At 43.4% G+C, this 115,343-nt stretch carries 103 protein-coding genes, 5 tRNA genes and 1 pseudogene (1 of these 109 only partly in view); 48 read left to right on the forward strand and 61 right to left on the reverse strand.

The annotated features are described in order from the left end of the window. From pgsA to KIH87_RS11130, 6 genes are all read right to left on the reverse strand, one after another. A protein-coding gene (pgsA, locus tag KIH87_RS11105) for a CDP-diacylglycerol--glycerol-3-phosphate 3-phosphatidyltransferase (protein WP_232357944.1) crosses the window boundary here: on the reverse strand, nt 1-398 show its 5' portion. It extends 193 nt beyond the left edge of the window; the window shows 398 of its 591 coding nt (coding positions 1-398); the start codon lies at nt 396-398; its stop codon lies off the left edge, out of view. A 236-nt stretch (nt 399-634) separates the two neighbouring features. Beyond that, nucleotides 635-2,461, reverse strand: coding sequence for an excinuclease ABC subunit UvrC (gene uvrC / locus KIH87_RS11110; protein WP_232357945.1), 1,827 nt, complete (start codon nt 2,459-2,461; stop codon nt 635-637). After that, nucleotides 2,461-3,105, reverse strand: a complete 645-nt coding sequence (gene uvrY / locus KIH87_RS11115; protein WP_232357946.1) for a UvrY/SirA/GacA family response regulator transcription factor — start codon at nt 3,103-3,105, stop codon at nt 2,461-2,463. Before uvrY ends, uvrC begins: the two co-directional genes overlap by 1 nt. Before the next feature lie 1,014 nt (nt 3,106-4,119). Next, nucleotides 4,120-4,326, reverse strand: coding sequence for a hypothetical protein (locus KIH87_RS11120; RefSeq protein WP_232357947.1), 207 nt, complete (start codon nt 4,324-4,326; stop codon nt 4,120-4,122). A gap of 79 nt (nt 4,327-4,405) precedes the next feature. Further along, complete coding sequence (locus KIH87_RS11125) at nt 4,406-4,867, reverse strand: hypothetical protein (RefSeq protein WP_232357948.1); 462 nt, start codon at nt 4,865-4,867, stop codon at nt 4,406-4,408. A 209-nt stretch (nt 4,868-5,076) separates the two neighbouring features. Further along, nucleotides 5,077-5,370, reverse strand: a complete 294-nt coding sequence (locus KIH87_RS11130; RefSeq protein WP_232357949.1) for a hypothetical protein — start codon at nt 5,368-5,370, stop codon at nt 5,077-5,079. Nucleotides 5,371-5,543: 173 nt separating this feature from the next. Here KIH87_RS11130 and KIH87_RS11135 point away from each other — a divergent pair, with 173 nt between their 5' ends. Further along, nucleotides 5,544-5,783 carry a helix-turn-helix domain-containing protein gene (locus KIH87_RS11135; protein WP_232361469.1) on the forward strand — a complete coding sequence of 80 codons (240 nt, stop codon included), beginning with the start codon at nt 5,544-5,546 and terminating at the stop codon, nt 5,781-5,783. 482 nt (nt 5,784-6,265) lie between these two features. Here KIH87_RS11135 and KIH87_RS11140 read toward each other — a convergent pair. Continuing rightward, nucleotides 6,266-6,357: transfer RNA gene (locus KIH87_RS11140), tRNA-Ser, on the reverse strand. A 222-nt stretch (nt 6,358-6,579) separates the two neighbouring features. On the opposite strand from KIH87_RS11140, the gene KIH87_RS11145 reads away from it, so the two are divergent. From KIH87_RS11145 to KIH87_RS11165, 5 genes are all read left to right on the forward strand, one after another. Next, on the forward strand, nt 6,580-7,242 hold the full coding sequence (locus tag KIH87_RS11145) for a Bax inhibitor-1/YccA family protein (protein WP_232357950.1): 663 nt from the start codon (nt 6,580-6,582) through the stop codon (nt 7,240-7,242). Between the two features lie 80 nt (nt 7,243-7,322). Further along, nucleotides 7,323-7,712, forward strand: coding sequence for a sulfurtransferase complex subunit TusD (tusD, locus tag KIH87_RS11150; protein ID WP_232357951.1), 390 nt, complete (start codon nt 7,323-7,325; stop codon nt 7,710-7,712). Continuing rightward, nucleotides 7,712-8,065, forward strand: a complete 354-nt coding sequence (gene tusC, locus KIH87_RS11155; protein WP_232357952.1) for a sulfurtransferase complex subunit TusC — start codon at nt 7,712-7,714, stop codon at nt 8,063-8,065. The genes tusD and tusC overlap by 1 nt, the downstream gene beginning before the upstream one ends. Continuing rightward, nucleotides 8,065-8,358 carry a sulfurtransferase complex subunit TusB gene (gene tusB, locus KIH87_RS11160; RefSeq protein ID WP_232357953.1) on the forward strand — a complete coding sequence of 98 codons (294 nt, stop codon included), beginning with the start codon at nt 8,065-8,067 and terminating at the stop codon, nt 8,356-8,358. Before tusC ends, tusB begins: the two co-directional genes overlap by 1 nt. A 3-nt stretch (nt 8,359-8,361) precedes the next feature. Beyond that, nucleotides 8,362-8,700 (forward strand): TusE/DsrC/DsvC family sulfur relay protein, encoded by a 339-nt coding sequence (locus tag KIH87_RS11165; RefSeq protein ID WP_232357954.1) that lies wholly within the window; start codon nt 8,362-8,364, stop codon nt 8,698-8,700. A gap of 110 nt (nt 8,701-8,810) precedes the next feature. Here the strand turns inward: KIH87_RS11165 and KIH87_RS11170 are convergent, their stop codons facing one another. The 7 genes from KIH87_RS11170 to lrp form a co-directional block, all read right to left on the reverse strand. Then, a complete protein-coding gene (locus KIH87_RS11170; RefSeq protein ID WP_232357955.1) occupies nt 8,811-8,948 on the reverse strand; it encodes a hypothetical protein in 138 nt (45 codons plus the stop codon). A 70-nt stretch (nt 8,949-9,018) separates the two neighbouring features. Beyond that, nucleotides 9,019-10,314 (reverse strand): serine--tRNA ligase, encoded by a 1,296-nt coding sequence (serS, locus tag KIH87_RS11175; protein WP_232357956.1) that lies wholly within the window; start codon nt 10,312-10,314, stop codon nt 9,019-9,021. A 5-nt stretch (nt 10,315-10,319) separates the two neighbouring features. Continuing rightward, a complete protein-coding gene (gene crcB / locus KIH87_RS11180) occupies nt 10,320-10,703 on the reverse strand; it encodes a fluoride efflux transporter CrcB (RefSeq protein WP_232361470.1) in 384 nt (127 codons plus the stop codon). Then, the gene (locus tag KIH87_RS11185) at nt 10,696-12,015 is read right to left on the reverse strand and encodes a replication-associated recombination protein A (protein WP_232357957.1); all 1,320 of its coding nucleotides are present in this window, start codon (nt 12,013-12,015) and stop codon (nt 10,696-10,698) included. Before KIH87_RS11185 ends, crcB begins: the two co-directional genes overlap by 8 nt. A 33-nt stretch (nt 12,016-12,048) precedes the next feature. Beyond that, the gene (gene lolA, locus KIH87_RS11190) at nt 12,049-12,705 is read right to left on the reverse strand and encodes an outer membrane lipoprotein chaperone LolA (RefSeq protein WP_232357958.1); all 657 of its coding nucleotides are present in this window, start codon (nt 12,703-12,705) and stop codon (nt 12,049-12,051) included. Nucleotides 12,706-12,707: 2 nt separating this feature from the next. Next, nucleotides 12,708-15,164, reverse strand: coding sequence for a DNA translocase FtsK (locus KIH87_RS11195; RefSeq protein ID WP_232357959.1), 2,457 nt, complete (start codon nt 15,162-15,164; stop codon nt 12,708-12,710). A 176-nt stretch (nt 15,165-15,340) separates the two neighbouring features. Then, nucleotides 15,341-15,823: a leucine-responsive transcriptional regulator Lrp gene (lrp, locus tag KIH87_RS11200; protein ID WP_232357960.1), complete on the reverse strand. Its 483-nt coding sequence runs from the start codon at nt 15,821-15,823 to the stop codon at nt 15,341-15,343. A gap of 128 nt (nt 15,824-15,951) precedes the next feature. Between lrp and ald the strand changes: the two genes are divergently transcribed. Further along, complete coding sequence (gene ald / locus KIH87_RS11205; RefSeq protein ID WP_232357961.1) at nt 15,952-17,082, forward strand: alanine dehydrogenase; 1,131 nt, start codon at nt 15,952-15,954, stop codon at nt 17,080-17,082. 110 nt (nt 17,083-17,192) lie between these two features. Here the strand turns inward: ald and KIH87_RS11210 are convergent, their stop codons facing one another. From KIH87_RS11210 to trhO, 3 genes are all read right to left on the reverse strand, one after another. Beyond that, on the reverse strand, nt 17,193-18,755 hold the full coding sequence (locus KIH87_RS11210; RefSeq protein ID WP_232357962.1) for a cation:proton antiporter family protein: 1,563 nt from the start codon (nt 18,753-18,755) through the stop codon (nt 17,193-17,195). Between the two features lie 101 nt (nt 18,756-18,856). After that, nucleotides 18,857-19,105, reverse strand: a complete 249-nt coding sequence (locus tag KIH87_RS11215) for an EF-hand domain-containing protein (protein ID WP_232357963.1) — start codon at nt 19,103-19,105, stop codon at nt 18,857-18,859. Nucleotides 19,106-19,338: 233 nt separating this feature from the next. Continuing rightward, a complete protein-coding gene (gene trhO, locus KIH87_RS11220) occupies nt 19,339-20,331 on the reverse strand; it encodes an oxygen-dependent tRNA uridine(34) hydroxylase TrhO (RefSeq protein ID WP_232357964.1) in 993 nt (330 codons plus the stop codon). Between the two features lie 615 nt (nt 20,332-20,946). On the opposite strand from trhO, the gene KIH87_RS11225 reads away from it, so the two are divergent. Both KIH87_RS11225 and KIH87_RS11230 read left to right on the forward strand, forming a co-directional pair. Beyond that, nucleotides 20,947-22,095: a GGDEF domain-containing protein gene (locus KIH87_RS11225; RefSeq protein WP_232357965.1), complete on the forward strand. Its 1,149-nt coding sequence runs from the start codon at nt 20,947-20,949 to the stop codon at nt 22,093-22,095. A gap of 167 nt (nt 22,096-22,262) precedes the next feature. Beyond that, nucleotides 22,263-22,982, forward strand: coding sequence for a SapC family protein (locus KIH87_RS11230; protein ID WP_232357966.1), 720 nt, complete (start codon nt 22,263-22,265; stop codon nt 22,980-22,982). A 101-nt stretch (nt 22,983-23,083) separates the two neighbouring features. Here KIH87_RS11230 and KIH87_RS11235 read toward each other — a convergent pair whose 3' ends face one another. Then, a complete protein-coding gene (locus KIH87_RS11235) occupies nt 23,084-24,709 on the reverse strand; it encodes an alpha-amylase family glycosyl hydrolase (RefSeq protein WP_232357967.1) in 1,626 nt (541 codons plus the stop codon). Between the two features lie 178 nt (nt 24,710-24,887). On the opposite strand from KIH87_RS11235, the gene KIH87_RS11240 reads away from it, so the two are divergent. Together KIH87_RS11240 and KIH87_RS11245 are read left to right on the forward strand one after the other, a co-directional pair. Next, nucleotides 24,888-26,495, forward strand: coding sequence for a glycerol-3-phosphate dehydrogenase/oxidase (locus KIH87_RS11240; protein WP_232357968.1), 1,608 nt, complete (start codon nt 24,888-24,890; stop codon nt 26,493-26,495). A gap of 136 nt (nt 26,496-26,631) precedes the next feature. After that, entirely contained in the window at nt 26,632-26,895 is a 264-nt protein-coding gene (locus tag KIH87_RS11245; protein WP_232357969.1) for a DUF6471 domain-containing protein, read from the forward strand. A gap of 41 nt (nt 26,896-26,936) precedes the next feature. Here the strand turns inward: KIH87_RS11245 and KIH87_RS11250 are convergent, their stop codons facing one another. Beyond that, complete coding sequence (locus tag KIH87_RS11250; protein ID WP_232357970.1) at nt 26,937-27,137, reverse strand: hypothetical protein; 201 nt, start codon at nt 27,135-27,137, stop codon at nt 26,937-26,939. A gap of 1,081 nt (nt 27,138-28,218) precedes the next feature. Between KIH87_RS11250 and KIH87_RS11255 the strand changes: the two genes are divergently transcribed. The 3 genes from KIH87_RS11255 (at nt 28,219) to KIH87_RS11265 (ending at nt 29,455) form a co-directional block, all read left to right on the forward strand. Continuing rightward, nucleotides 28,219-28,494: a RodZ family helix-turn-helix domain-containing protein gene (locus KIH87_RS11255; protein ID WP_232357971.1), complete on the forward strand. Its 276-nt coding sequence runs from the start codon at nt 28,219-28,221 to the stop codon at nt 28,492-28,494. Beyond that, complete coding sequence (locus tag KIH87_RS11260) at nt 28,495-29,205, forward strand: hypothetical protein (RefSeq protein WP_232357972.1); 711 nt, start codon at nt 28,495-28,497, stop codon at nt 29,203-29,205. Nucleotides 29,206-29,287: 82 nt separating this feature from the next. Further along, nucleotides 29,288-29,455, forward strand: coding sequence for a hypothetical protein (locus KIH87_RS11265; protein WP_232357973.1), 168 nt, complete (start codon nt 29,288-29,290; stop codon nt 29,453-29,455). Between the two features lie 417 nt (nt 29,456-29,872). Here the strand turns inward: KIH87_RS11265 and KIH87_RS11270 are convergent. The 12 genes from KIH87_RS11270 to KIH87_RS11325 all read right to left on the reverse strand — a co-directional run bounded on the left by KIH87_RS11270 (nt 29,873) and on the right by KIH87_RS11325 (nt 38,006). Then, nucleotides 29,873-29,960 (reverse strand) — tRNA-Ser (locus tag KIH87_RS11270). Between the two features lie 127 nt (nt 29,961-30,087). Beyond that, complete coding sequence (gene nadA / locus KIH87_RS11275; RefSeq protein WP_232357974.1) at nt 30,088-31,143, reverse strand: quinolinate synthase NadA; 1,056 nt, start codon at nt 31,141-31,143, stop codon at nt 30,088-30,090. A gap of 247 nt (nt 31,144-31,390) precedes the next feature. Beyond that, a tRNA-Lys gene (locus KIH87_RS11280) sits at nt 31,391-31,466 on the reverse strand. A gap of 95 nt (nt 31,467-31,561) precedes the next feature. Beyond that, nucleotides 31,562-31,637 (reverse strand) — tRNA-Lys (locus KIH87_RS11285). 145 nt (nt 31,638-31,782) lie between these two features. Further along, nucleotides 31,783-32,532: a tol-pal system protein YbgF gene (gene ybgF / locus KIH87_RS11290; RefSeq protein WP_232357975.1), complete on the reverse strand. Its 750-nt coding sequence runs from the start codon at nt 32,530-32,532 to the stop codon at nt 31,783-31,785. 6 nt (nt 32,533-32,538) lie between these two features. Beyond that, nucleotides 32,539-33,090 carry a peptidoglycan-associated lipoprotein Pal gene (gene pal / locus KIH87_RS11295; protein WP_232357976.1) on the reverse strand — a complete coding sequence of 184 codons (552 nt, stop codon included), beginning with the start codon at nt 33,088-33,090 and terminating at the stop codon, nt 32,539-32,541. A gap of 57 nt (nt 33,091-33,147) precedes the next feature. Continuing rightward, nucleotides 33,148-34,503, reverse strand: a complete 1,356-nt coding sequence (gene tolB / locus KIH87_RS11300; RefSeq protein ID WP_232361471.1) for a Tol-Pal system beta propeller repeat protein TolB — start codon at nt 34,501-34,503, stop codon at nt 33,148-33,150. Further along, nucleotides 34,503-35,375 (reverse strand): cell envelope integrity protein TolA, encoded by an 873-nt coding sequence (tolA, locus tag KIH87_RS11305; RefSeq protein WP_232357977.1) that lies wholly within the window; start codon nt 35,373-35,375, stop codon nt 34,503-34,505. Before tolA ends, tolB begins: the two co-directional genes overlap by 1 nt. Beyond that, on the reverse strand, nt 35,375-35,797 hold the full coding sequence (gene tolR, locus KIH87_RS11310) for a protein TolR (RefSeq protein ID WP_232357978.1): 423 nt from the start codon (nt 35,795-35,797) through the stop codon (nt 35,375-35,377). The genes tolA and tolR overlap by 1 nt, the downstream gene beginning before the upstream one ends. Before the next feature lie 3 nt (nt 35,798-35,800). Beyond that, nucleotides 35,801-36,502, reverse strand: coding sequence for a protein TolQ (tolQ, locus tag KIH87_RS11315; protein ID WP_232357979.1), 702 nt, complete (start codon nt 36,500-36,502; stop codon nt 35,801-35,803). Further along, nucleotides 36,492-36,911, reverse strand: a complete 420-nt coding sequence (gene ybgC / locus KIH87_RS11320) for a tol-pal system-associated acyl-CoA thioesterase (RefSeq protein ID WP_232357980.1) — start codon at nt 36,909-36,911, stop codon at nt 36,492-36,494. The genes tolQ and ybgC overlap by 11 nt, the downstream gene beginning before the upstream one ends. Nucleotides 36,912-37,073: 162 nt before the next feature. Further along, a complete protein-coding gene (locus KIH87_RS11325; RefSeq protein ID WP_232357981.1) occupies nt 37,074-38,006 on the reverse strand; it encodes a catalase in 933 nt (310 codons plus the stop codon). 209 nt (nt 38,007-38,215) lie between these two features. Here KIH87_RS11325 and KIH87_RS11330 point away from each other — a divergent pair, with 209 nt between their 5' ends. From KIH87_RS11330 to KIH87_RS11350, 5 genes are all read left to right on the forward strand, one after another. Beyond that, nucleotides 38,216-38,455: a DUF6489 family protein gene (locus tag KIH87_RS11330; protein ID WP_232357982.1), complete on the forward strand. Its 240-nt coding sequence runs from the start codon at nt 38,216-38,218 to the stop codon at nt 38,453-38,455. 45 nt (nt 38,456-38,500) lie between these two features. After that, on the forward strand, nt 38,501-40,300 hold the full coding sequence (locus KIH87_RS11335) for a PHA/PHB synthase family protein (protein ID WP_232357983.1): 1,800 nt from the start codon (nt 38,501-38,503) through the stop codon (nt 40,298-40,300). A 104-nt stretch (nt 40,301-40,404) separates the two neighbouring features. After that, nucleotides 40,405-40,839, forward strand: a complete 435-nt coding sequence (gene phaR, locus KIH87_RS11340) for a polyhydroxyalkanoate synthesis repressor PhaR (RefSeq protein ID WP_232357984.1) — start codon at nt 40,405-40,407, stop codon at nt 40,837-40,839. 350 nt (nt 40,840-41,189) lie between these two features. Further along, entirely contained in the window at nt 41,190-41,540 is a 351-nt protein-coding gene (locus KIH87_RS11345; protein ID WP_232357985.1) for a phasin family protein, read from the forward strand. 111 nt (nt 41,541-41,651) lie between these two features. Further along, entirely contained in the window at nt 41,652-42,869 is a 1,218-nt protein-coding gene (locus tag KIH87_RS11350; RefSeq protein WP_232357986.1) for a polyhydroxyalkanoate depolymerase, read from the forward strand. 157 nt (nt 42,870-43,026) lie between these two features. Here the strand turns inward: KIH87_RS11350 and KIH87_RS11355 are convergent, their stop codons facing one another. From KIH87_RS11355 to aspS, 6 genes are all read right to left on the reverse strand, one after another. Further along, complete coding sequence (locus KIH87_RS11355; RefSeq protein ID WP_232357987.1) at nt 43,027-44,658, reverse strand: acyl-CoA synthetase; 1,632 nt, start codon at nt 44,656-44,658, stop codon at nt 43,027-43,029. A 1,858-nt stretch (nt 44,659-46,516) separates the two neighbouring features. Next, nucleotides 46,517-47,524 (reverse strand): Holliday junction branch migration DNA helicase RuvB, encoded by a 1,008-nt coding sequence (gene ruvB, locus KIH87_RS11360; RefSeq protein WP_232357988.1) that lies wholly within the window; start codon nt 47,522-47,524, stop codon nt 46,517-46,519. 59 nt (nt 47,525-47,583) lie between these two features. Continuing rightward, complete coding sequence (gene ruvA, locus KIH87_RS11365) at nt 47,584-48,204, reverse strand: Holliday junction branch migration protein RuvA (protein WP_232357989.1); 621 nt, start codon at nt 48,202-48,204, stop codon at nt 47,584-47,586. 144 nt (nt 48,205-48,348) lie between these two features. Further along, complete coding sequence (gene ruvC, locus KIH87_RS11370; protein ID WP_232357990.1) at nt 48,349-48,870, reverse strand: crossover junction endodeoxyribonuclease RuvC; 522 nt, start codon at nt 48,868-48,870, stop codon at nt 48,349-48,351. A 56-nt stretch (nt 48,871-48,926) separates the two neighbouring features. After that, the gene (nudB, locus tag KIH87_RS11375) at nt 48,927-49,358 is read right to left on the reverse strand and encodes a dihydroneopterin triphosphate diphosphatase (protein ID WP_232357991.1); all 432 of its coding nucleotides are present in this window, start codon (nt 49,356-49,358) and stop codon (nt 48,927-48,929) included. A gap of 32 nt (nt 49,359-49,390) precedes the next feature. After that, nucleotides 49,391-51,172 carry an aspartate--tRNA ligase gene (aspS, locus tag KIH87_RS11380; RefSeq protein WP_232357992.1) on the reverse strand — a complete coding sequence of 594 codons (1,782 nt, stop codon included), beginning with the start codon at nt 51,170-51,172 and terminating at the stop codon, nt 49,391-49,393. A gap of 354 nt (nt 51,173-51,526) precedes the next feature. Here aspS and KIH87_RS11385 point away from each other — a divergent pair, with 354 nt between their 5' ends. Next, nucleotides 51,527-54,784: a ligand-binding sensor domain-containing protein gene (locus KIH87_RS11385; protein WP_232357993.1), complete on the forward strand. Its 3,258-nt coding sequence runs from the start codon at nt 51,527-51,529 to the stop codon at nt 54,782-54,784. Between the two features lie 99 nt (nt 54,785-54,883). Here the strand turns inward: KIH87_RS11385 and KIH87_RS11390 are convergent, their stop codons facing one another. The 9 genes from KIH87_RS11390 to KIH87_RS11430 all read right to left on the reverse strand — a co-directional run bounded on the left by KIH87_RS11390 (nt 54,884) and on the right by KIH87_RS11430 (nt 63,135). Then, nucleotides 54,884-56,164 carry a TRAP transporter large permease gene (locus KIH87_RS11390; RefSeq protein ID WP_232357994.1) on the reverse strand — a complete coding sequence of 427 codons (1,281 nt, stop codon included), beginning with the start codon at nt 56,162-56,164 and terminating at the stop codon, nt 54,884-54,886. After that, a complete protein-coding gene (locus tag KIH87_RS11395) occupies nt 56,164-56,661 on the reverse strand; it encodes a TRAP transporter small permease (RefSeq protein WP_232357995.1) in 498 nt (165 codons plus the stop codon). Before KIH87_RS11395 ends, KIH87_RS11390 begins: the two co-directional genes overlap by 1 nt. A gap of 66 nt (nt 56,662-56,727) precedes the next feature. Further along, complete coding sequence (locus KIH87_RS11400; protein WP_232357996.1) at nt 56,728-57,738, reverse strand: TRAP transporter substrate-binding protein; 1,011 nt, start codon at nt 57,736-57,738, stop codon at nt 56,728-56,730. A 9-nt stretch (nt 57,739-57,747) separates the two neighbouring features. Next, on the reverse strand, nt 57,748-58,683 hold the full coding sequence (locus KIH87_RS11405; protein ID WP_232357997.1) for a TRAP transporter TatT component family protein: 936 nt from the start codon (nt 58,681-58,683) through the stop codon (nt 57,748-57,750). A gap of 133 nt (nt 58,684-58,816) precedes the next feature. After that, complete coding sequence (gene rluB / locus KIH87_RS11410) at nt 58,817-59,674, reverse strand: 23S rRNA pseudouridine(2605) synthase RluB (protein ID WP_232357998.1); 858 nt, start codon at nt 59,672-59,674, stop codon at nt 58,817-58,819. Next, complete coding sequence (scpB, locus tag KIH87_RS11415) at nt 59,667-60,419, reverse strand: SMC-Scp complex subunit ScpB (RefSeq protein ID WP_232357999.1); 753 nt, start codon at nt 60,417-60,419, stop codon at nt 59,667-59,669. Before scpB ends, rluB begins: the two co-directional genes overlap by 8 nt. A 43-nt stretch (nt 60,420-60,462) precedes the next feature. Next, a complete protein-coding gene (locus KIH87_RS11420) occupies nt 60,463-61,305 on the reverse strand; it encodes a segregation and condensation protein A (RefSeq protein WP_408635738.1) in 843 nt (280 codons plus the stop codon). A 302-nt stretch (nt 61,306-61,607) separates the two neighbouring features. Then, on the reverse strand, nt 61,608-62,231 hold the full coding sequence (locus KIH87_RS11425; RefSeq protein ID WP_232358001.1) for an L-threonylcarbamoyladenylate synthase: 624 nt from the start codon (nt 62,229-62,231) through the stop codon (nt 61,608-61,610). 58 nt (nt 62,232-62,289) lie between these two features. Beyond that, nucleotides 62,290-63,135 carry a PHP domain-containing protein gene (locus tag KIH87_RS11430; protein ID WP_232358002.1) on the reverse strand — a complete coding sequence of 282 codons (846 nt, stop codon included), beginning with the start codon at nt 63,133-63,135 and terminating at the stop codon, nt 62,290-62,292. 693 nt (nt 63,136-63,828) lie between these two features. On the opposite strand from KIH87_RS11430, the gene KIH87_RS11435 reads away from it, so the two are divergent. The 10 genes and pseudogenes from KIH87_RS11435 to KIH87_RS11480 all read left to right on the forward strand — a co-directional run bounded on the left by KIH87_RS11435 (nt 63,829) and on the right by KIH87_RS11480 (nt 74,740). Further along, nucleotides 63,829-65,433 (forward strand): anthranilate synthase component 1, encoded by a 1,605-nt coding sequence (locus tag KIH87_RS11435; RefSeq protein WP_232358003.1) that lies wholly within the window; start codon nt 63,829-63,831, stop codon nt 65,431-65,433. Between the two features lie 2 nt (nt 65,434-65,435). Beyond that, a complete protein-coding gene (locus tag KIH87_RS11440) occupies nt 65,436-66,032 on the forward strand; it encodes an aminodeoxychorismate/anthranilate synthase component II (RefSeq protein WP_232358004.1) in 597 nt (198 codons plus the stop codon). After that, nucleotides 66,029-67,042: pseudogene (gene trpD, locus KIH87_RS11445) on the forward strand (anthranilate phosphoribosyltransferase); the annotation flags it as partial. The gene KIH87_RS11440 and the pseudogene trpD, both read left to right, overlap by 4 nt. A gap of 87 nt (nt 67,043-67,129) precedes the next feature. Further along, on the forward strand, nt 67,130-68,461 hold the full coding sequence (gene trpCF / locus KIH87_RS11450; RefSeq protein WP_232361472.1) for a bifunctional indole-3-glycerol-phosphate synthase TrpC/phosphoribosylanthranilate isomerase TrpF: 1,332 nt from the start codon (nt 67,130-67,132) through the stop codon (nt 68,459-68,461). Nucleotides 68,462-68,478: 17 nt separating this feature from the next. Continuing rightward, on the forward strand, nt 68,479-69,678 hold the full coding sequence (trpB, locus tag KIH87_RS11455) for a tryptophan synthase subunit beta (protein WP_232358005.1): 1,200 nt from the start codon (nt 68,479-68,481) through the stop codon (nt 69,676-69,678). A gap of 4 nt (nt 69,679-69,682) precedes the next feature. Next, nucleotides 69,683-70,492, forward strand: a complete 810-nt coding sequence (gene trpA / locus KIH87_RS11460) for a tryptophan synthase subunit alpha (protein WP_232358006.1) — start codon at nt 69,683-69,685, stop codon at nt 70,490-70,492. A gap of 18 nt (nt 70,493-70,510) precedes the next feature. Then, complete coding sequence (locus KIH87_RS11465) at nt 70,511-70,810, forward strand: YciI family protein (RefSeq protein ID WP_232358007.1); 300 nt, start codon at nt 70,511-70,513, stop codon at nt 70,808-70,810. Between the two features lie 531 nt (nt 70,811-71,341). Continuing rightward, on the forward strand, nt 71,342-71,806 hold the full coding sequence (locus KIH87_RS11470) for a DUF2059 domain-containing protein (RefSeq protein ID WP_232358008.1): 465 nt from the start codon (nt 71,342-71,344) through the stop codon (nt 71,804-71,806). Nucleotides 71,807-72,064: 258 nt separating this feature from the next. After that, on the forward strand, nt 72,065-74,035 hold the full coding sequence (locus tag KIH87_RS11475; protein WP_232361473.1) for an alpha-amylase: 1,971 nt from the start codon (nt 72,065-72,067) through the stop codon (nt 74,033-74,035). 270 nt (nt 74,036-74,305) lie between these two features. Continuing rightward, the gene (locus tag KIH87_RS11480) at nt 74,306-74,740 is read left to right on the forward strand and encodes a hypothetical protein (RefSeq protein WP_232358009.1); all 435 of its coding nucleotides are present in this window, start codon (nt 74,306-74,308) and stop codon (nt 74,738-74,740) included. Between the two features lie 145 nt (nt 74,741-74,885). Here KIH87_RS11480 and KIH87_RS11485 read toward each other — a convergent pair whose 3' ends face one another. Both KIH87_RS11485 and KIH87_RS11490 read right to left on the reverse strand, forming a co-directional pair. Beyond that, a complete protein-coding gene (locus tag KIH87_RS11485) occupies nt 74,886-76,226 on the reverse strand; it encodes a cytochrome P450 (RefSeq protein WP_232358010.1) in 1,341 nt (446 codons plus the stop codon). 13 nt (nt 76,227-76,239) lie between these two features. Further along, nucleotides 76,240-78,459: a di-heme-cytochrome C peroxidase gene (locus KIH87_RS11490; RefSeq protein WP_232358011.1), complete on the reverse strand. Its 2,220-nt coding sequence runs from the start codon at nt 78,457-78,459 to the stop codon at nt 76,240-76,242. A gap of 613 nt (nt 78,460-79,072) precedes the next feature. Here KIH87_RS11490 and KIH87_RS11495 point away from each other — a divergent pair. Genes KIH87_RS11495 through KIH87_RS11505 form a run of 3 tightly spaced genes read left to right on the forward strand, consistent with a single transcriptional unit; the run spans nt 79,073 to nt 81,339 of the window. Then, on the forward strand, nt 79,073-79,333 hold the full coding sequence (locus KIH87_RS11495) for a PepSY domain-containing protein (RefSeq protein ID WP_232358012.1): 261 nt from the start codon (nt 79,073-79,075) through the stop codon (nt 79,331-79,333). A 12-nt stretch (nt 79,334-79,345) separates the two neighbouring features. Next, the gene (locus tag KIH87_RS11500) at nt 79,346-80,020 is read left to right on the forward strand and encodes a response regulator transcription factor (RefSeq protein ID WP_232358013.1); all 675 of its coding nucleotides are present in this window, start codon (nt 79,346-79,348) and stop codon (nt 80,018-80,020) included. Continuing rightward, nucleotides 80,017-81,339, forward strand: coding sequence for an ATP-binding protein (locus tag KIH87_RS11505; protein ID WP_232358014.1), 1,323 nt, complete (start codon nt 80,017-80,019; stop codon nt 81,337-81,339). Before KIH87_RS11500 ends, KIH87_RS11505 begins: the two co-directional genes overlap by 4 nt. 164 nt (nt 81,340-81,503) lie before the next feature. Here KIH87_RS11505 and pdsO read toward each other — a convergent pair whose 3' ends face one another. Next, nucleotides 81,504-82,259, reverse strand: coding sequence for a sortase-associated OmpA-like protein PdsO (gene pdsO, locus KIH87_RS11510; protein ID WP_232358015.1), 756 nt, complete (start codon nt 82,257-82,259; stop codon nt 81,504-81,506). Between the two features lie 469 nt (nt 82,260-82,728). Between pdsO and pdsR the strand changes: the two genes are divergently transcribed. Continuing rightward, nucleotides 82,729-83,424 carry a proteobacterial dedicated sortase system response regulator gene (gene pdsR / locus KIH87_RS11515; protein WP_232358016.1) on the forward strand — a complete coding sequence of 232 codons (696 nt, stop codon included), beginning with the start codon at nt 82,729-82,731 and terminating at the stop codon, nt 83,422-83,424. Nucleotides 83,425-83,448: 24 nt separating this feature from the next. Continuing rightward, nucleotides 83,449-85,680, forward strand: a complete 2,232-nt coding sequence (pdsS, locus tag KIH87_RS11520; protein ID WP_232358017.1) for a proteobacterial dedicated sortase system histidine kinase — start codon at nt 83,449-83,451, stop codon at nt 85,678-85,680. On the opposite strand, the gene KIH87_RS11525 is transcribed toward pdsS, so the two are convergent. After that, nucleotides 85,677-86,729, reverse strand: a complete 1,053-nt coding sequence (locus tag KIH87_RS11525; RefSeq protein ID WP_232358018.1) for an AI-2E family transporter — start codon at nt 86,727-86,729, stop codon at nt 85,677-85,679. The two genes, pdsS and KIH87_RS11525, sit on opposite strands and share 4 nt — an antisense overlap. A gap of 103 nt (nt 86,730-86,832) precedes the next feature. On the opposite strand from KIH87_RS11525, the gene folX reads away from it, so the two are divergent. Together folX and KIH87_RS11535 are read left to right on the forward strand one after the other, a co-directional pair. Beyond that, nucleotides 86,833-87,195 (forward strand): dihydroneopterin triphosphate 2'-epimerase, encoded by a 363-nt coding sequence (folX, locus tag KIH87_RS11530; RefSeq protein ID WP_232358019.1) that lies wholly within the window; start codon nt 86,833-86,835, stop codon nt 87,193-87,195. 71 nt (nt 87,196-87,266) lie between these two features. Continuing rightward, nucleotides 87,267-88,166, forward strand: a complete 900-nt coding sequence (locus KIH87_RS11535) for a TIGR01777 family oxidoreductase (RefSeq protein WP_232358020.1) — start codon at nt 87,267-87,269, stop codon at nt 88,164-88,166. Between the two features lie 74 nt (nt 88,167-88,240). Here KIH87_RS11535 and KIH87_RS11540 read toward each other — a convergent pair whose 3' ends face one another. Further along, nucleotides 88,241-90,031 carry an IucA/IucC family protein gene (locus tag KIH87_RS11540; RefSeq protein WP_232358021.1) on the reverse strand — a complete coding sequence of 597 codons (1,791 nt, stop codon included), beginning with the start codon at nt 90,029-90,031 and terminating at the stop codon, nt 88,241-88,243. A 150-nt stretch (nt 90,032-90,181) separates the two neighbouring features. On the opposite strand from KIH87_RS11540, the gene KIH87_RS11545 reads away from it, so the two are divergent. The 9 genes from KIH87_RS11545 to KIH87_RS11585 all read left to right on the forward strand — a co-directional run bounded on the left by KIH87_RS11545 (nt 90,182) and on the right by KIH87_RS11585 (nt 103,713). Further along, complete coding sequence (locus KIH87_RS11545) at nt 90,182-91,426, forward strand: hypothetical protein (RefSeq protein WP_232358022.1); 1,245 nt, start codon at nt 90,182-90,184, stop codon at nt 91,424-91,426. Nucleotides 91,427-91,444: 18 nt separating this feature from the next. Beyond that, a complete protein-coding gene (locus KIH87_RS11550; protein WP_232358023.1) occupies nt 91,445-93,685 on the forward strand; it encodes a TonB-dependent receptor in 2,241 nt (746 codons plus the stop codon). Between the two features lie 53 nt (nt 93,686-93,738). Further along, on the forward strand, nt 93,739-94,527 hold the full coding sequence (locus tag KIH87_RS11555; RefSeq protein WP_232358024.1) for an ABC transporter ATP-binding protein: 789 nt from the start codon (nt 93,739-93,741) through the stop codon (nt 94,525-94,527). An 80-nt stretch (nt 94,528-94,607) separates the two neighbouring features. Further along, the gene (locus KIH87_RS11560) at nt 94,608-95,516 is read left to right on the forward strand and encodes an ABC transporter substrate-binding protein (protein WP_232358025.1); all 909 of its coding nucleotides are present in this window, start codon (nt 94,608-94,610) and stop codon (nt 95,514-95,516) included. Continuing rightward, complete coding sequence (locus KIH87_RS11565) at nt 95,513-97,477, forward strand: iron ABC transporter permease (RefSeq protein WP_232358026.1); 1,965 nt, start codon at nt 95,513-95,515, stop codon at nt 97,475-97,477. Before KIH87_RS11560 ends, KIH87_RS11565 begins: the two co-directional genes overlap by 4 nt. Then, entirely contained in the window at nt 97,461-98,105 is a 645-nt protein-coding gene (locus KIH87_RS11570) for a nitroreductase family protein (protein ID WP_232358027.1), read from the forward strand. The genes KIH87_RS11565 and KIH87_RS11570 overlap by 17 nt, the downstream gene beginning before the upstream one ends. Further along, complete coding sequence (locus tag KIH87_RS11575; protein WP_232358028.1) at nt 98,102-100,828, forward strand: GNAT family N-acetyltransferase; 2,727 nt, start codon at nt 98,102-98,104, stop codon at nt 100,826-100,828. The genes KIH87_RS11570 and KIH87_RS11575 overlap by 4 nt, the downstream gene beginning before the upstream one ends. An 11-nt stretch (nt 100,829-100,839) precedes the next feature. After that, nucleotides 100,840-102,189, forward strand: a complete 1,350-nt coding sequence (locus tag KIH87_RS11580) for a lysine N(6)-hydroxylase/L-ornithine N(5)-oxygenase family protein (RefSeq protein WP_232358029.1) — start codon at nt 100,840-100,842, stop codon at nt 102,187-102,189. Between the two features lie 303 nt (nt 102,190-102,492). After that, nucleotides 102,493-103,713, forward strand: a complete 1,221-nt coding sequence (locus KIH87_RS11585) for a multidrug effflux MFS transporter (protein ID WP_232358030.1) — start codon at nt 102,493-102,495, stop codon at nt 103,711-103,713. A gap of 60 nt (nt 103,714-103,773) precedes the next feature. Here KIH87_RS11585 and nhaD read toward each other — a convergent pair whose 3' ends face one another. From nhaD to KIH87_RS11600, 3 genes are all read right to left on the reverse strand, one after another. Then, nucleotides 103,774-105,042: a sodium:proton antiporter NhaD gene (gene nhaD / locus KIH87_RS11590; RefSeq protein WP_232358031.1), complete on the reverse strand. Its 1,269-nt coding sequence runs from the start codon at nt 105,040-105,042 to the stop codon at nt 103,774-103,776. Between the two features lie 277 nt (nt 105,043-105,319). Then, nucleotides 105,320-107,827: an ABC transporter permease gene (locus KIH87_RS11595; RefSeq protein WP_232358032.1), complete on the reverse strand. Its 2,508-nt coding sequence runs from the start codon at nt 107,825-107,827 to the stop codon at nt 105,320-105,322. Between the two features lie 4 nt (nt 107,828-107,831). Continuing rightward, nucleotides 107,832-108,533 carry an ABC transporter ATP-binding protein gene (locus KIH87_RS11600; protein WP_232361474.1) on the reverse strand — a complete coding sequence of 234 codons (702 nt, stop codon included), beginning with the start codon at nt 108,531-108,533 and terminating at the stop codon, nt 107,832-107,834. Nucleotides 108,534-108,579: 46 nt separating this feature from the next. On the opposite strand from KIH87_RS11600, the gene KIH87_RS11605 reads away from it, so the two are divergent. Next, complete coding sequence (locus KIH87_RS11605; protein WP_408635810.1) at nt 108,580-109,212, forward strand: arylesterase; 633 nt, start codon at nt 108,580-108,582, stop codon at nt 109,210-109,212. A gap of 15 nt (nt 109,213-109,227) precedes the next feature. Here the strand turns inward: KIH87_RS11605 and KIH87_RS11610 are convergent, their stop codons facing one another. Next, nucleotides 109,228-109,677: a DUF2721 domain-containing protein gene (locus tag KIH87_RS11610; protein WP_232358033.1), complete on the reverse strand. Its 450-nt coding sequence runs from the start codon at nt 109,675-109,677 to the stop codon at nt 109,228-109,230. A 305-nt stretch (nt 109,678-109,982) separates the two neighbouring features. Here KIH87_RS11610 and KIH87_RS11615 point away from each other — a divergent pair, with 305 nt between their 5' ends. Further along, entirely contained in the window at nt 109,983-110,240 is a 258-nt protein-coding gene (locus tag KIH87_RS11615) for a hypothetical protein (RefSeq protein WP_232358034.1), read from the forward strand. A 76-nt stretch (nt 110,241-110,316) separates the two neighbouring features. Here the strand turns inward: KIH87_RS11615 and KIH87_RS11620 are convergent, their stop codons facing one another. The 6 genes from KIH87_RS11620 to KIH87_RS11645 all read right to left on the reverse strand — a co-directional run bounded on the left by KIH87_RS11620 (nt 110,317) and on the right by KIH87_RS11645 (nt 115,303). Further along, a complete protein-coding gene (locus tag KIH87_RS11620; RefSeq protein ID WP_232358035.1) occupies nt 110,317-111,630 on the reverse strand; it encodes an amidohydrolase family protein in 1,314 nt (437 codons plus the stop codon). Next, on the reverse strand, nt 111,630-113,078 hold the full coding sequence (locus tag KIH87_RS11625) for an amidohydrolase (RefSeq protein WP_232358036.1): 1,449 nt from the start codon (nt 113,076-113,078) through the stop codon (nt 111,630-111,632). Before KIH87_RS11625 ends, KIH87_RS11620 begins: the two co-directional genes overlap by 1 nt. A gap of 100 nt (nt 113,079-113,178) precedes the next feature. Beyond that, on the reverse strand, nt 113,179-114,111 hold the full coding sequence (locus tag KIH87_RS11630; protein WP_232358037.1) for a tRNA-dihydrouridine synthase: 933 nt from the start codon (nt 114,109-114,111) through the stop codon (nt 113,179-113,181). A 33-nt stretch (nt 114,112-114,144) separates the two neighbouring features. Beyond that, the gene (locus KIH87_RS11635; protein WP_232358038.1) at nt 114,145-114,366 is read right to left on the reverse strand and encodes a DUF2798 domain-containing protein; all 222 of its coding nucleotides are present in this window, start codon (nt 114,364-114,366) and stop codon (nt 114,145-114,147) included. 284 nt (nt 114,367-114,650) lie between these two features. Next, the gene (gene arfB, locus KIH87_RS11640; protein WP_232358039.1) at nt 114,651-115,067 is read right to left on the reverse strand and encodes an alternative ribosome rescue aminoacyl-tRNA hydrolase ArfB; all 417 of its coding nucleotides are present in this window, start codon (nt 115,065-115,067) and stop codon (nt 114,651-114,653) included. 160 nt (nt 115,068-115,227) lie between these two features. Beyond that, a tRNA-Glu gene (locus tag KIH87_RS11645) sits at nt 115,228-115,303 on the reverse strand. Between the last annotated feature and the right edge of the window lie 40 nt (nt 115,304-115,343).

Here is a 115,343-nt window from a genome sequence, read left to right on the forward strand (position 1 = left end):
TGCGCCATCGTTTTTGCTTTTCCCCAAAAAGACACTTTTACTGTGTCTGATTGACCATTTGTTGCCATCCATTCTCTCAAAGCCGAAACAAAAATTTCTCTCGCCATTAACAAGACAGCAGGAATAGTAATCCATGGAGTAGCGTATGTGTGGGTGATCATTAACAGCGCCGCAGCAACAATTAATTTATCCGCCACAGGATCCAAAAACGCACCAAAAGGCGTGGACTGACCTAACTTTCTTGCAAGATATCCATCAAACCAGTCTGTTACAGCCGCAAACCAAAAGATAAACGCAGCTAACTGATGAGCCCATTTCCAATCGATGTAATACACAACGACAAATACCGGGATCAGCATCACTCGCATAATGGTTAACATATTTGGGATGTTCAGCATATAAATTCTTCTTATTAGAGGTGTTTTGTTGAACAGGTTTCCTATTCATCTCCGGTATCAATCAATAAACACGCTACCAAAGAGAATTCACAGGATTAAATCAACTCTGTTTGGCTACAATTTCATCAAACCAAACATAACAACACAATTACAACTAAAAAAACAAACATAATCAGAAATGAAGATATATCCATTTTTGATATTAATATTCGACTCGGATGTACAATTCTTATCACCTAGTTATGTAGATGATCATAGATCAAAGATGCTAACTCCGGGCTAATCCCGGGAACATTCGCCAGCTGTTCTGAACTGGCATTTAAGACTTCTTGCATTCCACCAAGGTATTTTAACAGGCTTTGTCTGCGTTTCGCACCCACACCAGGAATAGATTCCAATTTAGACTGGGTCTTCACTTTCTGGCGTTTATGGCGATGCCCTGCAATCGCGAAGCGATGTGACTCGTCGCGGATATGTTGAACTAAATGAAGAGCCGCAGAATTAGCAGGCATAGGAATGGTATCGTGACTTCCTGCCATAATCAGAGTTTCTAACCCTGGTTTTCTTGAAGTGCCTTTCGCGATACCTATAAGTAGTGGCGTTCTAGCCCCCTGCCACTGATCAAAAAAAGCCTCAGCTTGAGCTAATTGCCCTTTACCACCATCAATAAACACGATATCGGGAATTTTCTCTTCTGCCGCTGTGATTTTATATCGGCGTTTTAGCACTTGAGCCATAGCAGCGTAATCATCACCCGGCGTAATGCCTTCAATGTTATAACGTCGATAATCTGTTTTTAAGGGCCCTTCCCGGTTAAAAACAACACATGACGCCACAGTTTGCTGGCCTGAAGTATGAGAAATATCAAAGCATTCCATACGCTGCAATGGTTGCTGCAACTCTAAAATAGATTCCAGCTCTAAAAACCGTGCTCGAACAGATTTTTGGTGAGCCTGTTTTGCTTCCAGAGCATTTTCGGCATTCGTATTAGCCAATTGCAAATACCGCTTCTTTTCATCACGAGCACCATAAAAAAACTGAATTTTGTGGTCAGCCTCTTTGCCAAGCAAATTACTAATCTCTTCTGCATCATCAAGCTTCATTGGCAATACAATTTGCTTTGGAATCGATTTATTGCCCGCTAAATAAAACTGCAATAAGAACGAATGAAATACGTCTTTTTCATCTTCATCAGAAGAAGGGACTTTCGGAAAATAACTTTTGCTCCCCAAGAGCTTATTATCTCGAATAAAGAAAGCCTGAATGCAGGCAATACCATTACGATAAGCAAATCCAAACACATCCAGCTCATCCTGATCGCCACTCACCCACTGCTGTTCCTGAACTTTTCGAAGTGCGGCAATTTGGTCGCGATATCTGGCCGCCTTTTCAAACTCTAGGTCACGACTACTCTCTTCCATTAGTCCCACCATGGTATCAATCACTTGATGGCTTTTTCCTTTCAAAAACATACGAGCCAAATTCACTTGCTGTTGGTATTCATCATCGGAGACAAAACCTTCAACACAAGGAGCGGAACAACGTTTTAGCTGATGCTGTAAACAAGGGCGCGTTCGAGCTTTGTAGTAAGCGTCTTCACATTGCCGAACAGGAAAGATCTTCTGCATTAACCGCAAACTCTCTCGCACAGCCCAAGCGCTCGGATATGGGCCGAAATACTCACCAGATTCACGCCGAGAACCTCGATGAATAGCTAACCGTGGATGTTGATGACCAGAAAGAAAAATAAATGGATAAGATTTATCATCGCGAAGTAAAACGTTATAACGCGGCTTATATTTCTTTATATAATTGTTTTCAAGAATATAAGCCTCTGTTTCACTGTGAGTAACAGTGACATCCATATCCGCTATTTGCCGAACTAGCGAAATAGTCTTTGGGCTATCCAGATTAGACTTAAAATAGCTACTAACTCTCTTCTTAAGATTTTTAGCCTTACCCACATAAATAACTTCCTGCTTCTGGTTATACATTCTGTATACACCAGGCTGTTGGGTAAGGCTTTTTAGAAAGGCTTTATGATCAAATGCTGATTGCACCATTACAACTGCTGAGGATTAATCAAATTATGGCGCAATGCCAAATGAGTTAATTCAACATCCGAATCAACATTGAGTTTTTCAAACATGCGATAACGATGTGTGTTAACCGTTTTAGTGCTGATATTTAACTGGCTTGCTATATCAGGCACCTTAACGCCTTTAGTCAACATCAGCATAATCTGAAGCTCACGCTCAGATAATTGCTTCAAAGGGTCTTCGTCGTTAGAATCGAACTTGGCAAGCGCCATTTGTTGCGCAATTTCAGGCGTAATGTACTTCTGCCCTTTGGCCACTTTTTCAATTGCACGAATCATCTCTTGAGGATCCGCTTCTTTGGTCAGATATCCAAAGGCCCCCATTTGCATAACCATCGACGGAAACGGGTTTTCCTTATGAACAGACAAAGCAATAACACGCACATCAGGACAAATCCGTAATACCTGTTTTGTTGCTTCCAAACCACCAATCCCAGGCATACTCATATCCATCAACACAACATCAGGAGGCGATTTACGACACATTTTAACCGCTTCCTCACCCGTTTGTGCTTCACCTATTACATTGAATCCTTCCACATCATCCAAAATACGACGGATGCCAGTTCTCACTAAATCGTGGTCATCAACTAATAGAAGTTTAACCAAGCAATAGCTCCAAAATGAATGAGCCTAAAGCAATGTCTAACCAAAATACCATTCCTGATATTGAAGGCATTACCATAGGCGAATAAAATTATCAGAACAGCTCTATGAAATTTTAAAGTCCAACATAATTATCGATCATCGGTAGAGATGTTCACTTAATCGATTCCATCCATCGACAGTTTCCTTTCTGCCTTGACCAATATTTTTTGCAAAACATCGTTCAACAGTACATTTAATAATCCAACGATCCTTACACTCTTTGACTCTTTGAGGCTCAGATGGAACACCACCGCATCGGCAGCCTAACACTATCTCTTTGTCTTGTGAGTCCACGCCCCTTCCTTTCAGAATATTCACTGTGTAAAAAGCACAGCTTAAAGAGCCCGTAGTCTACATCATTTTTTACTCACAATAACATCAATTATCGGTTTAACTGAGCAATTAACCAACAATCAAGCAAAGACCAACACATCAGCGGTTTACGTTTTACCTCAGCCAGTTACATAGGGTTATCGTAAATTAAGCGTCTCACTCAATAATGCGCCATCATTTTGTACATTAAGAGCAAGGAATAACGATCATCAACTAATTGCATTTCTGTATCGGCAGCGCATTCGCAAACATGAATAATTTTAAAATTCAGTTAGTTATTACGCAACATAACTTCACATTGACAAATAAAACCAACCTTAAAAATGAAAAACACACCTTTCAAATATGCACACCTGAACATCCAGTTTTATTGAACCATTAAGAATTCATTAATTAATTTTACCCTGTCGGTCATTTAAGTAAAAAGCAAACAAATTTTAAGCGTATAGAAAACTGAAATTAAATCTTTACCAAATAAAAAAATTTCAAATATAAGAAAAAACAACTTATATTATATTTTAAATACAACTAGCTACTTCTAAACCACTTCCCTGTGAGCTATAAACTAAGCTAGCCCCCATTTAACTCTATTTACCTTCCAACCAAAATTATTTTTATTATTATAAATCAACAGGTTGTCAGTTATCCATTAGTATCATCTGAATTGGGATCAGGTTGTTTTGAACCAGACTGCGGTACAATAACCCCTCCCTCTTTATATATTGAAATAACTTTAAATTTAAATGAATCCAGCCAATTATCTTCTGCTGCGGCTTCGGGAAGCGCAAACAAACTTGAAGCAAAAACAGTAACAAATAGTGGAGACTTAATTTTATTTAGTAATTTCATAGATTTCCTCATAATTTAATTTCAGGGTAAATACACCCGAAATAATTATGGAAGAAGTATGAAAACTTATCTAATTAAATCACACTTTAACAATGTGATTTGACTGCATAAACTTGTAGCTTGTAGCCAATATGGATGCATGCTCAAGGATATTAAAATATGCTTTAAATGTAGGAGCAGCATCATAAACATGACGAGCTTGTAAAAAGAAATACTCGGTTAATGAATGAACATCGTAGATACCATATTGGGCATAATGCCCTTTTATTGACTCGAACTGGAACAAATATTCAAACAAATCAACTAAAACAGGAAGGTCTTCTATATGACGATACCAATGCTCAATAAAAGACATCATTGTGACAAACAGGTACACCGCATAGATGCCAACCAATAAAAAATCAGCCCGGGTTATACAATATTGCTTGGCATCAAAACTTCCGCGTTGGAAGTTCTCCCAATAACTGAGGAGAGGAATTTTAAAAATAATGAGTAAAACAGTGGTTACATCAATGAATATATAAGTAGGATAAAAAACCATTGGCCGATTGCCTCCAAGCCAATGCATTAGCACAACCTCTAACAGCCTCATCGCTATTATGATGATGATAAGACTATATATGTTGATGTGCTGACGATTCTCATAGACAGCCCACAACCCGACGGCAATAAATAATGAGTCGAGTAGTGGATCGTTACCTATGTTTGTATATGTAAGAAAAGATGCGAGAAGAATTACCGCAAATCTTATCATTTGATGCCAAGTTGCTTTAAGATCGCCGTTCCATAACGGGATCGCCTTATCAGATCCTTAATATCATTCCTTAGTTCTTTAGCAACTTCAAGTCCACAATAGGTCCAAATAGCCATGACAAGCTCCATCGGTGCCTGCGATTCCCCTAATCGGTAACGATATAAGGACTTCTCGTCCAAATCAAAATAGTCACAAATTTCTTTGTATGATTTACCCGATCGTGCAATCGCAGCTTCGATGGCTTGACCGTAGGCAACCGCAAGGATGTTATCTTTACCTTTTCTAGCCATTTTAGCTTACTTCCAATTATTTAATTATAAATTTTTTGCGATCTTATAACAATCAGGGCAACTTTGCCCGATTTTCTTTGATACTTTGCCAATGTTGTTCAATTACGTTTTCAATACGTGCAATTAGAAGGTTCAAAACAGTAGTGTACATTAAAGGTTCAGATTTGCGTAAGATGAGATTGCAGGCCGCCATGACCACTGTGAAAATGGCTCAGTTTGCCGATGTAAGAACTCGCAAAACGTACGAAAACTGGGAAAAAGGTGTAGGTTCTCCTACAGTTAACCAGTTCATAGCAATGGCAACGGCTTGCGGTTATAGCCCGCACAGTTTGATTAGGCAGTATATAGAACGCGCCAATCATAAAACTGAAGTTGACTATAATGTTGCGGCATTAAAAGCAGAAGAAGCCTAAGCCGGTATTCCCCGGCTAACTTCTTTTAAATCTAAATATAAATTCTGTTTTTCATAGACTAACTTAAACGTGTTAGCCCTTTCTTTATTGCTTCCTTCATATCAAGGAAAAATTAATACTCGCAAAGTAAATACTTTATAGCATTTCGTTCACTGAAATGCCTTTGGGTAATAATAGCCCCCTACCAGACAAGAATTTCGAATGAAGATGTCAGAGAATATTTGCATCTTAATGTCAAACTGAACGATATCGTATATGAACTCGGAATATCCGAGTATTTAATTTCAATATTGATCAATAAATAAAGCGACGATGAATATTTACTACCACACTATTTCAATTGAGCGTATGAAACCTGTAAATATAAAGACGTGATCTCATCGGGAAAATAACGATAACAAAAATATCAAACTCTGAAACGGATATTTTCATGTGCTAGAACGAAAAAACCCCGACTTTAAAAGTCGGGGTTTTTGAATGCTTGGCGGAGAGGGAGGGATTCGAACCCCCGGTAGGGATAAACCTACGGCTGATTTCAAGTCAGCTGCATTAAACCGAGCTCTGCCACCTCTCCGTGACGTGAGCGGCATATTAAAGTCGTTTATTCAGCTTGTAAAGAGTAAATTTAACATTAACTTACTGACTGCTTTATCTTTGCGCAATTTGTTCAATTAACATCTATTTACTAAATTTTTCAGTCGTTCCGTACGATTCAACTTGAAAATTTGCCCTAAAGCCCCTAAATATAGCGTCAGTAACATTATTGCTTAATACTATTTAAACGACGGAGTTTGTAATGCAATACAATTCGGTATCTTCCGCCTCACAATCATCAGTGTTAGAGACGAATAAAGTCTTACGTAACACTTATATGTTATTAGCTATGACATTGGGATTCAGTGCGGCAGTGGCTGGCGTATCAATGGCGTTAGGATTACCACATCCTGGCCTAATTATTACCTTAGTAGGATTCTATGGCCTATTATTTTTAGTCCATAAAACAGCTAACTCATCAGCGGGTTTGCTTAGTGTATTCGCATTCACTGGCTTTTTAGGTTATACACTTGGTCCGATTCTGAATATGGTTATTGGTGCCGGCGGCGGTGACTTGATTGTCACAGCGTTAGGTGGCACAGCTATCATATTCTTCGCATTGTCAGGTTATGTTTTGACAACCAAGAAAGATATGTCATTCCTTAATGGTATGCTGTTCGCTGGCTTTTGGGTTATCTTGATCGCGGTTATTGCGAACATTTTCCTTCAACTGCCAGCTCTTAGCTTAGGTCTTAGCGCATTATTCATCCTGTTTTCATCAGGTGTTATTTTAATGCAAACCAGTGATATTATTCGTGGTGGTGAGAAAAACTATATATTGGCAACAGTGACGCTTTATGTGTCTCTGTACAATATTTTCATTAGCTTGCTAAACCTACTAACCGCTTTTAGCAACGATGACTAAGAAATTGTTTTCTCAATAGAATCAATCAACACCCCACTTGCTGGGGTGTTTTTTTATAGATACAGGAATAAAAGAAATTCATGGCGAAATTCCTCATATTAGTGACCAGCCCCCACTACGATTCTGACTCAGCAAAATCATCCTATGAGTTTGCCAAAGCCGCTATTGAACAAAACCATGAGGTATTGGGCATTTTCTTTTATCAGTCAGGAGTGAGCCATGCTAATCAATTTAACGCTCCTCTTTCTGATGAACCATCAGCATCAAGCCTTTGGCAAGAGCTCGCAACCAGGTATAAAGTTAACTTGCTAGTATGTGCAACAGCAGCCAGCAGAAGAGGCATTGCGGATAAGGAAGAAGCCAAACGCATGACATTTAATGGAGATAATCTCTCTGAACATTTCACCATGTCTGGATTGACAGAATTTTCAGCCTTATCCACTCAGGCGACAAGGGTAGTACAGTTCTGATGTCTATTGCCATATTGCATACTACAGCCCCAAGCTCAAACCCAAATGGTTTGGAAGCTCTCGATACTGCATTCGCTTTTGCCAACATTGAACAACAAGTGGGTATGTTTTTCATTCAAGATGGAGTTTATCAATTATTAAAAGGTCAACAACCTGAAATATCGGGGTTTAAAAACCATACAAAGAGTTATCCCGCATTAGAGTTTTACGACATCGAAGATATATTTGTATGCACAGAAAGTCTGAAAGAGCGAAATCTTACGTCCGAAAACCTTTTGCTTGAAGCTACATTAATGAGTCCAGAACAGCTTGCTTCTTATTTGAAACCTTTTGATCAGGTGCTCAGGTTCTAATGATTTTACATATCATCCGACAAAGTTCCGCTTCCCATCAATCACTACACCAATGTTTGAAATACAAACAAACTGATGATGGCATTCTGTTTATCTCCGATGGCGTACTGAATTTATGTTTACAGCACAATATTCCTCTATTAAAAACCCCTGAGCTTTCAAATAAGCTCTTCGTATTAGAGAGTGATCTGACCGCACGCAACCTGCCTATTCATAGTCTGGATGTAAAGCAGCTCTCATACCAAGAGTTTGTTGAGCTTACCTTGCAATACGAAAAAACACTGACATGGTAGTTTATGAGTCAATTTATAGAATTTAACGGTAAACAGATCCCAACCGATGCTAACGGCTATCTATTAGAAGTTTCAGATTGGCAACCAGAATTAGCTCCGATTATTGCAGCCACAGAAAATATCGAATTAACAGATTCACACTGGGAAGTAGTCAATTTTGTGCGGGACTTTTATCTGGAATTTAACACCAGCCCAGCAATCAGAGCATTAGTAAAAGCTATGGCAGCCAAATTGGGACAAGAGAAAGGTAACAGCCGCTATTTACACCGCCTCTTCCCTAAAGGTGCAGCAAAACAAGCAACAAAGATCGCAGGTTTACCTAAACCAGCAAAATGCTTGTAAAGCATTATCAAAAGATGGAAGGCTCTGAATTAGGAGCGAATTAATCAGAAGTGTTAGAAAAAGCGCATATTGCAAACAATATGCGCTCAATAGCTATGATCTTAGAGGCGTTATTGCCCGTTTGCCATACCAGCAGAAACAGTGGTAAAAATCATCCAGCCTATATAGCCAACCAACCCGACAATTCCGATAATTGCAGCCCAGTAGACAAATTTCATCACTAGTTTAAGGTCTTGATTTTTTTGCATATTGCCTCTCAACGATGACTACATGGTACAGACTTACATTGCTCTTAATGAACAAAGGTAAGAGGCTGTACTAGCAACCTCCGATTTTTTCCAGTCCACCCATGTATGGACGTAAAACCTCAGGAATAACCACACTTCCATCGGCTTGCTGGTAGTTTTCCAAAACCGCCACCAAGGTACGTCCTACAGCCAAACCAGAACCATTTAAGGTATGAATTAATTCAGGCTTCGAACCTGTTTCAGCTCTGTATCGTGCCTGCATTCTTCTAGCTTGGAAGTCTACCATGTTACTGCAGCTGGAAATCTCTCTATAAGTATGTTGTGCAGGCAACCAGACTTCCAAATCATACGTTTTCGCAGCACAAAACCCCATATCGCCAGTACAAAGTACGACTTTGCGATACGGAAGCTCCAGGAGCTGCAAAATTTTCTCAGCATGGCCAGTTAACTCTTCCAACGCATCGAAAGAATCTTCTGCTTTCACTAATTGAACCAGTTCCACCTTGTCAAACTGATGATTTCTAATTAGTCCTTTGGTATCACGACCATATGAACCTGCTTCACTTCTAAAACAAGGGGTATGTGCCACCATTTTGATTGGCAATTGCTCTGCGTCGAAAATGACATCACGCGCAATGTTGGTTAAAGGAACTTCAGCCGTTGGGATCAACGACATCCCAATGCCCTCTTCAGTGGCCGGCTTGGTATGAAACAAGTCCTCGCCAAACTTGGGCAACTGCCCGGTTCCTCTTAAACTGTCAGCGTTAACCAGATACGGCACATACATTTCAGTATAACCATGCTGATTAGCATGAGTGTCTAACATGAACTGCGCTAATGCACGGTTTAAACGCGCAATTTGTCCGCGCATGACAACGAAACGAGAACCGCTAAGCTTTACACCAGTTTCAAAGTCCAGACCATTGTCGATATCCGCACCAAGATCGGTATGATCTTTCACTTCAAAGTCAAATTCTCTAGGTGTACCCCACTTGGTAATTTCCACGTTCTCATTTTCATCTTTCCCTACAGGAACCGATTCATGAGGAATATTAGGAATACTCATTGCGGCATTTTCAATATTGCTCAACAACTGAACCAACTCAGCCTTGGCTGCATCCAACTCATCGCCAAGCTTGCCAACTTCTGCCAATAATGGAGCAATATCCTCACCAGCAGCCTTAGCCTTACCAATCGACTTGGAACGAACATTACGCTCGTTTTGAAGCTCTTGAGTGTGGGATTGCAAATATTTACGTCTTTCTTCCCATTCTTTTAACTGCACCACATCCAATTCGAAACCACGCTTTTTCAGTTCCGCGGCAGCAAAATCAATTTCTTGTCTTAAGTACTTTGAGTCCAGCATGTATCTTAATTACCTTTTATTACTTGCATTCCCAGCCATGCCATTAACAAGCAAGAGCCAAGGTTCAAAAATATGTTGAGAACACCTTTCCACCAATGTGCTTGCTGTAGCAACAGCAGAGTATCGACGGAAAAAGTGGAAAATGTCGTTAGAGCACCTAAAAAACCAATCCCGACCATGGTTCGCCAGGGAACGATTTCGATAACGCCTTGCTCAATCATGGCGTAAAGTAGACCCAATAAAAAAGAGCCTATTATGTTGACCAGAAGTGTACCAAAAGGAAAATCCTTGCCAAGCCAGAGAAGCGCCATTTCTGCAATAAAATACCGAGAGCAAGCACCAATTGCCCCTCCTATTGCTATAAAACCGTAAATGCCCAAGCTACTCATATCGCTTTTTGTCACTCTGTTGGTTTAAACCTTCAAGATATGCCAGTTTTTCCTTTATTTGCTTTTCCAAGCCTCGTTCAGATGGAGAATAAAACTTTGTTGCTCGTAAATGCTCAGGGAAATAGTTCTCGCCAGCAGCAAAAGCCCCCGCTTCATCATGAGCATAACGATAGCCCTCTCCGGCACCCAAGCTCTTCATCAACTCTGTAGGCGCATTACGCAAATGCATAGGAACATCAGCATCAGAAGTGTCTTTCGCTAAACTCATCGCTTGTTTAAACGCGGTATATACTGCATTACTTTTTGGCGCACAGGCACAATACAAAACGGCTTGGGCAATCGCTCTTTCACCTTCTGCAGCGCCCACTCTGTGGTACACATCCCACGCATTGAGGGTCAATTGTAATGCTCTGGGATCGGCATTGCCAATATCTTCCGAGGCAATCGCTAAAAGCCGTCGGGCAATCGCGGTAGGTTCTGCGCCTGTTACCAATAAGCGGCAAAACCAGTATAACGCGCCGTCGGGAGATGAGCCTCTAACGGATTTATGAAAAGCGGATAGAAGATCATAATAATAATCTCCGCCCTTATCAAAATGCGCCATTTTATCGCCCGAGGCATGAGCAATATGTTGCTTATCAAGGCTTTTACCGCTCTCTCTAAGCTGCAATGCTATCTCCAGAGTGTTGAGAAGCTTACGCCCGTCACCACATGCCACTTCAACTAATAGTGCTTCGGCGTCAGATTCAATAGTGACAAGCTCTGAATTGTCTTCACTATATTTCTTCAATGCACGATGAATTAGCTGCTTAAGCCCATCAGCATCAAGCTTTTTCAACACATAAACACGAGTACGGGACAAAAGAGCATTGTTTAATTCAAAGGAAGGATTCTCAGTAGTTGCACCGATGAAAATCACCGTGCCATCTTCAATAAAGGGTAAAAATGCGTCTTGCTGAGATTTATTAAAACGGTGGACTTCATCCACAAACAATATGGTTTGTCTGCCAAAATCTCTGGCATTGCTCTTGGCGTTATCAATAGCCGCTCGAATTTCCTTAACCCCACCGGTAACTGCAGAGATTTTTTCAACCTGAGCATCAATGCTATGAGCGACAATCTCAGCCAAGGTCGTCTTGCCAGTTCCCGGAGGCCCCCACAAAATCATGGAATGAGCATTGCCAGAACGAATGGCTTCATAAAGTGGTTTACCGGGCGCGAGAATGTGCTCCTGACCTACATAGCCATCAATAGAAGTGGGTCGTAATAGAGCTGCAAGGGGTTTTGCCACATCGCCAAACTGGAGTTCCATTAGCTATGAACCACGTTTAGTGTTATCTGAAAATCAACGCTGATCATCAAGTTCAAAGCCTGATGGCATACTAAAAGTAAAACGCTGAGAAGAAATCTCTTGATTCTGTTTAATATCAGAAAAAATCAGCTGATTGCGCTGCTCTTGCTGATCAAGAATGATCAATTGTGACAACACACCATCATCAAAAAACAAAACAAGCTGCTTGATTGACTGATTCTCCGATTTGGGGGTAATCATAAACTCACCTTCGTTCACTTTAGCAACCTGATAGCCATCCCAAATATCGGAATTGGGCTGAGCCAACAACATAATAGGGTGATCTTTCACCGAATGTTGCTGATCCAGAGCAATCACCTGCTCAACAAAAGGATCGATGTGCCAAAGGGTTTTGCCATCGGCAATCAAGGTCGCTTCATTGGGCGGTAACACTTCCCAGTACAGCTTTTGAGGCTGCTGTAAATTGATAATTCCTTTTGCTTCTTGCAACAACTCGTTGTTTGCATCCATCACCTTTTGCTCAAAATGAGCAGAATAAGTGTGTAACTGCGATAACAAGTGCTTTAGTTCTTGAGCAGATGAATCTAGCTTCTCTTCCCCATTAAGAGCAAACACGCTGGTTGAGATAGCGATAAACAAGAATCCACTAATGATGTTTTTAAATTGTAGTCTTCTTACTATTTTTACCATTTTTAACCTCTGGGTGGTGGTGGCGCCAACACATCTCTATTGCCGTTATGCCCCGGAGCACTCACAACACCGCTTTGTTCCATTTGCTCAACTAACCGGGCAGCCCGGTTATAGCCAATTCTAAATTTACGTTGCACGCCCGACACTGATGCTCTGCGCGTTTCTGTCACAAAAGCCACGGCTTCATCATAAAACGGATCTAATTCCTGATCTCCGCCATCAGGTTGCTCACCGGGTAGTAATATCTCGTCATTAGATTCACCCGACAATATTTCATCAATATATTGCGGCGTACCTCGCGATTGCCAATCAGCAACCACTGCATGAACTTCATGATCATCAACAAAAGCACCATGAACACGAGTAGGTACACCCGATCCCGGTGGTAAATACAACATATCCCCCATGCCCAACAAAGCTTCGGCACCTTGCTGATCCAGAATGGTTCTGGAATCAATCTTGGAAGAAACCTGAAAGGCAATACGGGTAGGAATATTAGCTTTAATCAAGCCAGTGATAACATCAACAGAAGGTCGCTGAGTAGCCAGAATCAGGTGGATTCCCGCCGCCCTGGCTTTTTGAGCAATACGGGCAATGAGTTCTTCAACTTTCTTACCCACAATCATCATCATGTCAGCAAATTCATCCACGACAACGACGATACTGGGAAGTTTTTCCAACTCTGGTGCTTCTTCTGCCATAGATTCGTTTGGATTCCAGAGAGGATCCTTAATAGGCTGCCCATTCTCTTTCGCTTCCAGCACTTTGGCGTTATAGCCTTTCAGATTACGCACCCCCAAAGCTGACATTAAACGATAGCGGCGCTCCATTTCCCCTACACACCAGCGCAAGGCATTAGAAGCCTCTTTCATGTCGGTGACAACTTCTGCCAACAAATGTGGAATGCCTTCATACACCGACAATTCCAACATTTTAGGGTCAATCATGATAAAACGAACATCTTCTGGCGTAGACTTGTATAGCAAGCTCAAAATCATAACGTTCACGCCAACGGATTTACCTGAACCTGTTGTACCAGCCACCAGCAAATGCGGCATTTTTGCCAAATCCACAACCACAGGGTCACCAGAAATGTCTTTACCAAGCACCATGGTTAAGCTGGACTTCGCATTTTCAAAATATTCGCTGCTAATCACCTCTCGCAAAAATACGGTTTCGCGATGCTTATTGGGCAATTCCAAACCTATGTAGGATTTACCCGGAATAACCTCAACAACACGCACAGAAAGCGCAGACATGGCTCTGGCCAAATCCTTGGATAAGCCGGAGATCTTGCTGACCTTAACTCCCGGAGCCAGATCCAGTTCAAATCGAGTAACAACAGGCCCGGGATACACGCCAACCACTTGAGCCTGAACACTAAAATCAGCCAAAGTTGCCTCTAATAATCGAGCGACCGAATCCAGCTCTTCCTGAGAAATAGGCTCTTTGGTTCGATTAGGCTTGTCTAATAATTCAAAAGAAGGCACATCACCTTCTGGCATGGGCCGGTTACCAGCTACCTTTTCACTTTCCTGTGGGCTAATTACTTTTGGCGTCTTGGGAGCAGTGGATACTTCTCGATTTACCGAAGCACGTTCTTCATTGGCACTATTAACCACTTGGACAGTGACGGGCGGTTCCCTTTCAGGAATAGCATCATACTCGTCCATTTCCTCAATCATGGTGTCCGACAGTTCTTCAGCGTTATTAGAAAAGAACCCTGATTTTTTAGGTATTTCAGGGTCGACTCTCATGGTCGTAATTTCAATAGATGAGGGTTTGTTTTTGTCAGTTAAAGCCTGACCAGAACGAGATAAGGGATTGGGTAACGACTTAATTTCTTCAATCGTACTGGGCAACCGATAAACTTTTTTAGCAGTAAAAATACTAAAAGCCCCCAGCCCATCAATAATGGATAACCAGGAAATTCCAGTTAAAAGCGTAAATCCCGTAGCTAAAAAGCATAACAGCAATAAGTTCGTACCAACGATGCTAAAAAACGGAATCAGTGCATGGCTAATAGCTTCGCCAACCATGCCTCCGGAAGATACGGTAGCCAGGTCATCAAAATTAATACTGGATAAGCCAGCCGCCCCCAAAATACAGAGGATTGTACCAATCATCCGCAGCGCTATGGTCAAATAATCCAGTTCTAAAATATCTTTTGCGCGTTGAAATATAAACCAGCCCAACAGAGCAATAGCAAAAGGAAAGGTGTAAGCAATAACGCCAAAGATCCATAGGCTAATATCAGCAAGCCAGGCTCCAACAGGGCCACCGGCATTATGAACATGCTCATTAAAACCCGTTTGACTCCAACCGGGGTCAGCCGAATCGAAGGTGGCGAGTGCAATAAAAAGAAACAAGGCAAAGGCTGTGGTGATTATCATCCCCACTTCTAATACCCTTTGAATGCCTGTTAAGCGCGACTTAGGACGTTCTATGAGTTCCATCATTTAGTATTATCGTTATTCTCGCCCATAAGATACCAAGCCATTGAAGAAAAGCCCAGTCAGGACAAGGTATTTGTGCCATATGGAAGTTATTTATTTGCCTCTTGCACAGTTAATAACCGTTATTCGTGAAAATCCAGGTGGAATAGACGATTTTATCCACTGTTGGTAAACACGCACTAATAATTAATTTTAATGCGCGTTGTCTGTTTAACCTCTTCCATTACCACATAAGTTCGAGATTCGCTTACTCCAGGCAGTCGTAATAAAACGTCTCCCAACAATCGACGATAAGAAGACATATCGGCAACACGAGCTTTAAGCAAATAGTCAAAATTCCCAGAAACCAGATGACACTCCTGAATATCATCCAGCTTTTTTACCGCAGTAGAAAATTCTTCAAAGATATCTACCGATGTTTTAGTCAAGGTTATCTCTACAAACACCAGCATTGCTGCCCCAACCTTGTCTGGCGCAACGGTTGCATGATACCCCGAGATATAACCCTGACTCTCCAACCTTCTAGTCCTTTCCAGGCAAGGGGTTGGGCTTAATCCTATCTTCTTGGCCAGTTCCACATTGGAAATTCGGCCATTCTTCTGTAACTCGTCTAGAATGCGTCGATCAAGGCGATCGAGGCTTTTTGGCGTTTTAACCAGCATATTTTATTCTAAATATATTTCAATTTTCAGTGTTTAATGCTGCTTTGTATCAAAATAGAGAGCAAAATGCTAATTAAACTTCACTACAATCTGCGCTTTATTCAATAATGAATTCATAGGTGAAAATCATGTTGGTTGGTGTACCAAAAGAAATTAAAAATCACGAATATCGTGTCGGCCTTACTCCATCAGCAGTCAAAGAATTTGTGACCCACGGGCATCAGGTGCTTGTGCAAAATGATGCGGGTCTTGCAATAGGCTTTGATAATGAGCAGTACGTAGCCGCAGGCGCACAGATCATTCAAACAGCAGAGGAAATCTTTGCAAAGGCTGAAATGATTGTAAAAGTAAAAGAACCACAGCCTAACGAGTGCGAAATGCTGTCTGAAGGCCAAACGCTTTACACCTACCTGCACTTAGCGCCGGATCCAAGACAAACAGAGTTATTGGTTAAAAGTGGCGCAACCTGTATTGCCTATGAAACAGTAACCGATCGTCACGGCGGTTTACCTTTGTTAGCTCCTATGAGCGAAGTCGCGGGACGTATGTCTATTCAGGCTGGCGCACACTTTCTGGAAAAAGCCCATGGTGGCAGCGGCACGTTGTTAGGTGGTGTTCCGGGCGTTGCACCAGGTAAAGTATTGATCATCGGTGGCGGTGTTGTTGGCACAAACGCGGCCAAAATGGCCTTAGGCGTAGGTGCTGATGTCACTATTATGGATCGTTCACTACCTCGCTTGCGTGAACTGGATGATATTTTTGATGGTCGCGTGAAAACTGTGTACTCAACGGTTGATGCCATTGAACAATACTCTTCAAAAGCAGATGTGGTTGTTGGCGCAGTATTAATTCCTGGCGCGGCAGCTCCAAAACTGTTAACCAAAGAACATATCATCAACATGAAAGAAGGCTCTGTTCTGGTTGATGTTGCCATCGACCAAGGCGGTTGCTTTGAAACATCAAGAGCCACCACTCATCAAGATCCGGTTTATATTGTAAATGGTGTCGTTCATTACTGTGTAGCCAACATGCCAGGCGGCGTAGCGCGCACTTCAACAATGGCGCTAAACAATGCAACATTGCCATTTGGTATTGCATTAGCGAACAAAGGGCCAAAACAAGCCATGCTGGACGACCCACATTTGCTAAATGGTCTAAACGTTCATAAAGGAAAAGTAACCTACAAAGCGGTTGTGGATGCTTTGGGTAAACAGCTGAATCTGGAATATATGGATGCCAGGGAAGCCTTGTCTCTGTAACAAGAGCTTTTTCAGCGTTTTATAAAACACGATGTTCGATAGAAGAAGCGCCTGAAAAATCAGGCGCTTTTCTTTTTAAATAAAGGATGTTGCTGCAAAGCAGATATTCATCAGTCAATAATTTGCAAACTTTCTTCGGCAAAGCCCGCCCCTACCTCAGTATAAAAGTTGAAGACTTTATGAATGCCCGATGCCAACAGATGTTCACGCTCATCTTCAAAACGTGCCATAGCCGCGATTTTGCCTTTATATCCAGCAGAAACTAATTGCTGACAAATATTGTCAATATCTTCAATTGAAGGCAGCGCCAACAGAATAAGCTTGATATGGGTCACATCAATACGTTCCCATAAGTCAGCGTCTTCTGCATCACCACAGATAACCTGCTTTCCATCCGACTGTAATTGCGACACCCGTTCACTATCAGCATCCAGCCCCCATACGGATTCCCCAGCAGCATGAGACAAGGCTTCAAAACTGCCTTTTCCTACCCGCCCCATACCAATCACCAGAATAGATGCATTGCCCGGCTTAACATAAGCATCTTCTGGTAAACGTTGCTCACGTTCGAACTTGACCAGATAAGGTTTAAACAGGTTGTATCCTCTATGGGCGAAACGATAGGCAATACTGGTAAAGACAAAAGACAAGGAAACCGATATCGCGAGGATCACCAACCAGTCCTTCTCTAACCAGCCCTGTTTCACACTCAATGCCACAACAATTAAGCCAAATTCACTAAAATTGCTTAACACTAATCCAGCAAGATAAGAGGTTCTCCCCCTGAGTTTTAACGCATTGAATAATGAGAAAAACAGCAAATACTTAATCGGTAAAAGCAGGCAAATGAATGCCGCCATCGCCAGCATAGGTAATGTTGGAATGGTAATAAAACCAATAGACAGGAAGAAACCGATAAGGAAGAGGTCTTTAAAGCCCAGCAATGACTTGGCCAACTCGGTACTTTTTACATGGGAACTGAGTAAAATCCCCATAATTAATGCACCTAAATCCCCTTTCACATCAACCAAATTAAATAATTCATATCCTCCCAAGGCCAGGAAGAATCCGGTCAGTGGTAGAAGTTCACCGTGTCCTGCGGCATTAAGAAGACGATCAATCAGCGGACGCACAAAAATCAATAGTGGCAACCCTAATGCCAGCATAGATGGGATTTTACCCGTTGCCAACGCAAGAAAGACAACCGCGATGATATCTTGCATAACCAATATCGCTATCGCCAGTTTGCCATGCCGGGTTTTCATTTCCCCACTGTCTTCCAAAACCTTAACAATACAAACGGTACTGCTAAAGCTAAGAGCAAAACCTAATAACGTTGCAGTTTTCCAATCCAGCACTTCAAAATAAGCCAATCCCCATGTCATGTATAACATGGAAAAACTGGCAAAAAGCACTATCCAGAAGAAAGCAGATAATCCTGTACCTACCCATACTTCCGTTCTAAACAAGTCTTTTATGTTTAGTTTCAAGCCAATAGTGAACAACATGAGCGTGATCCCCAAATCTGCAAGCAGCTGCAAATTAGGATCAGGAGTTATACCAAAGAAATTGAGAATGAAGCCTGCGCACAAAAAACCGATCAACGGTGGCAAGGAAAGAAATCGAAATACAAATCCACAAACAAAAGCGACAAAAATCCAAATAAATTCCATGAGGGCTTAAACACCTTAATGGTTATGGTCAAGAGTACCTATTTGCTTGACGGTCAGAACAGCCAGCCGTCGACGGCTGGCGTAACAAAAACGAGATAAGTTTAGTATTCCCACCAGGAATTCTGCCACCAGGACAAAAACTCGTCGAAATCAACTGCCCCATCATTATTCTCATCAATAATGGAAAAACCTTCTCTCGCCTGGTGTTCTTTAACTTTTGGTGACAGCACTTTTAAGAGCTCAAAAAACTCTTGCTCATCAATGCAACCATTATTGTCTTTATCAAAGAACAGAAAGTCTTCTCTGATTTTTTCAATTTGTTGTTCTGTAAGTGCTTTTGCTTCCGACATGATTATTTATCCAATTCTAATTTTGCAGGTAATAATAAAGTGTTCCTTTGTTCATTGTCCATTTGATGTCGTTAAAATGCTAGAGGCTGTTGATCTTAATTCGTTACAATACGTTGAGTTAACGCAATTTTTGTTCAACAACCATGCGAATTAGGGAAAGAATAAAGAAAGGATTTCAAGGCAGAAAAAGTAGCTACCAGAAAACTGGATAGCTACTTAAATCAAAGAGAATATCAGGAACCCGCTTTAGCGGCTGCTCTTTGAGCCTTACGAATTTCAGACTTGCGACGACGTTTTTCAAACGTTGCCATACGAGCTTCATTGCCAAGATGCTCTTCTTGCCTCTCTCTGGCAAGCTGTACCTGTTTTTCTCTTTCACGGAAGCGCTTTAGCTGTTCTTCAGAATGAGTACCATGACAACGAGGGCATGAAACACCAGCTTCAAACAATTCACTTTGCTTGTCTTCCTCAGTTATCGGTAAGCGACACGCATAGCACTGATCATATTTAGACTTTTGCAAATCGTGGTCAACAGCAACGCGATTATCGAAAACAAAGCAATCGCCTTCCCATAGAGACTCTTCTTTTGGCACTTCTTCCAAATATTTTAAAATCCCACCTTCCAGGTGATACACCTCTTCAAAACCCAGCTCTTTTAAATAGGCAGTGGACTTTTCACAACGGATCCCACCGGTACAAAACATGGCAACTTTCTTGTTTTTCGCAGGATCAAGGTTGTCTTTCACATATTGAGGAAATTCACGAAATGTTTGGGTTTTGGGATCAATCGCGTGCTTGAAAGTGCCTATTTCTATCTCGTAATCATTACGAGTATCAATCACTGTCACGTCGGGATCAGAAATTAAAGCATTCCAATCTGCTGGCTTAACATAGGTGCCAACGGTTTTACGAGGGTCAATGCCCTCAACACCCATAGTGACAATTTCATTTTTAAGCTTAACCTTTGTGCGATAGAAAGGCTGCTCTTCGTCGAAGGATTCTTTGTAGGAAACCGGTTGAATGCGTTCATCACTATTTAACCACGCCAGTACAGCATCAATTCCTTCTCGAGTACCAGAAATCGTGCCGTTAATTCCTTCCAACGCTAACAAAAGCGTTCCTTTAACACCACTTTTCTCCATAACATCCTGTAAAGGCGCTCGCATTTCCTTATAGTTTTCTAATGTGACGAACTTATATAACGCACATACAACGTATTGAGACATTGTCTTACCTCTTAGCAATCTGGAACGTAAAACCAGGGCTCTAGGCCAATTTTTAAAGCGCGGCATACTACCGGATTTAACCCGAATATGCCATTAAAGCTTGTTTGACTACCATTTATAGTAGCTTGACATTGTACGTGAAAGCTCATGTTCCACAGAGCTGTTAGTATGATTGCTTACACATTAGTATAACTATGGGTATATAAAAGTAAGTTAAACCAAGTACCGCAAGTTAAGCATTTTGTTTAATTATCAACGCATTAAACCATACCCAGCACTAAGAAAAAGTTTCACAAACATGACAACGATCAATTTGCACATGATCTTTTGCACCTTTTTAAGCTGGATAACTCATCAATTTTATTGGTAATATAATTTCTCGTAGACTATATAGTTATGTACAAGGTGAACATCATATATAGTCCTTGGAGTCTGTTGATCTTTAGTAATCATTTTTGCAGCAGCCCGTACCGTTTGCATAAGGCAGTATGAGTATCTCGATTAACAAGCTCTAAAAGCAGGGAATAAAATCATAGCTGCACTTGTTGAGAGCAGATTTAAGCAGTTGCCACTCTCACAGTATGGTTAAACTGGGGCATAAGCCAAAGCAAGATTATGACTTTTATCATGAGCCTGTTGCGTCGCTATTTAAACGCAGGTCTAAACCAACATAATAATCCGGAAATCAACCGTAAAACCTTCATGGTGAACCTGTTCGGATTAGTTGGATTGATACTCACCACAATAATGGGCACAGCTGCTATGCTCAATGGCAACTATATGCTGTGTATAGCACTGTATTTAACGGGTATGAGCTACCTGCTCAGCTATCAATTACAGAAGTTCACCGGCAACAAACAAATTTACTCATCCATTATTCTTTATTCCATGTTTGGCTTTTTGATTTATCTTGTCTACTCAGGCGGGGTTGCCAATACCGGGCCACTGTGGATATTTATGGCGGCTCCTGTCGCATTATTCTTCGACGGACTAAAGAAGGGATTAATCGATATCGCTATTTTTATTGGCGTGATTAGTTTGATGATGTTTTATCCTGACGACGCACTTATTAATACTCATTACACAAGCGAGTTTAAACAGCGCCTGCTTTACTCTTTCTTATCCGTTACTTTTTTATCTGCCTATTACGAATATTCCAGACAACGTTCATTTGATTTTATGTTAAGAATAAGCCGCAAGTTTGAGCAAATGGCTAAATATGATCCGCTCACCCACTTGCCAAACCGTCGTGACGCAATGGACAAGCTGGAATATGAGTATCGCCGCATTGAACGAAACCTGACGCCAGTAGCATTGATTTTAGTAGACGTCGATTTTTTCAAACGGATCAACGATGCACATGGCCATGCTGCGGGAGATAAGGTACTGGTAGATTTGGCCGATTTGTTCAAGCATATTATCCGCAAACAGGATACTGTCGCTCGTTGGGGCGGTGAAGAATTCCTCTTTATTTTGCCGCAAACAAACTCAACTCAAGCATTGGTTGTAGCTAATAAAATCCGCAACAATCTTGCCAAAACAAGCTTTGACTACGAAGCGAATGCATTCAATATCACGGTGAGTATGGGTATCAGCGAAGTAAACGCGAAGGTTTCCATTGAAGCGGCAATCAAACAGGCCGATGATTTTTTATATCTTGCCAAGAAAAACGGCAGAGATCAGTTTCAGCCTCAACCGGTTGTGTATCAGACAGAAAGCTCTTCCAACAACTCCTCAGACAGAAACCGTTCCTTTTCTGTATAACCCACTTACAATTGGGGAGAAATCATATTCGCTCTCCCCTTGAACCGCTTTTTAAACACCAAAATCAGGTAAAAATCTAATAAGACGGTTGTTAATTTTAATAAGGTCGTTACTATGTCGCATATTTTGCAAATTAACCATACATCATTTACATCATTGGAAAAGTAATGGCTAAGGTCGAACAACTAAATAGTAACTCACATCGTAAAATTAAAATTAAAACCAACCGCGACGTAAGCGATTTGCAAGATCAAAGCATTTTGCCTTTGGTACTTGCAGAATTCCCACAAGCCGCTATTGAATTCCCTATCTGCTTTATCAAAAATGCTCAAAACGAAGACATCCAGGTGGTTGCTTTGATGGGTATCGAAAGCAAGGAAAACCTGTTTGTTGTTGACGGCGACAAATGGAATGGCGCGTATATGCCGGCTCGCTATACTCACCGTCCTTTTGGTTTGGTACAAAACCCGGATGATAAATCAAACTTCGGCATTGCTATCAATGTTGAAAGCAACCTGGTTAATGAAGAAGAAGGCATTGCGTTATTCGACGAAGAAGGCAAAGAAACCGAGTTCCTGGTTAAGCAAAAAGAAGCAATGGCTGCTTACTTGCAACAAGAGCAAATGACGAAAGCATTTGCCAAGGAATTAATGGATAAAGGCTTCCTTGTTCAGAAGCAAATCAATGTAAAAGTACAAGATCAACAATATGATATTGATGGCGTTTACATTGTTGATGAGAAGAAAATCGACGAATTGTCCGACGAAGAGTTTCTGAATTTACGTAAGCGTGGCTTGCTAAACCCAATCTTCACTCACCTGATTTCAATGCGTCAGATGAACAACCTGATTAAGCGTAAGTCTGAAAAAGTGGGTTCACCTGCTTAAGACTTTCCACTCATATCAGGCCAATAAGAGTAGCAGGGTTTCTGCTACTCTTATCAAACACCAGGTTCCAGCTTTTTACACTTCCCTTTATTCTTTCACTATTACTTTACCCGCTTGTACGGTGTATACCCTGAAATTTGCGCAGTTTGAACTTTTAGCATTACCGTTTTACCCGCAGGCACATTAGCCCGAATTAATCCACTCCATATCTGAACAGGTTCTTTTATCACACCTAGCAAATCCGTCATCATGGTGGCATTCATTAATTTTGAATTAGCAATCATGACACTTTCAGAGACATCTTCGGTTCCCGGATTAGCCAAAACCACAATGGTTTCATCTGCAGTATCGGTATAGCGCTCAAATGCGACTAGTTTCTCTGAGTTCACCACTCGAAACTCACCAATGCGCAACGCACGATTAGTTTTACGAATATCAATAAGATTCTGTAACCAGACTAACGAGGGGTTATCATCTTTAACCCAGTCCCAACGCATGGGAGCTCGCATTTCAGGGTCAATACCACCAGTCATACCCACTTCAACGCCATAATAAACATTGGGGGAACCAGGAAAGCTGAATTGCAGCACTTGAGCCATTTGTTGTTGCCATAGCTCAGGAAACAAATTCTTAAGCCTCGGAGTATCATGATTATCCAAAACCAGCCAGGACTTAAGCATCGGCTCAATCCCTGCATCTGATACCATTCGGTCTAACATGGTCACAGCCATTGCCGGTGATATATCCCCAAAGATAGTTCTGATTAACACTTCTCTGGCTGAGAAATTCATGATGCCATCAATTGCCGGAAACCATTCTTTGGGGTAATTCCATATTTCCCCTACCACTAATGCCCCTGGTTTAGCTTGATGAGCCGCTTGAGTTAACTCGGTTAAATAACGAAAACCGATATCAAATGCGACATCCAGACGCCAACCATCAATGCCTTCGTCCAGCAGATAACCTTGCACCACAGAATTGGGCGCATTATATACATGCTCGCGTACAGCAGGATTCTCCAAATTTAGTTCTGGCAAGTTAATAGCCGATGCCCATGCTCTATGCCCAGAAGGATATTGCTCACCAAAATAAAACCAATCTCGATATGGGCTATTCTGGTCTTTACTCGCTTGCTTAAAAATTTCTGCGTTGCGTCCCATATGGTTGAATACACCATCAAGCACCAGTTTCATGCCTCGACGGTGAAGCTCGTCAGCAAGCGCTTTAACATCTTCACGATCGCCAAATTCAGGAGAGACTTTTTTATAATCCAAGGCGTCATATTTATGGTTGGTAAAACCATAATGAATAGGATTGAGATATAGAACATCCATCCCAAGACGTTGAATGTGATCCAGTTTGCTTTTAAGGCTATCGAGATCACCACCCCAAAATTCTATTTCATGGCTCCAAACTTGAGCGTCTTCCAGATAATGACCGCCTTTAGGCACTTCGTCCCAACTTTTCAGCACCTTTGGAGAAGCATATAAATCACGCTTTTTGTCCAGGTTCTTAGATGGTGCGTATCGATCGACCAACACCTGATAAACCAAGGCACCATTTCGCCAATCCTGTCCACGTTTAACTAAACTGGCGGTCAATTGCTTGTCTTGCTCATTTGCAAAATAATTTGATGTATCTGCCACTGATTGCCCTTGCACTAAAAATAAACTCAACATCATCCCTGTTACGATTTTATTCCTGAATGAATGTCGTACTATGTTCAATATGATGTTTCCTGTAATCATTTTTAAATAACTCTCATTGATGCTAGCACGGCCTGATGATGTTGCGCAGATGAATACGTAAGCATTACATTTTTATGGAAATTTCACTTCCCTGAAAAGCACTGGATACGGTAGCCTTAATAGCATCAAAGCGCCCTGAAAAAACATTCAAATTTGTATGACCACGTTAAGAGATAGCAACATCAATAAACTCTCCCAACAATCATTCGATGTTTTGATTATCGGGGGTGGTATCAATGGCGCCGTATCGGCAGCATCCCTTGCAGCCAAGGGCGCTAAGGTAGCTCTGATCGACAAAGGCGATTTTGCAGGCAATACCAGTTCCAATTCGTCCAATCTGGCATGGGGTGGTATCAAATACCTGGAATCATGGGAATTTAGCCTGGTTAATAAGCTATGTAAAAGCCGCAACCACTTAATGAGCCAGTATCCATCCAGTGTTAAGGAAATTCGGTTTCTAACCAGTATTCAAAAAGGCTTTCGCTACCCAGCATTACTCGTTTATCTGGGCACGCTGCTGTATTGGGTAATCGGGCGATTTAAAACCGCTTCACCCAACTATCTAACACCCAAAGACATCAAGCAGCAGGAACAAGCCATTAATACCGATAATGTATCAGGCGGGTTTGAATATTCAGATTGCTATTTACACGACAACGACGCCCGTTTCGTGTTCAATTTCATTCGTTCGAGCATGAGTTACGGCTGCATAGCAGCCAACTATGTAGAACTTAAACAGGCCAGCAAAAACGCTCAAGGATGGACTGTTCAAGCCTATGACAACATTTCAGGAAAAGCACTGAACATTCAGGCAAAAGTCTTGATCAATGCCGCCGGACCCGAAGTAGACAAAGTCAATCAACTCTATCACCAAATGACAGAGCACCATCACTTGTATTCCAAAGGCGTACATTTGATCGTTGATAGAATTGCACACAATCACAAAGTGCTGACCTTTTTCGCAAGCGATGGTCGATTGTTTTTTGTTATACCGTTAGGGCCTCGCACCTGTATTGGTACAACAGACACTCAAGTCGAAACACCGAATGCGCACGTGACCAATGAAGACCGAACCTTCATACTCAATAATGCCAATAATCTTTTGGATTTAGATGTACCTCTTACTGAGCAAGACATTATCGCAGAACGCTGCGGTGTTCGACCATTAGCAATAAAAGGAACACAAGGTAAAGCCGATTGGGTTCAACTTTCCAGAAAACATGCCATAGATGTCGATCAGGATAATGCTCACTTATCTATTTTCGGTGGAAAATTAACTGATTGTATCAATGTCGGTGATGAAGTCTCTGAACTGGTGGAAGAACTCGGGATTACACTCCCCTATCCTAAACAAAAATGGTATGGCGAACCCGATGACGCGATGAAGAACGAGTTTATGCATAGAGCCAGATTATTAGGACTGGATGATCTAACTCCCGAATCATCATCTGAACCGCTAACACAACGTTTTTGGAGACGGTACGGAAGAAATGCCTTTGCCATGCTTGAATCCATTCGTGAAGATCCATCACAAGCAGATCTTCTTATCGAAAACTCAGAGTACCTAAGAGTGGAAATTGAACATGCAGCTCGCAGGGAAATGATTACCAAACTGGATGACTTTTTACGGCGTCGTTCCAAAATTGCCTTAGTGGTAAAACACCATGACATCCTGCAAGCGCCGGGGCTAAAAGAAGCTTGTAGAATTCTATTCGGCAATCAGGCTGAAGCTAAGTTACAGGAATACATTGAACAGCATCGCTGATAGCCTCCAGCCAATAGCGATTCACCGACTAAAGCATATAGCAGTAGATTGTCACCGTGGTGTCATTGAATATTGATGAATCGGCGGTATACTCATTTCTACTTGTTTTCACTTACTAAAGTTGTTTGTCAATCTCGTGCCAAAGAAAAACTCACCGAAGAAAAAAGACAAGTCTGAAAAAGAATTAGATAAGGTCGCAGCTGTAGAAATTAAGCGCCACGTAAAGTCCCTTATGGCACTTAAAGGTATTAACTACAAAACATTAGCCAAGCTTCTATCTGCATATGGACGCCCTATTACAGAACAAAGTTTGCGCAACAAAATAAGTAAAGGCTCCCACCGAACAACTTGGTACTGGGATCTACTTAAAGCCATTGAATCGAAAGAAGAAGATGAGTAATAGGCATCTGAGGCAACAGCGCCCTCAGAGTGCCAGATGAGTTACTTATATTTATACAGCTTATAAATAGCAACGGCGAACAGGGCAACGAAAATAACCAGAGGCAGAGGGTTTAACCCCATCTCACTCTCGTACTGATAATACTCGACCTTTTTCTCGTGACTGACTTGCCCTGTCGATACAACGACAGTTTGTTCCGAACTACTGTCGGTAGATAATGCGACTTTTGATGCTTCGCTCATGTTACCTCCCTTCATGTCGGCTTGAATGAGGTAAATATTTTATTCTTTATTTTACAAAAAACAAGTCGTTATAAACAAACAACCAAGTATCCTCCCCTTCAACTGCAGAAAGCCTCTCATTAAGCTTACGTTGAAAATGACATTTTTACCCTTAAATATCAAAAGGTTAAAGATAATTAAAGTCAGCAAAATTAGTAGTTCGATTAATTGCCTCAACAAAATAGTCCATAAAATTACTTGAAAACCTCATATAGAAAACTGAAAACACTATTGATTAAGAATCTTGCTAAAAGAACACAGATGAAATTCAAGTTGAGTTATTTTCGTATCGTATTAAATCTCTTTTAGTCTAACTACGTATAGCAAAGATCAAATAATAATGAGAAGAATTAAAAATGTATTAAATTTATTAATGAGATGGTCAAATTTTAAACTTACGTTTAGAAAAAAGTTAAACGATTAATCTTAATCCTTGCTATGTTGAAGTTTAAATTTACTCGCACAATAATATTGGAATTTGCTCAAACTTTAGCAACTTAAACGTTTTACATTAAATATACACTCTAATTCAACCAATCTTAAAATCTTAACAGCCCAAGTTATATTGCGCTTAGCTTATTACGATTTGTTATGTTTTCCATCAGCCATTCCTATTAATCAAATTCAGTAAAACTGATAAAATACTTTCTTATATAAATCAACGCGCTTCCCTTTCTTTATGTGGGTTTGACTTAACATTTAACTTACTATAAGGTGAAAGTGCTTAGTATTTAACCACACTCAAATTAATATCAATTGAATTCAACATAAAGAAAGAAAATTCTCATCGAATTGAGGTTGTGGGAGAATTGCTTTCAAAAAATAAAAATTAGATTTAGCAAATAAATACTCTTTATTGAAAACAATTTAAAAATTTGCATTTTCAATAAAACGTTTATATGCAGGCCACATAGTTTTAAATAAAACCAATAACACAACGGGATACTACGCGGTCAAAAAATCTCATAACTTTATGCTGAATCCGGTAGCAAAAAAGTTCACTAGTACAAATGAGTTACTTAAATTATTAAGTGTAGAGAATATGACTGTTAAAAAGAGCAATAATAAAACACATGTCGCTCAATCGGGCGTTTTGAAAAAATTAAGATTAAACTCCGGGATGACACAATTAGATCTGGCTACAAAACTTGAAATCAGTCGGGAAAAGATTGTTGCTATTGAAAATTGTTATCTTGCCACAATGCAAGAACTGGAAAATGAAATCATTGCCTCTTGGTGGCGTATCTGTAAGCCACAAGCCGAAGAAGATACCAAGAGTGAGTTCAGGAAACTTATTGATAGGATATTTCCATATTAAATGTTTATAACCCCGTTTGCGCAGAAAGCTATTAGCGCAGCCTTAGCAGGGTTTTTCATCGCTGCAGGTATTCTTACCTTTGGTGATGCATCCAAATTTGATCGTCTTTACGTAGCAATTCTACTGGCTATTGCTGTTTATGTACGAAAAGATGTCAATCTGCTAGGTATTGTTTCGATTCTTACTTTAGAACGAGTTATTGACGAACTGGTGTGGTTCTCAACGCTTGAAGATAATGGATTGAAATGGCTTATCTACTTTATCTGCGCGGCAGGATTAATACGTGAACGTAAAGCCCCGTGTTTTTGTTATTTATTCATCACTTACTTATTTTCCTTAGGAGCTGAAATCTACTGGATAGTAATTGGTTATCCATCACCTGAGATCAATTGGCACGTATTTTTAGTCGCCAATACAGTCTTAATTAGAAATTTATTCATACATAGACCTTTTTGGACAGCAGAAAGATTTCCAGCTCATGCAGAACCTCTTAGACTCGATCATTATATCCATAATATTTTCACCTTCTTTATATGGATAAACATTGCCATGATCTTTGAGTATCTCGTACGTCACCTATTCGACTTCAAAGATGTTCTTTATATTTATAATAGCTTCGAATATATGGTTCACATTGTATCCACCATCCTTCTTTTTACACTCACAGATCAAAGTATAAAAACCTACAACAAAAACCTGATTAAAGTTTAATCTATTCAATACACTCATTACATCGCATAATTATTTACGAGTGACATACGTCACATTTTTAAGTAGTTATGGAGTAATTAGTATGAATAAAAAGAATATCATTAACGCTGTTTTTGTCGTTTCGTTAATCCTTTCTCACTCTGCTGTGGCAAGTAGTGGTAAAAAGAAAGACCCCGAGAATGCACCTTCATCTCCGATGATCGTACTTATGATGTCTTGGTTTAACTTAAATGAACAAAACAACGATTAGTTAAGATTTGAAACCATCAAGTGCAGTAAAAACATTTTTACTGCACATACAATAACGATACCCCTGTGCTTCCAATACAAAAAACCTAATCAAAGTTCAAAATGTGAACACTATAGAACCAACGATAATCGACATGTAACCTGTATTTACACAATTACACCCTATCTTTAATTTTCAGCTCCTTTAAAAGCAAAAACCCCGACTCAAAGAATCAGGGTTTCAAAATACGTGGCGGTGAGGGAGGGATATACACAAGTACATCCTGTACTTGTCCTTTCAGGTGCTTTCGCAAGCTCAAGCAGTACAAAACGCTCCCGGCGTTTTGTCGAACCAACGAGGGTTCTCCCCCCTCCCATTCAACAAAAAACACCACTCTAAAAACAACAAAACCCCGCAGAAGCGAGGTCTTAGAAACAATGGCGGTGAGGGAGGGATTCGAACCCTCGATACGTTGCCGTATACACACTTTCCAGGCGTGCTCCTTCAGCCACTCGGACACCTCACCTAAATTTTCACTGTAATCAGGGGCTAGCCCTTAACAGCCGCAGTATGTTAGGCAATAAGGAGGGGCGAATCAAGCGTTAATTACAAAAACGCGTCCTTTAGCCTAAAAATTAACTGAAATGGCTGTTTTATATATTTCCTTTCACTTTCAGCTTATTTTTTGCTGAAAAATCCAGCATACGATTCAACGGTATCAAAGCTTTTTCTCTTAATTCAGCATCAACAAATATTTCATGTCCCGCGGGCTCAACTAACGCCTTTTCGATCGCATTAAGTCCGTTCATGGCCATCCAGGGGCAATGAGCACAACTACGGCATGTAGCCCCATTTCCAGCAGTCGGCGCTTCAATCAGTTCCTTATTCGGAGCTAACTGCTGCATCTTATAGAAAATGCCTTTATCGGTAGCAACAATGAATTGCTTATTAGGAAGCTCTTGAGCCGCTTTAATCAACTGAGTAGTGGAACCCACTGCATCAGCTATATCAACAACGCTAGCAGGCGATTCAGGATGCACCAGCACCGCTGCATCGGGGTACACCTTCTTCATATCCAATAGAGCTTTTGCTGAGAACTCATCGTGGACGATACATTCACCATTCCACAACAGCATATCAGCCCCCGTCTTTTTAGCGATATAGCTACCAAGATGGCGGTCTGGAGCCCATAAAATCTTCTCGCCCTGCTCTTCCAGGTATTCAACAACATCAACAGCAATGCTGGATGTAACAACCCAATCAGCTCGAGCTTTAACCGCTGCCGATGTATTGGCATAAACAACCACGGTGTGGTCAGGATGAGCATCACAAAAAGCGCTAAACTCTTCAATCGGACAACCTAGATCCAAAGAACAGGTCGCATCCAACGTTGGCATTAAGATCTTTTTATTCGGGCTCAGAATCTTTGCCGTTTCGCCCATGAAGCGAACGCCAGCAACGATAAGTGTATCTGCGTCACAGTCACGACCAAAACGAGCCATTTCAAGAGAGTCAGAAATAAAGCCATTAGTCTCTTCAGCTAAAGCCTGAATTTCTGGATCGGTATAATAGTGAGCAACCAACTTTGCGTTGTGCTCTTCAAGCAGCGATTTAATACGCTCTTTATATTGGGCTTTTTCAATCTCTGTTAAAACAGGGGGTTTTACAGGAAACGGATAATTAATCTCAATTCGATCTGCCTGAATCATGCTGCTCTCTTGATATTCACCTTAGTATTTGGCGCAACGATCGGAGTTCATTTTAAATTCGTCCTGATCATGCCCATTCAATGTGCTGCGCATTATCTGAAATTATGGAAGCGATTACCATCATCAACAGCATATTTGTCTACTGAAGCAATACAGCTAATGTGCCAGAACACGGGATCTGATATTTGGACGTTAGTAAAATATTCAATGGGGATGAAAATGTATATTTGAGAAATGAGGGATAAGATGGTGGGTCGTGCTGGATTCGAACCAGCGACCAATTGATTAAAAGTCAACTGCTCTACCAACTGAGCTAACGACCCATCTATTTGTCTTTTTATGTTGTTTTTGCGCCTGCACTCCTGTGCGACTTACGTTTATCTTCCTTGAAATCACTATCAATTTTGATGGTGAAAAATGGTGGGTCGTGCTGGATTCGAACCAGCGACCAATTGATTAAAAGTCAACTGCTCTACCAACTGAGCTAACGACCCACTATGTCGCGATGCCTTAGGCAACGGCGGCATATAATACTCAAATCCTTTTCAGGTGCAAGAAATAAATAGGTATTTATTTGCTTATTTCAATCAAACGCGCATTTTGCGGACAATTTGATGAAGTATCCAACAAATTACTAAATTATCCGCCCTGTTTTAGGCTTCTAATTCTGGCATCTGCCAATTTACGAACGCTGGAATCCGGGTACTCAGAAATCACCTGTTCATAAAGTTGCATTGCTTTCGCCTGATTATTTTGATGCTGAGCGATAATGCCAAGCTTCAACATGGAATCGGCTCTCTTAGGTGAATCAGGATAAAAACTAACCACCTGATTAAAATGCTGTTCAGCATTTTTCCACTCTTGCTTATTAAACAAGAGCAGCCCAAGCCAATAATGCGCATTAGGCACATACCCTGAATTGGGAAAGCGTTTTAAAAATGATTGAAACTCAGGAATCGCCTTATCATAAAGCTTGTCTTTGAGGATCAAGTTAACCGCTCGGTCATAGAGCTCATTTTCATCAGCTGACAATTCAGGTTCAGTGCTTACTACAGATTCTTGAACAGAAGCAACCGGAGTTTTCATTGCGGCCTGGATACGTTTATCTATTTCCAGATAAAGTTCTCTTTGGCGCTGTAGAATTTGCTCGAGCTTGTAGCTATGTAGTTCTAACTCGCCTCGAATCTCATTCACTTCTTGCTGCATTTCATCAAGTTGACCTTGAATACGATGCTGAGCAACGCTACGAGCTTCAACCATGCGCTCCAATACAGCAACACGATCATTAACTGAACCACCATTAACGCTTTCTACAGGCGCAGGAGCCGCATTAACAGCGGCTCCATAGACCAGGAAAGGCAACAAAGCCTTTTTGTTTAATCTGCTCATGTGTGTTTATTGATAAACCAACACAGCTCGACGGTTTTTAGAGAACGCAGCCTCAGTATCACCCATAACGGCCGGCTTCTCTTCACCATAAGAAACAACTGAAATTTGTGATGCACTCACACCTGAGTTCAACAAATAAACCTCAACAGCTTTTGCACGACGCTCGCCCAGTGCAATATTGTATTCTGGTGTACCGCGCTTATCGCAGTGGCCTTCGATAACAACACGTTGTGAAGGATTCTTAACCAGAAAATCAGCGTGTTCTTCAACCAGACTATTAAATTCAGTACGCAAGTTAGAACGATCAAAATCGAAATAAACGGTCTGATTGTTCATCAACTTCTTAAGCTGCTTTTCTTTCAGTTCTTGAGCGGATTTGATGGGGTCGGCACGATCTACCTGAACATCAGAACCAGTCGAAGTAGAAGTAGACGCAGAAGATGAAGCACTATTACGCTCTGCTTCAGCTTGTTTGTCACTTGGGCTGGATGAACAAGCCACTAGAGTGACCATTGGTAGAGCGATTAACACCCCTTTTAATACTTTATTTAGTTGCATCCTCGGAATCCTTATTTTTATAAAATCGATGTGTGAAACTATTCTAATAATCTATAGTTATAGCAAAAATGGCGACCAACTGGGTGATTTAACCTCACCATCAACAGCGGGCAACCTTGCTTTAAAGCGACCATCCAACGACACCAGAGATAAAACCTGCTTTCCCTGATGCAATGTACTGTAAATGATCATCGCTCCATTAGGCGCAATACTTGGAGATTCATCCAAATAGGTTTTTGTTAAAACCTGCATTACACCCGTTTCGAAATCCTGTCTGGCGATATGATAGTCACCGCGAGTACGATTCACCATGACTATTTCTGAACCATCAGGAGCAACGGTTGCTCCCAAATTCATTTCGCCTTCAAACGTTAAACGCCGCATCTTGCCAGATGCTAAATTTACGCGATAAATTTGTGGTTTACCACCCTGTTCTGATGTAAATATGATTGATTTTCCGTCAGGCGTCCAACTTGGTTCCGTATCAATCGTTCTATTTTTTGTTAATCGACGTAATTGACGGGTTGCAATGTCCATAACATAAATTTCTGCATTTCCATCTTTTGACAACACCATTGCCATTTTCTTACCATCAGGAGAATAAACGGGAGAACCATTAATTCCCGGGAAATCCGTCAATTGCGTTCGGCTCATCGTGTAAATATCTTGGATATAGATTTGGGAACGACGATTTTCAAAACTAACGTACGCAAGTTGATTTCCATCTGGTGACCAGGAAGGTGACATCAATGGTTCACGAGAACGCAGTAGTACACGCTCATTTTCTCCATCATAGTCAGCTACAACTAGTTGATATGGGTATTTCTCTTTATCACGATCACGTACGGTGACATACGCAATACGTGTCAGGAATGCACCTTTGGTGCCAGTCAAACGTTCAAAAACGATGTCGCTAATACGATGGGCATGCTGTCTAAAACTGTCCCCATCAATAATGGCTTGTCGGCTTTCCAGAATATGGTCGTTGGTATCAACCAATTGACCATCGTTCAACATTCTGGAACTCCCTCCCGTAATCTGACCACGTAATACATCAATTAATTCGAAGGAGATCAAATACTTGTCTAGAGAATGTTGTTCAATACTACCAACCAATACCGCTTCTACGCCGGTAGCAGCCCAAGCAGTATAATCGATCTCACTATCAGAACTGGGGTATTGTGGCATCTCTCCTGTAATCATAGGGCTAAACTTACCACTACGTTGCAGATCTGCACTAATCACGTTGGCTAAACGACCAGGTAATATTCCCGCTCCATTCCAACGAAAAGGCACAACCGCAATAGGGCGCGCCGTATCAATCCCTTCAGTAATTACAATCTCTAAAGCTGCGTGGCTACGAAAACTCAGCAATACAACGCAAAATACCAAAATCAAACGCATGTTTTTTATCATTCTCGGTCTGGATCTATAGTTAAATTAATATCTTTTAGCTGTTGATAAACCTCAGGGTCGGATGAAATCGGTAAAGTCGCATTTTTATATACTGCGGCTTCCGCCGAACGACACAGGACAGGGTCACCACTTAGCACTTTCACACTCATTACCAATCCATTACTGGCCAATTTCAAATTCAATCGACATTCTTTGGTTCTTGTCTGCTCATCAACAATCAAATTACGGGTTATGGCGCTTCGTATCAGTGCCTGATATTTACCCACCTCGCTTAAGACTTGTTTTTGACGACTCTTCATTCTAGCCGCCTGCTCAGCTCGTAGCTGCTCTTCCATCATTCGTTCTTGTTCAGCCCTAGCTTCTGCTTGCTGTCGTTTCGTTTCTTGTTCTTTTAACGCCTGCTCTTCTTTCTTGCGCTTTTCAGCCGCAGCTTTCGCTTCCTGCTCGGCTTTTTTCTTCTCGGCTTCTTTCTGTTTCCGTTGTTCTTCTAATTTCTGCGCTCTTTCCGCTTCTTCTTTCTGCTTACGCTTGGCGGCTTCCGCTTCTTTTGCAGCCTGAGTTTTTTGTTTATTCAGGTTAGATATTTGTTTTTCCTCTTCACGACGCTTGTTTCTGGCTTCGTTAGCTCGGCGCTCCAAATCCTTAATACGTTTCTCTTCAGCTTGTTTCTGCTTGTCCTTTTCTGCCTGAATCTGCTTAATCTGCTGTTCCAGTGCCGCTTTATCAACGGATACCGCTTCAATAACAGGTGCAGATAATTCCTGCTTTGGCTCTGGATGAGGAGTAAAACTCATACTAACGACAAGCAATGCACCCAATGCAATATGCAATAATGTGGATTTGCTCAATGCCAGAATAAAATTATTCATTATTCCTCTATTGAATCCGTCATTAACCCTACAGATGGAACACCGGCTTTTTGCAGCAAGACCATCAATTGAACAACCTGGTTATAGGGAACCTGTCCGTCACCTTTGACTATCACGGGAGTACCCGGTTCCACTTCCAAATGAGCAGCAACCAAGGTCGCCAATTCATTCGCCTGCATAGGTGTATCCTGACTGTCACCCACATTCAGGAAATAATTACCTTGAGCATCAACCGAGGCAATAAGTGGGGGTTTGGTATCATCTTTTAAAGGTTCAGCATCAGCTTTAGGTAAATCCACTTTCACCCCTTGCGTCACTAAAGGTGCAGTTACCATAAATATGATTAATAACACCAACATAACGTCGATGTAGGGAACAACGTTGATTTCAGCGACAGGCTTGCGCCGTTTTCTTACATACATACTTTATACCCTTTCCCTTACTCTGGTATCAGAGCTGGATAAGGTTTGACGATGTAAAATACTGGAGAATTCTTCCATGAAGTTGACATAACTGGATTCCAGTTTTTCAACTTGGTTGCTGAATCGGTTATAGGCAATAACCGCAGGAATCGCGGCAAACAAACCCATGGCTGTTGCAATCAAGGCTTCAGCGATACCTGGAGCAACCATCGCAAGGGTCGCCTGTTGCACTTCACCTAATGCAATGAACGCATTCATAATGCCCCATACCGTACCAAACAACCCAATATAAGGACTGATGGATCCAGCTGTAGCAAGAAACGGAAGATTATTTTCGAGATCATCAACCTCGCGAGCCAAACTTACACGCATCGCTCTGTGTGTACCGTCCATGATGGCATCAGGACTACTACCTGCATTTTTACTCAGTCGAACAAATTCTTTGAAACCGCTACAAAAAACATTCGCCATACCACTTAATTCTTTGCGAGCAGAAAGTTCCTGAAATAAACGATTAAGGTCAGTACCAGACCAAAATCTATCTTCAAACTTGCGCACATCCTGTTGAGCATTGCCCAACACTTTGGCACGCTGAAAAATAAAGGTCCAGGAAACAATGGAGATAACCAATAACAAGATCATAACCAGTTGCACAAGCAAACTGGCCTGTAGAAACAGGTCAAAAAACGAAAGCTCAGACGACACGAGATAATTCCCCTAATATAAATTCAGGAATTGCTCTTGGTCTCATTTTACTGAGATCTACACAAGCAACCCTAACCTGCGCACTAACTAGCAATTTATTATTATCATTATTGTAAATTTTTTGTTCGAATTCGACGCTAGCCCTTTTCAATTCTACAAGTTGGCTGCAAATTCTCAACATTTCATTGAATTTTGCTGCCGCCAAGTATTTAATTTCCAAAGAAGTAACGACTAAACCAATAGATTGTTGCAACAATTCAGTTTGCTCAATCCCAAGCGCTCGAAGCCATTCGGTACGAGCTCGTTCCATAAAATTTAAATAATTCGCGTGATAAACAATGCCTCCAGCATCGGTATCTTCGTAGTAGACCCTGGTTTCCCAAAAAAATTCGTTTTTATTTGCAACCATTACTGAATTGATTAATTGATGTGCATCGTGAATGCAAAATTGATGTGTGCAAATTAAAAAAACCACTCAACGATTGCAAGTGGTTAATTGTATTAATATTTGTACTTAAGAAGTAGAGTGCAAACTTTACAGCGACTTACTCTACCTGACAAAAATAAAGAATTACTGGCTTTTCGACTTTTCAGAAATTCGTTTTCCGAAAGAAATAGCATAAGCAGGAGAGCGAAATCTTAAAACCGGATCATTCGACGGTTCAAACCCGCTACTCATGACCATAGGATCAAAATTAATATCCTCACATTGGTTATTAACTTCCGTGAGATGCAGTTGCCCAAAGTTCACGACCGTGCCATCCGTCACCCATTGCACACTGGCATCATCAATAGTATCCGTGTCATGTGGGAACCTCGCGATCATGTTAAAAGAAATCGGACTCTGTTTGAGTTTATTCATGAATCCCTTCTCCAAATCTCTATCTGTTTCTTCTTTAGCCTTTACATTATTTCGAGGCTCCAAGGGATAAAACGTCCAACGAATAGGCGTCTTGATATCGCTGCTATTTGTCACATAAAAACTATGAATACTGTTGTAATAGAATTCGCCATAATGCTGCTGTGTATTATCGCGGCTCGATAGCAATTTTTGTAACGTGACAGCCCCAGGGTTAGCCTTTTCAAACTCCTCAGGTGAAGTTCCCTGTAGCCTTTGTACAAATGCCTCGGGTGTTGCAACATGAAAATAAGGCAGATTCAACATTGCCATGTTATGCACATAAAAATCCCGTTTAAATTGCAATGCCATACCAAACACTTTAGCTTCACTATCCTTGCTATGAATATTGCCACCCGCATGAGAAAAACGACCTATAACATCTACTTTCTTTCCATCGAATAATGGACTTTTGGTAAATCGTTGCGCTTCCTGGCTCGCAATAAAGCTTCCCGAAAAACACATCCCTTTTGTGTGGTTACGACGTTTTCCTTCAACAACACCAAACTTTTTCTCCAACGCGTCAACAGCATCAACCGGGGTCACAGTTTCAGCATGTAAGGACACTGAGAACACCACTCCATACACCAGCACGAACAATCGCATAACATCTCCAAACAGTAATTTTTTGCATAGTTAAGACCCGACAAATACAAAATTTGACTCATCCAGACAAAAATAAATTAATGAACGGTTACATTATTTACCAGCCGCAATGTTGCACTACCACATCCTATCTGTACCAAAGAACTATGTCAGGACTTTTAAGTTCCCGATACTCTCATCCCTATGAAAATCGAATGTGAGAAGAACCGATGAAAGTTAATGTGGAAATTGAGCTCTCTCCACAAGAAGCGCGAGAATTAATGGGTTGGCCTGATCTGAGTAAATATCAGGAACAGGTATTTGACGCTTTTGGCAAGCAACTCCAGGAAGGGAACAACGAAGCCGTATTAGCCGCCCTATCCCCTTTTATGAGTGAAACGCAAAAAGCCTTTAATGGATATCAGAAAATGATGGAAGGCTTTTTAAATATTGCTTCCCAGAAGAAATAGCCATTCTCCCACTCAAACACCATAACTCGAATCCAAGACGTACTGATGCAAAATGTAATAGACGAACAATCGGCTCAACAAATCCTCGGTTATTTGAACCAATGTACCGAGATATTTAACGAGGGTATCAAATCATTATTTACTGAGAATCCTCTTGATGCAGAGCAAAGCAACCAGAACACCCCGTTTCTTAGCCTGTTTCAGCCTGAAAAGATGTCAGAGTTACTAACCAAGGGCGCTCAGATTGATCCTGCCAAGCTGGTTGAAAATCACATCCACTACATGCAAAAGCAAGCTGAACTGTGGCAAGAAGCCACTAAAGCCATGCTGGGGCAACATGCGGATACGGTGATCGAAGAGCCCCAAAATGATGCACGTTTTAAGGACAAAGACTGGCAAGAAAACCCGGTTTTCAATTATTTAAAGCAAGCCTATTTGTTAAATTCCGAAATGCTTAATAACGTCATTAATGCGATGGAATTTTCTGATCCCAAAGCCGAAGAACAAGTTAAATTCTATACACGTCAATATATCAACTCGGTCGCACCAACCAATCACATACTGACCAACCCTGAAATCTGCCGTGATATTCTTGAAAGCAAGGGGGAAAACCTGCTTAAAGGCATTAAAAACTTCGTTAAAGACCTGGAACAAAGCCCACTGGATGCCTTCAAGATCACTCAAACCGACCCAAGCGCCTTTACTCTTGGCGAGAATCTCGCGACAACACCCGGAAAAGTGGTTTATCAAAATAAGTTGATACAACTGATTCACTATCAACCCACAACCGAAACAGTCCACGAAAACCCTATTCTCATTACGCCACCGTTTATCAACAAATACTACATTCTGGATTTGGATCAGAAAAAGTCACTGGTGCGTTGGTTGGTATCTCAAGGCTATAGCGTTTTCGTGATTTCCTGGGTCAACCCCGATGCAGAATACGCCGATGTCGACTTCTCCCAGTACATGGAGCTAGGCCCCATCGCAGCGACAACCGTTGTTAAGAAGATAACCAAAGCCAGAAAAATCAACATGGTTGGCTGGTGTGTGGGTGGAACGCTGTTAGCCATCACCGTTGCTTATCTAAAAGCAAAACGTAACCACTGCGTTAACTCCATGACTCTGCTCACAACCTTGCTGGATTTCTCTCAGCCCGGAGAAATCCAACATTTTCTCTCTGATGATTTGCTACCGTCGCTGGAACAAAAAGTTGAACAGAAAGGTTATCTCGACGGACGGATGTTAGGCATGGGTTTTAGTCTGCTACGAGAAAACAATCTGTTTTGGTCGTTTTTCATCAATAACTATCTAAAAGGCAAAGACCCTGCCGCTTTTGACATTCTGCATTGGAACAGCGACGCCACTAATTTACCGGCGGCATTTTTCAAGGAATATATTGGCAACACCTACAAGAGCAACAACCTGAAAGATGGCAAATTAATCATCAATGATGTCACCATTGATCTCAGTACGATTAAAGCGCCCAGCTACCTTTTGAGCACCATTGCCGATCATATTGTGCTCTGGCAAGGGGCTTATCAGGGAACCAAATTACTGTCCGGGGATGTGCGTTTTGTACTTGCCGGTTCCGGGCATTTAGCTGGCGTAATCAACCCTCCAGATAAAGGAAAGTATCCACACTGGATCAACAATTCTTTACCAGAGACAGCAGAAGAGTGGTTTGAAAATGCCGAGAAACATGAAGGTTCGTGGTGGCCTGACTGGCAAGCATGGCTGGCTGAAAAATCAGGAAAAATGGTGCCCGCTGTTACCCCAGGTGAACATAAAGATTATCCTGCAATTGAAGACGCCCCCGGTAGCTACGTAAAAGTCACACTGTGAATATGAACTAGTCACCAACAAAGTTAATTGCAAATGATTGTCGAAATTTGCCCCAAGATTGATATACTGCACCGCAACATTGATATCAATCCAAGGGCAATTCGATGATCACTATTAAAAAATACCCAAACAGAAGGCTTTATGACACCTCTCAAAGCCAATATGTGAACCTGGATTACCTCAAGCAACTCATCATCGAACACAAGGATTTTCAGGTTGTTGACTCTAAAACCGGTAACGATCTGACCAAAAGTATTTTACTGCAAATCATTACTGAATCGGAAACCAACGAGCAGCAATCGATTCTCACCAACACCTTATTAAAACAGCTTATTCGCTTCTATGGCGGCAACATGCAGTCCTTTTTACGCCAATATCTTGAGCAAAGTCTGGCGACCTTTATGGAGCAACAGGATGCCATGCAAGGCATTATGAAGAACTTGATTGATGCCAGCCCCATGGGAATGTTTAACAAAATGATGGAGCAGAATATGAATAGCTGGACAGGCAAGAAAACCAAAAACGAGGATAAGGAATAAGCGCTTTCTGTTACGCTACTTTTTACATTGCTTTTTACATTGCATCCTGTTGATAACATTCCATAACGTGGAGTAATTAACCTGAATTCAGGTTAATTACAACTTACGCGCACTTATTTACTGCAAAAGCACCAACTTTCACCTCCCGCATAAAATCAAATTTAGTTATTAACTTTCATATAGTTGCAAAAAACTTCACAAATTACAGCAAGCACATTTTGCTGCGCCGCAACAAAAAGATTTTGACACGCCTTTTTAGATCGATTATTGTTCAAACACATTATTGCTGCAAAGCAGCATAAAATAGCAATCGAATTACTCAACAAATTGAAATACAAAGGTGAATTGTCATGTTCGATCAAGTAAATGCTCAAATCCAAAAGTCTTTGCAGCCATTAACTGAATTGGCAGCCGTCAATGCTAAAACTATTGAGCAATTGGCAGAAAAACAAAGCTCTCTTATCTCTTCTTTAATCAGCGATGGAGCTTCATTTAGCAACCAAATCACACAACAGCAAGATGTTGGCAGCATGATTAACGCGCAGAAAACCTTCTGGGAAGGCGTACAGAAAAAACTAATGGATACAGGTAAAGAATCCTATGAACTGATCGCCAATGCTCAGGAAAAAGCCAGCAATGTATTCAAAGAAAGTATGCAAGCGGCAACGCAAACAACGGAAAAGGATCCCGAAGAAAAATAACCTTTAACCAGGCTCAGGTTATTGGCCTCCTTACTGGAAATTAATGATAGTAAGGGGGCTCTCTCCCACCGACATATCAAGTATTAACCTAAGATTTATCGGGATTCGAGTATGCGCTATCAAACTTTCGATTTTCTCAGCCGCAGCGCTGGACTGATGCACGACAGCTTGCAGCTTCTTCATGATGTTGCCAATCATCCGGCAAATCCTTTCGCTCAAACATGGCCTGCTCGCTTCTTTAACGCTAGCGTTGAAACCGGAATGCGGCTTACGCGTCGTTATGAAAAGCCGGAATTCGGCATTAATGAGATCATGATTAACGAGCAACCGATTACGGTTAGAGAAGAAGTGGTTCATGAAAAGCCTTTCTGCAATTTAATGCACTTTAACCGTATTGGTGTCAACGACACGCATAAGGTCTTATTGGTTGCGCCTTTATCAGGACACCATGCCACCTTGCTGAAAGGCACAGTAGAAGCCCTACTACCAGACCACGAAGTGTATATTACTGACTGGCTTGACGCTCGCGACGTACCACGAGGCGTGGGAAAATTCACTTTCGACAGATATGTCAGCTACTTAGTGGATTTCATGAAATTTCTCGGATCTGATACGCACATGATTGCGATCTGCCAGCCCACAGTTCAAGCCTTAATCGCGACAGCCGTGCTTGCTCAGGAGCAATCGGACTGCATACCTAAAAGCCTGACCTTAATGGCTGGCCCCATAGACACCAGCAAGAATCCTACTCGGGTCAATGAGTATTCTCATCAGCATCCCATGTCATGGTTTAAGAACTTTGCCATCATGAAGGTGCCGGAGGGATATCCGGGTGCAGGCAGAGAAGTCTATCCCGGATTTTTGCAGCTTGGTGGTTTTATATCAATGAACCAAAAAATGCATACCGATAAGTTTGTGAATTTCTACCAGAATTTGCTGTTTGGTGAGCAGGAAGATGCTGAACGCTATAGAGCTTTCTATGATGAATATCTGGCTGTATTGGATATGCCTGCGGAGTTCTACCTGGAAACCATTGAACGAGTATTCAAGAACAATGAACTCGCCAATGGCACCATGACTTATCAGGGCGAAAAGGTCGATTTTGGTGCGATCAAAAACGTTCCATTACTGACCGTAGAAGGTGCGAATGACGATATCGTGGGTATTGGTCAAACCGAGGCCGCGCACAGCATTTGTAAGAATATTCCCAAGAAACTCAGAAGACATCATCTTCAAGAAGGCGCTGGACACTATGGTATTTTCAGCGGCTCCAAATTTAGAGACCACGTTCGTCCTCTAATCTCGGAGTTTATTCATAAATATAATTAGGGTTAATTAACGTGACGATCTAATCCCTCTTGCGGCGCCAATAGAAACTTATCGTAGACTCACCGTGAATCAATCCCTTGAGGCCCCACAGCCGCTTCCATACGGCTGAGGGTCTGCTTATAAGTTTCCATAAGCGATTGAAATATAACCATATTTTTTATATTTCTTTAGCCTTCTCTCTCAACACAAATTTCTGAATTTTCCCTGTTGCTGTTTTGGGTAACTCACCAAAAACAACGTGTTTAGGGCATTTGAATCTGGCTAGATTCTCTCGACAAAAAGCAATGATTTCATCGGCCTGGGCTGACTCGCCAGATTTTAGTTCCACAAATGCACAGGGTACTTCACCCCACTTTTCATCAGACTTTGCAACAACAGCAGCACTGGATACCGCAGGATGTCGATACAAGACATCTTCCACTTCGATAGAAGAGATATTCTCACCACCAGAGATAATGATATCTTTCGAGCGATCTTTGATTTCAATGTAGCCATCAGGGTGCATAACGGCTAAATCCCCAGTATGAAACCAACCGCCACTAAAAGATTCTTGTGTAGTCTTAGGATTTTTCAAATAGCCTTTCATGACGATATTTCCGCGCATGAAAATTTCACCCACGGTTTCGCCGTCACTGGCAACAGGCATCATGGTTTGAGGATCGGCAACCATCAGATCTTCTTCGAGTTCATAAGGCACCCCTTGACGCGCTTTAAGAACAGCACGTTTTTCCAACGGCAATTCATCCCACTCAGGTTTCCAGGCACAAACAACGGCGGGACCATACACTTCGGTTAACCCATAAACATGAATGACATTAATCCCCATGGCTTCAATTTGGCCAATAACAGAAGATGGAGGCGCGGCTCCGGCCGTCATCATCTGAACTTCTCGCTCCAGTCCATAATCATTTTCTTTGTTAGCCTGAATGATCATACTCATGACGATAGGCGCACCACACAAGTGAGTAACCCCGTTTTCCTGAATTGAAGATAAAATGCCATGACCTTCAATCTTGCGCAGGCAAACATGAGTACCAGCTAAAGCGGTAATCGTCCAGGGAAAGCACCAGCCGTTGCAGTGGAACATGGGTAAAGTCCACAAATACACAGGAAAATGTCCTAATCCCCAGGTTACTGAATTACCGATAGCATTAAGGTAAGCACCGCGATGAGAATAAACGACCCCTTTAGGATCACCTGTCGTGCCAGAGGTATAGTTCAACGTGATGGCATCCCACTCATCATCAGGTAACGTCACAGGAAAATTGGCACTCCCCTTGGCAATAAAAGCCTCATAGTCCATTTCACCTAACAACTCACCTTCTTCTGTATAAAGAGGATCATCAATATCAATGACTGTAATCTTGTGATCAACCATAGTCAGCGCTTCGGCTATCACGCTGGAAAACTGCCTGTCTGTGAGCAACACTTTGGCTTCACAATGGTTCAAAATAAATGCTAACGCTTCGCCATCCAGACGAATATTCAACGAATTCAAAACTGCACCACACATAGGCACACCAAAAGACGCTTCTATAAATTCCGGGACATTGGGCGCCATTATCGAAACGGTATCGCCTTTGCCGATTCCGATATCAGCCAAAGCTGAGGCAAGTTGGCGGCACCGTGAATAGGTCTCTCGCCAATTTCTCTGAATATGTCCATGAACAATTGCCAAGCGCTCGGGATAGACCTTTGCCGTTCGCTTTAACAACGAAATGGGCGAAAGAGGAACGAAATTAGCGTCATTCTTATCCAATCCCATTTCATAAAGATTAGTGCTACTCATATCATGTACCTTGGTTCAACCATTTCTGGATGGTGTATTGAATATAGATAGCTTCTATTCACAAGCTAATTCTCATCATCGAACGCTGTTGCCAGTGATTTATTAATATGCCGGACATGATGCAGAGCACAGTGCCTGCAAAATCATCTCAAAGCTACGGAATAGAAGTCACATGGAAGTATCTAAAGGAATGGGCTAAGTGTTAATTTATTCGGGTCAGAAACCTATACTACTTTAGTACTGTCAGCCCTGTTGATAGGCCATGCAGCATGATGATAGAAATATTCAATCATGGCACTTTGATACCGTAAGAGGGGTAGACCATCACATCAGGTTAAATCAATAGACATGATTACGAGTCACCTATAGAAAGTAATGAGCAGCCCCTCTGTCGCAGGAAAGCGACGGTGGATCTCCATGAAAGGATTAACGGCGAGTCTGCGGTGAATTTCTTTGGTTGACTGATCGTTTGGACTGTTATTTAGAAAGTAAATTTGTTACCTAAACAGCACTAACAATCCAAAACAGAGAGTAAATTTACACTAAATAGCTGTGTTTAATTGTCAGTCACCCATAGAGATTTATCGCAAACTCGCCGTGGATACTTCCATGTAGGCTCCACAGCCGCATCCCTGCGGCTGAGGGTTTGCTCCTAATTCTCTACAGGTGACTGATAGTTTGGAACAGGTATGTAGCAATAAGCTTAACGATTAATATCGCCTTGCTATTTTCCCGTTTCATTAATGTAGCTATAAGACATTAATTCACGGAATTACATCTCAGCTTCATGGCTAAAGAGATTTAATAATCTAAAAGAGATTAGAGAAAATTCTTTTTAAATCAGAGAGATTAATTATCTCTCGCCCCATAAAATGTTATTTCACAATAACCTACCATCAACTCACCGGGTAAAAGCACAGCCTCAAACCCAACGACCACCATCTATTTCATTAAACATGTAAGACTCAAATCAACGGTAAACAAAACTTCTCAAGAACTCTTCAAGATCATACCCATAAAGTATAGGCAACAGCGACAAACGCGAAGCCAGCAATAAGCCAAATACAATTTTTAACAAAATCGCCACATGAAATCGGTAACAATGAGTTTAATCCGGTAATGAAATTGTAAATTTATTGACCACGATTCAACCAATTCACAGACTGAACAGAAAACTGTAGCCAACATGTGAAAAGTGTCATCGATAAAGAAATAGAAATGAAAATACGGAATAAATTAATAGTAACTAATAAAGATAAATTTTAATTAGGATGATATATCAACAATATGAGATAAGTGTTTATATTATTTTCAGTTTTTTGAGTGTACAAATTTATCCTACTGATTTAATTTATGATGCTGTTTTATATTCCACATTTTTATAATAAATGTTAGATAATCCGCTGTTTTATTTGATTTTTCCTGCGATTACTCTAAGATTAGGAAAGTTTATAAATCGACCAACCTTCATTTAGGCCAGGTTTGGATTAGATTAACTAATGAATACCTTTAGTATATCTAGCTTGAAGCACGTAATTTTATAGATATACTGCGCGGCGTTTTCAACGCTGATTACATGTAAATTTCTCGTTTGCATGTATGAAAGTTAATCAGTTTGGTAGGCTGATTGTCTTTCTGGAAATATTTCCTTCAACACTTGTTGTTTTGCCCACACTAGCTGTGGGCTTTTTTTTGCCTTAAGCACATCCATTAGCTCAGCTCGTTTTCTTTTTGTTGGTAAAGACGTTTACAAATACGTCGCTATCTTTCTGCTGAAATTTAGAGAAAAACAACACACTTATTTAATTTTACAAATAAATAACATAGATTTAACAATGGTGACATTCATAACAAATCACTACAAATCAACACCGGACAAACCAAAATGTTGGAATGCTCTCTGTGTCGCAATTCTCCCTCTTGGCGTTCTCTGCAAAAATCCCTGCTGGATCAGGAAAGGCTCAATAACATCCTCAATCGTATCTTTAGCCTCACCAATGGCAGCAGCAAGATTATCCAAACCTACAGGCCCGCCAGTAAACTTCTCTAAAATAGCCAATAAGAGTTTCCTATCCATGTAGTCGAAGCCTTCTTTATCCACTTCTAATAAATCTAATGCGTCTGCGGCTACCGACAAGGAAATATCGCCCTTGGCTTTTACTTCCGCAAAGTCTCTGACCCTTCGTAACAAGCGATTGGCAATACGAGGCGTTCCTCTTGAACGTCGAGCTATCTCTAACGCACCTTCATCGCTCATAGTGATATTCAAGTACCCTGCCGAACGAGCAATAATGCTGGTTAAGTCCTTAACATTGTAAAACTCCAAGCGTTGTACAATACCAAAACGATCCCGAAGAGGAGAGGTTAAAGAACCAGCACGAGTCGTCGCACCAATCAACGTAAAAGGAGGTAAATCCAATTTGATAGAACGAGCTGCTGGCCCTTCCCCTATCATGATATCCAGTTGGTAATCTTCCATTGCAGGATATAGAATTTCTTCAACAACGGGGCTTAGGCGATGTATCTCGTCAATAAAAAGCACGTCATGCTCTTCCAGATTAGTCAACATGGCTGCCAAATCGCCGGCTTTTTCCAATACAGGGCCTGACGTTGTCTTTATGCCCACATCCAGTTCATTGGCAACAATATTGGCCAGTGTCGTTTTACCTAAACCCGGCGGGCCAAAAATCAGCAGATGATCGAGTGCATCACCTCGATTACGCGCAGCCTGAATGAATATTTCCATCTGATCCCGAACATGATCCTGCCCCACATACTCAGATAACATTTTCGGACGAATGGCGCGATCAATAACCTCTTCATCCTGTTTTACTTGGGGTTCAATAATTCTATCGGCTTCAATCATTCTTTATTCACACATTCACACAGTTAATTGCGAGAGATTACACTCTTTCTTTTTATATATCAGGCAATGCTTCTTAAGGCTTCACGGATCAGTTCTTCGCTACTCAGCTCTTCACGATAAACGCCTTTCACCATCTTGTCAGCCTGTGCCTGAGTATAGCCCAAGGCAATCAAGGCACTGATAGCATCAGATTTAGCACTCGCACTTGGCGGCTCCACAATCACATGAGTCGCACCTGCAACAGGTACACTAAAACTCATTGCTTGCCCAAATTCCAGGTTGCCCAAGCGGTCTTTCATTTCCACTAACAAGCGTTCAGCGGTTTTCTTGCCAACCCCCGGTAGTTTCACCAATGCGGTAACATCGCCTTCGTTGACTGCAACAATAAATTGCTGAGCCGACATTCCAGACAAAATGGTCAATGCCAGTTTGGGCCCCACACCATTCGCTTTAATCACTTCTCGAAATAACGCCCGTTCATCCTTATTGGCAAAACCAAAAAGCAGTTGTGCATCTTCCCGCACCACAAAATGTGTATAGATGTTGACTTCACATCCAGTTTCAGGAAGTTGATACAGGCTGGTCATAGGCATTTGAATTTCATAACCCACGCCCATCACATCAACCAGAACAAAAGGAGGTGTTTTTTCAACCAGGATTCCGCGGATCCGACCAATCATTATTCTTATTCCTCTTATTCCACACTTGACTGTATTTTTATACAGCATGATAGACAAAAACCGGTAGAACTGACAACCATAAAATGCATGTCCATATTAAACGAGAGCTAAAACGAGAGCTAAAATGAGAGTTAAATGGAGAATTTAACGAAGTCGCCCGCGCACCGTCTTACGTGCAACACCCGACATACGCAGTAAACTTTGTTGTGTATGGTTATGACAAAGCGCCACGGCCAAAGCATCAGCGGCATCAGCTTGCGGTGTTTTAGCCAGCTTGAGCAACTGCACAACCATGTGTTGTACCTGCGTTTTCTCTGCATTTCCCTTGCCCACAACCGATTGTTTGATCTGCCTTGCTGAATACTCAGCCACAGGTAAATCATGCTGGGTAGCCGCGACAATGGCAGCCCCTCGCGCCTGTCCAAGTTTTAAAGCAGAGTCGGGATTCTTGGCCATAAAAACCTGTTCAATCGCAAAGTAATCGGGCTGAAACTGAGTGATGATTTCACTGACGCCATTGAAGATTTGGTTCAAACGCATAGACAAATCATCAGCAGCAACCCGGATACAACCGCTGCCCAGGTACTCAGATTTCGCGCCAATTTGTCGGATCACACCATAACCAGTGATTCGTGAACCAGGATCAATACCGAGAATAATAGCCAATGAATTTCCCTAAGCTTTAATGAATGAACATGTTTACTGATGCATCAACACCAAGACTACATGAGAAATTGCCGAATCGCATTACGGTTTGTTTCTGATGATATTAACTGCAATGCCTGTTGCACACTGAGCCAGCGATAATCAAGGTGTTCAGTAAGTTGAATGGCGCAATGCTGGCTAATTTGCAGTAAGAAAACATATTCCGTGTTTTGAATACAATCAGGGGGATAACGGTGACGCCAATGAGGAAGAATTTCATACTGGTTGATGATCCCGGTATCCGTTAACTCAAAAAATGATTGCGGAATATCAACACCAATCTCTTCTTTGACTTCACGCACAGCAGCTTGCCTTGGTGCTTCGTTTTGCTCCAGACTCCCTGTCACCGATTGCCAAAAATCGGGATTGTCTTGCCGTTGTAAGGCCAGTATCTGCTTATTCTCGTCATAGATAACGACTAATACAGATTCTGGCCTTTTCAATGTCACAACAGGCACCTTACTCGTGCTTAAACGTTAAGTTATGCTTCCTCAGAGGAAGATTCTTTAACTGGCACAACGGTCTGAATCGCTAACTCTTGCAGCTGCTCAGGGTTCGCAAAACCAGGCGCACTGGTCAAAGGACAGGCTGCCGTGGTGGTTTTCGGGAAGGCCATAACATCACGAATCGATTCAGCTCCCGTCATCAACATAACCAGGCGATCCAATCCAAATGCCAAACCAGCATGCGGTGGCGCACCATATTTCAATGCATCCAACAAGAAGCCAAACTTGGATTTCGCTTCTTCTTCGTCAATGCCCAGCAATGAAAATACGGTCGCTTGCATATCTTGACGGTGAATACGAACAGAACCACCGCCTAATTCAACGCCGTTTAATACCATGTCATAGGCATCAGATAACGCTTCTTTTGGGTTAGCCGCCAACTCTTCAGGGCTTAAACCGCGTGGAGACGTGAACGGATGGTGCAACGCATAAAGGTTGCCATCGATCATTTCGAACATTGGGAAGTCTGTCACCCAAAGTGGTTTCCAGTCACCTTGCAATAATCCAAGGTCTTCACCCACTTTCAAGCGCAATGCCCCCATTGCTTCTGTCACGATTTGCCAGGTATCAGCGCCGAACAATAACAGGTCGCCTTCTTTAGCATTCACGCGATCCAGAAGCGCCTTGGCAACCTCTTCACCCAGGAATTTCAAAATAGGCGATTGCAAACCATCAATACCATTGTCTATCTGATTTACTTTCAGCCACGCTAAACCTTTAGCGCCATAAATACCGACAAACTTGGCGTAATCATCCAATTGCTTACGCGACAATTCTGCGCCACCAGGAACACAAATGACCGCGACACGTCCCTCAGCATCATTAGCCGGGCCAGAGAAAACCTTGAAATCAACCTCTTTTAAAATATCAGCAACGTCGACCAGTTCCATAGGATTACGCAAATCGGGCTTATCGCTACCGAAACGGCGCATCGCTTCTGAATAGGGCATTCTTGGGAACTCGCCCAAATCCACATTCAACATTTCCATAAACAAATTACGGATCATCTTTTCGGTAATCGCCATCACACCTTCAGCATCAAGGAATGTGGTTTCCAAATCGATCTGAGTAAATTCAGGCTGACGGTCAGCACGTAAGTCTTCATCACGGAAGCATTTAACGATCTGATAATAACGATCCATCCCCGCCATCATCAGCAATTGCTTAAACAACTGTGGAGACTGCGGCAATGCGAAGAATTGTCCTTTGTGAGTACGGCTTGGAACCAGATAATCACGCGCACCTTCAGGTGTCGCCTTGGTGAGAATTGGCGTTTCAATGTCCATGAAACCATTGTCATCAAGGAAACGACGCACGGCACTGGTGACTTTGGAACGGAATTTAATACGATCTGCCATTTCAGGACGGCGTAAATCCAGATAGCGGAATCTTAAACGCTGTTCTTCGCTATTTTCCTGATTAAAATCCAAAGGTAACGGCTCTGCACGGCTTAAAATTTCCAGCTCTTTACCTAAAATTTCAATGCCACCCGTCTTCATGCCTTTGTTGACCTGACCTTCCGGACGAGCTCTTACCAAGCCTTTAATAGAAACACAGAACTCTTGACGTAACGTGTTTGCTTTTTCAAAAACCTCGGGTAAATCAGGATCATAAACGACCTGAACAACACCTTCGCGGTCTCTTAGATCCAGAAAAATAACACCGCCCAAGTCTCGACGACGATTTACCCAACCGTAAAGACTAACCTCTTTACCTACATAAGACTCATCAATATTGCCGCAATAATCTGTGCGCATTCACTCTACCCTTTGGCACTTACAGGTTAATAAGGGGATTTATCCAATCGGTTCGGAACCCCATTAATTCGAAGATGGCGTAGTATAAACAAAACCGATCCAAAGCACAGCCTTGAAGCCTAATTGAAAATAAATTTCTGGAAGAAATAGCATGGGATCGGGATTAAAAATGAACACTTTTTATACTCATTGCTGAATTCATCCCTTTTTCAACACCTTACCCTGTTAATTTTGCATACTTTTAGCACAATAGAGTACAAAGTTAGCCGTCAATAGGGTAAATTAATTGCATTCTTAGAATCTCCTAATACTACCAATGAGTATTAGTTGTACTTGCTGGAACACACTGACTCTATGAATTTGTTTTCGTTGCAACGTTTAACGACCCTATTCATCCTGATATTAATCAGTATTAATAGTCATGCGGCATTTTTCTCATCGGTCAAACGATACTCCATCGAAGATGGCCTGCCAGCAACCACTATCTACACCTTACTGAAGGATCAGTCAGGCTATTTCTGGCTAGGTACGCCCAAAGGACTGGTTCGATACGACGGTTACGATTTTGAAGTTTATAGCAGCAATAACAAGAACAACCTGAAACTGGTTTTACCCGACGCAGGAAACATTTTTATTGATTCTAAAAAGCGTATATGGGTTGGTTCATGGGGTAAAGGGCTCGCCTTATACAATCATAATCTGGAACTCATCAAACATTTTCAGCATTCCAGCGACAATCCCCACAGCATTAGCAGCAACATGGTGCAGCTTTTTTTTGAAGACAAGCAAGGCAATATCTGGTTAGGAACCAATGGTGGTGGCCTGGGCTTATTCCGCGAAAAAACGCTGGATTTTAAGAACTTCACTCGCAAGCCCGGCGAAATGAGCAGCTTGAGTCACAATAGAGTCTGGAGTGTAACCCAATCTCAAGACGGCGCTTTATGGGTCGCAACAGGCAATGGTCTAAATAAATTACTGGATAAAGATAAAGGTATCTTTCAACAATTCCACCACAATCCAGAGGATCCTGAGTCATTGGATCATCCACTCGTAAGAGCTTTGCTGGTAGATAAAGATAATAATCTGTGGGTTGGAACAGAAACCGGCTTCGGCTTGTTCGATCAGGAATCCGGTAAATACCAAACCTTCTCTATGGAAAACCGCGGGCTGGACGCAGCCATTACCCGATTACGCGCCGGTGGAGATAATGTCATTTGGGTTGGTACGCAAAAAGGACTATACCGTTTTGAATCGGACAATCGCACATTCACCTCGTTAGTCAATGAGTCCAACTTCGCCCTGCTTCCGCACGATGATATTCGAGATATTTATGTTGATTCAGAACAACGTATATGGGTAGCCACCCGCTATGCGGGATTAACCCGTATAGATCTGGCTCCAAGTATATTTGAAGCCCACAACCGCTATTCAGAAGAAAACGGCAATATTCACGCGATTCAGAAGGTATATAACATCTTTGAAGATAAGGAGAATACTGTCTGGTTGGGTTCTGGCTCGGGTTTATTAAAGCTGACGGAAAAAGGCATCTTCAAGCACACTCTTCAAAATCTCGATAACAGCGCTCATGTACATGCTATTGTCCAGGACAAAGCCGGTACAATCTGGCTTGGAACAGAACATGGTTTGGGCACTATATCCCCGGATCAAACCACCTACATCAACAGAAATGATTTACTGGATGGTTATAGCAACCTTGCCGTTGTTGAGCTGATGCTCGATCGGGGCAATAACCTTTGGATAGCCACAGAACATGGCGGCCTGATTACCTATAATGGCAGAACCACACGTTCCATTAATCACGATCCTCTAGACCCAGACTCTATTTCCAATAATAACGTCACAGCCATGTATCAGGATAATATTGGCAGGATCTGGATTGGCACAGCAGGTTCAGGATTAAACAGGCTCGACCCCGGCCCTAATCGCTTTTTCCATTATGAATATACTCCCAGCCAGATTGGTAGTCTGGGATTTGGCAGCATAAACAGTATATTCCAAAGTTCAGACGGCATTATGTGGTTCGGAACGCCCCTCACACTGGACAAGCTCATTGATATTACAGACACCTTTGAAAACCTCTCGACCAAAGATGGATTAGCAAACAGCGATATAAAAGCCATCACAGAAGATGACTTTGGAGATCTATGGATCAGTACAGATTTGGGATTATCGCAATACAAACGATCAGGACATTACTTCATCAACTATCAGCAAAGAGACGGTATTCACGGTAATCAGTTTTTACGTCGCTCGGTGTTAAAAAGTAAAACCCATGGGCTTATATTTGGTGGTGAAAATGGTATAACCCGAGTACACACAACTGAGTCTTCTTATACAAGTAAGCCACCTACCGCGCAAATTACCGGGGTCTGGATTGATGGCAAAAAAGTACCTCAATATAGTTTTGATGACGAATCTGTACTGGAACTCCATCACACGGTAAAAAATATCCGTATAAAATTCTCAGCTCTGGATTTTTCTTCCATCGGTAAAAACCAATATTCTTATCGCATTATGGGTTTCGATGAAAACTGGTCTCAACCGGGCAATGACAATCAGATTTACTACAGTGGCCTGGATTCAGGCGAGTATGAATTCCAGGTAAAAGCCAGTAATAACAATAATGACTGGGCAGAAACGCCGACATCCTTAAAGATCACTATCTTAACGCCTTGGTGGCAACAAGTTTGGTTATACGTCCTGTTAGCCTTTGTGCTTATCGTATCAGCTACACTGTTATACAAAATCAGAACCCGTACTCTGGCAGAGCAGAAAATGCTGTTGGAAAACGAAATTTCGACTCGTACAAAAGAACTGTTTGAAGCCCAGAAACAATTGATTGAATCAGAGAAAAATGCCTCTCTTTCTGGGCTGGTAGCGGGTGTTGCCCATGAAATTAATACTCCGGTGGGCATCAGCGTTACTGCGGCTTCCAATCTTATTGAAAGAAGTCAAAGCATGTTGGCAGCATTGGAATCCAATACTCTGAAGAAATCGGAGTTTATCCAACAGATTAACAACATTCATGAAAGTGCTGAAATGGTACTGTCAAACCTGATGCGCGCTTCTGACCTGATTGGCAGCTTCAAGGAAGTTTCTGTTGATCAAATATCTCAGCAGCGACGTAAGTTCGCATTCAAGGATTACATGGAAGAGATCATCATGAGTCTGACTCCACAGTTGAAGACGGAAAACATCAGCATGGTATTGCAATGCCCGGATGATTTGGTTGTCGATAGCTACCCAGGAGCGATTGCTCAGCTTATTACCAATCTGACCATGAATTCCATTGTACACGCCTTCGACAATCGAGAAGGTGGAACAATTGAAATCCTGATAAAGCGAATGGAAACCTCTCCAGAGAAAATTTACATTCGATTTAGTGACAATGGTAAGGGCATATCTCACGATATGATTGCCAAGATATTTGAGCCTTTCTACACCACAAAACGCGGTAAAGGCGGCAGTGGTTTAGGACTACAAATTATCAGCAACATCACCAACATCAGGCTTGGCGGCACTATTCGCTGTGAAAGTGAACTAGGCAAAGGCACCAGTTTCCATATTGAAATTTTGGCTACCCCACCCTGATAAATAAACCTCAGCCGCTTGCTTCTTGGCATTATTCTGCGCGGCGGTGGGATTCACTCTTTTCTGTAGAGAACAGACCGTAACGAACTGATTGTAAAGCTACTCAACAAACAACAGTGACAAATCAGGCCAGTAAGTAATGATCACCAATGATAATAAAAGCACGACCATAAAGCCGACTGTAGAACGATAGATTTCCGTGATTGGGCGTGAGAAACGATAGCTGGCGATAAACAGATTCATGCCCACAGGCGGCGTCATGTAGCCAATCTGCATGTTCGCCAAAAACACAATGCCCAGATGCACAGGATGCACACCAAAAGACATCGCGATAGGTAAGATCAAGGGCACCATAATCACGATCGCCGAGAAGATATCCAGAAAAGCGCCCAGGATCAGCAAAAACAGGTTCAACATAATCAAAAAGCTTAACTGGCTTTCAATATGTTGAGTGATCCAGTCAAATAGCGTTGTTGGCGCATCAATCTCAATAAAATAACTGGTTAACACCAATGAACAACTCAGAATAATCAGTATCCCACCTACCATAATCATGGCATCTGTGAGCAAATCCGGTATTTGCTTAAGCTTGATATCCTTATACAAAAACACTTCAACGATCAGCAAATAGATAACGGTAACAACCGCCGCCTCCGACAAGGCAAAATAACCAGAATAAATGCCTCCGAGCAAAATAGCAGGAAGCGGGATTTCCCATTTTGCATCTTTAAAGCTTTCTATCAATTCCTGAAAGGAAAATGCCTGGGTTGAAGCAGCTTGTTTACCTTGCGTCCACATACTCCACGCAGACAACATGGCAATCATCAAAAGTCCGGGGACAATCCCTGCAACTAATAATTGCTCAATGGTCATGCCTACCGGCGTTTCCATTTGCAGAGCTATAACTCCGAACAAAATTAGAGGCAATGACGGAGGAAACAGTAACCCCAAACTACCCGAGGTCGTCACCAAGCCGAGACTAAATCGCTGCTGATAACCCGCTTGTTGTAAAGCGGGATACAACAACGCACCTAAAGCCACTATTGTAACGCCAGAAGCACCCGTAAAGGCCGTAAATAAAGCACAAGCGATAAGCGCGACTATGGCTAAACCGCCAGGCATCCAACCTAATACAGCTTGAGTCACCCGAACCAAACGCTTAGAACTTTGACTGGCACTGAGCAAATAGCCGGCGAAAGTAAACAGAGGAATCGCTTCAAGCAAAGGCGTTTGAATAATGCGATATAAATCAATGGCAATCACCATCAAATCGATATCAGCGTAATGGAATCCCAACATGGCAATAGCCAGTATTGCAGCGAAAAGCGGCATTCCCAGCAAAGCCAGAAATATGACGATAGCAACCAGTAAAATAAACATTATTCAGCTTCTGACTTCTGTGTTGGTTCTTGCACACGAGAGGGCTGTATAGCCAATAAAAGATAGCGCCAGGCAATCACCAAAAACGCCATAGGAATAATAGATTCCGTAACCCAAACAGGCACATCCAGGAAAGCAATGGCATTATCTTCCATTTCCAACTGAACAAATTGCCAGCTAAACCAGGCTGCGCTTGTGCAAAGCGCCGTGGTACAAAGGTAAACCAAACGGTAAGCAGCTCTAGAAAAGTGATAAGGCAAAAAGCGGGAGATCACATCAATATTAATATGTTTACCACGGCGGGCTGCAAATGCAGCAGCGAAAAAGCCTGTCCATAAAACAGTTACCTGAATAAGATCATCTCCCCAAATCAATCCCGATCCAAATGCGTTGCGCATAATGATCTGAATCGCAGCGACTGCCAACATGGTAAAAAAGAACAATGTCAGCAGCAGTTTTTCTGCATTGATAAGAAGTCGGTGTAATTTATCCAGCATTATTTTCTATTTTTGTTTCGAGACTCGATTTAGCGCTCAGTTTCCCAAGCGCCCTGCTCTAATCTATTAATGGCTACCCGCGGCTTTATCGAAGGTCGCTAATTGTTCTTGCAGCATGTTCGCCATTTTCTGGCTGATAACTCCCTGCTTTAACAAATTACTTTCTGCCAAACTGCCCTTACTACGCCATGCGGCCATTTCTTCACTACTCGGCGTTAAAATCTGAATACCCTGATTTTTCAACGCATCTAAGGCTTTTTCGTTGTCACCACGGTTTTCCAAGTCAATTTCCGCAAAAACGCGAGACATGACTTCACGCACCACGGCCTGGTCTTCTTTCGACAACTTGTTAAATACATTCGCTTCAATCGCCATCACAGCATAAACATAAATAATGGGCACTTCGGTGACATATTTAAGTTGAGTGTGCCACTGCAAGTTAATGGCAGCGACCGGTGAAGTTGCAATGGTATCGATCAGCTCTGTTTGCAAACCCGCCAATACATCACCAATAGGCAATGGAATGGGAGAAATTTCAAACGCAGAAAAAGAGGCTTCTGTGGCGGCGTCGCTGCTTGGAGACCATACTTTGTGATCTTTCATTTGATCAGGATGAGTAATAGGCTCCTTCGACATCAAGTAAGCAAAACCGCCACCAGCGATGCCAAAGGTAACAAAACCACCTTGCTCAAATCCATCAACAATGATTGGGTCAATTGTCTTGCGTACATGATCAACCTGTTCCAAAGAATGGAACTTCAATGGCATAGAATAAATCTGGCTATCAGGATAGAAGCGAGACAAACTGCCGCCCGTCATCGCGCCGCCATGCAATTGACGAATTTTAATCTTTTTCAAGACAGCGCTATCGTCGCCCATAACGCCACCAGGGTAATACTTTAATTTAACGCGGTTACTGGTGCGTTCACTGATTTCTTTTGAGCTGGCACGAAACTTCTGCATCCAGCTAGAGCCTTCCGGTGACAAAGTAGCAATCTTTAATGTCGCTGCCTGAGAGGTAAAAGCAACAAACCAGACAACCAGTGCTACCCCAAAAGGTCGCAATAAACTCATCATATTCTCCCGTTAGAAATAATCATCGGCACTTTGTAGCAAGCTTTTCGCTTGCTCTTTCGCCAGCCAGTTAGTCAGAGTGAATCCATCCGCTTTGGCATCGGCTTTCATAACCTGTTGTAACAGTTCATCGTGCAATTCGCGATCAAACAATAAACGCGCGTACTGTTGTGCATAGGTCACTTGCACCATCAGGTTTTCACCATTGGATAGCTTCATGGCTTTTTCGAAATGTTCCCTTCCCACTTCAGGCTTGCCACCTAATGTTGGCGGGATCAAGGTTGCCAGAACACCAAGATACATATGAGCGCTGCCATGCTGAAAAGTTTCATCCAGATCGACAATTCGCTTCATAACCACTTCAATTTTTGGCACATCAGCAATGGCATTGAAGTCACTGCTATGGCTCTTTATCCAGCCAGCCCAGGATGCGCCAAAAGCAAACAGAACAGACACATCATCTTCATCCAAATCCTGCAAACGCGCTTCAAGCTCGCTAATATGCCAGCTTTCAACACCACAAAAATCATCATCGAACTGGCACATGGCTTGTTTACCATAGCCAAAGGCTCGGTCTGACAAGCGTTGTTGCCGCCCTAAATCAGAGACAAACACTGAGCCGTAAGCACTATAGAGATTGGCAGCAGCAGAAAGCAAATCAACGTTATCGGGATCACTTCTTAACAGGCTTTCAACCATCAGCATATAGGCAGGCACTGCATCTTTAACCAGCTCAGGATCGTCATGTTCACTAATAGTAGCTTGTAATTGATTGGCAAGGCTTTTGGTTGCACCGGAAACAAATGATGAACAACCTGACAATAACGAAACCAATAACAAGCCAAGCAATAAAATTCGAGATTTCGAACTATTGATTTTTGCACTATTGATCTTGGCTTTATGGATTTTCGCTCTATCCAATAGATGCAATAGATGAATTTTTAACATGAATTACAGGCTCCAAAAAATGGGCTCAAAAAAATGCTCGGGCACTTTACCACTTTAGACAGGGAGATCAATTGCAAAAAGGTTGAAACAGTCCACACTATGGCAGACCATTTCGTCATCACTTATGCCAACCTTACTTGTCGTTTGGCTTGCCTCTTAAGTTGTGCTTCTTGATAGATCGACGCATACGACTTAAACGAACGTGATCCAGTTTGGACTTATTCACTCGTACCAATGTTTCCGTTTCTGCTGGTAATTGCACTGAACGTCTCAGTTTATTAACGTCATCCAGCTCCAATTCAACCCAGGCTCCCTGTGGCAATCGTTTCTGTAATTCCAGATCACCATAACGAAGTCTTATTAAACGGCTCACTTTTAACGACTGACTTTCCCAAATACGACGCACTTCGCGGTTACGTCCTTCGGCTAATACCACATTGAACCATTGGTTCAAACTATCCGCTTCCGGGCTACTACGTCTGGTAATCTTATCGAATTTTGCCATTCCGTCGTCCAGCATAACACCTTTACGCATTTGGTTTAGGGTTTGCTCAGAGACTTCACCAAACACCCTCACACCATATTCTCGTTCAATGGAGTTTCGAGGATGCATCATACGATTAGCCAGCTCGCCGTCATTGGTAAACAACAATAAGCCACTGGTGTTAATGTCCAGACGACCAATGGCAATCCAGCGCCCATCAGCAATACGCGGTAAACGCTGAAACACCGTTTTACGTCCATCTGGATCTTCGCGGCTGCAAATTTCGCCTTCAGGTTTGTTGTACATCAGCACTCGACAGATGTTTTTACGATGCTGGGTAGAGATAATGTTACCGTCACAACGGATTTCATCACTTGGCTCTACACGCTCGCCCAGTTGGGCAATTTTACCATTAACAGAGATACGGCCTTCCTGGATCCAGGTTTCCATTTTTCTACGTGATCCCAAGCCCGCATTGGCTAATACTTTCTGTAATTTTTCACTCATCTTTTACTTCAATTTCCTGTAAATCCCCATCATCCTCAAGCAAGCTCTGCTGTGCTTTCAGCTCGTCGAATTGAACATCAGCATCGTTGTTTTCGTCAGGACTATCGTCAAGATTCTCGTCAGAGTCCTGATCAGAGTTATCACCCGAACCATTGTCAGACTCATCTTTAAAATCAAATAACGGCCCCTGAGGATCCTGCTTAACCTGCTGTTCAATCAACGCCATCGAAGGTAACTCCGACAAACTGTTTAAGGAAAAATAGTCCAGAAACGCTTTGGTTGTTGCATATAGAGACGGTCTTCCCGGTACTTCTTTATGCCCCACCACTTTAACCCATTCACGTTCCTGCAGGGTTTTAATAATATGACTACTCACCGACACGCCACGAATATCTTCTATCTCACCTCGGGTGATAGGCTGTCGATAAGCAATTAAACTCAATGTTTCCAATAATGCCCGGGAATATCTGGGCGCCTGTTCTTGCCACAAGCGACTAATCCACGGGCTTAAACTATCATCTGACTGAAAACGATAACCGGAAGCTACCTCAACCAAATGAATACCTTTCGCTGCATAATCCAACCGGATTGATTCCAGCAACTGCTTTATTTTTCGAGTGCTTAACTCGAATTCATCCAATACGGTAGTTTGCAGTTTATCCAGAGATAAAGGCTCGCCGTGAACAAATATGGCAGCTTCAATAATTTGCTTAAGTTGTTGGTCTGCAAATTTTTTTCTCGCCACTATATTATTCCTTTAGGTTTATCTCTTCAGTCTGATCTGAAACCTACAAATCAACGACAACCGCATTCTGCAAGCGCACATGAATATGGCTGTAAGGCTCAGCCTGAACCACTTCAACCAGCTTTTCTTTTACTAACTCCAATATCGCTAAAAAAGTCACAACCACACCCGCTTTTCCTTCTTCAGGCGTAAACAAATCAGCAAATTCGGTAAAGGCACTCTCTCCAACAACACCAAGAATCATACTCATACGCTCACGAGTGCTAAGCGTCTCCTTTTGAATATGATGATGTTCAAAACTGGCAGCCCGTTGCATAGCTTGCTGAAAACTCAATACCAATTCCTGCAGCGTCACATCAGGCAATACTTTAATTGCTTTACAGGATTCAGCAGCAACAGCACTTGCCGCAAAAAAATCTCGTTCTTGTCTTGGTATACCATCAAGTTCCTGAGCAGCAACCTTGATAACCTCATATTCCTTCAAACGTCGAATTAGCTCTGCTCTTGGATCGTCTTCCTCTTCTTCCTCGCTTTCACGACGTGGCAATAATACCCGAGATTTGATTTCAGCCAATATCGCGGCCATCACCAAATACTCACCCGCCAATTCCAGTTTGATATCTTTCATTACGTCCACGTACTCCATGTACTGCTTGGTAATTTCCAATACGGGCAAGTTAACGATATCAAATTTCTGCTTACGAATAAGATAAAGAAGCAAATCTAAAGGCCCTTCAAATGCCTCTAAAATCACTTCCAATGCATCGGGAGGAATATATAAATCTTCTGGCTTCTCAATCACCGCCAGACCATTAACAAAAGCTAATGGCAAAGGCTGTTGAACAGGTTCCTGTGAAACAGGTAGTGATGATTTAAGCTCAGTCATATGTTCCATTCTAGCCTAGGGTCTGTTGACCTTTGTTCATTTTTTATGTTGAACGATAAAATTGTCTGAACCAAGGCGTTAATGACGCTGTTTGGCAATCCAAATAAGTCATTAACAACGCAGGGGCAGGCAATTTTAGCTTCAAGCCGTCCTTTGAGTAGATAGGGGACAGCGCCCATTTTTGAGCCATACTGCTCACAAATTTCACTCATTTAGACCCACTAGACTCATTCATTTGCGATTGTCTGGCTCAAAAATTGTCAGCTGCATAAATTATAAACAAAGGTCAACAGACCCTAATATCACAATCCAAAAACAGAAGGATCTCCGCTTCCACGACGAACAAGCTCAACATCGCCTTCCGACATATCAACAACCGTCGTAGGCTGCTCGCCCAAATAACCTCCGTGAATAATCAAACCCACCTGCTTTTCAAGACGATCGCGTATCTCCTCAGGGTCAGATTCCGCAAAGTCATTACCCGGCAAGATCAATGTCGAAGACATTAAGGGTGCGCCCAATTCCTCCAACAACGCCAAAGCAATGGCGTTATCAGGCACACGAATACCAATGGTTTTCTTTTTCGGGTTCTGTACTCGCTTGGGTACGTCTTTAGTGGCTTTGAGAATAAAGGTGTATGGCCCTGGAGTATTGTTCTTGATTGTACGAAACGCTTGATTATCGACACGCGCATACAAGGACAACTCCGACATATCGCGACACATCAAGGTAAAATTATGCTCTTTACCTATATCTCTAATACGGCAAATCTGTTCCAGTGCGATTTTATTATCAAGCTGACAACCAATGGAATAGCCAGAGTCGGTAGGATAAACAACTACTTCTCCATCATTAATTAGCTCACAAGCCTGGCGAATTAATCGCGGTTGTGGATTATCAGGATGAATATAGAAAAATTGACTCATTTAATTAACTCGTTATCTTTAACGACTATCTTAACGTAGAGACTATCTTTACGGCTCTTTAAGCTGCCAGTTCTGATAGCCAATCGCTCCATACCGGTTTAACGGTTTCCGGCAAAGCCAAATGACGACCAAGCTCACTCCAGCGACCCGGTGCGTGAAAATCGGAGCCCGTTGACGCCAGTAATTCATACTCTATAGCATAGTTTGCCATTTGCTTCTTCAATGCAGGGGACATTCCCGGGTAGATCACTTCCAACGCATGTCCGCCAGCCTGTTTAAACTCAACAATTAAACGGCGCAGCCATTTAGCCGTCATGTCGTATCGCCCCGGATGAGCAAGCACAGCCGAACCACCTGCGTCATTTATCCATTGCACCGCTTCCGCGACCGATATCCAGCGAGGGCTAACATGAGCTCGCTTGCCTTTTCCCAAATACTTGCGAAAAGCGGTCTCAAGTGAACTTACCTGATTACTTTCCAATAAAGCTCGGGCGAAATGCGCACGGGTAATCTGTCCTTTTCCAGCAAGTCTGGCAGCAACATCATAAACATTACCCAATCCTGCTTTTTCCAGCTTATCGCCAATCAATCTGGCACGTTCCTCACGAGCATTCTGTTGCTGCTGCAAACGCTCGGTGAATAGAGGATCCTGCCAATCGATATTCAAACCTACGATATGAATATCAAAACCATGCCATGAGGTTGATAACTCAACGCCGGGAACAATGGTCATGGCTCGCTTTTGTTGCGCCTGATACTGCTGCGCTTCTGCGATGGCATCTACGGTATCGTGGTCGGTCAGGGCTAAAACATCAACCTGCTGATTATGGGCTCGCATGACCAATTCTTCCGGAGTCAATGCTCCGTCGGAATAACAGGTATGGGCGTGCAGGTCGATTTTCATGCGTTTGAATTACTCTTATGATACGAGGAACCGGGAGGCTGTTATTCATTGCTATCATTCATTACGCTACTCGCTAACAATAACAGCCATATCAAACCGGAAATATTTAGGCCGCATATCATACTGGAAGCCAGAGCGTCCCCCAACCTATTTTTAATTTCGTGATTTGATTTTCAAACAAGCATTGAAGAAATCACTCTCATTCACATTTCGGTTATATTTTTTCTCTAAATATTGAGTTAGACTCTTGACATTGGTTCCGAATTATTATCCCCTATAGGGCGTAACAGGTCGCGAATGGTAATAATATGACCACAAACGTGTTAGATATTGCCAGTTTGTGAAAAGTTGTTATAGTTGGCGAACTTCCTGCAACACCAAGCTTAAAATTACGGGTTTTGCAGAGATGGTTTCCTAACGACAACAGCAAACAAAGAATTAAAAACGTTCTTTCCATCAGAGTTCTTTCAATCAGAAAAGAAGCATCTGAAAAAAAAGTGAAAGAATAAGCAGGCAAGATTGATGAAATATTCCATGAACAATACAAATTGGTGGTGGCACATCCCTTAATACGCGGGTTGTGATGCTTTCTATTGGATCAATTTTGTCAAAAACCCGCTAGCAAGGCGGGTTTTTTGTTTTTAACCAACGGATTACCCGCTGAAATTTAGTCAACACAGTAGAGTAACCTAGATGAGTTTAGCTGAGTTAAGTAAAGCCCCGGGAAAGGTCGAAAGTATTCGACTCACCTGTGATTATATTGATGACCCATTAGCAGCCTATCAGCGTCTTTGCCATCAAAAGCCCAATAGTTTGCTATTGGAATCAGCGGAAATTGAAAGTAAAGACGGCATCAACAGTATGATTTTGGTTGATGCAGCAGTGAAACTGATCTGTGAAGGTCAACAGGTTACAGTCCATGCACTAAGCGAAAATGGTCAGCCTGTTCTGGCGCTGTTGCATAGCGAATTAAACGATTTCGTTTTAGAGTCTGAGAGTAATAAACTCACTCTAAATTTCCCGACACCGGATCCGGATTTGGATGAAGACAGCAAGCTAAAAGCCCCGTCTGTATTCGATGCTTTGCGAGTTGTTCAACAAAAGTTAACGCCTATCCGGGAGCATTCTCTGGCTATCTTCGTCGGCGGCGCATTTGCCTATGACTTATTCGCCACCTTTGAGCAACTTCCCAGCGTTCCCAATGGCAAAAACCATTGCCCTGATTATGTGTTTTATCTCGCTGAAACCCTAATTCATATCGACCATCAAAAGAAATCCTCAGAAATGGTAGGCAGTGTGTTTAGTGGCGAGAATGTTGCCAATAATTACTTTGCTATCAGTCAGCGGCTGGAAGTGATAAAGAAAACCTTATCCGAAACTGCACCTGCGCCAAGCACAGACTCAAGCATCCCGGCAGCCATCACCAATCCTGATTTACAGGTAGATAAAAGCGATGAAGAATACTGTCAGGATGTGATTAGACTGAGAGAAAACATTCTGGCGGGCGATATTTTTCAGGTAGTGCCTTCACGTACCTTTAGCCTGCCCTGCCCGGATCCCTATTTGGCCTATGCTCAGTTGAAACTCAGCAATCCCAGTCCTTATATGTTCTTCATGCAGGACGACGATTTTTGTATTTTCGGTGCGTCACCAGAATCTGCCGTGAAATATGAACACAAAAGCAATCAGGTCGAGGTATATCCGATTGCCGGTACTCGTCCAAGAGGCAAACGAGCCGATGGCAGCATAGACCCGGATCTGGATAGCCGCATCGAATTAACCTTGCGTGAAGACGACAAGGAAAAAGCCGAACACTTGATGTTAGTGGATTTGGCTCGTAACGATATCGCCCGAGTATCAGAGCCGGGAACTCGCCACGTCAAAGATTTGCTCAAAGTAGACCGTTACTCTCATGTGATGCACTTGGTTTCTCGCGTTGTCGGTCAGTTACGTTCAGACCTGGACGGCCTTCATGCCTATCAAGCCTGTATGAATATGGGCACGCTGGTAGGAGCGCCCAAAGTCAGCGCTGCGCAGCTTATTCGCGAAGTCGAAGGTGTTCGTAGAGGCAGTTACGGTGGCGCCATTGGCTTTTTAACTGGCGAAGGTGACATGAACACCTGTATTGTTATCCGCTCCGCCTTTGTCAGTAACGGCACAGCTTACGTTCAAGCAGGAGCCGGTGTGGTCTACGATTCAATCCCTCAAAGCGAAGCCGATGAAACTCGCGGCAAGGCACAAGCCGTGCTCAGCGCTATTATGCAGTCTCACTTGGCTGCACAGACAAAGGGAGCGTAAAGATGAGCACATATAACATCGTACTTCTGGATAACTTTGACTCATTTACCTATAACCTGGTCGACGAGCTACGCGCAATGGGCATGCAGCTGACGGTTTATCGTAATAGCGTGTCTGCCGACAAGGTTTTGCAATTCATGCAATCGCAAGGCAAAGATACCTTACTGTTATTATCTCCCGGCCCAGGTAATCCCGACTCAGCCGGGTGTATGCTGGAACTGTTAAACAAGGTTCAAGGGAAATTCCCGGTATTGGGTATTTGTTTGGGGCATCAAGCGATCACTCAACACTATGGTGGAACCATTGGACGAGCCCCAGTGGCAGTACACGGTAAATCATCACCCGTAAAACACTGTGGTGACAAGATGTTCAGCAATTTACCTAATCCCTTCCCCGTCGCTCGTTATCACTCGTTGATGGCGACAACCATGCCCGACAATTTACAGGTTATTGCTGAATATGACGGTATTCCCATGGCGGTATACCACGAACAAGACAACATGTTGGGATTCCAATTTCACCCGGAATCCATTCTTACCGCAATGGGTAGTCAACTACTACATCAAAGCATCGAATATCTAACCAGGAGAGCACTATGACGGCTGATCTAATCTCACTTTTGCATAAAGTTTTTCAAGGTGGAACGCTTAGCCAGGCTGAAAGTCAGACCTTTTTTACCGCTGTTGTTAAAGGCGAAGTGAATGACATTATTCTCACTTCTATGCTAACAGCACTAAAAATGCGTGGTGAAACTCCCGAAGAAATTGCTGGCGCAGCCGCTGCACTGATAGAAAATGCCGCGCACATTCCGCGCCCGGACTATCCCTTCGCCGATATCGTTGGCACAGGGGGCGACGGTCAAAACACCATTAACGTTTCCTCTGCTGCGGCCATTGTTGCCGCCAGTTGTGGTGTTCACGTTGCCAAACATGGTAACCGCAGCGTGTCCAGCAAATCGGGTGCAGCCGACCTGTTCTGGGAATATGGTTTGAACCTGACCATGCCAGCCGATGTGGCGCGCCGTTGCCTGGATGAAAGTAACTTCTGCTTTTTGTATGCACCGAATTACCATGCCGGCATTCAGCACGCCATGAAAGTGCGTACGGCCTTAAAAACCCGTACCATATTCAATCTGTTAGGCCCCTTGGTTAACCCGGCTCACCCCACTCATATTATTACCGGGGTTTACCTGCCAGAATTAATCGAGCCTTATGCGAAAACCCTGCAATTACTGGGTTACAAGCATGCCATGGTAGTTCATGGTAGTGGTTTGGATGAAATCTCACTGCACGGCGATACCGAAGTCGCCGAAGTCGATGGCGACGAAATTAAATACTATCGTTTAACGGCGAAAGATTTCGGCTTGTCTTCACATCCACTGGATGCCATTCGTGGCGGTGAACCGGCTGAAAACAAAGCCATGATCGGCGATGTACTGCAAGGCCGTGGCATTAAGGCTCACCGTGACAGTATTGCCGCCAATGCCGGTGCATTATTGAAACTGTGTGGCAAAGCAGAAACCTTTGCCGAAGGTGCGCAAATGGCCCTGGATAGCCTGGCTCAAGGCAAACCTTTCGAAACCATTAAACAGTGTGCCGAGTTGAGCCAACAGCCACCTGTAGCCAATAACCAATGGATCCCGAAGGTCAATACGCTGGAAAAAATCGTTATTGATAAGCGTCTGGAACTCATTGGCATGAAAGAAAAACTTCCTCTGGAGGAAGTGAAGAAAAACCTGACACCTTCGGAGAAAAGTCTCTATTGCGCTTTGGCGGAGCCTCATGCTGGATTTATTCTGGAATGTAAGAAAGCCTCACCATCCAAAGGGCTAATTCGTGAGAATTTCGATCTGGATGAGATCCTGGCAGCTTACACCCCACACGCCAGCGCTATTTCCGTGCTCACTGACGAGAAATACTTCCAGGGCAGTTTCGACTACTTGAAATACGTTACCGACCGAGTAGAACAACCGGTATTAAACAAAGACATCTTTATCGACCCCTATCAGGTTTATCTGGCTCGTTATTATAATGCCGATGCGATTCTGCTTATGTTGTCTGTACTCACCGACGAAGAGTTCGTAGAAATGGCAGAAATAGCCAAAGAGTTAAATCTGGATGTTCTAACAGAAGTGAGCAATGTCGCCGAAGCGCAACGAGCATTAAAACTGGGCGCTAATATGATCGGTATCAATAACCGTAACTTGCGCGACCTGAGCACCGATCTGGCAACAACCGAACAACTTGCTCCTCTGTTATCAACACCAGATCATGCAGATTGCCTGCTGATTTCAGAATCAGGCATCTATACTAATCAGGACGTACGCAGACTGTCTCCTTTAGTGGATGGCTTTTTAGTCGGTAGTTCACTAATGGCGCAAAAAGACTTGCCGCAAGCGGTTACCGAGCTAGTTCATGGCAAAGTCAAAGTATGCGGTATTACCCGTGAACAGGATGCATTAGTGGCAAAAGCGAAAGGCGCTACGTATTTAGGTTTAATCTTTGCTGATGTTTCCAAACGAAAGATCGACCTGGCAACAGCTCAAGCCATCACTCAGGCTTGCCCGCATCGTTATGTCGGCGTGTTCGTGGATGAAGATATTTCACTGGTAGTGGATCACGCTAAAGCCTTGAATCTGGTTGCCGTACAACTGCACGGTAATGAAGATCAGGAATACATCATTCGCCTACGCGGCGCATTACCGATGAACTGTGAAATTTGGAAAGCAAAAGGCGTAACAAACAAGCTACCGGCAATGGATGAAACTGACGTGGATTACTTCCTGTTAGATTGCCAAACCGATGACCAAAGTGGCGGCACAGGCAAGAGCTTCGATTGGCGTTTGTTAGACACCTTAGCCGACAAGAGCCACCTGATTCTGGCTGGTGGATTACGCCCCAGCAACATTGCAACGGCAGCCGCCAGCGGTGTTGCCTGTATCGACATCAATTCAGGTGTTGAAAGCGCTCCGGGCATCAAAGATGAAGAATTATTGAGTAGTGCATTTGCTGCACTGAGAGAATATTAGGATTGGTTGAAGTATTAATGAATAAGTTAGAAAGTAAATTTGGTGATTTCGGTGGCATGTACGTACCGGAATTGCTTATCCCGGCTCTGGATCAATTAGAGCAGGAGTTTATTGCCGCACAGGCTGATCCTGAATTTCAGGCTGAGTTTTTATCACTATTGAAAAACTATGCAGGTCGCCCAACGGCATTGACTAAAACCCGTAATCTGGTCAGTAATCCTAATGTGAAGCTTTACCTGAAACGTGAAGACTTATTACATGGCGGCGCGCACAAAACCAATCAGGTATTGGGGCAAGCCCTGCTAACCAAGCGTATGGGTAAAAAGTACGTTATTGCTGAAACCGGCGCAGGTCAACATGGTACAGCCACAGCTTTAGCTTGTGCATTATTAGGCTTAAAAGCGCGTATTTACATGGGCGCCAAAGACGTTGAACGCCAGGCTCCAAACGTATTTAGAATGCGTTTAATGGGTGCAGAAGTGATTCCGGTTGATTCAGGTTCAGGCACGCTAAAAGACGCGGTAAATGAAGCCATGAGAGACTGGTCCGCCAGCTATGAAGATACTCATTATCTATTAGGCACAGCCGCGGGCCCTCACCCATTCCCAACTATCGTCAGAGAATTCCACCGTATGATTGGTGAAGAAACGCGAGCGCAAATACTGGAACAGGAAGGCCGTTTGCCTGATGCTGTCGTCGCCTGTGTCGGCGGCGGCTCCAATGCCATCGGCATGTTTGCCGATTTCATCGACGAACCGAGTGTCCGTTTAGTTGGCGTCGAGCCCGGCGGTAAAGGTATTCACACTGGTGAGCATGGCGCAGCGATTTGCACAGGTAGCAAAGGCATATTGCACGGTACTTATAGCTACATCATGCAAGACAAAGAAGGCCAAATTGAAGAATCTTATTCTGTCTCTGCCGGTTTGGATTACCCTGCGGTTGGCCCACAACATGCCTATTTGCATGATATTGGTCGCGCGGAATATGTTGCCATTAACGATGACGAAGCCTTGAATGCTTTCCAGCTACTGGCACAAAAAGAAGGTATTATTCCTGCTCTGGAATCTTCACACGCGCTTGCCCATGCGCTGAACATGGCGGATGAAGCAGAAGATGGCACAGTTATCGTGGTGAACCTGTCTGGGCGTGGCGACAAAGATCTTGCTCACGTCTATGACATCATCGGCGATCGTATTACCAGCGCTAAGGGAGAATAAGGAAATGGATAGATATCAAGCTATGTTCGCTCGTTTAAATGAGCTGAATCAAGGCGCTTTTGTGCCCTTTGTTACTCTTGGTGATCCGGATATTGAAACCTCACTCGCGATTGTCGATAAGATGATCACCAGTGGTGCGGATGCGTTGGAACTGGGTATTCCCTTCTCCGACCCTATTGCTGATGGCCCAACGCTGCAAAAGGCCAGCATTCGCGCTCTGGAACAAAAGGTAACGCCGAGTGATTGCTTAAACATCATCGCTCAAATTCGTGTAAATCATCCCGACACGCCTATTGGCTTGCTGCTGTATAGCAACCTGGTAATGGCTAAGGGCATTGATCATTTTTACGAACAAGCAGCGAAAGCTGGTGTTGATTCAATTCTGATTGCCGACGTTCCGGTACGAGAAGGCGCTCCGTTTAGAGCGGCAGCGAAAAAGCACAATATCAAACAAATATTGATCGCTCCGCCCAATGCCAGTGAAGAAACCTTACAAGCCATCGCTGAACACAGTGAAGGCTATACCTATTTACTGGGGCGTGCCGGTGTAACAGGGACAGAAACCGCAGCAGAAATGCCAGCGGGTGAACTGGTACAACGATTGGAAGCCTTAAATGTTGCACCGCCGATTATTGGTTTTGGTATCTCCAAACCGGAACAGGTAAAAGCAGCCATTGCTGCGGGCGCAGCAGGCGCGATCTCCGGTTCAGCGACAGTGAAAATCATTGAGCAACACCTTGATGATCAACAAGCTATGTTATCTGAGCTAGGCAATTTCATTGCCGATATGAAAGCCGCTACGCAAAAAGGCTAAAGATAAGGATAAACAACCATGTATTACATGATTTATTCAGAAGATGTGGAAAACAGCTTACCACTGAGAAAACAGGCTCGTCCTGCTCATTTGGAACGCTTGCAGTTGTTAAAGCAACAAGGTCGATTATTGGCGGCGGGGCCATTACCTGCAGTGGATAGCGGTGATGCACCAGAAGCTGGCTTCACTGGTTCATTGGTGATTGCTGAATTTAGCAGCCTGGAAGACGCGCAAAGCTGGGCGGATGCCGACCCTTACATTGCTGCGGGCGTCTACGCTCGCTCAACGGTTAAGCCTTATAAAGTGGTATTGCCCTAAATTAGTTGTGATTAGTTACGAGTCATCTACAGAAATTAATCGCAGACTCGCCGTTAATCCGTCCATGGAGGCTCCACCGTCGCTTCCCTGCGACGGAGGGTCTGCTCATAATTCTCTCTAAATAGCTGTGTTTAATTGTCAGTCACCCATAGAGATTTATCGCAAACTCGCCGTGGATACTTCCATGTAGGCTCCACAGCCGCATCCCTGCGGCTGAGGGTTTGCTCCTAATTCTCTACAGGTGACTGATAGTTTGGAACAGGTATGTAGATGGCTGGTGATTTAGAGCAATTGTTTAGCCTATCGTTTTCAAAATTGTATTCCAAATTGAGTTATTGCCAGTCCTTTTCGAAGCCATTACACTCTGGCTTCGAGAGGTTGGCTAGTTTGACTTATCACTTTTGTTTAGCTTTCTGAACGATTCAATGGATGCGTCAAAGCATTGTAGGAATAGATAGTCAGGAAAGGATAGTCAGAAGATACTGTGATACATTGTCACCTCGATCATTTAATCGTTATAAGGGAAATGGAATGAAAAAAATCATTATTACACTGGCCGCAGTCTTATCTTTCAGCTCTTCCACATTCGCAGAATCTCTGGAAACCAAATACCAATTGGTTGAGCAACTCATCGAAGTTTCTGACGCCCGTTATCAATACGAAATGGTAATGGGTATGATGAAAGACCAAATGCAGACACAAATGGAAAGCGATTTATCACCCCAATTACAGCAAGCTCTTGATGGCATGTTGAGCTGGGATGAACTGATGAAACCTATGTTTTCTGTCTATGCAGAAGTGTATTCAGAAGAAGAATTGCGTGGTCTCATCGCTTTTTATGATTCCCCAATTGGCAAAGCGTTTCTTATCAAGTCTCCTATCGCCGCACAAAAATCCATGGCCGTAATGCAAGAATGGATGGCTAAGAATATGGCAAAAATGAAGCAGTTAGCGAAAGAGTCGATAGAAGAAGCAAAAAAGACTCAGAAACAATAATCCTCAAAACAAGGTGTCTACAATAGGCACCTTGTTATTCAACACTTCCTATTTCTAACCATCTTATATTCATAAACCTGCATACGTATTCAATTTGATAATCCTTTTGGGTTGATATCTACTCAACCGTTAACGAAGTGTTAACGGTTTGTAACACCCTGTACCCATAACATTTATATACATTCTTTAATCAAGACGTACTCAAAACAGGAGCGGACAATGAAACAACGTTTATCAGCTGTTGCAGCTGGTGTAGGTATGCTGATGTCTTCGCAGGCATTTGCGGTTGCACAACCCACAACTTTTGTACATTTATTTGAATGGAGCTGGCAGGATGTCGCTCAAGAGTGTGAGCAGTTTCTTGGCCCTAAAGGATATGCCGCAGTGCAGGTTTCCCCTCCTAATGAACATATACAAGGTTCTCAATGGTGGACACGCTACCAACCTGTGAGTTATGCCCTGGAAAGCCGTGGTGGTACAAGAGCTCAATTTATCGACATGGTAAATCGTTGTAATACCGCTGGCGTTAAAATCTATGCTGACGCAGTGATTAACCACATGGCTGCAGGAAGTGGTACTGGCACTAACGGTAGCAATTTCGGCAGCAAAAGCTATCCCAATTACAGCCCTCAGGATTTTCACGGTACTTGTACCATTAACCCCGGAGATTACGGTAGCGACAGATGGCGCGTACAAAACTGTGAGTTGGTAGGACTGCCCGATCTCAATACCAGTGATAACTATGTACAAACCACCCTTGCCAACTATCTCAATGACTTATTGAACATTGGCGTGGATGGTTTTCGTTTTGATGCTTCCAAGCATATGTCGGTCACAGACATTCAAGGCGTTATGGCGAAAGTCAATGGCACGCCGTTCCTGTTTCAGGAAGTCATCGATCAAGGTGGTGAAGTTATCACCTCGGGCGAATACACCAGCAGTGGTCTGGTCACTGAGTTTAAATACTCCACCAAACTCGGCGACACCTTCCGCAATGGTCAATTATCCTGGTTAAGCAACTTTGGTGAAGCATGGGGCTTCCTGCCCTCCAGTTCTGCTGTGGTATTTGTCGATAATCACGATAACCAACGCGGTCATGGTGGCGGTGGTAGTGTTATCACTTTTGAAGATGGCCGTCTTTACGATTTAGCTAACGTCTTTATGCTTTCCTGGCCTTATGGCTACCCGAAAGTCATGTCCAGCTATAACTACAATGGAAATACTGATGCCGGTGGCCCAAGCGTACCCGTGCATAATGGCGGAACCCTGGAGTGTTTCGGTAGCAACTGGAAATGCGAGCATAGATGGTCATACATTGCTGGAGCGGTTGATTTTAGAAATAACGTCAACGATAACTGGACAACAACTAACTGGTGGGATAACGGTAACAACCAGATTTCATACGGTCGCGGCAGTTCAGGCCATGTTGCCATTAACAAAGAATCCTACAGCATGACCAGCACTGTACAAACCTCTATGGCAGCGGGTCAATACTGTAACGTTCTAAAAGGTGAATTAGCCGCTGATGGTCAATCCTGTACCGGTGAAGTCATCACTGTTAATGCCAATGGCACCATCAACCTGAATGTTCCTTCCTGGGATGCTATGGCTATTCATCAGGGAGCAAAAATTGAAGGAGGCGTTACACCTCCACCAGCAGGAGACTGGCAACGTACGGTGATCTTCATTCAGGCACAAACGCAATCGGGTCAGGATATGTTTATCCGTGGCGGTATCGACCATACCTACGCCAACAATAATCTTGGCAGAAATTGTCAAACTACCAATTTTGAATGCGCTTTACCCATCGTTCATAACAACCTTCGCAATGCTACCACAGCGCCTTGGAAGGCTAATGATGATTACCTTGATTGGTATGGTGTAGAAGCAGGTCAAAGCGCATCCGCTGAAGGCACTGCGTTGGATTGGACAACTAACCTTTGGCCTTCAAGCTGGGGAGCACTTAAAACCGTTGCCGTTGATGGTTATGGTGAAGAGCCACTTAACATTTGGGGTCAGCATTACTGGATGTTAGATGTTGATATGGATTGCAGTAAAACCGTCAATGGCTGGTTTGAATTGAAAGCCTATGTGAAAAATGGCCAGGGCTGGGAAAACAACATCGCTCAATCCGGTACGCCCTATGCGTCTCAAAACCATATGGCCCAATGCGGTAAAATCAATAAGTTTGAATTTAATTTAAACACTGTTGAGATTAGAAACTTTTAATCAAACAGTAAGAAGAAAATAACAAAGTAACGAGCACTATGCTTGGAACACAGGGATGTGTTCTATCCCATACTGATGGATTTTAATCTCTTAACTTCCAATTAATGCCCGATTTTTGTCAAATATCCCCTGCCCGTCAGAACGCTAAAATTCTTTAAGAATATTTTCCTTCAATACCAAACAAATTATTCAACAAGGATCTAAGCAGAAGCTTTAGTAAAAATCCTTTGCGCCGATACCCTAAGCATCAGCGAACATGGGATTCAAACAATGAGCAATTCAACACAATTACTGAAAAACCTGAAAGGGGTTGTAATAGGTACTGTTGTTTTGGCAAGTACCATGTTAACTGGCTGCATTCAAAGCAATGCTGCTGAAAAGTTTGCTTATTCCAGCACAGCACCTGTATCAGAATCGGCAATTAAAGCAGTTAATTCCAGCTTTTACACCAATTTCGCAGCAGGCGGTTGGTACTATAAAGGTGCAGAGGCAATTAACGGCACTATTAACGCTTATATTCAAATTCCAAGTCGTTTGGATATGAACCAAAGCGATCAAAAGAATTACTTGCGTCAGGCGATTTGTCCGTCAACGGCGAAAAAAGAATTCTGGAACCAGTTACAAGGGATCCCACTGTCAGTGCATATCTATACCTACAACAAGAAGTTTACGGTATACGCACATTGTGAGAACCCAACAGTTTAGCGGTAATTTGGACGAAACTGCTACCACCGCAAAGGCTTGATATAGAGTGTTTTGGACAACGCTTTACTTCAACGACCCCTCAGTCAATGCCAGGTGGACTTCAAGAAAGGGGCTTACGCCCCTTTTGCTTGTTTAGCCTATAGATCTATACCTTCCAGGTTAAGCAATATTCTTCAGGAAATGGGCCATTCTTGTAATCAATCGGCGCTTGCTCTTCCAGCTCAGGCAATTGAACAATATGTCTCACCATTTCAGGGATCATCACCATCCCGACATATTTCCCCATACATTCATGAGAGCCAAAACCAAAATTAAAATGATGATACCAATTTCGGTTTGGATTAAATTCGGTTGGGTTCTCGTAAGCATATTCATCGAACATTGCCGACTGGGTTAGCAACAGAACATTGGTTCCGGCTTTCACCTTGGTTTCGTATTCGGTGCCTTTGGCAATACTGGTATCAATAGAAGCCTGACGGAACATATAAGGGCTTATTGGCACAAAACGCAACGCTTCCCACACCATCGCATCAAACAAATAGGTATCTTCCAATGCAGCGTTTTTTTTCAGTTCCGCAAGCTTATCAGGCTGTTGAATGAAGAACTGAAGCGCCTGGGCAACGGCTTGTGATGTGGTTTCAATGGCACCTATCAACAAGCCACCAATATTGATGCCTTTACGCAATACATCAAACTTAACATCATCATCAAAACTGGATTTTAAGATCCGTGTCGCTATGTCATCTTTCATGACATCAGGTTTGCCGTTTTTTAAATATTCGTAAACCAATCGGAATAAATAAAACACCCCCAAAAATTTGTGCTTCAAAGCATCAAGCTTTATCGACACCAACTTTCTACCCACTAGCTTCGCAATGTATTTACCCAGTTCTGCCGACGCCTTGTTGTGTTCGTCAGTAATATGTTTGCTTAGCTCCGGGGAGTTCAAATCAAAAGGCTGGTTGTGAAAAGCGTCATATTGATTCCATAAAGACCAGCGCAAGAGATCCTTTATCTCTGCACCATCCAGACCAAAATAGTCTCTCACCAATACCGCAGGCACATAACGAGTATATTCATTAACCACTTCGATCTTGCCATTTTTACTGGCAAGTACCTCTTCACAGGTTTGTGCAATGAGCTTGCGGATACCTGGCAAATCTTCACGATTTAACATGCCTTGCATCAAGGATTTTTCCCGATAGTGCAACGCATCATCATCGTGCGCCATCAAATACCCTTCTTCAGTATCGGTGACTCCCATCTTTGACTTGTACAAATTAACTGTGAACACCTTAGGCATTTTCAGCAAATTAGTGATATCGCCAAAACGTGACACCAGAGTACATTCTGGCGTCACCAAGATAGGCCGCTCTTTACGCAGTTGCGCAAAGAAAGGCAAAGGTTCCGACTTCATCCACTTACGTACAAGAGGATATTTTTGATCGTCAGGAGTGGCATCATACTCCGCCAGGTAGTCAGTCATTCTTCGCTACTCCTTACAATGTTTTCAGGAACTCAAGCAGTTCCAAACGTTCTTGTTTATCTAAAGCTGGAAGAACTTCTCCACTAGGCTGCGCGGTTTTACCGGCAGCATATTCATGCCCCCAATTTGAGTTCCCTTCATTGGCAGTGTTGAATTCAAATCCATCAAAGTTTTCGTATACAAAGCCGACTTTAACAGGATCAAACTCGCGTTTACCTACTTTGAAAGAATCCGGTCTGTATTCACCATCATCAGGATCGCCTTCACGTTTCACAGGCAACAATAAGTCGTACAAGGTAGGTACTGAACCATTATGTAAATAAGGTGCGGTTGCCCAGATACCATTTAAGGAACGCGCCTTATAGGCAAGTAAGGAGTTATAAGGATTTGCGGTGGTATCAGGCTCGTAATTACCGGCTTTCAAACTGGGTTTAATCTTGTTTTCAGTGAAAGACATGAACAAGGTGTATATCCAATCCAGCAAACTCTCTAACCAGTTTTTGTCAGGATCAGGGGTCGCCACCACACCCTTTGTCGCCGATGTCAGAATTTGTACCACAGGAGCATACTCTTCAATCACCACATCGCCGCCAACATCGACACTTTGCAAGGTGTCTTCAAAATTACCGGAATAGCCTTTATAGGTAACGCTGTTCATTGCCATTTTAGGATCCGTGCCAATCGCTTCCAGCTTGGACATTTTCGCCACCATTAAACGATCCCAGTTATCTCGCTGGATCACTTCGTGACAAGCCTGACAATATTCCTGATATAGCAATCTACCTTTATCGGCTTTCTCGGCATCTATCGCCCAATCTGAAACATCGACACCTTGTTGTGCCAGTTTTTCGGCCGCATCAACCCATAACGGCGATTGCAAACTCTTTAAACGAGATTCCAGCAAACCCAAATTATGCAGGTCGATAGATGAGTCAAACACCATCTTGTTTTGCTTGCGTTGCTGCCCGCTGAGGTAAGCACCAAGGTTAAAACCCGCATCAGATTCTTTCCAATCCAGTATGCCGAACACACCTATGACTTCTCCGGTATTTCGACCTAAAGGCCCCAAACCAGCGTTATTAGCCAAGCCATTCCACTGAACGTAATCCGATTGCGCAATATCCCAAAGAAAGGGATAACTGACAGGCGCATCAGGTTCATTGAAAAATGCATTACGAACACGCAGCATGTCTCGTTGATTTAACCCAGGCATTCCCGGTTCTTTTGATTGCAATCGGGAAACCAGCAAATAAAACTGATCATCGTTCATGATGGTCTTATTCATGCCAGCCAAAACATTCTTTATCTCAGCGTCAGTCAGGATTCTTTCACCCGTTGCACCAACCACCGAAGACAATATGCCCGCCGCTTGCTCACTATTGATCACATGCTGCAATACACGATTATAAATGCGACCAAAGGCATCAAGACGAGCATATCCATAACGACTGCTCTTTTTCACATGATTAACAGTGTTATATAACTCGACAACATTGGCCCACTTGGTCAGCCCGACAATCACTTCATCTGGCGTATCAAAATCGTTGTTGCGAGCCAACACTCTGTCAATAAAACGTTTTTGTTTGGCAGAATCTTTCAGGGTTTCGTCCATCGCTCTTTCCAGCGCATGAAGCAAACCTACCATATCCGCCATACTGGGGCCGCCATCAATACGTAGCGCCTGGCCAGAATAGTTCACCTGACCGGTATGACATGCCGCGCAAGTAAAACCGACATAGTCGCCGCCCTGATATTCATCTCGAACAAAACCCACGGGTAATCCGTCCGGGTTAAACTTACTGGCGTGTTGAGGCAAATAACGGAAGTGATCAATAAAAGAAGAGTCAGTGACCAGCGTTTCTGAACCTTCCTGTTCCAAAGAAACAAAAAAGTCATAGGGCATTAAGCCCGAACCTTGTGTTGTGTTGTAAAACCAGAGGCTATCAGAGGCAGACCAACCTTGCTCCAGATATAACGGCGTTGCGTATGTTTCACCTAACCAACCATTTTCAATACCTTTTGCACCGCGATCCTGTAAATCATCGCGACTTTCAGCCCATTTAACGACGTAAACATAAAATGAAGACAAAAGAAACAACACCAATATTGTGACGACCAGCCATTTCAGCAGCCTCCATAAAGTGCGTTTAAAAGTGATCGCTTGGCCATCCCTGTTCTTATTGGTCAGAATTTCCCTAAGAACATGAATGTAAACCCCTGAACCGTTTGACATAATTTATCCCCGCATCCCAAAAAGCAAACCCACTGAATATAGACAATTTATTTTTCCTTACAACACCTATTAATAACATTCGTGTATTTTTTATTACCAAATGAGATATTTGCAAATGATACACTCAAATAAACATTAATAAGCATATGTAACTAATTGATTATAAAGCAAAGAAAAACAACCCCGTGAAACCACCTTTAAATAGTTAATATCACGGGCTTTTAATAAAAAATGAAAAGAAAAACAGAAGTGAAAATAAAGCCCAAATATTTATATCACTTTAACCTCATAAGAAAGCAGATAAAAACATGTCGAAAAGATGAGATATTTAGGCACATTTTGAGCTCGAACATACAAAACGACTTAATCGAACAATGATATTCAAGGTTATCTCAGCCGTAATTCAGTTATGATTCAGTGACTCACAAATAGGCTTGTTAATTTGTATCAAGCAAGGCATAGGCTGCGAATAAGACTATTATGACAGTGCGAAACCAATGCCTACTTTATTGAAGTTATTCGAAATAGCAGAATGGATAGCAAAACGGCAAAACCATCAATATGATATCAATCCAATTTCAGCTTCCCCGAGTCTTTTTGAGATTAGCGTTGAATGCGTAATCTAATATTCATCATCTCTTTGCTAACCACTCTCTCGGTATTTGCCTGGCAACAGCAAGATACCAACGATGATTATGCGGATAACAAAGCACAAGCCGCACGCAAAGCTAAACTGAAAGTTCAGGGACGAATATTAAAAGTTGAACAACTGCAAACAATATATAAAGTTAAACTACTGCAAAAATCAGGACGCGTTGTCACTGTCGAGATCAAACGTACCGTCCAAATACAAACACCGCTTAAGCCAATGTAAAGAAGGTCATAAATGAGATTATTAATAGTTGAAGACGACAGCCGATTATTGACCCAACTTGATCAACTCATGCAACAGCAAGGTTATAGTGTCGACCTCGCTGACGATGGACAAAAAGCCAAATTCCTGATGCAAGAGTATCCGTACGACGCCGCGATTGTGGATGTAGGGCTACCGTTACTGGATGGTTTTGAGCTCATTCGTCAGGTTAGAAAAGACAATATCACCACCCCTATTTTACTTCTCACGGCTCGTGACCGCTGGCAAGAAAAAGTAGAAGGTTTAGAAGCAGGTGCTGATGACTACCTGACCAAGCCATTTCAGGAAGAGGAACTACTTGCCCGTATCAATGCACTGATAAGACGAGCTTCTGGTCAAGCAAGCCCTAAAATCACTATTGGGCCTATTTCTCTGGATACCGTGTCTCAAGAAGTCACCGTTAATGATGAAATTATGGATCTCACCGCTTACGAATATAAAGTGCTGGAATACCTGTTAATGAATCCTAAAAAGATCATTTCCAAAACAGAACTAACCGAGCATATTTACGATCAGGATTTTGATCTGGATAGTAACGTTATCGAAGTATTTGTTGGGCGATTACGTAAAAAACTCGACCCGGAAAACCAATACAAGCCCATCGAGACTTTACGAGGCAGAGGTTATAGAATGAATAGGCACTTATGAAACGTCTATCATTAAAAATTCGTATTTTTTCAGCAGCGCTTTTAGCGCTGTTGTTGTTTATTCCCATGATTGCCTATGCGCTTGAACGCGCTTATGTGGGCAGTTTATCTCATGCCATGCTGGAAAGAATGAGGGTACAAACTCTCACATTGATTTCAGAATTTGAGATCATTGGTAATATTTCCAACATGCCGGAATTAATTATTAATGGTCAATTCAATCTGCCAGAATCCGGCTTATATGGCATTATCACCCATGGCAATACCGTTATCTGGAAATCCCTTTCATCCATGAATTGGCCAGTTCCCATGGTTCCGAGTTTACCAGCGGTAGGCGAAGATCAATTCATTCAAATCCAACAAAATAGCCGTACTTTCTTTCTTCATACCTATACAGCCGAATTTTCTAATGGTGAAGAATTTAGAACTTTTAATTTTCACGTGTTTCAAGATAAGCGTAGCTTCGATGCCGAAGTCATGCATTTTCGTACCACCCTATGGTATTGGCTGGGCATTATTTCCATCATATTGCTGACATTACTGTATTTCACCCTGCAAACCGCGCTACGACCAATTGGCCGATTAGTCAATGAGATTCTTCGTATCGAAAAAGGCAACGCCAATAGAATCACAGACCAATACCCCACGGAACTGGAAAAACTGAAATCCAATTTGAATCATTTGCTCAACACGGAAGAAAACCAGCGCCAACGCTATAAAAACAGCTTGGGCGATCTGGCTCATAGCCTTAAAACTCCCCTTGCCGTACTTTCCGGTTTGCCCGACCTTCCCGCTCAAGGTCGAGAACCCGTTGAACAGATCAACAACATCATTCAACGACAATTAAAACGAGCCGTTGCTGGCACTGGAAGCCGTTGGAATCAGAAAACCCTGATCCGTCCTATTGCGCAAAAATTGTGCTCAGCGATGAGTAAAGTCTATCGGGACAAAGATATTGATTTTGAACTCAATATAACAAAAGACATTGGCTTCTTTGGGGATGAAACCGATTTAATGGAAATGCTGGGTAATCTGGTTGATAACGCCTGCAAAGCCGCAGAAAGTAAAGTCATCATTGAAGCCAAACGTACCGATTCACAATTATCGATTTGTGTCGCTGATGATGGCCCCGGGATCCCGGAAGACAAACGACAACTATTGATAGAACGAGGAAAACGCCTCGACAGCTACGAAAGCGGACAAGGCATTGGTATGGCGGTGGTTTCCGATTTGGTTTCAGCTTATGAAGGACGATTACTTATCGACAACGGCATGTTAGGTGGTGCTGTGATCACGATGGAATTTCCGCTTTCTAAATAGCACTTGTCAGAAGAATTAAGCTTCACATCCTTGTATATAACCTCATATATGGTCTCCTCCCGTATTGCAAGAATGCATTTTTTTGATAACAGGGACAGGTTTGCTGCCATATATGAGGTTAAGTTTTCCCTTATCACTCAAATTAAAATAATTCAGGAGATGATTTACTGTGAAGCCGTCATGACTTTGTCCGGATTATAAACTCGCAATAAAACGCGACGATCGAAGAAGTCGTTCTCCCAGTTCTGGCTCTGCACAATCGGTTGTTCTTCACCGTAGCTTACCGTTTCAATTTGTTTCTCTTGTACGCCATGAGCGATTAAAAAAGCCCTGACCGATTGCGCTCTTTGCTCCGATAACCCCTGATTGTAATCAGACTCTCCCCTGCGATCGGCATAGCCCTGAAGCGTTATCTTAAGCTGTGGTTGTTGTCTAAGCTGCTCGGCTAATTTGCCCAAACTGTCTTTGTAGTGTGGCAATAACTGATACGACGCCGATGTAAATTGAATATTGCTCTCTAGCGGCATCAGTTCAACGTTCGACTCCTGCTTCACCAACGCTTCTTTATAAAGCTCATTTTCCGCTTCATAGAGCTCGTTTTTCGCTAAAAGCGCCTGATATCGAGTCAACAACGCATCCAGCTCTTGTTGTCGCTGTTCCAGATGACTAATAAGCAAATCTTTCTCTTCCTTATTATCAGCATCCTCGGCAATTAACACTCCAGTAATACCCGCCACCATCGCGCCAATCGGGCCAGCAACAACGGCTCCAATGGCTAACCCGGAACTTAAGCCAATAATGCCGCGATGAGAAGAAGTCGTCTCATCCTGAGTTTCAGTGGGAGCAGCAGCAAGTTGACCACAAAATGCCAACCCAGTGATCAAGCTTGCCAAGCTGATTGATAAAGATGTTTTTTTCATTTGTTAAGTCTCCACAATATCCAATTATTTCTGCGTTTTCTTGTTCAAAGTAAGTGCACATAACTGCAAGTCGCCTACAGAAATTGATCGCAGACTCGCCGTCTCTTTATTTAAGAAAGAAATCCATTGAGGCTCCACAGCCGCTTCCCTGCGGCTGAGGGTCTGCTCACCAATTTCTGTAGGTAACTGATGATTTGGAACAGTTATGTAATAAAAACCTCAGCACCCTGAGCTCGGGATACTGAGGTGCGGAGTAACGGTGCTGGAAGATTGTTACGTATCCCGAGCTCAGGGTTATTAAACAGCCCGGAAATGACGTGAAACGGGAAACAAAATGGCAATGTGCAGATCAAATGTGGCAAGAAAATGGAAATTGCGCAGAACAGCTAGTTATTGCTGGCATCGCAGGCTTTTTTAGTTAACCATTCGCAATACAGGAACCAATATTAATCAAGGGCTCAGTTCATCCATGTCTAAACGCATCGCATTAATTGAAGACGATCCGGCCATTCGGGAAAACTATACCGCAGCGCTGCAACGTCAAGGTTATACCGTATTAAGCTTTGCCGACCGACCTTCAGCAGAAAGCGCGTTTAGTCAACGACTGCCGGACTTAGCCATTATTGATATTGGCCTACAGAATGAAATAGACGGCGGCTTTGCCTTGTGTCAGCAATTAAGAGGATTATCCAAAACTCTCCCTATTATCTTCTTCACTGCCAGAGATAACGATTTCGATACCATTTGTGGCTTACGCATGGGCGCTGATGATTACCTAACCAAAGACATCAGCCTGCCACACCTTATTGCCAGAATAGCCGCGCTATTCCGACGTTCAGAATTATTGTTAACCCCGGAACACCAAGAAGACATAGTGCAGCAAGGCAAGCTGAGAATGGACAGCAACCGCATGACAGTGAACTGGCAAGAACAACCGATTGAACTCACCGTAACCGAATTCTGGATGCTTCACGCCATTGCCAAATATGCAGGGCATGTTAAAAGCCGCCAGCAACTCATGGATGAATCGCGCATGGTCGTGGATGACACCACCATCACCTCGCACATTAAACGCATTCGTAAAAAGTTCATGCAACTGGATCCTGAATTTGATTCCATCGAAACCGTGTACGGTATGGGCTACCGTTGGAAGCGCAGCGTTTAGGCTTTAAATGAATAGAGATCCATTGTGACATTTCGCATCGGTATACGGCTCAAGCTGCTGTTTTTATCACTCTTCCTGTTTGCCATCCCCTGGCTTGGCTACCAATACGTTTGGGAGTTGGAAAGTTATTTGCGAGTGGGTCAGGAACAAACACTGGTAGGCACGGCCAGAGCCGTCGCAACGGCTCTGCACGAACGCCCCACTCTATTTAACAAGCAAGCCAGTTACCTCACCGATGTTAAACCCGGAACAGACTTGTACGCCCATCAGATCATCGACCCAATACAACTGGATGGTCGCTTGCAGGACTGGTTCGATTATCGCCATTTAGCGGTTCATTACGACGCTAAATACCTGTTGGATGACGTTGCAAACTATCGCGCCGAAGACCTTAACTTCACCCATATGATTGGCATTTACGGGGATTATCTTTACGCCTATTTTGAGGTACACGACGATTACATAAAAATGCGCCCTCGCAATAATTTAAGAATCGACCTGAATGATCATCTCTATATTGCACTCACCACACCTGAAGGCGAGTTCAAACGTTATATTGTCGCCAACTATCAACCAGGCTGGCTAAACACCTACGAACTTACCGATAATCTCGAATCGAATCGTCCGCAAAAACCTGAGCCCCGTATTCAAGGACATTGGCGTAATCACATTCCGGGTAGAGATAACTCAGGGAGTGGTTATAACATTGAGATCAGAATTCCACTCAACATGCTGGCGGATAATATCGCCTTTGCCATTGTCGATGTGGATGAAAACATTGATCAGGGTGCTCCAAATAACAGCGCACTGGAAAATCAAATCTTACGCATTGGTACAGCCAACCCCAATCAACCAGACTCCCTCGGCACGTTATTGGTTCCTTCGCCTGAAATAGAGAAGATCATCAAAGGCTTGCAATACTCTGGTGCTCGTATTTGGGTATTAGATAAACATCGGCGAGTCATGGCGCGTTCTGGTGATATATTGCAATCCACAGGTATGAACACAACATTGAGAGACAACACAGCTTCTGACCCTCAATGGTGGCAAAATGGATGGCAGTATATCGAGCAAGAATGGCTACTGCCTCTGTACTACAAAATACTCACCAAACCACCATCCGAGTTCATAGATGAATTACAAGACGCCTATGCCTTAGAAGGCAAAGATATTGAAAGTGCGCTAACCGGAAAGCCCGATGCGCTTTGGCGACTGACGCCTGACAACAAAGCTGTGATCCTTTCAGCCACTCATCCCATCTGGATTGATGGAACCGTAATGGGCGCGGTTGTGGTTGAACAAACCACTCATGGCATTCGCACCTTAAGAAACAAAGCGTTGGAAAAGCTGTTTAACGTCATTCTCGCGGTCATGTTTTCCGGCACTATCGTGCTATTTCTGTTCGCTTCGCGTATGTCTTTTCGTATTCGTAATCTGCGCAATCAAACCGAAGCCGCTATCGACCATAACGGCAAAATTATCGGCAATATTCCGCTTTCCAAAACCCAGGATGAAATTGGTGACTTGTCGAGGACTTTCCATAATGTATTAGGCAAGCTGAGCCAATATCATTACTACCTTGAAAATATGGCTTCGCGACTCTCTCACGAGCTGAGAACCCCGGTTGCCATCGTCAAGTCCTCAATGGAAAACCTTGCCATGCAACCTCAATCAGAAACCTCTCAAGCCTATGTAAACAGAGCACAGGAGGGCATAGCTCGCCTTAGCCAAATATTGAACAAAATGAGTGAAGCGTCTCGGTTGGAAAACGCATTACAGAGCACCGATACCGAAACATTTAATCTGCATGAACTTCTACAAGGCTGCTTGTTGGGTTACCAACTGGCCTACCCTGAAAATCACTTTGATTTGCAATCTGACTACCCCAAAGCAACATTAAAAGGTTCGCCGGATCTGTTTGTGCAAATGCTGGATAAGATCACGGCTAATGCCACCGAATTCAGCCCGAAAGAAGAAACTATTAATTTTAAACTGCAACAACAAGCCAATCAGCTCATATTACGAATTATCAATGTTGGCGCTCCGTTACCCAGCGACATGCAGCATCAATTGTTTGATTCAATGGTTTCGGTAAGAAAAGAGGCGCATTCTACAGCGCCTCATCTGGGTATCGGTTTATATATCGCGAAAATCATCGCCGAATATCATCAAGGAAAAATCAGTATCGACAATTATTCAGCCAAAGATGGAAGAGCTTCCGGCGTAGAAGTGCGCATTATATTTCCTATTCACTAGTTACTTTTCGGATTAACAACCTCGTCCATCTTGTCATCTGCCAATAGTTGAGCCAGCCATAGTGTATCCTGACGAGATTCAAGCATAATCTTGACAATCATGGTCAAAGGCACAGAAAGTAGCATACCGACCGTACCCAACAGCCAACCCCAAAATATCAAGGAAAGAAAGACCACTAATGTGGAAAGCCCCAAACCACGCCCCATATATTTAGGCTCAATCACATTTCCCATAACGGTATTCACCACTACATAACCTAACGCCACCAAACCGGCTTCCGGCAAGCTTAATTGCACAATCGCCAACAACACCGCAGGCACAGCCGCAATAATCGAACCGATATTAGGAATATAGTTAAACAGAAACGCTAGCACTCCCCACAACAGGAAGTGATCCAGGCCAAGGAAATACAGCCACAAACCAATCACCAAACCGGTGAACAAACTCACAACCGTTTTAATCACCAGATAGTTTTTCACCGACAACAACACCTTGTCGATTTGGCGCATTTTCATCTGTGGATCATCCAAAGCGATATGGATTTTCTTCGGTATTGAATCAGCTTCAAACAGCATGAAAATCACAGTCAGCAAAATCAGCAAGAAGTTAGTTAGTACCCCGCTCAATCCTGACAAAAGATTAGTTGCCATTCCCATAGCAATACCCGGATCGAGATAAGACAACAACTGCTGCTTGTCGAGTACGATATTAAAGGCAGCCAGCTTCTCCGCAGCCCACAAAAACTGATTCGTTAGTTGTTGCTTGTAAAGTGGCATTTTGGCAGAGAATTCATTCATGGACTGACCCACAAGCCCAGCCAACATAAAGCCAAAGATAACGATCAGAAAAATAACCAGCAGAATGGAAATGCCTTTAGGCACTTTGTACCGGGTCGCCCATTGAATAATTGGCGTACATGCCATTGCGATAAAAATCGATAACAGAAATGGAACGACAATGGTGCTGGCAGTTTTTATTCCGGCAAGTACAATAACCATCGAGGCCAAAACGATGAGAACTTTGGTCGATGCAGTAAATTTAGCTTCCATGTGCAATAACTCATTATTGTGTGTTGGGCAAAAGTAACAGATTCAAGTTTGGTTGCAAACGCAAACCAGACAGATAATAAGCACCTAGACAGGAACTCGATTCATGCAGCTAAACCAGGCCACAATTAGAATAAAAAATCTTCGCTTGCGCACCTATATTGGTATCAAGGATGAAGAAATAAACAACAAACAAGATGTGGTGGTTAACGTCACAATCCACTACCCGGCAGAAAGTGCAGTGAACAGTGACGAAATGCAAGACGCGCTAAATTACCGCACTATCACAAAAAAAATCATATCTCTGGTTGAGAACAACCGCTTCTCCCTTTTGGAAAAATTGACTTCCGACATTCTTAGCATTGCCTCAGAACACCCTTGGGTCACCTATGCTGAAGTGGAAGTTGATAAGCCTCATGCGCTTCGTTTTGCAGATTCCGTATCCTTGTGCTTAAGTTGTAAGAGGTAAAGCGCCCCGAATTAAACACAATTTGGGCAGCGATATTTCTGTCCACATTACAGTTTAATAGAGGTAATACGATGCATCTGCTAATTACAGGAGCCACAGGATTAATTGGTTCGGCACTGGTGCATCGTCTGGAACAGGAAGGCCACAGTATAACCGCATTAACCCGGAATACCGACTTAGCCAAGAAGAAACTCGGCTCCCATCATCACTATATTTCATCACTTAACCAACTTAGTAATCTCAACCACTTCAACGCCGTAGTGAACCTGGCAGGCGAGCCTATCGCTGAAAAACGCTGGAGTACAAAGCAGAAAAATCGCATTGAAGCCAGCCGTTGGAACACCACTCAGTCTTTGGTTGATTTACTGAAAGCCAGTAAAACCCCTCCATCTGTGTTTATCAGTGGTTCAGCTGTGGGCTACTACGGTAAACAGCTTGATATTCCCATTACAGAAGATATTGAACCTTTTCGGCAAGATTTCAGCCATCGCCTTTGTGCCGAATGGGAAAACATCGCCATGAGTGCAGACTCACTGCAAACCCGTGTTTGCCTGCTTCGAACAGGCATTGTGCTGTCAGATAAAGGCGGCGCATTAAGCAAACTCTTACTGCCATTCAAGCTGGGATTAGGTGGCAAAATAGGTAATGGTCGTCATTTTATGCCCTGGATCCACATTGATGACATGGTGGCAGGTATTCTGTTTTTGTTGCATCAGGATAACTGCAATGGTGCTTATAACCTGACCGCTCCCTACCCAGTCACCAATAAAGAATTCACACAAAAACTGGGCAAACGCCTTGCTCGCCCAACCTTTTTTACAACACCAACACTAGTCTTAAAATTCTTGTTCGGTGAAATGTCGGAACTCCTCACTCAAAGCCAACAAGTGATCCCTGAAAAGTTACAAAAATCGGGCTTTCATTTTAAATACCCACAATTGCAAGATGCTCTGGAAAACCTGGATATCTAAATGAAGCCTCCATGGATGGATTTACGGCGAGTTTGCGTTTAGTTTCTATAAGCGATTGATAGCAAAAATATAATCTATGCACTCTTAACATTGCGCATACACAAAGGATTACTCATTGGCTGCCCCAACTCAGGTAGTGGCCGTTCATCGCTATCGCCGTACCCTATACGAAACCGAACCCTGTTGATGCACACCTTCTCGATCTTCGGTGCAAGTAAATCCAATTGTTCAAAGCGACTATGCAGATGAGGATGATCGCTCTGATACTGGCGAATTTCATCTGCAAGCCAAGCGTAAAATTCTATTTCCGAAACTTGAGACTCCTTTAACAAAGGAGAAACAAAGCGTAATACCGTAACAAAATGCCCGGTGAGTAAATCATGAATAAGATAATGAGCCGGTAAACGAGTCAGCTTGTCTTGAATATCCTTATCCAATGAGTGTAATTCAGCAAAATCATCGTCAATTAAACGTAAATCGCCATGAAAATCCTTGATAATACAGCCTACAGGAATGTGATTTTCCAGCACTAATGTGATGTTTTGTCCATGTGCCACCAACGCAACACCATACTGACACATCAAATGATACAAAGGCACCACAACATGGCGAAACATGCGCCGTAGCCAATGCTCAGCACTCCAGCCCGACAAGGCAATTAAAGCATCAATACAACTGCGTCCTTGCGCATCGGATTGCATCAGAGTCGCCATCGACATGGGGCGTTGATTCCCTTCAAGCACACTTTCCGCTCTTTCGCGCCAAATACAACCTAACATCTCCTTGTATCTGTAAGCCCCACCAGGTAATTGTGACTGATAAGGATGCGGACAAAACACACCAGCCACTTCTTTTTGCACCAGCATTCCCAATTGTTGTAACAGAGGATCCATCTGAACCTGCTTATCCAGCCACTCACTAAGCCTTGCGCCATGATGAATAAAATCACCGGTAATACCGCGATAACAGGAGGTATTTAAGATACTGATCGCCGTTTTGATGTCGTAGTGGCTTTCTTGAGACTCGGCGCTCAAAGTACGAATCGACTGTTGTGCAATCCAGGTAGTCGAATCTATTTCACCTAAATCAACAATATCACCACAAGCAAACATAGTGGCGTATTGCGCTGCTAGAAAACGCTGTTTTTGCCACGGATGAACAGGAACAAGCACATATTCATCGGTTTTTTTGTTCAGCTTGACGAGTTGTTGCTGAAACCATTGCCAACTCTGCTCACCAAAGGTATCAGCCCACAAACTTTGCTCCGAAATCCCGGTCTGAATCCCCTGCTGGCAAACATGACGCCGTACAGCTAAACAATGCAAATTAAACGCCTTGCCTGATTCTGGCGCATAAGAAACCAAATCTTGCTCACCCCATCCTATTCTTCCCTTATTAGCAATGGCTTTCGGATGCCCGTGCAAAAACTGCTGCCTTTGCACTTCTGTCATCTTTACCAGCGTTTCGGCATCGTAACGAGACAATAATCGGAGACTGATACAATCGGCATACAATGTCTGTTGAATTTCCTCCAACAAACCAGACAAATTAATATCGTTTATTTTCATGTATGGCTGAATGTCGATAAGTAACTGGCAAGCATCAGGCTCATGATGATCCGTACTGATAATGCTCTCGGGATCAACTATTAACATTCCCCAAACAGTCCCCTTAGCGCTGAACTTCCAATCTCTCAGAGCAGTGGTTAGTGTGTAGTTCATTACAGAAGATGCCGTATTTTCGGATTCTTCTTCTGATTGCGCTTCTGATGAAAACCTCAACACTTCCTCAAAATGCAACTCAGACAGGATTTTAGCCATCAATAAACGATTAACCTGTTGCCATTCCCGCTTACTTATAGACATATTTTCTTGATTCTCCATTAAAAGAGTTCGAAAAGCGCTTCGAGCCCCCTCATTAAATTTATGCCTATTAATGTATTGACTTTCACCCCAAAGATCAATTTTAATGATAATCATTCTCATTTGTATTTAAGCAATCAAAAGAACCGTTAAATGCCAAACTCAATGCAACTCATAGCACTTGGAGTCAACCAGACTCTGTTAATTGCGCTGCTTCCGCAGTTAGCAGTGCTATTGGGTTTTGGACATAACCCGGAAGATTGGGGATTACTGCTATTGGTGATGAATGCCAACTTACCTAGTTATTGGCTTGCGTCTGGTTGGTGGGGAAAGAAGATCACTTGTGGCGATACAAACCAAATATCGAAACAAGCCAATTATGGCTTCATCCTGAGCATTTCACTGTTTGTCACATTGTTATTGTTGATTGAAAACGGGCTTGAATTACCTCAAGCAACTAACACCGATTCAATGTCATTATTAAACACGCTACTTTTAACAGTATTAGCGCTTTGTCGTTTTGCTAGCGGTGCCTTTGCCAGCGCCTTTCTTCCTCTTGCACAAACGAATATTACACAAACTCCTGAAGCCTATGAGACAAACATCAGCAAATTATCTCATTTGAGCAGCCTTATCACATTAGGCCGATTCATTGGCCCAATATTAGTATTACTTCCCTTTCCTTTAGTGCTGCACCTCATTATTCCAGCGCTTCTGATACTGGTCTCGCTCATACAAAAATCAAGAACCACAATCATTCAGAGCAATGAAGCACAAAACGCCTCTGTTGCAACAGCACAAAAGCAAATACAAGTATTCAAACTACTTTCAAAACCCGGACTAACGGCAGCTCTACTGACAACTTCAATGGTTGCCATGACACAACTGGTGTTATTACCTTTTATCGCGAAATTTGGCTATACCGAGAAACAAGCTAGTCATTACTACGCGCAGCTCATGATTTACCTGAGCGTGTTTGTGATAGCCAGCCAGCGCTGGTTACTTCCCTATTTGATTCCCAAAATAGCGCAACTGACAAAATCCCAAACAGCATATCCCCTTTTGCTATCGCTATGCCTGATACTCGGCACAGTCCTACTATGCTTACCACAGCAAAACTGGCCGACATTGCTTTTAGCATTAGCTTGTATCGCTATCGCCATTGCCGGCTTACCTGCGTGTTACACCCATCAGTTATTTGAGCAACATCACATTCAAATACCCAGAGCTCAAATCAGCGCAGCCATTGCGCAGGTTCATACGCTTGGACACCTGTTGGGAACCGCAGTCACCGCCGCATTGCTAGCTCAAAACCTGAATATCGCTCATGTGCAATTGGCACTGGCAACGCTGCTGCTGTTTTGCATCTACGCCCTATTTCAAAAACACACAATTTAAAGATATCAAAGGAATACCATGAAAACCCTTAATCCCATTGCTTATGCCATTTGTTTAGCGACGCTAGGCACTGTCACTGTCAGCACTGCTGCTGTTGCGGATGCAACCAATAATAATCCGTTGGAAACCATCACGGTCACAGCCAGTCGAACTCAAAGCAGTATTTCCGATGTTGCCGCGACAGTCTGGATTATTGATAACGAACAAATTGCTCAAGAAGTCAGCACGGGGGCAGATTTAAAAAATGTTTTGGGACGCTTAATTCCCGGATTCGATTTTGGTAGTGAAGGCAGAACCAATTTTGCTCAAAACCTGCGTGGACGCACGGCCTTGGTCATGATCGACGGTGTATCACTCAACTCTACTCGTCAAATTAGCCGCCAACTGGAAAGCATTGATCCCTTTAACGTTGCTCGTGTTGAGGTGTTATCCGGTGCCACATCCATTTATGGTGCAGGTGCAGCAGGCGGTATTATCAATATCATCACCAAAAAAGCAGCATCATCGGAATTGGAGATTCAGGCGTTAGCCGGACTTGCCAGCGGCTTTAACAACAGCGAAGACCTGGATAAAAAGCTGGCCTTATCCATTGCGGGTGGCAACAACGCCATAACGGGTCGATTAGCTGCGGCTTGGTCAGCCACAGGCGGCGCCTATAATGCCGACGGCGATCTCATTCTGCCCGATATCACGCAAACCGACACCCAGTTCAACGACACACTCGATATTCAGGGCAATGTAAATGTCACTATCGACGAACAACAGTCACTATCCTTCGTTGCCCAACATTTTAACAGTGAACAAGGCACCGAATATGGCACTTATTTGGGGCCTAACTTAGCCGGGATCCTTGGCTACCCTGAATTCATCCAAATTCAGAAAGGATTGAGTCTGGAAGAACAGCCTGAAACAGAGCGTGACTTTTTTAACCTGCAATATCATCACAGGGATGTGCTGGGGCATGAATTGCTGGCGCAGGTATTCCATCGCACAGAATCCTTAAGCTTCTTCCCTTTTCCTTCTATTTTTAGAGTGACGGGCTCGCCTTTCCCGGGGCAAAGCTATCCTATTTTTGCAGCATCAGAACAAGACACCGACATCACGGGCGCAAAGTTGGTATTGGTGAAAGACACTGACACTTTCCGTTTAAGTTATGGGCTGGATATCGACTCAGAATCCTTCACTGCCAAACAGCATATTTTCGATTTAAATGCCGCCCTTGCTTCTGGTGGATTGGCATTTGAAAAAGTACAAACACTGCAACGTTACCCGAATATCGACAGCGACCACTTAGCCCTGTTCGCACAAGGTGAATGGCAAGCCAACCAACAATGGCGTTTAAGTGCAGGCTTTCGTTATCAACAAATAGACTTGCAAGTCGGTGACTTTACCGGATTGCTACAACAACATTTGTCTGCATCAGGTTTATATCCCATTGCACCACAAAGCATCCCTGGTGGTGAAACCGATTACGACGAATGGCTATTTAATGCAGGCGCTGTTTATAAGTTAGATGCCAATCAGCAATTGTGGGCGAACATTAGCCAAGGCTTTGATCTACCTGATCCAGCCAAGTTCTTTGGTCAAGGCAATTACTCTGGCCCGTTCGGTGAAGGCCCATTACTGATGGATAGCGTGAACATCGCCAACAACCCGCTATCGGGTATCAAAACAGATTCTTTGGAACTTGGCTGGCGTAAAGCCGCCGACAATTATCACTTCCAGTTAAGTGCCTACTACTCACTTTCAGACAAAACAACGTCATTTAACCGCAACACATTAGCCGTTGTGGTGAACGACGACGAACGCCGAATTATGGGTATTGAAGGCCAATTGAATGTGGATCTGAGCCAGCATTTCTATACCAGCGTACAAGCCCACTGGCTACGAGGCGAAGTGAAAACCGACGGTAATTGGTCAGACCTTGCAACAGAGGAAGCCAGCCCTGTCACAGCATCCATTCGCTTTGGTTATGCCGATGACAACAAAGGGCTAGAGCTGCAATTACAAAGCATGAGCGACTATGACGATGAGCAAAATAATAAGCTCGACGGTTACACACTGGCTCATCTAAATGGTCATTACAAATTGTCTGTTGGTCAGTTGAACTTCGGCATTCAAAACCTGTTTGACGAAGATTACGAGACCATTTGGAGCCAACGCGCACAAATTCTGTATAGCAGTCTGTCAGCGCCCGCCCTATTCACTTATGGCGGTCAAGGCACTCGTCTTGCGATTAGCTATCAGGCCAGCTTCTAACGTCGGTTCTGAAAAACAATAACCACAAACGTTAATCTAAAAGGAATATTCTTTTGATTCACTTTGAAGACATTAACCTGAACATTGGCAAAGCGCATATATTGCGCTCTGTCAGTGGGCAAATACCAAAGGGCAAAATCACGGCCCTGATTGGCCCCAATGGTTCAGGAAAAAGCACCTTGTTGTCAGTGCTCAGTGGTCATCGCACACCTGACACTGGCAGTTGTATGTTGCATGCCAATAACAGCATTAAGGATTACGCTTACTTAACCCCAGCACAAATGGCAAAAACCATCGCGTTATTGCCACAACGCAATCCGTTGCCTGCAAGCCTGACGGTGTCGGATCTGGTAGCCTTTGGCCGCCATCCGCACCGCCCTTGGTATCGCAACCTTAGCGACACAGATAAAAAACTCATTGACTGGGCGATGCGTGAAACCGGTATTTGGGAATATCAGGCTCGTCCTTTGACTCAGCTTTCTGGCGGTGAATTACAGCGTTGCTGGTTGGCGATGGTATTAGCTCAGGATACACAGGTATTAATGCTGGACGAACCGACTTCATGGTTGGATATCGCCCATCAAATCAGCCTGTTACATATCATTCGTCGCCTAAACGAAGAACACAATAAAACCATCGTATGGGTGCTGCATGACTTAAACCAGGCTCAACAATTTAGCGACCATGCCATTTTACTCAATCATGGCAAAGTGGTGGCTCAAGGCCACTGCCACCAGGTTATCACCCCGGAATTAATTTCAGAAGTGTACGAAACCCGCGTTAAATCTCATCCGGTCGCTAACAGCAATATTTTATGGCCAGAATACGGGTACAAGTCATGAGAACAAGTTTGAATCACCCAGCTTGTTTAAACTCTTGTCTGCTACAGGCTCTCTTGCTGTTGCTTTTGCTTTGTTCTGCAATGAAGACCATTGCTGCTCAGAATGAAAAGGTATGCCTATCAACCTGCGTCACTTATTCAACGCCAGCAAAACGCGTGGTCGCGTTGAACTGGTCGGCAACCGAAATGCTGTTATCTCTAGGCATCACGCCTATAGGTGTGGCACAAGGCAATGGCTATCGCAAATGGCAATCCAACCACCCTGAATTACCAGACACGGTAGCAGAAGTGGGACGACGTCAAGAGCCGGATCTGGTCACTATTGCGCAACTTAAGCCAGATTTAATTATCGGCTACGACTTTCGCCATGCGCGCTTGCACTCAGCCTTAAGCAAGATCGCACCAACGCTGTTATATCAACAATTTCCCCGCCCGGAACAAACGAACTTTCGATATTACGATGCCATTCCTCATATTTTCATCAGTATTGCGCAAGTTACGGGCACTCAAGAGCAAGCCAAAAACAAGCTGGAATCAATGAAACAGCAGCTTGCTCAGTGGAGAAGCGATATCGCTGCTGCGGAACTTGGCAATCATCCTGTCACCTATGGCAAGTTTGTCGGTATGGGCTATGGCTTGCGCGTATTTGGTCAACAAAGCCTGGCAGGCAGCATCGCTAAAGAGCTGGGTTTGAATTATCAGTGGCACTCTGTGTTGCCGGGAAAAGACTTCACACATTTACAGTTAGAGCAAATGGGGGAATTCTCAAACACTCATCTCATTCTAGCCGACAACCAAACCAATAATGAGCGCATGATTGCCTCCCCGGTTTGGTCTCAGCTAGCTTTTGTAAAAAATCATCAGATCTCAGAAACGCCAGCACTATGGAGCTTTGGCGGCCCGGATTCGGTCATGCGCATGGCGCAAGCGTTTACGGAATCGCTTTTAGAATGGAAGGCTGCTCTGGAGAGAAAGGAGAAAGCACTATGACACGCGCCGTGCTTGTTATGTTATTGCTGCTAGGGGCAGGCTTTGCAGGCTACTTGTTTACTCATCCTCAAGTTGCCGATCCAATATTACAAACCACCATGATGTCTTCTATCTGGCTACCAACGGCCTTCATGGCTGTGCTAACCGGGGCGCTATTCGCTAATTCTGGCTTATTAATTCAAACCACACTGGATAACGACTTCGCATCGCCTTCTACCATTGGTATCGCTTCCGGAGCATTACTGGGTGCAGTTCTGGTACGTATGTTAATGCCTGAAGCCAGCTTGTATATGGTCTGGTTAGGCGCATTTAGCGGCGCATCAGGGCTGTCATTTCTGGTATTGGCCGTAAGTCGATTAATCGGCGGCGGCAAATTGCCCGTCATATTAATAGGCATGGCATTAGGTTTGGGTGCAGGCGCGATTGCTTCGCTATTTTTAATTTACTTTGAACATCAAACCGACGGCTTATTTATTTGGGGTAGTGGTCAGGTACTACAAACCTCTTCAGAAGTCATAACCCAAACTGCTTTGCCCATGCTTGTGCTGCTATTGGCTAGCCTGTTAGTGCTACCCAAGCTGAGCCTTTTTGTGTTGGGTGATGTGCAGGCGCGTAGTTTGGGGTTAGCCGTAAACCGTTGGCGCTGGCTCATCTTGTTTTTAGCTATTGCTCAAGCTTCAATGGCAACCGCTCTGGTGGGCATGATTGGCTTTGTTGGCCTTATGGCTCCTCATCTGGCTCGTTATGTTGTGCTTTATACTCGGCAAACAACCGGAAATCGCCAACAAATTGCCAGCCATACCATGCAGCCACACTGGTTCTTCACTTTGATTATTGGTGCATTATTGGTGCTCTTTGCCGAGTGGTGTTCCCGAAGCCTGCTGTTTCTTGGCTATCGACTGCCCACTGGCGCGTTCACTGCATTGCTCGGTGCGCCATTTTTTATTCTATTGCTGTTACATCGTAATGGCAGAGCTCTGGCGGATACCGAAAGCCAAAGTATCGGCATTAAGCCGCTATTTTCAGCTCGCCCTACTCTCACCTTAACCAGCTTGTTAACCTTGTTGATTGTGAGTATTGGATATTGGCTTCCGGAGCAGCAACACTTTGATGGCAGCTTGGCGTGGACACAGCAACGTATCTTGCTGGCTGGCCTTGCCGGATTTGGCCTGGCGAGTGCGGGAGCTTTGCTACAAACGCTATTTCGTAACCCTATGGCAAGCCCGGATATCTCCGGTGTGAGTGCGACATCGGTGCTGTTTATTGCTTGCCTTCTGGTGATATTTCCTGCCGCTAACCAATGGCTATTAAGCCTGGCTTCACTGGCTGGTGCAACATTGGTTGTGTTCCTGCTATCTCGCGGCTTGAAGTATCAATTAAGTGTGTCCCAAGTAGCACTTATCGGGATCACCATTACCGCCTTTGCGGGAACCGCAACGCACATATTACTCACCTTTGGCAGTAGCACCGCATCGGTAACCCTGATGTGGCTGACGGGTACGACTTACGCCGCCTCAATGACTCAGTTAATCCCATTAGCACTGGTGTTATTAATTGGCCTTATTGCCGTTCTGCCCTACTTGCGAGATCTGGACATTCTTCCCCTCGGAGAAACCATTCCTGGCGCATTAGGTATTCCAGTAGTGAAGCGCAATCGTTGGCTATTAAGCATTGCAGCTATTGTCACGGCCATTTGTGTTGCCTGTGTTGGTTCCATCAGTTTTATTGGCTTGTTGGCTCCTCACTGCGCCCGCTTACTTGGCCTATATCGTCATAGCCAACTTCTACCTGCAGCAGGGCTTACAGGCGCAATCCTGCTGATTTGGGCTGATGGCCTCGGACGTACTCTTTTTGCTCCTAACGAAGTCGCTGCCGGATTAGTGGTTTCCATGCTGGGCAGCCTGTATTTCCTTTTCTTGCTTTTAATCGGATATCGAAAACACCATGACAGAATTGCTTAACTTTTTAACTGAACGTGTCTCTTATCACGTTCATGAATTAACTCAACCTGCACCTGACCAAGCTCAGTTGCAACAGATTCTGCGTGCTGCCATGGCAACCCCGGATCACGGTAATTTAACGCCTTGGCATTTTGTCATCATCGACAATGAGCGCATCGCGGAATTTGTTGAATACTTGCGCCAAGCTTGGTTAGACAGTGAAGAAGAAGTCGACCCGCAACAAGCGAAACGATTAGCTAATTATCTGGAACAAGCACCTTGCATGGTGCTGGTCTCCGCCGAAATTCAAGCACATCAGGCTGTGTCGGAACAAGATCAGCTCTTTTCCGCCGTAGCCAGTTGTCAGAATATTCTTCTGGCGGCTGATGCTATTGGCTTTGGTGGCATCTGGTACAGCACAGATGCGGTTGAGCTACCTAATGTGCGTCACATTCTTGGTTTGCAAGCACATCATCAACCCGTGGGCTTTTTGGTGCTAGGCACGCCCGAGAACAAACGTAGCAAAAAGCGTAAATCACCAGAGCAATTCACTTATCAATGGCTGGGTAGTAACCAGCTAGCGCCTTGGTCAGAAGCATCAACATCCACCTCGTTCAACAACCTCCAATCTATAGAGAAAACATCATGACTGAGCATGTATTACAGGTGCATAACCTGAGCTTTCAGGCATTTTTCAATAGCCTGCTTTTGGAAACCCATTTAGGAAAGATTGTGAGGCTGGATAGCACTCAAGAAGTGATTATTGAGATAACAGGATCCACCAGCCTGCGTTTACCTTTGCGTTACTGCTCACCCGCCGGTCGTCATCGTTACCGCAATGAAATATGGCTAACCAATTCTAAGGAAAATAAACCTATTGATTTTGCTAACGCTATCAACCTGATATTGCAGCATAGCTTTGACAATATTGATGCCAAGCGAAAAGACCGATTTATCAATCGCGTCTCAGAATCAGATGCCTATATCAAACGAGCATCAGCCTTTAAGGAACAGGCTGACAATACTGAAAGCTCAAATGCCTTTGTTAATTCCGAGCAATCATTAATCGGTGGTCACAGTATGCACCCGGCACCTAAAAGCTGTGAACCACTCACCGAGCAAGAGCAATTTGCCTACTTGCCGGAATTTTCCCAGCACTTCGCCATTGAATGGTTTGCAGTGCATCGTTCGGTATTGGCTGGCGTTAATGTTAACGGTGATCTGGAAACAACCTTGTGGGACTTCTTCCAACACCAAACCAATGATTCCACGTTAATATCTGAAGATGACTGGCTGCCCTACCCCATGCATCCTTTGCAAGCCAAGGCGTGGAAAGAATCAGAGCAAGGGCTTCAGTTAGCACAAAAAGTAAAGCCATTGGATATCACATCGTCAGGATGGACTGCCACGTCCTCGTCTCGTGCAATTTATCACGAACAAAGCCCCTGGATGCTGAAAGTGTCATTCCCGGTCAAGCTAACCAATTCGCTACGTTTGCTCACTGAACCGGAAGCAAAACGCGGCATTCAGTTTAGCAAGTTGATGCAACATCCTGCCGGTATAGAACTACAGCAACGCTTCCCGGAATCCACCTTCATTGAAGAACCGGTTTGGTGCGGTATTAAAGACATGCAGGGAGACTGTATTCCTTTATCCATTGTGTGTTTTAGACAAAACCCTATGCAGGTTTCCCTAGAAGATAACCCAAACGATTTAAGTCAAGAATCCTGGTTATTGGCATCCGCAAATCAGGTCGATAACCCGGAGAAAGCAACCCAAACCGGGCGTTGGGTTTGCGCCTATGCCGAAGCTCAACAGTTAGATTTGGCAACGGCTGCCAAGCAGTGGATTGCAATGTTCATGAACAAGGTAATGAAGCCGATCTGTGTCGCGCGCAGTGATTACGGCATTGTGTTACTCGCCCACCAGCAAAACTTGCTATTGAAGATCAAAAACAACCAACCTGCTGGCGTTGCTATTCGTGACTGCCAGGGCATGGGACTGACCGACACTGCACTGAAGCGTTTTAAAGAAGTTTTCGCCCATGAGCCCGCCAGCTATTTTATGGCTGCTCAGGAGCTAAACCCATACCAAGCCTATTATGTGATTGGTAATTCACTACTGAATACGCTTGCTGCTATCGCTGCTGATTGCCATGTTGAAGAGCAGGCTCTATGGCAAGTATGCCAATATCACCTTGCAAAATGGCGTACCGAGCGTCCTCAAAATGACTCTTTTTATGATTACCTTCTGACATCACCGACATTACGCTGGAAACGCAATTTTTATTGCTTTTTAGGCGATTTTAACGAAAGTACACTACCGGATCCGGCACAAATTTACTGTGACATTGCAAACCCGCTGCAAAAACAGGAAAGCACCTCGACTCGGGTTTATCAAGAACTTAAAGATGGGCGTCAATGTTGCCTTGAGGATATCAGCCAAACAGAAGAGTATTTGGCCTTTAACCTGATTATTGATGGGCAAGAGTACCACTCATTTAACGCTACAGTCTTGCCGGACAAATCGTTCCTTCTCTCCTGTGAACAAGCGCCCCTGAACGAGTTGTATTGGTGGTTAGCAATTGAGCATTGTTTTGGACGTACAAATGCGCCTGCGATAACTCACGATTTAGATCACAACCAATGCGCTCAATTTAACGCGCCATTGTCACATGGAACCATCACATATTCTGAGTTTATCGAGCATTGCCCTTTGTGGTTACGAAAACCACAGCAACTGGAAGAAACACAGCAAGTTAAGGCAAGTAATGGCTGCACTCATCCTGTTCGTCCAGAGAAACCAACTGGCGTTATTTATCAGCGCTATTTTTATCATCTCAATCGCACACTAACCTTGCGGGTCATTGATATTGAGCGAGATTTGGATTGCTTTCATCTTTGGCACAATGTGCCTGCTACTGCTCAGGTATGGGAGTTAGAAGGTAGTAAGGAAAGCCATCGGGAATATCTCACCACACTGCAAAATGACCCGCATCAATATGGCGTAATTGGCGAATTCGATGGCGTGCCATTTGGTTACTTCGAGGTGTACTGGACACCTGAAAACCGCCTCGGTACACATTATGAGTATCAGGATTTCGATCGTGGTGTTCACATTCTTGTAGGCAACATGTCCTTTAGAGGCAGTGTCTATTTCGATACCTGGGCAAAAGCCATCATTCAATTCTGTTTTATTGATGACCCAAGAACTCAAAACATAATGGGCGAGCCCAACGCCAAAAATCATCGTGTGATCACCATTACCGACCGAGTCGGTATGGAAAAACAGTACGAGTTTGATTTCCCCAATAAACGCGCCGCTCTGCTGCAATGCAAGCGCGAACGATTCTTCCAACTTTATGCAATTTAGGTAAGTTAATCATGAGCACTCATCAACCATTAGATCTGATTGGCGTGGGCATAGGCCCATTCAACTTAAGTATTGCGGCGTTGTCTGCAACTAAACCGCAACTGTCTTCGCTCTTCTTTGAAAAGAAAGAAAAGTTTGCCTGGCATCCTGGGCTGCTTTTGAAAGATTCTAAAATGCAGACCTCATTCCTAAAGGATTTAGTGACAGGTGTAGACCCAACCAGCCCATACAGTTTTTTAAACTATCTGGTTAATCAACATAAACTGCATCCTTTTATGGCGTCGGGGCAGTCTGTTATTTCGCGCTTGGAATTCTCCGATTACATGGCATGGGCGGCACATCAAATGCCAAATACTCGTTTTAACAGCGCCGTGGAATCTATTCGTTATCAAGATGGTTTATTTGTGGTTACCAGCCAAGGGCAGCAATATCGCAGCCAGCACTTGGTGATGGGGACTGGCATTCAGCCCTATGTGCCAAAGTGTGCAGAGTCTTTCTTAAGTGCGACCTGTTTTCATGCCAGCCAGCTTGCCTTACATAAACCCGACTTAACCGGAAAACGGGTTGCCATTATCGGCGGAGGACAAACGGGTGCGGACGTATTCCAGCATGTATTCGATAAAAGCTTTGGTACCCCTGAACAAATCAGCTGGATTTCACGTCGCCCGAATATTGAATCACTGGATGAAGGGTGCTTCACCGACGAATATTTCATGCCGGATTATGTGAACGGTTTCTATCACCTGGATCAGAACCATAAGGATCGTGAAGTATCACGACAAAAGCTTACCAGTGATGGTATCACCACAGATTGCTTACAAGGCATTTATCAACGCCTGTATCACGACAAGTATGTATTGAAAAATCCTCAGTGGTGGACAATTCAGCCACACCGTACGCTGGTAGAAATGGACATGAACCAATCCATCGCGAGTGCCAGCAATAACAGTGGCTACAGGCTACAGCTTACTCATGGCCTAACGGGGGAAAGCTCTCTGGTGGAGGCTGATGTTGTGATCCTCTGTACCGGCTTTAAACGCGCATTGCCAAGATGCCTGGCCAGCCTGTTACCACAAATAGAAACCGACGCCTCAGGGCAAGCGATTTTGTCGGAAGATTTTTGCGCCAACTGGCAAGGTTCCGATAATAATCGTATTTACATGGTTAATGCTGGCACGCGTTCTCACGGCATCGCCGAACCACAACTGAGTCTAGCGGCATGGCGAGCGGCTAAAATTATCAACCATATTTGTGGTGAACAAGTCTATGACATCTCCGAAGACAACCATATTCTGGATTGGGGCATGATGGATAAGGCAATGCATCAAGCAGATAGTGGGCGAATGTCTGCGATTGCTTGATGTTGAGACAGCTCTATTAAGCACGACTATCTTTTTTGACATTGGGGGCACGCCATCAATGGAAACTTATCACAGACTCGCCGTAAACCCATCCTTGGGGGCTCCACAGCCGCATCCTTGCGGCTGAGGGTCTGCTTATAATTTTCCATTGATGACTCATTGCCAGAAAAGCCATTAAGAAATGAACTTAACTGCCTGTTTCACCCCAAAACCCTGCTTTCTCGCCGCAATTAACTTACACTTAAACGGATTAAACAGGCATAATGCTGTCCTCTTCTCCGCATTGTTTTTCTCAAGGTAGTTATGACAAATCAGCAGCAACGTGCGCCCTTGCCACTCGGAGAGTTTGTGGTATTGATGGCGTTGCTTTCCTCTTTGGCGGCCTTTTCCATCGACGCCATATTGCCCGCACTTCCCAGCGTAGGTGCCAGCCTTAATGTGACCAACCCTAACGATGTACAACTCATCGTCTCCATGGTGATGTTAGGCATGGGGATTGGGCAATTATTCTGGGGGCCTCTGTGCGACTCCAAAGGCAGAAAACCCACATTATATCTGGGAATATTGGTATTTTTGCTAGGCTCTGTACTCTGCATGACTGCCGACAATCTGCTTTGGATGCTTATTGGCAGGCTCACTCAAGGCTTTGGCATTGGCGCGACTCGCGTAGTCTCGTCGGCACTTGTTCGCGATACGTTTAGTGGACGACATATGTCACGCGTCATGTCGTTTGTCATGATGGTGTTTATCATCATCCCTATGATTGCTCCGCTTGTCGGGCAATTCATTATCAGTCTGTCATCATGGCAAATGGTATTTGTGGTAATTGGCGTCATGGCGCTGCTTACCACTGGCTGGTTTGCTATTCGACAACCCGAAACATTACTCGCAGAGAAACGTAAGCCCTTTACTTTTAAAGCCGTTGGGCAAGCATTTCATGAAGTGCTGACCCATAAAGTCGTTATTGCCTACACGTTAGGGCAAGGCTGTGTGTTTGGAGCCTTTTTGGCATATCTGGTGGCTTCTCAGGCAATCTTTGAGCAGACATTCAATGTCGCCAATGAGTTTCCCATGTACTTTGCCATGATGGCATTTTCTTTTGGTATAGGTGCTTTTCTTAACAGCCGCTTGGTTATCAAATATGGTATGCGCAAAATGGTGTATTACTCACTCCCCATCTACATTGGTTTGGCAAGTGTTTTATTTGTGGTTTGCCTATTTAATGAAGGCAAGCCGGCCCTTTGGCTATTCATGATGCTGTCCCTGCCGATGTTCTTCACCATTAATATTATGTTTACCAACTTTAACTCGATGGCAATGCATTTGTTGGGACATATCGCAGGTGTAGGAGCCGCTGTAGTAGGTAGTTTATCGACAATGGTAGCCGTGCTTTGCTCTGTGGTGGTTGGACAACGCTTTGATGGCACCTTAACTATCTTTTTTGTCAGCTATATCACCTTGGGTTTACTGACAGTAGCTCTGACCTTATTTGCTCACAAAGCGTGTCCGAATCTGGATGATTGATTAGATAGCCAGTCAATATGGCTGGCTATTCCACTCAAATAGAAATCAGTTTAAGAGGCACTATTTAATAACATAATGCCCCAACGCAAAGACGCACCCGTAACCAATGCTATAGGCAATCATTAAAGGAATAATAAGGCGGAAATAAGCAGCCATCGTAAGCTCTTTCACTTTACTCATCGCTACAATACCCGCGGCTGAACCAATAATCAGCAACGAGCCACCTACCCCAACCGCATAGGTTAAGCACATCCAGTCAGCCAATGGCATATTCACACCAGATTTTAGCAAGGCAGCTGTTAGAGGAACGTTATCAATCGCAGCGGATAAAAGCCCCATACTGTAGTTCGCTACCGCTGTTGGCATAAACTGGTACATATTCAATAAAGCATCCAGCGCATGAACTTCTTTTAACATGCCAACCAGAAGCAATATGCCCAGGAAGAAGAGCAAGGTATCAAATTCGATGTGGCGGATATAATCCAGTACCGGATCGTTCTCAATATCTTCATTGAAAAAGTGCGCCAGCAAGAACATCAGAGACAAGCCAAATAAAAAGCTTAATACCGGTGGAATACCAAACAACACGTTACCAGCGATAGTGCTAACGATGGTCAGGAAGAAAACCAGCGCAATGACTCTATCAACGGGGCGAACGTCAATTTCTCGGGTCTCTATCGCCACCTTGCCTTTTAGTGGAATCGACAACAATATCGCCAACACAATAACGGCAATTAATGAGGGCACGGATAACATCAATAAGTCGGTAATGCTGACCTTACCCGCCAGGAAGATCATCAAGGTTGTCACATCCCCGGTAATCAAGGCGACGCCACCTGAGTTCACTGCGAACACCACCAAAGTAGCGAACCTGAGTGTATTTCGAATAGGCAGATTCAAAGACAACACCAATGCAATAGACACTAGTGTTGCGGTAATGTTATCTGCCAAAGAAGAAAAGACAAAAGCAAAGCCTCCTGTGATAAATAGCAAGGCGCGCTCACTAATATTGGCAGGTAGCAACCAGTAGATAATCTTCTCAATCATGCCCTTCTTGTTGAGGTAAACAACGAAGGTCATGGCCGCCATGAGGAATAGCCACAACCCGGCGATATCACCAATGTTTTCCTGCAAAGCTTCCAAAATACGTTCATGGGTTTCGCCCTGGCTCAAGGCAAACATCAACATCCAACCCAAAGTACCCAGAAATAGCGTTGTTTTAGCTTTGTTCAGGTGAATAACTTCTTCAAACACCACGCCTGCCAAAGCAATAAAAGCAAGTGCAATAAGTAAACCCGGTAGAAATGCGGGCATCATCAGATCGTGCATAAGGGTACAGCTCCAAGGTACAACAAGAAGAGGGGGCAAACGGCGCGAATGATACTCTTGTCAGCACCGAAAATCAGCAATTGAATGCGTAATATACGTAGGATAATTGATCATGCTGTACGGCTTGAAATTCACGCTGGTAATAGGCGCAATTAGTGAGATTAATATATCGACAGGAAGGCAATATTTAGGAGATGTTAGTCCCTGCTCAACAATCACTTTTACATCATTATTGAGCAGAGAAAACCGAGGAAACAGAGAAATTAATGGAATCGCGCTAGACCATTTGCCTTAACAAGGTAGTAGTGTTCAAAGACAATAAACGCCAACAGCTCAATGCCCCCAATAAACCCACAACACCCGCACCAGCCAAAGGAGCCAGGATCCAGTATTCAAAATGAATCATGGGTGCCATCTGGAACAAACCGCTTTGTAAGAAGTACAAACTGATTTCATTTGCCATTGCTGCCATAAGCCCGGCTACCACACCAAGGATAATAAACTCAAACACCACACTGGCACGAATCAATGAGCCTTTCGCTCCTAATGTGCGCAATATCGCTAATTCCTGTTGCCGTTCATCCATACTGGCCTGAACTTGTGCTACCAACACCAAAGAGCCAGCCACCAACACCAGTACCAAAATAAACTCAATCGCCATTGAAACCTGATCAATAATTTCTCTTAATTGATCAATTCGCGCATCGACATCTATCAAAGAAACCGTGCCAAATGGCGCCATTAACTCAGGCACCAACGACTTTTTCTCTTTGGGAATATTAAAGCTGGTGATGTAAGTAGGCTTAAAATTTTCCATCGTTTTAGGATGCATAACGAAAAAGAAATTCGGCTGCATGGTTTGCCAATTCACCTGACGAATACTGGTAACAGTAACCTCCACGACTTCGCTGCCAATATTGAAGCCAAGCACATCACCCAGCTTTATCTTCATGCGCTCAGAGGCATCTTTCTCAACAGAAACAGGCAATGGCTGTCCTTCTTGCCACTCAGTTAACCATTCGCCTTCAATAATCTCATTCTCGTGTTGTAATCGGGTACTCCAGGTCAGGTTAGCTTCTCTGCCCAAACCATCACGCTGCGCCTGCTCATCTTCCTCATTCTTCGCTACAGAGGTACGCACACGCTCACCATTGACCGAAACAAAACGCCCTCGAACAACCGGATAAAACTCCTCGATCTTCAGTCCCTGTGCGGAGAAACGTTGCTCCATTTCAGGCACCTGCTCCTGATTAATATTGATCATAAAGTAATTAGGCGTGCCTTCAGGAAGCTGCGCACGCCATTGCTGCACCATATCGTTGCGCATCACCAACACCATCAGCAACAACATAATAGTGATAGCAAAGCTGATCAGCTGCACACTGTTATCCATAGCTCGGCGTTGAATACGAGCCCAAGCTAACTGCCATGCCCCCATTCTGCCCTGCCCCAAACGGCGTCCAACCCAAATTAACGCAAACGTTACCAGCATCAAGGCAATAACCAGAACAACTCCAGAAACGAACAAAATCAAGCTCATTTCCAGATTGCCACTGTACACCCACATCAGAAGTAAGATGCCTACAGCGGCAGCAATAAATTGTAAAAAACGAGAGCTTAATCGAGCTCCTAAATCTTTGCGCAGAACACGCAATGGCGGCACAGAAAAGAGCTTTAGAAGCGGATAAACAGAAAACAAAATAGCGCAGACAAACCCGGTAAATACCGCAATTCCCACAGGCCCCCAGTACCATGATTGAGCAGCAACCGGAATTTGATCAGCAATTGCCCACACCACGATTTGTTGAGCGATAAAGCCCAAAACACTACCAATAACAATGCCCAACATTGTCACAAAGAAAACTTGCAGCAGATAAACACGCTGAACAAGCTGTTTACTTGCCCCCAGCGTTTTCATGATAGCAACAGGGTCATAATGACGATGGCTGTACCGTTGCGCGGCAACAGCAATGGCAACAGAAGCCAGAACAATGGCAAGCAAACTGGCAAGTAAAAAGAACTGCTCAGCTTTGGCGACCGATTCGCCCATACCCGACTCGTCATCTTCAATGGATTGCCAATCATTCAAGTCGTAAATCAACTTAGGCTCTAACCACTCAGAGTAAGCACTAATCGAATCGGAAGAACCCGCGAAATAGTATTTGTGCACCACTCGGCTCCCTGGCCCGGTAATATGAGCTTTTGCTAAATCCTCAACTCGAATCAGCACCTTGGGATTAATAGCAAATACACTAAAACCACCGTCAGGCACTTCCACCAACACTTTAGTGACACGCACCACTAAATCGCCAATTTCCAACTCGTCGCCTAAATCAATATTCAGGGTTTTAAATAGCTGAGATTCAACCCAGGCTTCACCAATGTCAGGTAAGTCATGAGTAATAACACCCGGCGCGAAAGGCTTCTCCGCAATTTTAACTTCACCTTTCAACGGATAAAAACTGTCTGTAGCTCTAACGTCAATCAACGACATATTATCTTTAGCAAAGGCCATGGAAGTGAGATTCGCTTGATACGCCGTTTCCAAGCCCTGTTGTTTGGCTTGTTGTAACCAGCTTTCGTCGATGACATGGGATGATTTAAGCAATGCATCACCGCCAATAAACTGGGCAGAACGGTCGTTCAGCGCAGACTGCAATCGCTCACTAAATAGCGACAAGGACAAAACCGCCGCCACAGACAAGACGATAGCTAACAAAATAATAGTGAGTTCACCACGGCGTGCTTCGTGTTTGAAAAGACGCCAAGCCAGATTCATCCACATAGGCTTACACCGCTTTCAAATTTGAAGGGGTTGATGATGATTCGGTAATTTCACTCAACTGACCCGCCTGCATTTGCAATTGTCGCTGGCAGCGTTGCGCCAATTCATTATCGTGCGTCACCAACACCAGGGTGGTATTAGAAGTACGGTTTAGTTCAAACAGTAATGCTTGCACCTTTTCACCATTGGCGGCATCAAGGTTTCCTGTGGGTTCGTCAGCGAATAAGATCTGGGGGCGAGTAATAAAGGCGCGAGCAATCGCTACACGCTGCTGCTCTCCACCCGACAGCTGATTAGGATAATGTGTACCTCGATGCTCAAGCCCGACTTTCAATAATAATTCTTCGGCTAATTTACGAGGGTTATCCAGCCCGGCAATTTCCGCAGGTAACATCACATTTTCCAAGGCTGTCAGGCTTTGTACCAGCATAAAACTCTGAAAAATAAAGCCAACATGCGCCCCTCGAACTTGAGCACGTTGCTCTTCATCCATGCTATGTAGTGCTTGTCCATGCAGATAAATTTCCCCTGTTGAAACCTCATCCAATCCAGCGAGTAAGCTCAACAATGTGGATTTACCGGAACCTGACGCACCGACGATAGCAACCGACTCAGCCTCCTTGACATCGAAGCTAATTGGTTGAAGGATCTGTAACTGTCCTTCAGAGGTCGTCACCGTTTTTGTTACGTTACTGGCACTGATCATAACTTTGGGAGAATCTGTCATAGTGTTTAAGCGTCTTCTTTTCTTAATGCTGTTATTACCTGCTTGCACATACTCATTGCAAACCTATGCGAATCAGCCGGATTCCATACAAACTGAATCGACTCAGGCAAAGTCAGGGCATAAATTACTCATTTTGGGCGATAGCCTAAGCGCTGCTTACAATTTAAAGCAAGAACAAGGTTGGGTTTCTTTGTTACAAAATGCTTGGAATGACGCCGGAATATCCATTATTGATGCGGCGATCAGTGGTGAAACAACGGATGGCGGTTTAGCGCGCTTACCAAGGCTTATTGCACAGCATAAGCCGACACATTTACTGATTGAATTAGGTGCGAATGATGGCCTTCGAGGTTATCCAATTCCTAAAATGAAAAATAACCTTCTAGCAATGATAGATCTTGCCAGGAAAAACAATATCCAGGTTGCCTTACAGGAAATGCACATTCCCCCTAACTACGGACGACGTTACACCGATATGTTCAATAATGCCTATCACCAGTTGGGCGAAGAACATAAATTAACGGTGATACCCTTCTTTTTACAGGAAGTCGCGCTAGATAAATCGCTGATGCAACAAGATGGGTTACATCCGAATGCACAAGCTCAGCCGATTATTGCGCGCTATATGAAAGAACAGTTAGAGAGCTGGATTCACTAATTCAAAGCTGGAAAACTATTGGTTTTCCAGCACTCCACCCGGCTTGAGAATTCGAGTCGCAATTTGTACTTCTTTTAAAAACAACAGCAACGCCGTAATCAAAAACAATAATGCAGCCACAAAAAGCCCAACAACCAGCTCGGCTATGTGGAAATCCCAGAAATCGCCAATAAACACGCTGACAACCACTGCGCAAACAAACAAGGCTGACGCGACACAAAAGCCGATAGCACGATTGATAATATCGCTACGACGCCACAATACCTTCAATTCTGCATTGGCTTTTTCACGCACATCGTCCTGATTAAACGCTCGGATCATGCTCTCAACCTGGCGAGCTCGATCGATAATGCGACCCAAGCGCCCAGACATCACATTCAAAAATCCAGCTATCCCGGCTAATAAAAATACGGGGCCTATCGCCAACTGAATAACACTCGCCAATGCCTCGACTGAATTATCCACTTATACCTCTCGTTTACTTAAATTGGATTTCCACTGACTTATGAAAAATATCACAAAAATCAGAAAGATAATGTGTCGCTCTTGTCAAAATCCTATAAATACTTGTTTTTGGTTACACAATGCAATCTATCCATTTGATTTTAATACTGAATTATTAGAGGTATAGAAATATTTCAAATTCTTTAGTATGAATATCAATAAGTAAGAAAAATTTACTCCCTTTATGCCTATTTTAATGGCTGATATAGTGTAAAAAATGTTCTAGACTAACCGTTATGTAATGGTAAAAGAGTGAAGGTATTGAAATGGAAGTAGGTGCAAGTGGCGGGTCGCAAGCGACACTAGCCAGTCAACAAATCCAGCAAGAACAACAAACTCAAAATTCAGCTCAAGTTCGTCAAGAGCAGCTGCAATCTCGTAGGGAAGAAGCAACTGAAACTCGTGCTCAGGAAACTCAAGAGCAACAAGCTTCTCAGCAGGTAGCGCAGCAAACAACTCAGCAAGCAGCCCCAAGTACAGATCCAAACCAGCGCGTCGGTACTATTATCGACACTCAGGCTTAAGCAAAACGGGTTACATCATTAAAAAAGCCGCTTTGAATATCAAAGCGGCTTTTTATTTTCCAAACTTACTGTTTGCTTATGGCTTCACATAGCGATAAGGCATGTTGTCCTGTCTGGTCAGGTAACGATCACGCAGTTTGGTTTGGCGTGATTCCATCGGGATCATTTCTCCGTCGATAATCACTACTTCTGCGTAATTCATCACTTCCAGCGGATCGCCTGTCCACACAACCAAATCGGCTTCTTTGCCAGCAGCCAGGCTACCGGTCTTATCGGCTATCCCCAACAATTCAGCATTGTTGATGGTCAAAGCAGCCATGGCATCAGCCCAAGGCATACCCACAGCAACAGCATTACCCGCCAATTGCGTAATAAGGCGTGTATTGTGAGAGTCTGAACCATATTTGCTGACATTCGCGATGCTGACTTTTACGCCTGCCGCATTTAAACGTGCCGCATTAGTCAAAGTCGCGCCTAATTCACCGAAGTCAAAAGGCAAGTTGGACTCAGGGTTCACAATAACCGAGATGCCCGCTTTAGCGATTTCATCTGCCAACATCCAGGCTTCTGTGGCGAAAACAAAGGTCATGTCCAGCTTGTTAAAGCGAGACTTTAATGCCAACAACTGACGCATATCCGCCGCTCGAGACACGGTTACCATTAAAGGAATTTCACCGCGAACAACCGGGATCAAAGCATTCACATCTGCTTTGCTGTACTCACCGTTCCACTCATCCTGAATAGCAATGGTTTTGCCTTTGCGCGACTCAGCTTCGTCTAATACTGCAATCAAATCAGGCCACAAAGCAGCTCTGGATTCATCCGCGATCATAGGGCCGCTAATGTTCAACGCCATAAAAGCTTTAGACTTAATCACAGGAGAAACCTTGTCTCCCATAGTGATAATAGTCCCCAAACCCTGGAACATAGAGTTGGAATTATCAACCACAGTCGCGGCAGTGGTAATACCGTCAATACGGGTAATGTTGATCAAAGTGGAATCCATGTTAATGCCATACTGGCTATCCAGTTTGGCTCCCACTGTATTTTCCGGATGTTGGAACTCAACACTGGCATCCACAATACCCGCAGACATTCCCACTTCAACCAATCCCAAAGCCGATTTAACCGCAATCAAACCGGGCGTAACCACTTTGCCTTTGGCATCAATAGTGCTGTATCCAGAAGGCACTTCACCATCAGCAGTAATGCTTTGAATTTTACCGTCTTTGATCAGAATAGTGCCGTTATTCACTTTCCCCATTTTGTCCATGGTGTGTACTGTCGCGCCAGTAATAGCTAAGGTGTTAGCCAACGCTGGTGTTGCCAAAGCGCCTAGTAATAAGCTTCCGGTCAGAACTGGTGACAAGGTTTTTAATACAGATTTCATTAGCGTTCTCCCTCACCAGGTTGATCTAACTCGAAGTCACTAACAGGCCACAAGTCAGGATTATTTCTGTCGTATACCAATGCGCCATCGATATACACATGTTCAGCCAAGGCGTAAGTAGAGAATGGATCAGCACTCCAAAGTACCACATCGGCATCTTTACCTACTTCCAAAGAACCGGTTTGATCAAAAATACCCATGGATTTAGCAGGGTTCGCCGACAACCATTGCCATGCATCTTCCTTACTGATATTCAAACCTGCGCGATTAGCACTTCCCAATGCTTTTCCGGCTTCCTGATTCAAACGCTGAATACCTAAATCACTATCTGAGTGAACAATGGCACAGGCTTTATTACTGTGAACAATACCCACGTTCTCTTCGATAGCATCGTAAGCTTCCATTTTGAAGCCCCACCAGTCAGCCCACATGGAAGAACAAACGTTGTTTTCAGCTAACTTATCCGCGATTTTGTAAGACTCAACAGCGTGATGGAAGCTACTGATTTGATAGTTAAACTCTTTCATCACATCCATCATGACTGACATTTCATCAGCACGATAGCAATGCATATGAACTTTAATATCGCCGTTTAATACGCCAGCCAGTGTATCCAGTTTCAGATCCTGAACAGGCGCTTCAACATCTTCACCAGCAGCATGTTTCTTACGATACTCGTCCCACTTTTTCTTGTATTCACGAGCCTCAATCCACGAAGAACGATAACCCGCTACGTTACCCATACGCGTACCTGGGCCGCCTTTTTGACCATAAACGCGTTTAGGGTTTTCACCACAAGCCATTTTCAAGCCATGAGGCGCGCCAGGAAATTTCATTTCCTGAACAGAACGATTAGGAACATTCTTCAGCGTCACCGTGCGTCCGCCAACCAGATTGGCAGAGCCCGGTAGAATTTGCAGGCTGGTTATACCGCCAGCCAATGCAGCAGAAAAGCCCGCATCTTGAGGCCATACCGCATGCTCAGCCCAAACTTCGGCAGTAACAGGCTTGGTCATCTCGTTACCATCAGAATGAGAATCAACCGAAGGCGTTGGGTAAACTCCCAAATGGCTATGGGTATCGATAATGCCGGGCGTAACCCATTTGCCAGTGCCATCAACAACCTTGGCACCTTGAGGAACAGTGATCTTTTCACCTATGGCCTTAATATTGCCGCCTTCCATCAGGATCATGCCCTTTTTGATAACGCCACCAATACCATCAAGAATACTGACGTTCTCAATGACAGTCGGTACGCTGTCTAACGCATGGTAACGAGAAGGATATGGGTCGGGATTAAGTTCAACCAAAGGTCTTTGTTCTGTCGGTTTTTGTTCACTGGTACAAGCGAGAAGAGCTGCACCAGAGGCCGCAATAATAGCCACACGAACCGCATGACTTAACGACCAAACGCGCTTGGCGTCTTGAGTGAGTGTGTTTAATTTCATAGTTTTAATATCTATTTTCAAGGGTCGGAAACAGGCTAGTCATAAGCAAACCATAATGCAATGTTTTTGCTTAATTGACATAAATTCACGATAAATAGCACTAAATTTGCGCTCGAAGGATATTTACTATGGTGTCAGGACAACGCTGAGTGCGAATTTGCAAATACAGTTCTCTCGCCTCTGGATATTGCAAATTGATATAGCGCATCCACTGCTTGATACGGTTTGGATAATAGATCCCTTTATCGCCATATATTTCATAACCAGAATAATGAATGAGCAACTCTATAACCTCAGACCAAGGCATTTTGTTTTGTTCACCACGAATAACTTGCGCCAGATTGGGAACAGCCAATGCGCCTCGCCCAAGCATCAAATCCTGACATTGTGACTCTTCCTGACAACGCAATGCATCTTCGGCCGTCCAAATTTCCCCATTAGCAATAATAGGAACATCGACATACTGCTTAATTTTAGCAATCCAATCCCAATAGGCCGGTGGGTTGTATCCTTCTACCTTAGTACGAGCATGGATAACAAGATGACTCGCCCCGGCTTCTGCCAAGGCTTGTGCATTCTCAATCGCCAGCGTTTTATCATTAAAACCCAGGCGCATTTTCGCCGTAACAGGCTGTTCATTTACAACTGCATCACGCACTTTCTTAACAATTCGATACAGGGTTTCTGGCTCTTGCAGCAATACAGCCCCCCCCTTGCTTTTATTCACCGTTTTGGCAGGACAACCAAAATTCAGATCCAAACCGTGGGAACCTAACTCAATAGCTCGCACTGCGTTCTCAGCCAACCAATCAGGCTCCTGCCCCAATAACTGAACCCGAACAGGCGTGCCCGATTTGGTTACTCCACCTTCTTTTAATTCAGGACAAAATCGGTAAAACACCTTCTTAGGCAAAAGCTGATCTACGACTCGCACAAACTCAGTAACACACAAATCAAAGCCACCGATTTGAGTCAGCATTTCACGCATTAAGTGATCAACTACCCCTTCCATCGGGGCCAGCATTAGTTTCATGAAGTTTATCTACAAGAAGGTTGAAAAAAGCGGTTATTTAATGACCTTAGCCACCAATCTATGCACAATTGGCGACACGAAAACAACAGTGGGAAAAGCCACAATGAATGCAAAGGCCCAGGCATTTAGCCAAACAGATAACAAATTAGGAATAAAACCAACGTTGTATACGGTAATAACGAAAGACATGATGCACGACATCAATAAGGCCATAAAAAACGCAAAAACAAAACGATGATACTTGGCACTAATCATTCAAAACTCCAATGATGTAAATCTTTCAGGTCAGCAGACCTAAATAACCTGAGCTCCGAGCTCACTTCTATCTACATACCTGTTCCAAACTATCAGTCACCTGTAGAGAATTAGGAGCAAACCCTCAGCCGCAGGGAAGCGGCTGTGGAGCCTACATGGAAGTATCCACGGCGAGTTTGCAACAAATCTCTATGAGTGACTGACAATAAAACACAGCTATCTAGCCGCTCTTACAGCAAGGCTTAAGTGCGCGGATTGTACCATAATCAGGCCATAATCAAGATTTAATAATCCTTGATCTTGCCACGCATGGTTTTGGTTTTACTACGATGCGTCTTGGTATCCATACGCTTCTGTCTGGCACTAAAACTGGGACGAGTCGCCTTGCGAGATTTCTGTACAACCGTCGCACTTTGAATCAACTCAACCAGGCGTTGAATGGCATCTTCTTTATTTTGCTCCTGAGTTCGATATTGCTGAGCTTTTATAACAATAATACCGTCTTTGGTAATACGGTGATCATGCAACGCCAACAAGCGCTCTTTATAAAAATCAGGCAATGATGATGCATTAATATCGAACCGAAGGTGAATAGCGCTTGAAACCTTATTAACGTTTTGCCCGCCAGCGCCCTGAGCACGAATCGCAGATAATTCGACTTCATCCTCAGACAAAGCCACATTACTCGAAATTTGAATCATAATGCTCCCCTCCTTGCTAAACAGGTTCCCACGAACGCTTCCAAGAACGTTTTAAGAGAGATAAGTATAAACCCAAGCGACATAATGCCTAGACGGAAAAACACCTAAACGAAAAAAGCCGCTCTATTGAGCGGCTTATCCGAGCTTTTACAAGCTAATTTGGCGTCCCCTAGGGGATTCGAACCCCTGTTACCGCCGTGAAAGGGCGGTGTCCTAGGCCTCTAGACGAAGGGGACAGTAAAACTGTCACTGGTAAACACCAATAAACGAAATTCG

Source organism: Paraneptunicella aestuarii, from assembly GCF_019900845.1.
GTDB classification, from domain to species: domain Bacteria; phylum Pseudomonadota; class Gammaproteobacteria; order Enterobacterales; family Alteromonadaceae; genus Paraneptunicella; species Paraneptunicella aestuarii.

Coding starts and splice junctions, on each gene's coding strand:
- KIH87_RS11255 (WP_232357971.1), top strand. CDS start 28,219: ATGACTGTTAAAAAGAGCAATAATAAAACACATGTCGCTCAATCGGGC.
- tusC (WP_232357952.1), top strand. CDS start 7,712: ATGTCTATTGCCATATTGCATACTACAGCCCCAAGCTCAAACCCAAAT.
- crcB (WP_232361470.1), bottom strand. CDS start 10,703: ATGAGTAGCTTGGGCATTTACGGTTTTATAGCAATAGGAGGGGCAATT.
- KIH87_RS11625 (WP_232358036.1), bottom strand. CDS start 113,078: ATGAAATTAAACACACTCACTCAAGACGCCAAGCGCGTTTGGTCGTTA.
- KIH87_RS11345 (WP_232357985.1), top strand. CDS start 41,190: ATGTTCGATCAAGTAAATGCTCAAATCCAAAAGTCTTTGCAGCCATTA.
- nadA (WP_232357974.1), bottom strand. CDS start 31,143: ATGATTCAGGCAGATCGAATTGAGATTAATTATCCGTTTCCTGTAAAA.
- KIH87_RS11400 (WP_232357996.1), bottom strand. CDS start 57,738: ATGATGAGTTTATTGCGACCTTTTGGGGTAGCACTGGTTGTCTGGTTT.
- KIH87_RS11390 (WP_232357994.1), bottom strand. CDS start 56,164: ATGTTTATTTTACTGGTTGCTATCGTCATATTTCTGGCTTTGCTGGGA.
- KIH87_RS11500 (WP_232358013.1), top strand. CDS start 79,346: ATGAGATTATTAATAGTTGAAGACGACAGCCGATTATTGACCCAACTT.
- KIH87_RS11570 (WP_232358027.1), top strand. CDS start 97,461: ATGACAGAATTGCTTAACTTTTTAACTGAACGTGTCTCTTATCACGTT.
- KIH87_RS11145 (WP_232357950.1), top strand. CDS start 6,580: ATGCAATACAATTCGGTATCTTCCGCCTCACAATCATCAGTGTTAGAG.
- tusB (WP_232357953.1), top strand. CDS start 8,065: ATGATTTTACATATCATCCGACAAAGTTCCGCTTCCCATCAATCACTA.
- KIH87_RS11120 (WP_232357947.1), bottom strand. CDS start 4,326: ATGAAATTACTAAATAAAATTAAGTCTCCACTATTTGTTACTGTTTTT.
- tusD (WP_232357951.1), top strand. CDS start 7,323: ATGGCGAAATTCCTCATATTAGTGACCAGCCCCCACTACGATTCTGAC.
- tolA (WP_232357977.1), bottom strand. CDS start 35,375: ATGAATAATTTTATTCTGGCATTGAGCAAATCCACATTATTGCATATT.
- KIH87_RS11595 (WP_232358032.1), bottom strand. CDS start 107,827: ATGTGGATGAATCTGGCTTGGCGTCTTTTCAAACACGAAGCACGCCGT.
- nhaD (WP_232358031.1), bottom strand. CDS start 105,042: ATGCACGATCTGATGATGCCCGCATTTCTACCGGGTTTACTTATTGCA.
- KIH87_RS11385 (WP_232357993.1), top strand. CDS start 51,527: ATGAATTTGTTTTCGTTGCAACGTTTAACGACCCTATTCATCCTGATA.
- KIH87_RS11585 (WP_232358030.1), top strand. CDS start 102,493: ATGACAAATCAGCAGCAACGTGCGCCCTTGCCACTCGGAGAGTTTGTG.
- ybgF (WP_232357975.1), bottom strand. CDS start 32,532: ATGAGCAGATTAAACAAAAAGGCTTTGTTGCCTTTCCTGGTCTATGGA.
- trpCF (WP_232361472.1), top strand. CDS start 67,130: ATGAAAGAAAAACTTCCTCTGGAGGAAGTGAAGAAAAACCTGACACCT.
- trpA (WP_232358006.1), top strand. CDS start 69,683: ATGGATAGATATCAAGCTATGTTCGCTCGTTTAAATGAGCTGAATCAA.
- pdsR (WP_232358016.1), top strand. CDS start 82,729: ATGTCTAAACGCATCGCATTAATTGAAGACGATCCGGCCATTCGGGAA.
- serS (WP_232357956.1), bottom strand. CDS start 10,314: ATGCTGGACTCAAAGTACTTAAGACAAGAAATTGATTTTGCTGCCGCG.
- KIH87_RS11260 (WP_232357972.1), top strand. CDS start 28,495: ATGTTTATAACCCCGTTTGCGCAGAAAGCTATTAGCGCAGCCTTAGCA.
- KIH87_RS11565 (WP_232358026.1), top strand. CDS start 95,513: ATGACACGCGCCGTGCTTGTTATGTTATTGCTGCTAGGGGCAGGCTTT.
- KIH87_RS11165 (WP_232357954.1), top strand. CDS start 8,362: ATGAGTCAATTTATAGAATTTAACGGTAAACAGATCCCAACCGATGCT.
- KIH87_RS11600 (WP_232361474.1), bottom strand. CDS start 108,533: ATGATCAGTGCCAGTAACGTAACAAAAACGGTGACGACCTCTGAAGGA.
- KIH87_RS11525 (WP_232358018.1), bottom strand. CDS start 86,729: ATGGAAGCTAAATTTACTGCATCGACCAAAGTTCTCATCGTTTTGGCC.
- KIH87_RS11225 (WP_232357965.1), top strand. CDS start 20,947: ATGACTTTTATCATGAGCCTGTTGCGTCGCTATTTAAACGCAGGTCTA.
- KIH87_RS11420 (WP_408635738.1), bottom strand. CDS start 61,305: ATGACTGAGCTTAAATCATCACTACCTGTTTCACAGGAACCTGTTCAA.
- folX (WP_232358019.1), top strand. CDS start 86,833: ATGCAGCTAAACCAGGCCACAATTAGAATAAAAAATCTTCGCTTGCGC.
- ybgC (WP_232357980.1), bottom strand. CDS start 36,911: ATGGTTGCAAATAAAAACGAATTTTTTTGGGAAACCAGGGTCTACTAC.
- KIH87_RS11430 (WP_232358002.1), bottom strand. CDS start 63,135: ATGAAAATCGACCTGCACGCCCATACCTGTTATTCCGACGGAGCATTG.
- KIH87_RS11355 (WP_232357987.1), bottom strand. CDS start 44,658: ATGAGTAGCACTAATCTTTATGAAATGGGATTGGATAAGAATGACGCT.
- KIH87_RS11620 (WP_232358035.1), bottom strand. CDS start 111,630: ATGAAATCTGTATTAAAAACCTTGTCACCAGTTCTGACCGGAAGCTTA.
- KIH87_RS11535 (WP_232358020.1), top strand. CDS start 87,267: ATGCATCTGCTAATTACAGGAGCCACAGGATTAATTGGTTCGGCACTG.
- KIH87_RS11230 (WP_232357966.1), top strand. CDS start 22,263: ATGGCTAAGGTCGAACAACTAAATAGTAACTCACATCGTAAAATTAAA.
- KIH87_RS11485 (WP_232358010.1), bottom strand. CDS start 76,226: ATGACTGACTACCTGGCGGAGTATGATGCCACTCCTGACGATCAAAAA.
- KIH87_RS11435 (WP_232358003.1), top strand. CDS start 63,829: ATGAGTTTAGCTGAGTTAAGTAAAGCCCCGGGAAAGGTCGAAAGTATT.
- KIH87_RS11265 (WP_232357973.1), top strand. CDS start 29,288: ATGAATAAAAAGAATATCATTAACGCTGTTTTTGTCGTTTCGTTAATC.
- KIH87_RS11440 (WP_232358004.1), top strand. CDS start 65,436: ATGAGCACATATAACATCGTACTTCTGGATAACTTTGACTCATTTACC.
- KIH87_RS11250 (WP_232357970.1), bottom strand. CDS start 27,137: ATGAGCGAAGCATCAAAAGTCGCATTATCTACCGACAGTAGTTCGGAA.
- KIH87_RS11135 (WP_232361469.1), top strand. CDS start 5,544: ATGAGATTGCAGGCCGCCATGACCACTGTGAAAATGGCTCAGTTTGCC.
- KIH87_RS11195 (WP_232357959.1), bottom strand. CDS start 15,164: ATGATGGAACTCATAGAACGTCCTAAGTCGCGCTTAACAGGCATTCAA.
- KIH87_RS11125 (WP_232357948.1), bottom strand. CDS start 4,867: ATGGTTTTTTATCCTACTTATATATTCATTGATGTAACCACTGTTTTA.
- KIH87_RS11540 (WP_232358021.1), bottom strand. CDS start 90,031: ATGTCTATAAGTAAGCGGGAATGGCAACAGGTTAATCGTTTATTGATG.
- KIH87_RS11425 (WP_232358001.1), bottom strand. CDS start 62,231: ATGAGTCAATTTTTCTATATTCATCCTGATAATCCACAACCGCGATTA.
- tolR (WP_232357978.1), bottom strand. CDS start 35,797: ATGTATGTAAGAAAACGGCGCAAGCCTGTCGCTGAAATCAACGTTGTT.
- KIH87_RS11405 (WP_232357997.1), bottom strand. CDS start 58,683: ATGTTAAAAATTCATCTATTGCATCTATTGGATAGAGCGAAAATCCAT.
- KIH87_RS11325 (WP_232357981.1), bottom strand. CDS start 38,006: ATGCGATTGTTCGTGCTGGTGTATGGAGTGGTGTTCTCAGTGTCCTTA.
- KIH87_RS11605 (WP_408635810.1), top strand. CDS start 108,580: ATGCTGTTATTACCTGCTTGCACATACTCATTGCAAACCTATGCGAAT.
- rluB (WP_232357998.1), bottom strand. CDS start 59,674: ATGAGTGAAAAATTACAGAAAGTATTAGCCAATGCGGGCTTGGGATCA.
- KIH87_RS11215 (WP_232357963.1), bottom strand. CDS start 19,105: ATGTCGGAAGCAAAAGCACTTACAGAACAACAAATTGAAAAAATCAGA.
- ruvB (WP_232357988.1), bottom strand. CDS start 47,524: ATGATTGAAGCCGATAGAATTATTGAACCCCAAGTAAAACAGGATGAA.
- KIH87_RS11545 (WP_232358022.1), top strand. CDS start 90,182: ATGCCAAACTCAATGCAACTCATAGCACTTGGAGTCAACCAGACTCTG.
- KIH87_RS11495 (WP_232358012.1), top strand. CDS start 79,073: ATGCGTAATCTAATATTCATCATCTCTTTGCTAACCACTCTCTCGGTA.
- pal (WP_232357976.1), bottom strand. CDS start 33,090: ATGCAACTAAATAAAGTATTAAAAGGGGTGTTAATCGCTCTACCAATG.
- trhO (WP_232357964.1), bottom strand. CDS start 20,331: ATGTCTCAATACGTTGTATGTGCGTTATATAAGTTCGTCACATTAGAA.
- KIH87_RS11490 (WP_232358011.1), bottom strand. CDS start 78,459: ATGTCAAACGGTTCAGGGGTTTACATTCATGTTCTTAGGGAAATTCTG.
- arfB (WP_232358039.1), bottom strand. CDS start 115,067: ATGATTCAAATTTCGAGTAATGTGGCTTTGTCTGAGGATGAAGTCGAA.
- aspS (WP_232357992.1), bottom strand. CDS start 51,172: ATGCGCACAGATTATTGCGGCAATATTGATGAGTCTTATGTAGGTAAA.
- KIH87_RS11635 (WP_232358038.1), bottom strand. CDS start 114,366: ATGATTAGTGCCAAGTATCATCGTTTTGTTTTTGCGTTTTTTATGGCC.
- KIH87_RS11350 (WP_232357986.1), top strand. CDS start 41,652: ATGCGCTATCAAACTTTCGATTTTCTCAGCCGCAGCGCTGGACTGATG.
- KIH87_RS11580 (WP_232358029.1), top strand. CDS start 100,840: ATGAGCACTCATCAACCATTAGATCTGATTGGCGTGGGCATAGGCCCA.
- ruvA (WP_232357989.1), bottom strand. CDS start 48,204: ATGATTGGTCGGATCCGCGGAATCCTGGTTGAAAAAACACCTCCTTTT.
- KIH87_RS11395 (WP_232357995.1), bottom strand. CDS start 56,661: ATGCTGGATAAATTACACCGACTTCTTATCAATGCAGAAAAACTGCTG.
- lrp (WP_232357960.1), bottom strand. CDS start 15,823: ATGCTGGTTAAAACGCCAAAAAGCCTCGATCGCCTTGATCGACGCATT.
- KIH87_RS11550 (WP_232358023.1), top strand. CDS start 91,445: ATGAAAACCCTTAATCCCATTGCTTATGCCATTTGTTTAGCGACGCTA.
- trpB (WP_232358005.1), top strand. CDS start 68,479: ATGAATAAGTTAGAAAGTAAATTTGGTGATTTCGGTGGCATGTACGTA.
- pdsO (WP_232358015.1), bottom strand. CDS start 82,259: ATGAAAAAAACATCTTTATCAATCAGCTTGGCAAGCTTGATCACTGGG.
- KIH87_RS11575 (WP_232358028.1), top strand. CDS start 98,102: ATGACTGAGCATGTATTACAGGTGCATAACCTGAGCTTTCAGGCATTT.
- KIH87_RS11505 (WP_232358014.1), top strand. CDS start 80,017: ATGAAACGTCTATCATTAAAAATTCGTATTTTTTCAGCAGCGCTTTTA.
- KIH87_RS11185 (WP_232357957.1), bottom strand. CDS start 12,015: ATGGAACTCCAGTTTGGCGATGTGGCAAAACCCCTTGCAGCTCTATTA.
- KIH87_RS11470 (WP_232358008.1), top strand. CDS start 71,342: ATGAAAAAAATCATTATTACACTGGCCGCAGTCTTATCTTTCAGCTCT.
- KIH87_RS11130 (WP_232357949.1), bottom strand. CDS start 5,370: ATGGCTAGAAAAGGTAAAGATAACATCCTTGCGGTTGCCTACGGTCAA.
- KIH87_RS11465 (WP_232358007.1), top strand. CDS start 70,511: ATGTATTACATGATTTATTCAGAAGATGTGGAAAACAGCTTACCACTG.
- KIH87_RS11475 (WP_232361473.1), top strand. CDS start 72,065: ATGCTGATGTCTTCGCAGGCATTTGCGGTTGCACAACCCACAACTTTT.
- KIH87_RS11560 (WP_232358025.1), top strand. CDS start 94,608: ATGAAGACCATTGCTGCTCAGAATGAAAAGGTATGCCTATCAACCTGC.
- KIH87_RS11170 (WP_232357955.1), bottom strand. CDS start 8,948: ATGCAAAAAAATCAAGACCTTAAACTAGTGATGAAATTTGTCTACTGG.
- KIH87_RS11210 (WP_232357962.1), bottom strand. CDS start 18,755: ATGGAATTTATTTGGATTTTTGTCGCTTTTGTTTGTGGATTTGTATTT.
- KIH87_RS11240 (WP_232357968.1), top strand. CDS start 24,888: ATGACCACGTTAAGAGATAGCAACATCAATAAACTCTCCCAACAATCA.
- KIH87_RS11480 (WP_232358009.1), top strand. CDS start 74,306: ATGAGCAATTCAACACAATTACTGAAAAACCTGAAAGGGGTTGTAATA.
- ald (WP_232357961.1), top strand. CDS start 15,952: ATGTTGGTTGGTGTACCAAAAGAAATTAAAAATCACGAATATCGTGTC.
- KIH87_RS11335 (WP_232357983.1), top strand. CDS start 38,501: ATGCAAAATGTAATAGACGAACAATCGGCTCAACAAATCCTCGGTTAT.
- phaR (WP_232357984.1), top strand. CDS start 40,405: ATGATCACTATTAAAAAATACCCAAACAGAAGGCTTTATGACACCTCT.
- KIH87_RS11330 (WP_232357982.1), top strand. CDS start 38,216: ATGAAAGTTAATGTGGAAATTGAGCTCTCTCCACAAGAAGCGCGAGAA.
- lolA (WP_232357958.1), bottom strand. CDS start 12,705: ATGGTAAAAATAGTAAGAAGACTACAATTTAAAAACATCATTAGTGGA.
- uvrC (WP_232357945.1), bottom strand. CDS start 2,461: ATGGTGCAATCAGCATTTGATCATAAAGCCTTTCTAAAAAGCCTTACC.
- KIH87_RS11615 (WP_232358034.1), top strand. CDS start 109,983: ATGGAAGTAGGTGCAAGTGGCGGGTCGCAAGCGACACTAGCCAGTCAA.
- KIH87_RS11630 (WP_232358037.1), bottom strand. CDS start 114,111: ATGAAACTAATGCTGGCCCCGATGGAAGGGGTAGTTGATCACTTAATG.